General features: G+C 31.9%; 124 protein-coding genes (2 of these 124 cut by a window edge). 94 read left to right on the top strand and 30 right to left on the bottom strand.

Annotated elements, in window-relative coordinates; translation table 11 throughout:
* Both B2G86_RS05150 and B2G86_RS05145 read left to right on the top strand, forming a co-directional pair.
* A protein-coding gene (locus tag B2G86_RS05150) for a sugar efflux transporter (RefSeq protein WP_078357062.1) crosses the window boundary here: on the top strand, positions 1-127 show its 3' end. The gene continues 1,085 nt to the left of window position 1, outside the view; the window shows 127 of its 1,212 coding nt (coding positions 1,086-1,212); its start codon lies off the left edge, out of view; its stop codon occupies positions 125-127.
* Between the two features lie 10 nt (positions 128-137).
* Positions 138-620, top strand: coding sequence for a DUF456 domain-containing protein (locus B2G86_RS05145; protein WP_078357061.1), 483 nt, complete (start codon positions 138-140; stop codon positions 618-620).
* Between the two features lie 281 nt (positions 621-901).
* Here B2G86_RS05145 and B2G86_RS05140 read toward each other — a convergent pair whose 3' ends face one another.
* A complete protein-coding gene (locus B2G86_RS05140; RefSeq protein ID WP_078357060.1) occupies positions 902-2,194 on the bottom strand; it encodes a PTS sugar transporter subunit IIC in 1,293 nt (430 codons plus the stop codon).
* Between the two features lie 111 nt (positions 2,195-2,305).
* Here B2G86_RS05140 and B2G86_RS05135 point away from each other — a divergent pair, with 111 nt between their 5' ends.
* The 8 genes from B2G86_RS05135 to B2G86_RS05100 all read left to right on the top strand — a co-directional run bounded on the left by B2G86_RS05135 (position 2,306) and on the right by B2G86_RS05100 (position 8,453).
* Positions 2,306-3,403, top strand: a complete 1,098-nt coding sequence (locus B2G86_RS05135) for a DUF871 domain-containing protein (RefSeq protein ID WP_078357059.1) — start codon at positions 2,306-2,308, stop codon at positions 3,401-3,403.
* On the top strand, positions 3,404-3,706 hold the full coding sequence (locus tag B2G86_RS05130; RefSeq protein WP_078357058.1) for a PTS sugar transporter subunit IIB: 303 nt from the start codon (positions 3,404-3,406) through the stop codon (positions 3,704-3,706).
* Between the two features lie 9 nt (positions 3,707-3,715).
* The gene (locus tag B2G86_RS05125) at positions 3,716-4,030 is read left to right on the top strand and encodes a PTS sugar transporter subunit IIA (protein WP_078357057.1); all 315 of its coding nucleotides are present in this window, start codon (positions 3,716-3,718) and stop codon (positions 4,028-4,030) included.
* A gap of 64 nt (positions 4,031-4,094) precedes the next feature.
* Positions 4,095-4,958 carry an SDR family NAD(P)-dependent oxidoreductase gene (locus tag B2G86_RS05120; RefSeq protein ID WP_078357056.1) on the top strand — a complete coding sequence of 288 codons (864 nt, stop codon included), beginning with the start codon at positions 4,095-4,097 and terminating at the stop codon, positions 4,956-4,958.
* 117 nt (positions 4,959-5,075) lie between these two features.
* On the top strand, positions 5,076-5,918 hold the full coding sequence (gene purU / locus B2G86_RS05115; protein ID WP_078357055.1) for a formyltetrahydrofolate deformylase: 843 nt from the start codon (positions 5,076-5,078) through the stop codon (positions 5,916-5,918).
* Positions 5,919-6,004: 86 nt separating this feature from the next.
* Entirely contained in the window at positions 6,005-6,949 is a 945-nt protein-coding gene (corA, locus tag B2G86_RS05110) for a magnesium/cobalt transporter CorA (protein WP_078357054.1), read from the top strand.
* Positions 6,950-7,003: 54 nt separating this feature from the next.
* Entirely contained in the window at positions 7,004-7,873 is an 870-nt protein-coding gene (gene scrK / locus B2G86_RS05105) for a fructokinase ScrK (RefSeq protein ID WP_078357053.1), read from the top strand.
* A gap of 13 nt (positions 7,874-7,886) precedes the next feature.
* On the top strand, positions 7,887-8,453 hold the full coding sequence (locus tag B2G86_RS05100) for a GNAT family N-acetyltransferase (protein ID WP_078357052.1): 567 nt from the start codon (positions 7,887-7,889) through the stop codon (positions 8,451-8,453).
* Here the strand turns inward: B2G86_RS05100 and B2G86_RS05095 are convergent.
* Positions 8,450-8,632, bottom strand: a complete 183-nt coding sequence (locus B2G86_RS05095; RefSeq protein ID WP_078357051.1) for a hypothetical protein — start codon at positions 8,630-8,632, stop codon at positions 8,450-8,452. The two genes, B2G86_RS05100 and B2G86_RS05095, sit on opposite strands and share 4 nt — an antisense overlap.
* Positions 8,633-8,716: 84 nt before the next feature.
* Positions 8,717-9,319, bottom strand: coding sequence for a nitroreductase family protein (locus B2G86_RS05090; protein WP_078357050.1), 603 nt, complete (start codon positions 9,317-9,319; stop codon positions 8,717-8,719).
* Between the two features lie 191 nt (positions 9,320-9,510).
* Here B2G86_RS05090 and B2G86_RS05085 point away from each other — a divergent pair, with 191 nt between their 5' ends.
* Positions 9,511-10,227: a tyrosine-protein phosphatase gene (locus tag B2G86_RS05085; protein ID WP_078357049.1), complete on the top strand. Its 717-nt coding sequence runs from the start codon at positions 9,511-9,513 to the stop codon at positions 10,225-10,227.
* A 47-nt stretch (positions 10,228-10,274) separates the two neighbouring features.
* Here B2G86_RS05085 and B2G86_RS05080 read toward each other — a convergent pair whose 3' ends face one another.
* A complete protein-coding gene (locus B2G86_RS05080; protein ID WP_078357048.1) occupies positions 10,275-11,468 on the bottom strand; it encodes an MFS transporter in 1,194 nt (397 codons plus the stop codon).
* A 119-nt stretch (positions 11,469-11,587) separates the two neighbouring features.
* On the opposite strand from B2G86_RS05080, the gene B2G86_RS05075 reads away from it, so the two are divergent.
* Together B2G86_RS05075 and B2G86_RS05070 are read left to right on the top strand one after the other, a co-directional pair.
* A complete protein-coding gene (locus B2G86_RS05075) occupies positions 11,588-11,953 on the top strand; it encodes a winged helix-turn-helix transcriptional regulator (RefSeq protein WP_078357047.1) in 366 nt (121 codons plus the stop codon).
* 278 nt (positions 11,954-12,231) lie between these two features.
* Entirely contained in the window at positions 12,232-13,071 is an 840-nt protein-coding gene (locus B2G86_RS05070) for a helix-turn-helix domain-containing protein (protein ID WP_078357046.1), read from the top strand.
* Positions 13,072-13,183: 112 nt separating this feature from the next.
* On the opposite strand, the gene B2G86_RS05065 is transcribed toward B2G86_RS05070, so the two are convergent.
* Positions 13,184-13,816, bottom strand: a complete 633-nt coding sequence (locus B2G86_RS05065; protein WP_078357045.1) for a hypothetical protein — start codon at positions 13,814-13,816, stop codon at positions 13,184-13,186.
* Positions 13,817-13,985: 169 nt separating this feature from the next.
* Between B2G86_RS05065 and B2G86_RS05060 the strand changes: the two genes are divergently transcribed.
* The gene (locus tag B2G86_RS05060; protein ID WP_078357044.1) at positions 13,986-15,293 is read left to right on the top strand and encodes a Na+/H+ antiporter NhaC family protein; all 1,308 of its coding nucleotides are present in this window, start codon (positions 13,986-13,988) and stop codon (positions 15,291-15,293) included.
* A 67-nt stretch (positions 15,294-15,360) separates the two neighbouring features.
* On the opposite strand, the gene B2G86_RS05055 is transcribed toward B2G86_RS05060, so the two are convergent.
* Positions 15,361-16,596 (bottom strand): ammonium transporter, encoded by a 1,236-nt coding sequence (locus tag B2G86_RS05055; RefSeq protein WP_078357043.1) that lies wholly within the window; start codon positions 16,594-16,596, stop codon positions 15,361-15,363.
* A gap of 115 nt (positions 16,597-16,711) precedes the next feature.
* Positions 16,712-17,902 (bottom strand): M20 family metallopeptidase, encoded by a 1,191-nt coding sequence (locus tag B2G86_RS05050; protein WP_078357042.1) that lies wholly within the window; start codon positions 17,900-17,902, stop codon positions 16,712-16,714.
* Positions 17,903-18,067: 165 nt separating this feature from the next.
* Here B2G86_RS05050 and B2G86_RS05045 point away from each other — a divergent pair, with 165 nt between their 5' ends.
* Positions 18,068-18,505: a MarR family winged helix-turn-helix transcriptional regulator gene (locus B2G86_RS05045; RefSeq protein WP_078357041.1), complete on the top strand. Its 438-nt coding sequence runs from the start codon at positions 18,068-18,070 to the stop codon at positions 18,503-18,505.
* Complete coding sequence (locus B2G86_RS05040) at positions 18,498-19,700, top strand: MFS transporter (RefSeq protein ID WP_078357040.1); 1,203 nt, start codon at positions 18,498-18,500, stop codon at positions 19,698-19,700. The genes B2G86_RS05045 and B2G86_RS05040 overlap by 8 nt, the downstream gene beginning before the upstream one ends.
* A 149-nt stretch (positions 19,701-19,849) precedes the next feature.
* Here the strand turns inward: B2G86_RS05040 and B2G86_RS05035 are convergent, their stop codons facing one another.
* The 5 genes from B2G86_RS05035 to B2G86_RS05015 all read right to left on the bottom strand — a co-directional run bounded on the left by B2G86_RS05035 (position 19,850) and on the right by B2G86_RS05015 (position 25,968).
* The gene (locus B2G86_RS05035; RefSeq protein WP_078357039.1) at positions 19,850-21,322 is read right to left on the bottom strand and encodes a catalase; all 1,473 of its coding nucleotides are present in this window, start codon (positions 21,320-21,322) and stop codon (positions 19,850-19,852) included.
* 334 nt (positions 21,323-21,656) lie between these two features.
* Complete coding sequence (locus tag B2G86_RS05030; protein ID WP_078357038.1) at positions 21,657-22,118, bottom strand: NUDIX domain-containing protein; 462 nt, start codon at positions 22,116-22,118, stop codon at positions 21,657-21,659.
* A gap of 24 nt (positions 22,119-22,142) precedes the next feature.
* Positions 22,143-23,075, bottom strand: coding sequence for a DMT family transporter (locus tag B2G86_RS05025; protein WP_078357037.1), 933 nt, complete (start codon positions 23,073-23,075; stop codon positions 22,143-22,145).
* Between the two features lie 2 nt (positions 23,076-23,077).
* Positions 23,078-24,370, bottom strand: coding sequence for a D-serine ammonia-lyase (locus B2G86_RS05020; RefSeq protein ID WP_078357036.1), 1,293 nt, complete (start codon positions 24,368-24,370; stop codon positions 23,078-23,080).
* Between the two features lie 152 nt (positions 24,371-24,522).
* A complete protein-coding gene (locus tag B2G86_RS05015; RefSeq protein WP_078357035.1) occupies positions 24,523-25,968 on the bottom strand; it encodes a carbon starvation CstA family protein in 1,446 nt (481 codons plus the stop codon).
* 205 nt (positions 25,969-26,173) lie between these two features.
* Between B2G86_RS05015 and fdhF the strand changes: the two genes are divergently transcribed.
* The 4 genes from fdhF to B2G86_RS04995 all read left to right on the top strand — a co-directional run bounded on the left by fdhF (position 26,174) and on the right by B2G86_RS04995 (position 31,934).
* Entirely contained in the window at positions 26,174-29,113 is a 2,940-nt protein-coding gene (gene fdhF / locus B2G86_RS05010) for a formate dehydrogenase subunit alpha (RefSeq protein ID WP_078357034.1), read from the top strand.
* Positions 29,113-29,583 (top strand): helical membrane plugin domain-containing protein, encoded by a 471-nt coding sequence (locus B2G86_RS05005; protein ID WP_078357033.1) that lies wholly within the window; start codon positions 29,113-29,115, stop codon positions 29,581-29,583. The genes fdhF and B2G86_RS05005 overlap by 1 nt, the downstream gene beginning before the upstream one ends.
* A gap of 139 nt (positions 29,584-29,722) precedes the next feature.
* Positions 29,723-30,490 carry an N-acetylglucosaminidase gene (locus tag B2G86_RS05000; protein WP_078357032.1) on the top strand — a complete coding sequence of 256 codons (768 nt, stop codon included), beginning with the start codon at positions 29,723-29,725 and terminating at the stop codon, positions 30,488-30,490.
* 316 nt (positions 30,491-30,806) lie between these two features.
* The gene (locus B2G86_RS04995) at positions 30,807-31,934 is read left to right on the top strand and encodes an FAD-dependent monooxygenase (protein WP_078357031.1); all 1,128 of its coding nucleotides are present in this window, start codon (positions 30,807-30,809) and stop codon (positions 31,932-31,934) included.
* Between the two features lie 578 nt (positions 31,935-32,512).
* On the opposite strand, the gene B2G86_RS04985 is transcribed toward B2G86_RS04995, so the two are convergent.
* A complete protein-coding gene (locus B2G86_RS04985) occupies positions 32,513-34,060 on the bottom strand; it encodes a solute symporter family protein (protein WP_078357030.1) in 1,548 nt (515 codons plus the stop codon).
* Positions 34,057-34,368, bottom strand: coding sequence for a DUF485 domain-containing protein (locus B2G86_RS04980; RefSeq protein WP_078357029.1), 312 nt, complete (start codon positions 34,366-34,368; stop codon positions 34,057-34,059). The genes B2G86_RS04985 and B2G86_RS04980 overlap by 4 nt, the downstream gene beginning before the upstream one ends.
* Positions 34,369-34,629: 261 nt before the next feature.
* Here B2G86_RS04980 and B2G86_RS04975 point away from each other — a divergent pair, with 261 nt between their 5' ends.
* The 3 genes from B2G86_RS04975 to gmpC are packed head-to-tail and all read left to right on the top strand — an operon-like array spanning position 34,630 to position 37,188.
* On the top strand, positions 34,630-35,649 hold the full coding sequence (locus B2G86_RS04975) for a methionine ABC transporter ATP-binding protein (RefSeq protein ID WP_078357028.1): 1,020 nt from the start codon (positions 34,630-34,632) through the stop codon (positions 35,647-35,649).
* Complete coding sequence (locus B2G86_RS04970; protein ID WP_078357027.1) at positions 35,649-36,308, top strand: methionine ABC transporter permease; 660 nt, start codon at positions 35,649-35,651, stop codon at positions 36,306-36,308. Before B2G86_RS04975 ends, B2G86_RS04970 begins: the two co-directional genes overlap by 1 nt.
* 37 nt (positions 36,309-36,345) lie before the next feature.
* Positions 36,346-37,188 carry a dipeptide ABC transporter glycylmethionine-binding lipoprotein gene (gene gmpC, locus B2G86_RS04965; RefSeq protein WP_078357026.1) on the top strand — a complete coding sequence of 281 codons (843 nt, stop codon included), beginning with the start codon at positions 36,346-36,348 and terminating at the stop codon, positions 37,186-37,188.
* 44 nt (positions 37,189-37,232) lie between these two features.
* Here gmpC and B2G86_RS04960 read toward each other — a convergent pair whose 3' ends face one another.
* From B2G86_RS04960 to B2G86_RS04950, 3 genes are all read right to left on the bottom strand, one after another.
* Positions 37,233-38,522: a cation:dicarboxylate symporter family transporter gene (locus B2G86_RS04960; protein ID WP_078357095.1), complete on the bottom strand. Its 1,290-nt coding sequence runs from the start codon at positions 38,520-38,522 to the stop codon at positions 37,233-37,235.
* Positions 38,523-38,763: 241 nt separating this feature from the next.
* On the bottom strand, positions 38,764-39,162 hold the full coding sequence (locus B2G86_RS04955; protein ID WP_078357025.1) for a DUF4870 domain-containing protein: 399 nt from the start codon (positions 39,160-39,162) through the stop codon (positions 38,764-38,766).
* A gap of 496 nt (positions 39,163-39,658) precedes the next feature.
* The gene (locus B2G86_RS04950) at positions 39,659-40,222 is read right to left on the bottom strand and encodes a CHAP domain-containing protein (RefSeq protein ID WP_078357024.1); all 564 of its coding nucleotides are present in this window, start codon (positions 40,220-40,222) and stop codon (positions 39,659-39,661) included.
* Positions 40,223-40,598: 376 nt separating this feature from the next.
* Between B2G86_RS04950 and nhaC the strand changes: the two genes are divergently transcribed.
* Positions 40,599-41,993 (top strand): Na+/H+ antiporter NhaC, encoded by a 1,395-nt coding sequence (gene nhaC, locus B2G86_RS04945; RefSeq protein WP_078357023.1) that lies wholly within the window; start codon positions 40,599-40,601, stop codon positions 41,991-41,993.
* A gap of 42 nt (positions 41,994-42,035) precedes the next feature.
* Here nhaC and B2G86_RS04940 read toward each other — a convergent pair whose 3' ends face one another.
* Entirely contained in the window at positions 42,036-42,830 is a 795-nt protein-coding gene (locus B2G86_RS04940; RefSeq protein WP_078357022.1) for a CHAP domain-containing protein, read from the bottom strand.
* Between the two features lie 489 nt (positions 42,831-43,319).
* Here B2G86_RS04940 and B2G86_RS04935 point away from each other — a divergent pair, with 489 nt between their 5' ends.
* The 15 genes from B2G86_RS04935 to B2G86_RS04865 all read left to right on the top strand — a co-directional run bounded on the left by B2G86_RS04935 (position 43,320) and on the right by B2G86_RS04865 (position 57,364).
* Positions 43,320-45,338: a helix-turn-helix transcriptional regulator gene (locus B2G86_RS04935; RefSeq protein ID WP_078357021.1), complete on the top strand. Its 2,019-nt coding sequence runs from the start codon at positions 43,320-43,322 to the stop codon at positions 45,336-45,338.
* Between the two features lie 12 nt (positions 45,339-45,350).
* Positions 45,351-45,662: a transcriptional regulator, SarA/Rot family gene (locus B2G86_RS04930; protein WP_078357020.1), complete on the top strand. Its 312-nt coding sequence runs from the start codon at positions 45,351-45,353 to the stop codon at positions 45,660-45,662.
* Positions 45,663-45,682: 20 nt separating this feature from the next.
* Positions 45,683-46,096, top strand: a complete 414-nt coding sequence (locus B2G86_RS04925; RefSeq protein WP_078357019.1) for a transcriptional regulator, SarA/Rot family — start codon at positions 45,683-45,685, stop codon at positions 46,094-46,096.
* Positions 46,097-46,129: 33 nt separating this feature from the next.
* The gene (locus tag B2G86_RS04920; protein ID WP_078357018.1) at positions 46,130-46,678 is read left to right on the top strand and encodes a tubby C-terminal domain-like protein; all 549 of its coding nucleotides are present in this window, start codon (positions 46,130-46,132) and stop codon (positions 46,676-46,678) included.
* Positions 46,679-46,703: 25 nt separating this feature from the next.
* Positions 46,704-47,069, top strand: coding sequence for a hypothetical protein (locus B2G86_RS04915; RefSeq protein ID WP_078357017.1), 366 nt, complete (start codon positions 46,704-46,706; stop codon positions 47,067-47,069).
* A gap of 129 nt (positions 47,070-47,198) precedes the next feature.
* Positions 47,199-48,251 carry an LLM class flavin-dependent oxidoreductase gene (locus tag B2G86_RS04910; RefSeq protein ID WP_078357016.1) on the top strand — a complete coding sequence of 351 codons (1,053 nt, stop codon included), beginning with the start codon at positions 47,199-47,201 and terminating at the stop codon, positions 48,249-48,251.
* Entirely contained in the window at positions 48,248-48,604 is a 357-nt protein-coding gene (locus B2G86_RS04905) for a hypothetical protein (RefSeq protein ID WP_078357015.1), read from the top strand. The genes B2G86_RS04910 and B2G86_RS04905 overlap by 4 nt, the downstream gene beginning before the upstream one ends.
* A gap of 340 nt (positions 48,605-48,944) precedes the next feature.
* Positions 48,945-49,301 (top strand): transcriptional regulator, SarA/Rot family, encoded by a 357-nt coding sequence (locus B2G86_RS04900; protein WP_078357014.1) that lies wholly within the window; start codon positions 48,945-48,947, stop codon positions 49,299-49,301.
* 82 nt (positions 49,302-49,383) lie between these two features.
* The gene (locus B2G86_RS04895) at positions 49,384-49,992 is read left to right on the top strand and encodes a C39 family peptidase (RefSeq protein ID WP_078357013.1); all 609 of its coding nucleotides are present in this window, start codon (positions 49,384-49,386) and stop codon (positions 49,990-49,992) included.
* 80 nt (positions 49,993-50,072) lie between these two features.
* Complete coding sequence (locus B2G86_RS04890; protein ID WP_078357012.1) at positions 50,073-51,572, top strand: DUF6583 family protein; 1,500 nt, start codon at positions 50,073-50,075, stop codon at positions 51,570-51,572.
* 19 nt (positions 51,573-51,591) lie between these two features.
* Positions 51,592-52,758, top strand: a complete 1,167-nt coding sequence (locus tag B2G86_RS04885) for an ABC transporter permease (RefSeq protein WP_078357011.1) — start codon at positions 51,592-51,594, stop codon at positions 52,756-52,758.
* Complete coding sequence (locus tag B2G86_RS04880) at positions 52,755-53,675, top strand: ABC transporter permease (RefSeq protein WP_078357010.1); 921 nt, start codon at positions 52,755-52,757, stop codon at positions 53,673-53,675. The genes B2G86_RS04885 and B2G86_RS04880 overlap by 4 nt, the downstream gene beginning before the upstream one ends.
* Positions 53,676-53,686: 11 nt before the next feature.
* On the top strand, positions 53,687-54,355 hold the full coding sequence (locus B2G86_RS04875; RefSeq protein WP_078357009.1) for an ABC transporter ATP-binding protein: 669 nt from the start codon (positions 53,687-53,689) through the stop codon (positions 54,353-54,355).
* A gap of 258 nt (positions 54,356-54,613) precedes the next feature.
* Positions 54,614-56,005, top strand: a complete 1,392-nt coding sequence (locus B2G86_RS04870; RefSeq protein WP_078357008.1) for an L-cystine transporter — start codon at positions 54,614-54,616, stop codon at positions 56,003-56,005.
* A 189-nt stretch (positions 56,006-56,194) separates the two neighbouring features.
* Positions 56,195-57,364 carry an acyl-CoA dehydrogenase family protein gene (locus B2G86_RS04865; protein WP_078357007.1) on the top strand — a complete coding sequence of 390 codons (1,170 nt, stop codon included), beginning with the start codon at positions 56,195-56,197 and terminating at the stop codon, positions 57,362-57,364.
* A gap of 49 nt (positions 57,365-57,413) precedes the next feature.
* On the opposite strand, the gene B2G86_RS04860 is transcribed toward B2G86_RS04865, so the two are convergent.
* A complete protein-coding gene (locus B2G86_RS04860; RefSeq protein WP_078357006.1) occupies positions 57,414-58,352 on the bottom strand; it encodes a DMT family transporter in 939 nt (312 codons plus the stop codon).
* Between the two features lie 145 nt (positions 58,353-58,497).
* On the opposite strand from B2G86_RS04860, the gene B2G86_RS04855 reads away from it, so the two are divergent.
* Positions 58,498-58,869: a YbaN family protein gene (locus B2G86_RS04855; protein WP_078357005.1), complete on the top strand. Its 372-nt coding sequence runs from the start codon at positions 58,498-58,500 to the stop codon at positions 58,867-58,869.
* Positions 58,870-59,042: 173 nt separating this feature from the next.
* Entirely contained in the window at positions 59,043-59,978 is a 936-nt protein-coding gene (locus B2G86_RS04850) for an ABC transporter substrate-binding protein (RefSeq protein WP_078357004.1), read from the top strand.
* 502 nt (positions 59,979-60,480) lie between these two features.
* On the opposite strand, the gene B2G86_RS04845 is transcribed toward B2G86_RS04850, so the two are convergent.
* Positions 60,481-61,989: a sodium:solute symporter family protein gene (locus tag B2G86_RS04845; protein ID WP_078357003.1), complete on the bottom strand. Its 1,509-nt coding sequence runs from the start codon at positions 61,987-61,989 to the stop codon at positions 60,481-60,483.
* 30 nt (positions 61,990-62,019) lie between these two features.
* The gene (locus B2G86_RS04840; protein WP_078357002.1) at positions 62,020-62,889 is read right to left on the bottom strand and encodes an N-acetylneuraminate lyase; all 870 of its coding nucleotides are present in this window, start codon (positions 62,887-62,889) and stop codon (positions 62,020-62,022) included.
* A gap of 152 nt (positions 62,890-63,041) precedes the next feature.
* On the opposite strand from B2G86_RS04840, the gene B2G86_RS04835 reads away from it, so the two are divergent.
* From B2G86_RS04835 to B2G86_RS04815, 5 genes are all read left to right on the top strand, one after another.
* On the top strand, positions 63,042-63,725 hold the full coding sequence (locus tag B2G86_RS04835; RefSeq protein ID WP_078357001.1) for a FadR/GntR family transcriptional regulator: 684 nt from the start codon (positions 63,042-63,044) through the stop codon (positions 63,723-63,725).
* The gene (locus B2G86_RS04830; protein WP_078357000.1) at positions 63,725-64,363 is read left to right on the top strand and encodes a FadR/GntR family transcriptional regulator; all 639 of its coding nucleotides are present in this window, start codon (positions 63,725-63,727) and stop codon (positions 64,361-64,363) included. Before B2G86_RS04835 ends, B2G86_RS04830 begins: the two co-directional genes overlap by 1 nt.
* A gap of 9 nt (positions 64,364-64,372) precedes the next feature.
* Positions 64,373-65,233: an ROK family protein gene (locus B2G86_RS04825; RefSeq protein ID WP_078356999.1), complete on the top strand. Its 861-nt coding sequence runs from the start codon at positions 64,373-64,375 to the stop codon at positions 65,231-65,233.
* Between the two features lie 71 nt (positions 65,234-65,304).
* Positions 65,305-65,856, top strand: a complete 552-nt coding sequence (locus tag B2G86_RS04820; RefSeq protein WP_078356998.1) for a biotin transporter BioY — start codon at positions 65,305-65,307, stop codon at positions 65,854-65,856.
* Between the two features lie 14 nt (positions 65,857-65,870).
* Entirely contained in the window at positions 65,871-66,617 is a 747-nt protein-coding gene (locus B2G86_RS04815; protein WP_078356997.1) for a GNAT family N-acetyltransferase, read from the top strand.
* Between the two features lie 92 nt (positions 66,618-66,709).
* Here B2G86_RS04815 and fdhD read toward each other — a convergent pair whose 3' ends face one another.
* Positions 66,710-67,510: a formate dehydrogenase accessory sulfurtransferase FdhD gene (gene fdhD, locus B2G86_RS04810; RefSeq protein WP_078356996.1), complete on the bottom strand. Its 801-nt coding sequence runs from the start codon at positions 67,508-67,510 to the stop codon at positions 66,710-66,712.
* Positions 67,511-67,773: 263 nt separating this feature from the next.
* Between fdhD and modA the strand changes: the two genes are divergently transcribed.
* The 13 genes from modA (at position 67,774) to B2G86_RS04745 (ending at position 82,090) form a co-directional block, all read left to right on the top strand.
* Positions 67,774-68,541: a molybdate ABC transporter substrate-binding protein gene (gene modA / locus B2G86_RS04805; RefSeq protein ID WP_078356995.1), complete on the top strand. Its 768-nt coding sequence runs from the start codon at positions 67,774-67,776 to the stop codon at positions 68,539-68,541.
* A gap of 11 nt (positions 68,542-68,552) precedes the next feature.
* Positions 68,553-69,221, top strand: a complete 669-nt coding sequence (gene modB, locus B2G86_RS04800; protein ID WP_078356994.1) for a molybdate ABC transporter permease subunit — start codon at positions 68,553-68,555, stop codon at positions 69,219-69,221.
* Positions 69,222-69,227: 6 nt separating this feature from the next.
* Positions 69,228-69,827 (top strand): ATP-binding cassette domain-containing protein, encoded by a 600-nt coding sequence (locus B2G86_RS04795; protein ID WP_078356993.1) that lies wholly within the window; start codon positions 69,228-69,230, stop codon positions 69,825-69,827.
* Between the two features lie 533 nt (positions 69,828-70,360).
* A complete protein-coding gene (locus tag B2G86_RS04790) occupies positions 70,361-74,032 on the top strand; it encodes a nitrate reductase subunit alpha (RefSeq protein ID WP_078356992.1) in 3,672 nt (1,223 codons plus the stop codon).
* Complete coding sequence (gene narH, locus B2G86_RS04785) at positions 74,022-75,578, top strand: nitrate reductase subunit beta (RefSeq protein WP_078356991.1); 1,557 nt, start codon at positions 74,022-74,024, stop codon at positions 75,576-75,578. The genes B2G86_RS04790 and narH overlap by 11 nt, the downstream gene beginning before the upstream one ends.
* Positions 75,571-76,146, top strand: coding sequence for a nitrate reductase molybdenum cofactor assembly chaperone (gene narJ, locus B2G86_RS04780; protein ID WP_078356990.1), 576 nt, complete (start codon positions 75,571-75,573; stop codon positions 76,144-76,146). Before narH ends, narJ begins: the two co-directional genes overlap by 8 nt.
* The gene (gene narI / locus B2G86_RS04775; RefSeq protein WP_078356989.1) at positions 76,139-76,819 is read left to right on the top strand and encodes a respiratory nitrate reductase subunit gamma; all 681 of its coding nucleotides are present in this window, start codon (positions 76,139-76,141) and stop codon (positions 76,817-76,819) included. The genes narJ and narI overlap by 8 nt, the downstream gene beginning before the upstream one ends.
* Positions 76,820-76,851: 32 nt before the next feature.
* On the top strand, positions 76,852-77,295 hold the full coding sequence (gene nreA / locus B2G86_RS04770; protein ID WP_078356988.1) for a nitrate respiration regulation accessory nitrate sensor NreA: 444 nt from the start codon (positions 76,852-76,854) through the stop codon (positions 77,293-77,295).
* Positions 77,292-78,326, top strand: coding sequence for a sensor histidine kinase (locus B2G86_RS04765; RefSeq protein ID WP_078356987.1), 1,035 nt, complete (start codon positions 77,292-77,294; stop codon positions 78,324-78,326). Before nreA ends, B2G86_RS04765 begins: the two co-directional genes overlap by 4 nt.
* A gap of 16 nt (positions 78,327-78,342) precedes the next feature.
* Positions 78,343-78,993, top strand: a complete 651-nt coding sequence (nreC, locus tag B2G86_RS04760; protein ID WP_078356986.1) for a nitrate respiration regulation response regulator NreC — start codon at positions 78,343-78,345, stop codon at positions 78,991-78,993.
* 317 nt (positions 78,994-79,310) lie between these two features.
* Positions 79,311-80,471 (top strand): nitrate/nitrite transporter, encoded by a 1,161-nt coding sequence (locus B2G86_RS04755; protein ID WP_078356985.1) that lies wholly within the window; start codon positions 79,311-79,313, stop codon positions 80,469-80,471.
* A 105-nt stretch (positions 80,472-80,576) separates the two neighbouring features.
* Positions 80,577-81,578 (top strand): ThiF family adenylyltransferase, encoded by a 1,002-nt coding sequence (locus tag B2G86_RS04750; protein ID WP_078356984.1) that lies wholly within the window; start codon positions 80,577-80,579, stop codon positions 81,576-81,578.
* Positions 81,579-81,589: 11 nt separating this feature from the next.
* A complete protein-coding gene (locus B2G86_RS04745; RefSeq protein ID WP_078356983.1) occupies positions 81,590-82,090 on the top strand; it encodes a MogA/MoaB family molybdenum cofactor biosynthesis protein in 501 nt (166 codons plus the stop codon).
* On the opposite strand, the gene moaC is transcribed toward B2G86_RS04745, so the two are convergent.
* Positions 82,091-82,570, bottom strand: coding sequence for a cyclic pyranopterin monophosphate synthase MoaC (moaC, locus tag B2G86_RS04740; RefSeq protein WP_078356982.1), 480 nt, complete (start codon positions 82,568-82,570; stop codon positions 82,091-82,093). It abuts the gene before it with no gap.
* Between the two features lie 68 nt (positions 82,571-82,638).
* On the opposite strand from moaC, the gene B2G86_RS04735 reads away from it, so the two are divergent.
* The 6 genes from B2G86_RS04735 to moaA are packed head-to-tail and all read left to right on the top strand — an operon-like array spanning position 82,639 to position 86,698.
* Positions 82,639-83,898, top strand: coding sequence for a molybdopterin molybdotransferase MoeA (locus B2G86_RS04735; RefSeq protein ID WP_078356981.1), 1,260 nt, complete (start codon positions 82,639-82,641; stop codon positions 83,896-83,898).
* The gene (mobB, locus tag B2G86_RS04730; protein WP_078356980.1) at positions 83,895-84,356 is read left to right on the top strand and encodes a molybdopterin-guanine dinucleotide biosynthesis protein B; all 462 of its coding nucleotides are present in this window, start codon (positions 83,895-83,897) and stop codon (positions 84,354-84,356) included. Before B2G86_RS04735 ends, mobB begins: the two co-directional genes overlap by 4 nt.
* An 8-nt stretch (positions 84,357-84,364) precedes the next feature.
* The gene (locus tag B2G86_RS04725; RefSeq protein WP_078356979.1) at positions 84,365-84,814 is read left to right on the top strand and encodes a molybdenum cofactor biosynthesis protein MoaE; all 450 of its coding nucleotides are present in this window, start codon (positions 84,365-84,367) and stop codon (positions 84,812-84,814) included.
* Positions 84,814-85,047, top strand: coding sequence for a molybdopterin converting factor subunit 1 (gene moaD, locus B2G86_RS04720; protein WP_078356978.1), 234 nt, complete (start codon positions 84,814-84,816; stop codon positions 85,045-85,047). Before B2G86_RS04725 ends, moaD begins: the two co-directional genes overlap by 1 nt.
* A gap of 7 nt (positions 85,048-85,054) precedes the next feature.
* Positions 85,055-85,648 carry a molybdenum cofactor guanylyltransferase MobA gene (gene mobA, locus B2G86_RS04715; RefSeq protein WP_078356977.1) on the top strand — a complete coding sequence of 198 codons (594 nt, stop codon included), beginning with the start codon at positions 85,055-85,057 and terminating at the stop codon, positions 85,646-85,648.
* A gap of 27 nt (positions 85,649-85,675) precedes the next feature.
* Complete coding sequence (gene moaA / locus B2G86_RS04710; protein WP_078356976.1) at positions 85,676-86,698, top strand: GTP 3',8-cyclase MoaA; 1,023 nt, start codon at positions 85,676-85,678, stop codon at positions 86,696-86,698.
* A 110-nt stretch (positions 86,699-86,808) separates the two neighbouring features.
* On the opposite strand, the gene B2G86_RS04705 is transcribed toward moaA, so the two are convergent.
* Positions 86,809-87,849 (bottom strand): SDR family oxidoreductase, encoded by a 1,041-nt coding sequence (locus B2G86_RS04705; RefSeq protein WP_078356975.1) that lies wholly within the window; start codon positions 87,847-87,849, stop codon positions 86,809-86,811.
* Positions 87,850-87,998: 149 nt separating this feature from the next.
* On the opposite strand from B2G86_RS04705, the gene B2G86_RS04700 reads away from it, so the two are divergent.
* From B2G86_RS04700 to B2G86_RS04680, 4 genes are all read left to right on the top strand, one after another.
* On the top strand, positions 87,999-89,198 hold the full coding sequence (locus B2G86_RS04700) for a putative multidrug effflux MFS transporter TcaB (protein WP_078356974.1): 1,200 nt from the start codon (positions 87,999-88,001) through the stop codon (positions 89,196-89,198).
* A 437-nt stretch (positions 89,199-89,635) separates the two neighbouring features.
* Complete coding sequence (locus tag B2G86_RS04690) at positions 89,636-90,886, top strand: lipid II:glycine glycyltransferase FemX (RefSeq protein ID WP_078357094.1); 1,251 nt, start codon at positions 89,636-89,638, stop codon at positions 90,884-90,886.
* 114 nt (positions 90,887-91,000) lie between these two features.
* On the top strand, positions 91,001-94,153 hold the full coding sequence (locus B2G86_RS04685) for an efflux RND transporter permease subunit (protein WP_078356972.1): 3,153 nt from the start codon (positions 91,001-91,003) through the stop codon (positions 94,151-94,153).
* 164 nt (positions 94,154-94,317) lie between these two features.
* Positions 94,318-95,478, top strand: a complete 1,161-nt coding sequence (locus tag B2G86_RS04680; RefSeq protein WP_078356971.1) for an aminotransferase class I/II-fold pyridoxal phosphate-dependent enzyme — start codon at positions 94,318-94,320, stop codon at positions 95,476-95,478.
* A 65-nt stretch (positions 95,479-95,543) separates the two neighbouring features.
* Here the strand turns inward: B2G86_RS04680 and mspA are convergent, their stop codons facing one another.
* Both mspA and B2G86_RS13035 read right to left on the bottom strand, forming a co-directional pair.
* Entirely contained in the window at positions 95,544-95,864 is a 321-nt protein-coding gene (gene mspA, locus B2G86_RS04675) for a membrane stabilizing protein MspA (RefSeq protein WP_078356970.1), read from the bottom strand.
* A gap of 15 nt (positions 95,865-95,879) precedes the next feature.
* A complete protein-coding gene (locus B2G86_RS13035) occupies positions 95,880-96,047 on the bottom strand; it encodes an SE1832 family protein (protein WP_016911506.1) in 168 nt (55 codons plus the stop codon).
* A gap of 48 nt (positions 96,048-96,095) precedes the next feature.
* Here B2G86_RS13035 and ybaK point away from each other — a divergent pair, with 48 nt between their 5' ends.
* On the top strand, positions 96,096-96,578 hold the full coding sequence (ybaK, locus tag B2G86_RS04670) for a Cys-tRNA(Pro) deacylase (protein ID WP_078356969.1): 483 nt from the start codon (positions 96,096-96,098) through the stop codon (positions 96,576-96,578).
* Between the two features lie 104 nt (positions 96,579-96,682).
* Positions 96,683-97,594, top strand: a complete 912-nt coding sequence (locus tag B2G86_RS04665; protein ID WP_078356968.1) for an AEC family transporter — start codon at positions 96,683-96,685, stop codon at positions 97,592-97,594.
* An 879-nt stretch (positions 97,595-98,473) separates the two neighbouring features.
* Here the strand turns inward: B2G86_RS04665 and B2G86_RS04660 are convergent.
* From B2G86_RS04660 to B2G86_RS04650, 3 genes are all read right to left on the bottom strand, one after another.
* Complete coding sequence (locus tag B2G86_RS04660; RefSeq protein ID WP_078356967.1) at positions 98,474-99,259, bottom strand: glucose 1-dehydrogenase; 786 nt, start codon at positions 99,257-99,259, stop codon at positions 98,474-98,476.
* 29 nt (positions 99,260-99,288) lie between these two features.
* On the bottom strand, positions 99,289-100,146 hold the full coding sequence (locus tag B2G86_RS04655) for a GRP family sugar transporter (protein WP_078356966.1): 858 nt from the start codon (positions 100,144-100,146) through the stop codon (positions 99,289-99,291).
* Between the two features lie 156 nt (positions 100,147-100,302).
* A complete protein-coding gene (locus B2G86_RS04650) occupies positions 100,303-101,169 on the bottom strand; it encodes a GNAT family N-acetyltransferase (protein ID WP_078356965.1) in 867 nt (288 codons plus the stop codon).
* A 142-nt stretch (positions 101,170-101,311) separates the two neighbouring features.
* Between B2G86_RS04650 and B2G86_RS04645 the strand changes: the two genes are divergently transcribed.
* On the top strand, positions 101,312-103,447 hold the full coding sequence (locus B2G86_RS04645; protein ID WP_078356964.1) for a DNA topoisomerase III: 2,136 nt from the start codon (positions 101,312-101,314) through the stop codon (positions 103,445-103,447).
* Positions 103,448-103,639: 192 nt separating this feature from the next.
* On the top strand, positions 103,640-104,974 hold the full coding sequence (locus tag B2G86_RS04640) for an NCS2 family permease (RefSeq protein WP_078356963.1): 1,335 nt from the start codon (positions 103,640-103,642) through the stop codon (positions 104,972-104,974).
* Positions 104,975-105,500: 526 nt separating this feature from the next.
* On the opposite strand, the gene B2G86_RS04635 is transcribed toward B2G86_RS04640, so the two are convergent.
* Positions 105,501-105,869: a hypothetical protein gene (locus tag B2G86_RS04635; protein ID WP_078356962.1), complete on the bottom strand. Its 369-nt coding sequence runs from the start codon at positions 105,867-105,869 to the stop codon at positions 105,501-105,503.
* 316 nt (positions 105,870-106,185) lie between these two features.
* On the opposite strand from B2G86_RS04635, the gene rpsJ reads away from it, so the two are divergent.
* The 21 genes from rpsJ to rplO all read left to right on the top strand — a co-directional run.
* A complete protein-coding gene (gene rpsJ, locus B2G86_RS04630) occupies positions 106,186-106,494 on the top strand; it encodes a 30S ribosomal protein S10 (RefSeq protein ID WP_016998799.1) in 309 nt (102 codons plus the stop codon).
* 31 nt (positions 106,495-106,525) lie between these two features.
* Positions 106,526-107,188: a 50S ribosomal protein L3 gene (gene rplC / locus B2G86_RS04625; protein WP_078356961.1), complete on the top strand. Its 663-nt coding sequence runs from the start codon at positions 106,526-106,528 to the stop codon at positions 107,186-107,188.
* A 29-nt stretch (positions 107,189-107,217) separates the two neighbouring features.
* Positions 107,218-107,841, top strand: coding sequence for a 50S ribosomal protein L4 (gene rplD, locus B2G86_RS04620; RefSeq protein WP_078356960.1), 624 nt, complete (start codon positions 107,218-107,220; stop codon positions 107,839-107,841).
* Positions 107,841-108,119: a 50S ribosomal protein L23 gene (gene rplW / locus B2G86_RS04615; protein ID WP_025906794.1), complete on the top strand. Its 279-nt coding sequence runs from the start codon at positions 107,841-107,843 to the stop codon at positions 108,117-108,119. Before rplD ends, rplW begins: the two co-directional genes overlap by 1 nt.
* Before the next feature lie 31 nt (positions 108,120-108,150).
* Positions 108,151-108,984: a 50S ribosomal protein L2 gene (gene rplB, locus B2G86_RS04610; RefSeq protein WP_078356959.1), complete on the top strand. Its 834-nt coding sequence runs from the start codon at positions 108,151-108,153 to the stop codon at positions 108,982-108,984.
* Between the two features lie 64 nt (positions 108,985-109,048).
* On the top strand, positions 109,049-109,327 hold the full coding sequence (rpsS, locus tag B2G86_RS04605; protein WP_078356958.1) for a 30S ribosomal protein S19: 279 nt from the start codon (positions 109,049-109,051) through the stop codon (positions 109,325-109,327).
* Positions 109,328-109,352: 25 nt separating this feature from the next.
* Positions 109,353-109,712 (top strand): 50S ribosomal protein L22, encoded by a 360-nt coding sequence (gene rplV, locus B2G86_RS04600; RefSeq protein ID WP_078356957.1) that lies wholly within the window; start codon positions 109,353-109,355, stop codon positions 109,710-109,712.
* A 28-nt stretch (positions 109,713-109,740) separates the two neighbouring features.
* Positions 109,741-110,394: a 30S ribosomal protein S3 gene (gene rpsC, locus B2G86_RS04595; protein WP_025906790.1), complete on the top strand. Its 654-nt coding sequence runs from the start codon at positions 109,741-109,743 to the stop codon at positions 110,392-110,394.
* A 2-nt stretch (positions 110,395-110,396) separates the two neighbouring features.
* Positions 110,397-110,831: a 50S ribosomal protein L16 gene (rplP, locus tag B2G86_RS04590; protein WP_016911099.1), complete on the top strand. Its 435-nt coding sequence runs from the start codon at positions 110,397-110,399 to the stop codon at positions 110,829-110,831.
* The gene (gene rpmC / locus B2G86_RS04585; protein ID WP_016998808.1) at positions 110,821-111,036 is read left to right on the top strand and encodes a 50S ribosomal protein L29; all 216 of its coding nucleotides are present in this window, start codon (positions 110,821-110,823) and stop codon (positions 111,034-111,036) included. The genes rplP and rpmC overlap by 11 nt, the downstream gene beginning before the upstream one ends.
* A 23-nt stretch (positions 111,037-111,059) precedes the next feature.
* Entirely contained in the window at positions 111,060-111,323 is a 264-nt protein-coding gene (gene rpsQ / locus B2G86_RS04580) for a 30S ribosomal protein S17 (RefSeq protein ID WP_016911101.1), read from the top strand.
* A 33-nt stretch (positions 111,324-111,356) separates the two neighbouring features.
* The gene (gene rplN / locus B2G86_RS04575) at positions 111,357-111,725 is read left to right on the top strand and encodes a 50S ribosomal protein L14 (RefSeq protein WP_016911102.1); all 369 of its coding nucleotides are present in this window, start codon (positions 111,357-111,359) and stop codon (positions 111,723-111,725) included.
* Between the two features lie 43 nt (positions 111,726-111,768).
* Positions 111,769-112,089 carry a 50S ribosomal protein L24 gene (gene rplX / locus B2G86_RS04570; protein WP_078356956.1) on the top strand — a complete coding sequence of 107 codons (321 nt, stop codon included), beginning with the start codon at positions 111,769-111,771 and terminating at the stop codon, positions 112,087-112,089.
* A gap of 25 nt (positions 112,090-112,114) precedes the next feature.
* Positions 112,115-112,654, top strand: a complete 540-nt coding sequence (gene rplE / locus B2G86_RS04565; protein ID WP_078356955.1) for a 50S ribosomal protein L5 — start codon at positions 112,115-112,117, stop codon at positions 112,652-112,654.
* Positions 112,655-112,681: 27 nt separating this feature from the next.
* A complete protein-coding gene (locus B2G86_RS04560) occupies positions 112,682-112,867 on the top strand; it encodes a type Z 30S ribosomal protein S14 (protein WP_016998812.1) in 186 nt (61 codons plus the stop codon).
* 29 nt (positions 112,868-112,896) lie between these two features.
* Positions 112,897-113,295 carry a 30S ribosomal protein S8 gene (rpsH, locus tag B2G86_RS04555; RefSeq protein ID WP_078356954.1) on the top strand — a complete coding sequence of 133 codons (399 nt, stop codon included), beginning with the start codon at positions 112,897-112,899 and terminating at the stop codon, positions 113,293-113,295.
* Positions 113,296-113,324: 29 nt separating this feature from the next.
* On the top strand, positions 113,325-113,861 hold the full coding sequence (gene rplF / locus B2G86_RS04550; RefSeq protein ID WP_078356953.1) for a 50S ribosomal protein L6: 537 nt from the start codon (positions 113,325-113,327) through the stop codon (positions 113,859-113,861).
* 28 nt (positions 113,862-113,889) lie between these two features.
* Positions 113,890-114,252, top strand: a complete 363-nt coding sequence (gene rplR / locus B2G86_RS04545; protein ID WP_078356952.1) for a 50S ribosomal protein L18 — start codon at positions 113,890-113,892, stop codon at positions 114,250-114,252.
* Positions 114,253-114,270: 18 nt separating this feature from the next.
* Positions 114,271-114,771 (top strand): 30S ribosomal protein S5, encoded by a 501-nt coding sequence (gene rpsE, locus B2G86_RS04540; protein WP_078356951.1) that lies wholly within the window; start codon positions 114,271-114,273, stop codon positions 114,769-114,771.
* Positions 114,772-114,787: 16 nt separating this feature from the next.
* On the top strand, positions 114,788-114,967 hold the full coding sequence (rpmD, locus tag B2G86_RS04535) for a 50S ribosomal protein L30 (protein ID WP_078356950.1): 180 nt from the start codon (positions 114,788-114,790) through the stop codon (positions 114,965-114,967).
* 30 nt (positions 114,968-114,997) lie between these two features.
* On the top strand, positions 114,998-115,343 hold the 5' portion of the coding sequence (gene rplO / locus B2G86_RS04530) for a 50S ribosomal protein L15 (protein WP_078356949.1). 95 nt of this gene lie beyond the right edge of the window; 346 of the gene's 441 nt are visible here — the first part of the coding sequence; its start codon is at positions 114,998-115,000; its stop codon lies off the right edge, out of view.

The following is a 115,343-nucleotide window of genomic DNA, read 5'->3' as shown; positions in this document are numbered from 1 at the left end:
TGTGATGAGTGATATAGTAGGTCTAGGAAATGTGTTCTTCGTTTCAAGTTTATCAATAGGATTAGCATTTATATTATTAATTTTTACAGTAGAACATGTAACACATAATAACGTTAAAACAAGTTAGGAGTAAAATAATGACAGCAATAAGTTGGATATTAATTATACTAATGTTTGTAATTGCCTTTGTTGGTTTAATCAAACCAATTATTCCATCAGTACTATTTTTATGGGTAGGCTATTTTATATATCATTTTGCAATTGATTCAAGTAAATTATCGTGGATCTTCTGGACTGTAATGGTAGTACTTACTATATTTATGATACTTTCAGATATCATAATGAATAGCTATTTCGTTAAGAAATTCGGTGGATCTAAATTAGGAGAAACAATGGCAGCAGTCGGTGTAATAATAGGTTGTTTCGTGTTTCCACCATTTGGTATCATCATCGTACCTTTCGTATTAGTATTTGTTACTGAGATGATTCAAAAAAATGATATTTCAGCAGCTACGAATGCAAGTATCGGTTCATTACTTGGTTTCTTAACCAGTTCTATAGCCAAAGCCTTAATCATGCTCGTTATGGTTGTATGGTTCTTTATTGATATAATCTTTTAAAGAGAATCCCCCGATTCGTTGGAATGCCAACAAATCGGGGGATTTTTAATAGTTATATTTAAGTTGAAGGATTATTTTTTAGGGACAAAATTCAGAGAAATGTCCGTAAGAGGTGATGTAAGGGACATAATACCGAGAAATGTCCGTAAGAATTAGTCGCTAAGGAGCACAATTCAGAATTCTGCCAGTTAGCGCAATCTAAGAAACGCAACCTAAGAATCATACATAAAGAACAGAGCAAACACCAGGATGCCAGGTGTTTGCTCTGTTCTTACTATTTACTATTTTTTCATATCATGTTCTATTTCTTCTTTAGTTTCTCCGCTTTCTTCTAGTACCATTTTGCGATCGTACATTTTAAAGAATGGGAAATAAATTATTACGGATACTGTTATATTAATTAGGACGAGTACGATTGCTCGCCAGTCTCCTCCTGTTGCTAAGTATGCACCGATTGGAGCTGGCAGTGTCCATGGTGCCATTATGCTTGTTGCATTGACGAGTCCGAGTAATGTTGCGAAATAAGTTATGATGGTTAAAACGATAGGGATTATGATAAATGGAATAACCATTATTGGGTTTAGTACTATTGGCAATCCAAATATTACGGGTTCGTTTATATTAAATAAAGATGGTATAGAAACGGCTTTACCAAATTTTTTCAAGAACTGAGATTTCGCAAATAATAATATACATATAACAAGTCCTAATGTTGCTCCTGCTCCTCCAATCCATACAAACCACTGGAAGAATGTTTCTGGTGCTATATGTGGTAATGGTTCTCCTGCTGCATGTGCTTCTGCGTTTTTAGCTAAATATACTTCCCACAACGGACGTTCAATCGTACCTACAATTGACATACCGTGAATACCAAATGCCCAAAAGAATGTTGTTAAGAATACTGGTACTAATACACCAGGTAATGTATCACCTGCAAATACAAGAGGCCCTACAATTTTATCTACAAGTGTATGTAAATCGAGTTGAAATACAACTGTAATCACACTCATTGCACCGAGTACGATGACTACTGGTATTAACGACTCAAAAGAGCGACTAACGGATGGCGGTACTTGAGGTGGCATTTTAATGGTGATGTTTTTATTTTTACACAATCTGTATGTTTCTACTGAAAAAATTGCTACAAACATCGCGACGAATAATCCATGGCCACCTAAGTTGGTCATTGGTAAGACGAATCCTAATTCTTTATCCATTGTTGGCGCAATAGTTAATAAAAATGCTGCTGTAGAAAGCTGTGCTGCTGACAATGGATCTAAATCATAGGATTTTGCGAGATTGTAACCTATCCCAAAGACAATGTATAAACTCATAATGAACATGGTCATTCTATAAGGAATTAAAATTTGTTCTGCATGTTCAGTTGCCCATTGAGTTACTGCCCATGATTCAGGTAACGGTGGAGTTGCAAATATTAAAAAGAATGAACCGAAAATAATGAATGGGAGTGCTGAAATAACCCCGTCACGTATAGCGAGTAAATGATGTTGATTTGAAAGCTTTGTCATTGGACCAGAAAGTTTTCCTTCTATCCAAGTAGCAAAGTTATTCATAAAATTCCCCCTTTGTTTGTAAGCGCTTCGATTTTGTTATAGTATAAACTAAATAGATTAAATATTCAAAATAATATAAAAATAAATATATTACGAATGGAAGTGATTTCTATGAGGCGTTTAGGTATATCTTTGTATCCTGGAAAATCTAAAGAATCTGAGGATTTAAATTATATTGATAAAGCACATGAGCATGGTTTTACACGAATTTTTACGAATTTATTGCAATTAACTGATGATAATAAATCGACTTTATTACCTATCATTGAAAAAACGATTCGTTATGCTAAAAGTTTAGACTTTGAAATATTTATAGATGTAGCACCAAGAACTTTTAAAGTCCTCGGTATTGAACCTAATGACTTATCTTTTTTTAATGATCTAGGTGTTGATGGAATAAGGCTTGATGAAGGTGTAGGCGCAAAATTAACAAGTGATATGACGTATAATCCATATGACATAATGATTGAATTGAACATGAGTGTCATGAATCACTATATAGATAATGTAATGGACTTTGAACCAAATCGAGCTCATTTAGTAGGATGCCATAATTTTTATCCTCATCGATATGCTGGTATATCTGAAGCATTCTTTTTAGAAGGTAGTAAAAAATTCAAAAAATATGGTCTTAGAACAGCAGCATTCGTTTCAAGTGAAGAAGCTGACTTTGGACCATGGCCAGTTACAGAAGGATTGCCAACTTTAGAAGAACATAGAGGAATCCCCGTTTCTACACAAGCACAATACTTATGGGCAACTGATCTCATTGATGATGTGATTATAAGTAATTGTTATCCATCAGAAGAAGAATTAAAAAGACTGAGTTATTTAAAAAACGAAGCAATCACGTTTGATGTAAAGTTATTTGATGATATTACGGAATTAGAAAGAAAAATAGTTATCGAAGAACCACATTTTTATAGAGGTGATGTAAGTGACTATATGATTCGTTCAACTCAAAGTCGTGTGAAATATAAAGCAGAATCATTTCCCGTTCATCATACAACCGCTATTAAAAGAGGTGACATCTTAATAGATAACGAAGAATATGGACAATATAAAGGGGAGCTACAAATTGCATTAAAGCCTATGATAAACACAGGTAAAGTAAATGTAATTGGGAGAATTGCACCTCATGATTTACAATTGCTCAATTATTTGAAACCATGGGCGTTTTTTAAATTTAATATTCAGGAGATGAAATAAATGAAAAAAATATTATTAGTTTGTTCAGCAGGTATGTCGACAAGTATGTTAGTGAAAAAGATGCAAGAGGCAGCAGAAAATGAAGGTAAAGATTATGAAGTCGAAGCTTTAGCCTTATCAGAAGCGGAAACAAAGGTTGATGATGTAGATGTTATTCTACTTGGACCACAAGTGAGATTTCAAAAAGCACAAGTTGAAAAAGTAGCTAATGGTAAAGTGCCGGTAGACGTTATAGATATGCAACAATATGGCATGATGGATGGAGAGCGTGTCTTAAAACATGCTGAAAGCTTAATGAAGTAAGGTGATATTATGGAAAAATACGAACAAATTGCTTTTCAAATCATAACTAATGTTGGTATGGCAAAGAGTAGTTATATGCAAGCAATTAATGAAGCTAAATCTGGAAAATTTAAAGAATCCGAAGATTTAATTAGTGAAGGTAATCAATTTTTAATTGATGGTCATAAAGTGCATAAAGATTTAATACAAGCAGAAGCTAGTGGTGAAACAGTACCGATGACGCTCTTATTAATGCATGCTGAAGATCAGCTTATTTCAACTGAAATTATTAAAGAAATGGCAAAAGAATTAATATATGTACATCAAAATTATGTAAAAAAATAAATGTCATAGTTAAAATATATATTTCAGGGTAAAAGAACGGTAATAAATTAAAGGAGTATATACAATGGCGAATAGAATACTAGCAATTACAGGTCCAACATCAGGAATAGGTGAATCAACAGTTAAAGAGTTAGCCAATGACTATGACATTATTATTTTATTGTGTAGAAATATAGACAAAGGTGAACATTTAAAATCACTTTTAATAGCAGAACATAAAAAATTAAATGTAGAAGTCATAAAATGTGACTTATCTAATTTAGCCAATGTAATGAAAGCCGCTACTCAAATACTAGATCAATATCCATACATTGATTGTTTAATTAATAATGCAGGTGTCGTTTCATTAACAAGACAAAAAACTGTAGATGGTTTTGAATTAATGTTTGGTACAAATTATTTAGGTCACTTTTTATTAACACATATTTTATTTGAATCTATAATGAGAAGCCATGATAAACAAATTATAATTGTATCTTCTGGGGCATATAAATATGCTCATATAGGACATCATAATTTCAAATATCCATTGAGATTTAATCCGATTAAATCTTACAGTAGATCTAAGCTAGCTACATTGTATTTCATGCAAGAATTATACGAGCAGTTTCATCATCGTGGATTGAATGTAACAGCTGTACATCCAGGCGCTGTCTCCACTAACTTAGGAAAAACTAAATATAATCATAGATTTGGGGATTTAATTTATAAAATGTTTGACTCTATGTTTATTTCACCTAGAGAAGGTGCAATGTCTACAATTAAAGTAACGAAAGATAAATTTTTATTTAATGGAGCATATGTATATGAAGGGAAAGTCACTGAATTAGAAAATCAAGGGCTTAATTATTATGACCGTAAAAGATTGATTAGAGAGACTTTAGAAGCATTGCAATTAGACCAATTTATGTATTTGAGCACAAATTAATAATGAATGCGTTTACATTGAATATATGCTACTCAATTCATTGTTTTATTGCAAATTAAATTTTATAATAGTTGTTATTGTTAGAATATTTCCAATATTAATAAAGGGATGAGATACATGAGTAAGCATTATATTTTATTAGCGGATTGCAAAGATGAAATTGGTATTACATCACTAATATCAACAATTATAAAAGAAACAAATTCAAATATATTTCATTTAGATCATTATACTGATGTTCAAGAAAATGAGAATCACTTATATCTACGCATTGAATTTGATAAAAATGATGAAGTGAAATCAATTTTAGAAAAAGAACTAACAACAAGAAATATTAATTTTCAAATTTTTGACGCTGAAGAAAAAGTGAAAACGGCGGTATTAGTTTCTAAAGAAGATCACGCGTTAAGTGAAATTATATTACGCGCAAATCGTCAAGAATTCCCAATAGAAATAAGCTGTGTTATTAGTAATCATGAAAATAACCGTAAATTTGTTGAAGATATGGGAATACCTTTCCACCATGTAAAAGTGACTAAAGAAACAAAACGTGAAAGTGAAGATGAAATTTCGAGAATAAGTGATAGTTACGGAGTGGATTTACTCGTACTAGCTAAGTATATGCAGATTTTATCAGAAGTCTTTGTTGAAAGGCATCATCTAAAAATTATTAATATTCACCATTCATTCTTGCCATCATTTATTGGTGCAAATCCTTATAAACAGGCTTATACAAGAGGTGTCAAATTAATAGGAGCTACAAGTCATTATGTTACAGAAGATTTAGATGCTGGTCCAATCATTGAACAAGATGTTGTAAGAGTTAATCATCGATATTCAGCACAAGATATGAAAAATACTGGTAGACATGTGGAGTCTCAAGTATTAGCAAGAGCAGTACAGTGGCATTGTGAACACAAAGTGATTGTAAACGGAAATAAAACAGTCGTATTTACCTAAATACTTGTTAGCAGTGAGTATATTTGCTCACTGCTTTTTAAATTGTATAATATAGATAAAGTAAAATGAAAATTGGTGTGAATATAATGATTAAAACTTATTATTGTAATTCAAATAATGAACTAAAAGAAACGACATCACCAAAAGATATTGCAGAAGACAAAAAATGGTTATGGGTTGATTTAAACGAACCTACAGAAGAAGAGGCAAAAGTATTAGTAGATTATTTTGATTTTCATGAATTATCTATTGAAGATGCGACGCTTGTTCAACAAAGACCCAAATTCAAACAATATGATGATTATCAGTTTGTTGTGTTCCATGCGTTAGATTTAAAAACACTTGAAGCTGAAGAAGTTGATATTTTTATTGGCGATGATTTTATTGTGACTTATCATAAAGAACGCTTTGAAGAAATAGATACTGTTAAAAGAAAGTTGTTTAATCAAACAATCAATTTGGAAGAGCCAAAAGATATTTTGTTAAATTTGCTAGATGATATAGTAGATAATTATTTCCCATTTATTTACGATATTGAAGATAAAGTATTTAATTTTGAGGATCGTCATAATATAGATATTTCAACGAAGTCTTTAATAGATGATACTTTTGATTTAAGGCAAGAGTTGTTAATTATTAAACGAACTGTTCAACCAATGAGAGATTTGGTATATCGAATGAGAGAAGGTAAAGTATTACATCTAAATGAACAGCAATTTCTATATATTACACATATTAATGATCATCTTATCAAGCAAATGGAAATGGTTGATTCTTCGAGAGAAATGACAAGTGACATACGTGATAATTACATTTCTCTAAACTCATTTAAAATGAACAATATTATGAAAATCTTAACGATATATTCAGTAGTGTTTATGCCTTTAACTTTGATTGCAGGGATATACGGAATGAACTTTACAAATATGCCTGAGCTTAGTTGGCACGACGGATATTATATCGTTCTAATTATTATGGTCATCATTGCGTTTATAATGTTAACTGTTTTTAAAAGAAAGAAATGGTTTTAGGTATAGTAGTTATGTTGTGTAAAAAAATATAATCATAGAAAGTGAGTGGGATTATTGAAACTTTATGGAGCGATTGAAGCAGGAGGAACAAAATTTGTATGTGCAGTAGGTGATGATAACTTAACTGTTATAGAAAGTGTTTCGATACCAACTACGGAACCAACTGAAACGATGCCAAAAGTTATAGAATTCTTTAAAGAGCATGACATTATAAGTATTGGTATTGGTTCATTTGGTCCAATAGATATTAATAAAGAATCTGATACATATGGTTATATAACTTCCACACCAAAGACAGCATGGAAAAATTTTGATTTCATTGGGGCTATTAAAGAGCATTTTGATATTCCGGTCGCTTTTACAACTGATGTAAACACTTCATTATATGGTGAGTTTAAAAAAGGTATCGCAAAAGATATTAATTCAGCAGTATATTATACAGTTGGTACAGGTATCGGTGGAGGAGCTATGGTCGGTGGTAAATTTGTTCAAGGATATAGTCATCCAGAGATGGGACATATGACAGTAAAGATACATGAAGATGACCAAAGCTTTGAAGGTAAATGTCCATTTCATGGTAACTGTTTAGAAGGGGTTGCATCAGGACCTGCTATTGAAAAAAGAGCTGGTATATCAGCGAAAGAGATTAAAGAAGATTCGAAAGATTGGGATATAGTAGCTTATTATATTGCTCAGGCAGCATTGAATACAACGTTAATGTTATCACCAGAAAAAATCATTTTTGGTGGAGGCGTAATGCATCAAAATCATTTGTTGAGTAAAATTCATAAGCAATTTGAGTTATTAAATAATGACTATATTGCACTTCCACCGGTAGAAGAGTACATCGTTTCTCCAAGTTTGAATGATGAACAAGGAATAATTGGCTGTTTAGCTTTAGCACAAAATGAAAATAAAGCATAAGAAGGTGTGAATTATGGAATTATTAGTAACATTAGGTGAGAATCAAACATTAGAAACAGACAGACTTATATTGAGACCTGTAAGTTTAGATGATACAGAATCACTTTATGAATATTCATCTAATATAGAAAATACTTCTCATGTATTTCCAACACATTTGTCAAAAGAAGAAACAAAAGAAGTCATCGCAAATTACTATTTGAAATCACCATTAGGCAAATATGGAATAGTCTTAAAAGAAGAACATAAATTAATTGGCACAATAGATTTAAGAGTAGATACAGAACATAAAAGAGGCGAGATAGGATATGTGCTCAATTTAAATTATTCTAAAAATGGCTATATGACAGAAGCGGGATTAGAGATATTGTCATTGGCGTTTGATAAGTTAAAATTAAACCAAGTAAATGCAATGCATAGCACTATTAATCCTAAATCTGGACAAGTTATGGAAAGATTAGGAATGAAAAAAATTGGTGTTATGCCAAAAAATAGAATTCATAAAGAAAAAATTGTAGATGATGCTATTTATGTTATAACGAATGATGAATATAAAGAAATGAAAAAAGCAGCTAATTAAGCTGCTTTTTTCATTTTAGTTAGTGCCTTTAGCCCATATGCAAATATACCATAACCAATTAAAGAGCTAGGTAACCATCTCTTTGTTAAAGAGATGTCCTTATTCTTATTGATAAATATATAAGGTACTAACGTTGATATTAAGTAAAGTACTAGAACTTTTTGATAACGTTTGTTCATCTTAAACACCTCACTTCATTACCTATATTATAATCTTTTTTTGAGGTGTAGTATTATCATATTATTACAAAATTAGTACATTCTTTATTCAAATTTTGCAAATGATGAAGCTGGTAAGCGTGATGCTCTATCATTTGTCATTTCACCTTTACCAATTGAAATAAGCATAGCGGGTACTAAGTTATCGTCAATATTAAATGCGTCAATTACAGATTGTTTGTCAAAGCCAATCATAGGGCAAGTTGCATAACCAGCATCCTCACTGACTAACATTAAACTCATCGCAAATAATGATGCGCCACGTACAGCTTCGTCTCTTTTATTGAGATCACTTTCAAAGAATCGATTCACACTTTCGATTAAGCCTTCTCTTTTATTAGCTGGAATATGTTCGCGTTCAATCCAGTCATCAGCTATATCTCCAATTGTTTCATGTGCATTTAAATCACCTAAAATGATAAATGTTGCACTTGCTTCTTTTATTTTAACTTGTTTGTTAGCTGCGTTATATAACTTTTCTTTAGCTTCATCAGTGTCAGCTACTATTACTTTCCACTGTTGTAAATTCCAAGCAGATGGTGATAGTGCTGCTTTGTCTAATAAATCATAAATTGTTTCTCTATCTAAATCATATTGCTCATAAGATTTTACTGAGCGTCTTCTTTCAAGTGCTTTGGTTAATTCCATTATCTTCCCACTCCTTATATTATGATATTTTTATGTTCATATAAAAAAGGAATAATTACAAACTTTCTGCTTATTTGAAATATAAAATTGAAGGCTTATTAATATAATTTATAAACAGATATTTGTTACAATACAAGTAATAAGAAAACTTATTGATATTTGATAGTTCAATGACTAAAGGAGCGATGCACATGATTGATATTCATAATCATTTATTATATGGATTAGATGATGGTCCAATAGATGCAGAAAGCATGCTTGAATTAGCAAGAGAAGCCGAAAAAATTGGGATTACTGATATTGTAGCAACACCTCATTATATAGAACATCGTTTTAAAAATAGTGCGGACATAGTTAAAGCAAGAACTGAAGAAGTACAATCGTTATTAAAAGAACATCATATTAATATAAAAGTGTATCCTAGCCAAGAAATTCATATGTTTGGAAATGAGTTAGTAGGATTGGAATCAGGAGAATTGTTACCTATAACTGAAGGCTCAAGATATGTATTAATTGAATTTCCATTCTTTACAGTTCCAGACTTTGCGAATAACACGTTTGACCAATTATTCGATGCAGGGTATCGTCCTTTATTAGCTCATCCAGAACGTATCATTCCTATACAAGATAAACCTCAAATTTTATTTGATTTAATTAAAAGGGGTGCTCTTTGTCAAGTAACTGCTGGTTCATTAGTAGGTAAATATGGTGAAGATGCAAAAAGAGTTGCTGATTATTTATTGGATCAAGAAAGTATTCATATCGTTGGAAGTGACGCACATAATACATCTAACAGAAATTTTCATATAAAAGAAGCATATGATTATATTGAAGAAACTAAAGGAATTGACACAGTTAATCAAATGAAAGATAATGCTCAAAAAATACTAAATAATGATGAAATATAAAAGAAGAAGGATGGGACAAATTAATTGTCTCATCCTTCTTCTTATTATTAACACGTTGTTTGCAGTGGTTCCGAAGTTTCATTTCTATTAACGGCAAACATTAATAAGCTTGCCATAATAACCATGATAAAACCAAAATATGGTGTGAACGATAATGATATATGATTTAATATAAATCCACCAATAACTGATCCAAGTGTTATACCAATATTAAAAGCAGATATATTTAGACTAGATGCAAAGTTGACTGTTTCTTTACTATTTCTCTCTGCGAATAATACGACGATAAGTTGGAGACCAGGTACATTCATAAATGCAAATAGGCCCATTAATAAAATACTTACTAATCCTACTACATGAAAATGTAACGTAAGTCCTACCAGTAATAAAGTTAAAGCTTGTAGTAAGAAAATGATCGTTAATGATTTTGTAGGAGCGTGATTTGTAAGTTTTCCTCCTAAAGTATTACCAATCGCAACCATTACACCATATAATATCAAAATAGTAACGATACTGTTTGATTCATAGCCTAAAATATGAGTAAGAATCTCAGTTAAATATGTGTAGACTACAAACGTACCTCCATAACCGAGGGCAGTTATTAAATATATTGTCATAAGGGGTTTGTTTTTTAAGACTGCAAGTTGCTTAACAATTGGTGCTTGTTTGTATTCAGTTAAATTTTTAGGAACAAATGCTATATTGGCAATAAGACTAATAATACCTATTATAGCAATTGTGTAAAATGACATTTCATATCCGAAATGTTGACCAACCCATGTACCAAAGGGAACGCCTGTTATAGTAGCAACTGTTAAACCAGTGAACATAAGTGCGATTGCGCTAGAACGTTTATGTGGTGGCACTAAATCTGCAGCAATAGTTGTGGCAATTGACATAAACACACCATGAGAAAAAGCACTGAGCACTCTCATTAATAATAATAAAGTGAATGAAGTAGCCATTCCTGCGAATATGTTAGCAATTATAAAGATGACCATTATAAGAATAAGCACAGTCTTTCTTTTCATGTTATTTGTTAAAGGTGTCAAAATAGGTGCACCTACCGTAACACCAATTGCATATAAAGATACAGTTAATCCTGCTAGAGGAATTGTGATATTAAAAGCATCTTTGATTAATGGTAATAAGCCAACGCTGATGAATTCTGTTGAACCGATGGCGAAAGCAGATATAGCTAGTGAAATAAGTGCAAGTTGATTAGAAAATTTATTTTTCAATTTGATAGTTCCTTCCTTTGTTATAAGATATGTGTTATTTTAAAACGTAACAATACAAATAGGAAGTACGCACTTTAAAGTCATATAGGTACCAAAAAGTACCTTAAGGAGGAAATGTAATGGAAGTAACAGAATATAATATAGGTGTAGAAGCAACAATAGACGTGATTGGTGGTAAATGGAAACCTGTTATCCTTTGTCATTTAAAGCATGGAACAATGAGAACATCAGAACTAAAAAAAGCTATTCCACACATTACACAAAAAATGTTAACTCAACAATTAAGAGAATTAGAGAAAGACGGAATTATTAATCGAATTGTATATCAACAAGTACCTCCGAAAGTAGAATATGAAATATCTGATTACGGTAGTTCATTAAATGAACTATTAGAAAACCTATGTAAGTGGGGAGAATTTCACATTAAAAAAAGACAAGAAGATGGTGAGTTAATACAGCTTGAAACAGCAGAATTTGTTGATTAAGCTTAATACTTCTAAATTTAGACAGCTGTTTAAAGAGAAAATACAGTCTTCGTATAAGGATAAAATAATTGTATTTTCACACAATGAGCCTTAAAATAAAGAAGAGAATTATAACATGACATGAATTATTTCTAATACAAGTTAATATGTGCCCTTAGGTGCTTAAATGATATATTTGGTGGGACAAATATATCATTTAATGACGACACTTGAAGATATAGATGTATTAGATAATATAAATATGTTAATTCGATTAAAGAATTTGGGGAGCGCTATATATGAAATTAGGAGAACGTGTAAAACAAAGGAGAATAGATTTAAAGCTTTCTCAACAAGCATTAGCTAAGGGAATCGCTACACAAAGTCAAATTTCTAAAATTGAAAAGAATGAATTGCAACCGGGATCGCAACTCCTTTTTAATATTTCTAGAAGACTAAATTGTAGTATGGATTTCTTGTATATAGGTGATGAATTAGATACACAACTAGAACAAAAATTAAAAGTCATAGAAAGATTGTTAGAAGATCGTGATTACGATGCTTTAATTCCTATTATTGATGGTAATTATTTATCTAATGGATCTGTTGATGAAATTGCAGCGTCTAAGTGGGTAAGATCAATTATAGGTTACTATAAATATGGCGAAGTAGAACAATCACTTCAGATGATTGAAGAAGCATATCAATTAATAGATAGTAATATGTATGTCAAATTACAAGTGTCTATCTGTAATACAAGAGCAGTCTTTTATTATAGTCAAAATGAAAATGAAAAAGCGAAATCTTCATTAGAACAAGGATTAGAAATTGCTAAACGTTTAAATGTAGATGATAGTTATCAAATTAAACTACTATATACATTATCAAATATTTATGCTAGCGAAAGAGCATATGACAGATGTTTAGCATATGCACAAACTGCCTTAGATATTACAATTAATTCAAGTAGATATAAGTTATATAGTGAGCTAATATATAACATCGTGCATTCAAAAATAGAAATGAAGATCAGTAATGACAGTGATAAAAAACAATTAGAAGTCGCACTATTTTTAAGTGAACAGTCTAAAAAACATAACATTACAATATTAATTAGAGATTTAATGAAATTACTATAATTAATTAAAAGGTTGGGGCAAATTAATTGTCTCAACCTCTTATTATTATATTGTCAGTAATAATACCGATAGATTTGAGCAAATATTGAAAGTATTGTCCATATAGCTCTATTTATGAATATCTTTTTAGTATTTCTGAATGTTCGTTTTCAGTAAATAATTTAATTATAGAGTCAGTTTGTAATTGCTCATTTAGTTTGGTTTCTAAATTTTGAATAGCCTTGTATTTATTATTATTTGTATATGGATATGTATAGTTTAATTTGTTCATGATATGTGAGGTAACTGCCTCTTCTAAAATAGAATTTTCAGATGTTGAATTTAATTGCCTTAAAAGTAACTTTGTAAAATAGTATGCGATTATGTCATATAGATCATCATAATGTTCGCACAATGACTCTATGAAAAAGTATATATGGGGTGTGTCTTCAATTTTAAGAAAACCGTCTTTTCTGTAAGCACCAATTAAAAAATATATATCGGGTCTTAAATAAGTATTAAATTGTTTGAGTATTTGTAGTCTAACTTCAAAAATAATATGAACTAATTTGGTGTTTATTTTCAAAATTTGAGCAGTATCTGTTTCTAACTTGGATAAAGTTGTTGATATGTCATCCTCTAAAAATATTAAATTTTCTTCGGCATGTTGAAATTCAGAGCGATATTTTGCGTAATATGTTTTAAGTGAAGTATCGGTTAAATGAAAGTTATTAAAAAAATCATTTATTGTATTACTAATAATCATAATATTACCCCTTAATTTCTTCTTTTTCTTATTATACGTTATATTACCTAATTTTTATTATTTAATCATTCAAGGATTCATAAATGCTTATTACGAAATTTATATTTGACGAGAACAAAATTGTCCTGTACCCTTTTAAAGTATTCAAGATATAAATAAGGAGATAACAATGGAACAAATAGATAAAAAAGGGTCTTTCATAGCTTTATTACCATTAATCGTGTTTGTGACACTTTTCATTGGTACAGGATTAATTAAGCATGACTTTAATTTCTTACCACTAAATGTAGCTATACTTATTGCGGCAGTGTTTGCATGTGCAATGTATCCAAAGACACCTTTAGCAAAAAAACTAGATATTTTTACAAAAGGTGCTGGACATCCTAATATTTTATTAATGGTGTTTGTATTCTTAATGGCAGGTGCTTTCAGTGAAACTGCTAAAAGTATGGGTGCTGTTAGTTCAACAGTTAATTTAGGATTATCATTAATACCTGGTCAGTTTTTATTAGCAGGATTATTTATAGTAGGTGCTTTTATTTCTGTAGCAATGGGTACTTCAATGGGTACTGTAGCTGCACTAGCCCCTGTGGGAGTTGGCATATCTGAAGCAACTGATATTTCACTAGCTTTAACAATAGCAACTGTAGTAGGTGGGGCAATGTTTGGTGATAACTTGTCTATGATTTCTGACACTACAATAGCTTCTGTAAGAACACAAAAAACAAAAATGAGCGATAAATTTAAGATGAACTTCTTAATTGTATTACCTGGTGCAATTTTGACAGTGGTTATTTTATGGTTTATGACTAAAGATGCAGGGATGGCGGATGCTAGTCAAGGCAGTTACAATTTAGTCAAAGTTATACCATATTTATTTGTACTAATTAGTGCATTGTGTGGAATGAATGTTCTCTTGGTATTAGTGCTAGGTGTAATCGTTGCAAGTTTAATTGGTCTAATTGATGGATCGTTTACTTTAGGCGATAACTTAAAAGCAATATCTGATGGATTAATTGGTATGCAAGATATCTCAATGATCGCACTTCTAATTGGTGGTATGATTGGTTTGATTGAATACCATAGTGGTATAAAATGGTTGTTAAATGTTGTTACAAAACGAGTGAATTCTAAACGAGGTGCAGAGTTTGGAATAGCTGGTTTAGTAAGTGTTACAAATTTAGCAACAGCTAATAACACAATATCTATCATTACTACTGGTCCATTAGCAAAAGAAATAGCAGACGATTTTCAAATTGATCGAAGAAAGTCTGCAAGTATTCTAGATATATTTGCAAGTACGATACAAGGTATTATTCCATATGGAGCACAAGTATTAGCTGCTACTAGTGTAGCTGGTATTTCGACAGTATCATTATTACCATATTCATTTTACCCATATTTACTAGGGATATGTGGTATCGTATCTATATTGATAGGATATCCAAGAAATAAAAAGCTCAAAGCAGATCATTAGAACGCAAGTTGAATATATAAAAACAATACGCCCCTAATCCAAAATAATTGGATTAGGGGCGTATTGTTTAGGCTCTTTTTTCTTTAAGTTCATATCGATAAGCAGTTTCACCATGGAAAGCTACATCTAAGCCTTCTAGTTCTGCTTTTTCATCTGTTCTTAAAGTTGTAAAGATACTTATTGCTTTAGCTATAATATATGTGACAACTCCACTGAATGCAATCGTTACAATTACTGCTACGATTTGCACTATTACTGGCATAAATCCGCCACCGAAGAAAACACCGTCAGAGATACTTGAATTTACATTTGAATTTTGAAATAATCCAGTTCCTATTGCACCGACAATTCCACCAAAACCGTGTAATCCAAATGCATCTAATGCATCATCGTAATTAAGTAATACTTTTAAATGTGTTATAACGTAGTAACATACAAATCCACCTAATATCCCTAGTATCATTGAACTACCATATCCAACAAAGCCAGCTGCTGGTGTGATTGTGACAAGCCCTGCTAACATTCCTGATAAAGTACCAATTAAAGTCACTTTTTTCTTTTGCATATATTCCAAAATAGACCAACCGGCTATACCAGCACAAGAAGCTAAAATCGTATTTACAAAGGCTAACATAGCAACGGAATCAAATGTTAGCGCGGAACCCGTATTAAAACCGAACCACCCAAACCATACTAGTATACCGCCGATTAGCGTGATAACTAAATTATGTGGAGGCTTTTTGTTACTAGGTTTTCTAGAACCAAGTAATAGGGCAAGAACAAGGCCAGATACACCAGATGAAATATGGACGACTGTACCGCCAGCAAAATCTATCGCACCTAATTTATGAATCCAGCCGCCTCCCCAAACCCAGTGTGCTACAGGACTGTAGACTAATAATACCCATAAAGCCATGAATATTAAAAAAGGACCAAATTTCATTCTTTCTGCAACTGATCCTGTAAGAATGGATACCGCAATCGTGCAAAATGTTAATTGGAAAAGCATAAATAAGGCAAATGGTATGGTTTCACTAAAATTACCGTTTGGTTCAAAACCTACACCATTTAGGAATACATGGGAGAAATCACCTATAAATAAGTTGTTTCCTCCGAAACTCATTGAAAATCCAATTAATACCCAAGTGAATGTAACAACTACAATTGCTGAAATACTATGCATCGACGTATTTAATACATTTTTTGATTGAACTAATCCTCCATAGAATAGTGCTAAACCAGGTGTCATTAACCAAACTAATAAAGTACATCCAAATAATAAAAGTGTATCTGTCTGACTCATCTTCCATCATCTCCTTATTTTTTTAAAGTATAAAATATAAAATAAGAAAAAAGAAATATGAGTCAGGTAAATTTACACTATGTGTAATGTTAGTTAACACACTTTTGTAGTTGAACTATTTTACACCTAAATAATCGAATGTAACTGCAGCGACTGACTTAGCTGCAATTAGTAAAGAACCTTCATCAATATCAAATTTAGGATGATGATGTGGGTAAGTTTTTTTGTCTTTAGGACTTGCACCTACATAGAAGAAAGTACTAGGTAATTCTTTAGCATAATATGCAAAGTCTTCTGAAGGTGGTTGTGGTTCACAACGTTCAACACTTTTAACTTCAGAAATATTTGCTTCCTCAATCGCTTTAGCGACTTGCTTCGTTAATTCTGGATCATTATATAGTACAGGATAATCTCTAGTATATTCTAAGTCACATTGAACACCATACGTTGATTCTAAACCTTTAGATAGACGTTTAACTTCATCTTCTATTAGATGTAAAGTTTCTTCGTTCATACCTCTAACGTCGCCTTCAAGCGTAACTTCATTTTTAATAATATTAAATTGTCCTTTTCCATCGAATGAACCGATTGAAACGACGCCCATATCAAACGGATTAAGTCTTCGTGAAACAATCGTTTGTAGAGACATGACAAAGCTACTCGCTGCAACGATTGGATCGTTTGCTAAATGAGGAGATGATCCGTGTCCACCGCTACCTGTTACTTTTAATTTAAATATATTTCGACCAGATTGAACATTGCCTTCTCTGTAATAAACATGATCACTTTCTAAAGCGCTCATTACATGAACGCCGATTACATTATCGACACCATCAAGAATACCGTCTTTAATTAAATATTGTGAGCCACCAGGAGGTTTTTCTTCAGCAGGTTGGTGGATAATGACAATTTTTCCTTTAAGTTGATCTTTAACTTCTATTAAAGTTTCTGCAAGAACTAATAAATAAGCTGTATGAGCATCGTGACCACATGCGTGCATAACACCTTCATTTTTAGAACTGAATTCCAAACCTGTATCTTCTTTAATTGGTAAAGCATCAAAGTCAGCTCTTAGTGCCAAAGTCTTACCTGGCTTTCCTGAGTCAATTGTTACTTTGATACCATAAATTCCTTCTCCGCCAATATGTGTTTGGAGTGAAACATCTTTATCCTTATAAAAATCTTCAATATATTGTGCTGTTTCTTTTTCTTCAAAAGATAGTTCAGGATGTTCATGTAAATATCTTCTAATCTCAATCATTTTGTCTTCTTTTTTTGATAATTTTTCATAGAAATCATTTAACATATTACGTTCCTCCTTAATAATACTTAACTTAATTATAATAGAAAAAGTCAAAAATATCTTGTTTCAAGAATGAATTTGATATTGACACTACATATAAACGAGAGTAGAATGGTCAAGTATTAGTTAGCAAAGCTAACTTTATTTCATGAGAAAAGGTGACAAAAAATGGAGAGCTTTTTATTTACATATACTAATTTGTATAGACCGTATATTCATCATATTAATGCCATATTAGAGCCCTATGATTTATATGCTGCTCAGTATAAAGTGTTACATGATATTGCAAACAACGAGCCTACAACACTTGTGCAAGTGTCTAAACGTTCTTTTATTGAAAAACCTACTGCTCGTAAAATTATCAAAAAATTGATTGATCTTGAACTTGTTCAAGCTGTTAATAGTAAAGAAGATAAAAGAGAAAAGTTTCTTACATTAACAGAAAAAGGCCAACAGCAATTTAATGAAATACATGAATCCATTGTAATATTTCAAAATAATTGTCTTCAAGCTGTTGAAGCAGATGATGCAGAGCTTGAAAAAGCACAGAAATTATTAGAAAAACTTAGAAATCATTTAATAGAGGAGGTAACAAATAATGGCTGATCAATTAAAAAAGCCAATTTGGACAAAAGACTTTATATTTAACTTTGTCATTAGCTTTTTCATATTTTTATCTATGTACTTATTATTAGTAACAGTAGGTGGATATAGTAAAGAAACATTTGGTGTTTCTGATAGTCTGGCTGGTTTAGCTTCAGGACTTTTCATCGTAGGATCTTTAGTCGGAAGATTTTTAACAGGTAAATATATCAATATAGTAGGGACTAAGAAAGTGTTAATTATTGGTGGAATCTTACTTGTAATTACGAATGGATTATATCTAGTATCAGCATCATCATTTGCATTATTACTTATCGTACGAATTTTAAATGGGGTAGCAAGTGGGGTAGCAAGTACAGCTACAGGAACAATTGCTGCATTTATAACGCCAGCACAACGCCGTAGCGAAGGAATAAGTATGTATAGTTTAAGTATGGTTCTAGGGACTGCTATCGGACCATTTATCGGCTTATTATTATATCAACATATTCCAATGACTGGACTATTTACAATTTGTACGATATTAATCGTTATCGCATTTGTAATGTCACTATTTATGAAAGTTGAAACACCAGTAATGCCAAGTGCACAAACTGAAGAGAAAAAAGGATTTAGATTATCTGACTTTTACTCAGTACAAGCTTTACCAATTGCAATTGTAGTAGTGATTGTAAGTATTGCATATTCATCAGTATTGTCATTTATACAATTCTTTGCTCAAGAAAATCATTTAGTTGATGCAGCAAGTTTCTTCTTTGTTGTATACGCAATTGCAGTATTGCTAACAAGACCATTTACAGGAAGAATCATGGATCAACGTGGAGAAAATATTGTTACAATACCAGCATTTATTTGTTTAGTAATAGGTTTGTTCTTAATTAGTATAGCAAGTAATGGAGTAGTATTACTTATAGCAGGTGCATTTGTAGGACTAGGATTTGGTAACTTACAATCTATCTTCCAAGCACTCGTAGTTAAAGTATCACCAGTAGAAGCCATGGGATTAGCAACATCTACTTATTTCATAGGTTTAGACTTTGGATTAGGATTTGGACCATATGTATTAGGTAATTTCACAAATTCTATCGGCTATTCTGGGTTATACATGTCAATGGCAGTAGTTGCATTATTAGGTTTAGTCGCATTCTACTTCTTGCATATGATTAAAGCTAAAAAAGAAGCAAACTATAATTCATAAAATAAAGTGCTAATAAGAGATAAAGTAAAATGCAAAAAATGAATTAAGTTGTAGATTAAGTCGGTAGTTAATCTAAGACAAATTCACAATAAACACCATAAAGAAAAGATCCTAGGACATTTATGTCCTAGGATCTTTTCTTTTATATATTATCCTTCTAAATCAACTGAATTAATGTCGATGCCTAATGCGTCTGCTACACCTTTACCATAATCTGGGTCAGCTTTGTAACAGTTACGGATATGACGGTGTTTTACTTCATCAGTAGTTCCTTGCATTTCGTTAGCAGTATTTTGGAATATACGTTGTTGTCCTTCTGGTGATTGTAGACGGAATAATTTACCTGGTTGTTCATAGTAATTATCGTCATCTTCACGGTAGTCGTGTTCGTATAATTCACCTTCTACTGGTAAACCTGGCTTCTTATATTCTGGTTGAGATTCATGTGCTTCGTAACTATTTGGATAATAGTTAATACCTCCACCTAAGTTGCCATCAACTCTCATTTGACCATCTCTAGAGAATGGACAAACTTCTGCAGCACCTTTAGCTGAGTTTACTGGAATTTGCCAATGGTTTACGCCTAAACGATAACGTTGAGCATCTCCATAAGAGAATAAACGTCCTTGTAACATTTTATCTGGTGAGAAGTCTATACCAGGAATGATGTTTGTAGGTGCGAATGCAGCTTGTTCAACATCTTGGAAATAGTTCTCTGGGTTACGGTTTAATTCGAATTCACCAACTGGAATTAATGGATAATCACCTTTGAACCAAACTTTAGTTAAGTCAAATGGGTTATCTTTATGATTTCTTGCTTGTTCTTCAGTCATAACTTGAATGTACATCTTCCATTTAGGGAAGTTGCCTTCTTCAATAGCATTGAATAAGTCTCTTTGACTTGATTCACGGTCTTTAGCTATTACTTGTTCAGCTTCTTCAGCACTAAAGTTCTCAATTCCTTGTTGAGTTCTGAAATGGAATTTCACCCATACACGTTCACCAGCATCATTATACATAGAATAAGTGTGTGAACCGAAACCATGCATGTTACGGAAACCTTTTGGAATACCTCTGTCAGTCATTAATATTGTGACTTGGTGTAATGCTTCAGGTAAAAGTGTCCAGAAGTCCCAGTTAGATTGAGGGTTATGCATATTCGTTTTAGGGTCACGTTTAACCACGTGATTTAAACTTGCGAATAATTTAGGATCACGGAAGAAGAATACAGGTGTGTTGTTACCAACTAAGTCCCAGTTACCTTCTTCAGTGTAGAATTTAAGTGCGAAACCACGAATATCACGTTCAGCTTCAGCAGCACCACGTTCACCAGCTACTGTAGAGAAACGAGCAAACATTTCTGTTTGTTTACCAATTTCAGAAAATATTTTAGCATTTGTATATTGTGTAATATCATGCGTTACTGTAAAAGTACCGAATGCACCAGAACCTTTAGCGTGCATACGTCGTTCAGGAATAACTTCTCTATCGAAATGTGCCATTTGTTCTAAGAAATATACGTCTTGCATTGATACAGGACCACGTTTGCCAGCAGTCATTGTATTTTCACGATCAGATACAGGAGCACCAAATAGTCCTGTAAGTTTTGATTTATTACTCATATCATAATCCTCCTCAAGAATTCTTAATTATAATAATTCTAATTTCATACTTATTATAATTTAAAGTGAGCAAAGTGACAAGTAAAAGAACAATCAATCATCAAAGATTATTTTTAATACTTCGCGCTATATTTAAACTAAATATCCGAAAAGTGTAATTTATAAACATATAATAGCTAATTTATTATACTTTAACCATTATACATGCTGAAAAATCTCGAGGATTTATTTTAATTATTTTACTGTAAAATGAGAATTTAAGTGATTAATTGATTATAAGAACTATAATTAACAAAAAAAGAACGCTAAAATATGCGTTCTTTTTTTGTTAATTTTATTTCGGATTATCTCTATTTATAAATAAGGGTTGGACATCAATTTTCTTTAAAATAATTTCTTTTGCTTTTCTAGGATGAAGATTAATTTCTGGAATATTTGAAATCCCGACTGAAACGTAATCTATTTTTGGGTTGTTTGGAATGTTTAAATCATTTAAAGATTCTTTTAATGTGACATGATAAATAAATAAAATTTCATGGTATGACGTACTTTCATATTCAAAAAAGTTTTGTATAGTTGATACAAAATAAATATCATCACATTCTATGCCTAATTCTTCTTTGATTTCACGTTTAATAGCAGAATCTGAGCTTTCATAATATTTCACTCTGCCACCAATTAATGTGTAGTATTCATGTTTTTTATCATAGTGAAAACAGTAACCGTGCTTATCTTTAATAATAGCACCAACGCGTATGTTCAGCATGCCGTCTCCAGATTTTATTGAAAGATCCATTCAGAGTCCTCCTTTATAAATAGATTAGAATAACTTAAGTATTACAATACCTATGAAAACTAATGTCGCACCTATTAGTCTTCTTGCTGTAATTTTAAACTTAGGTGTATTGAATAAACCGAAGTGGTCAATCAATAATCCCATTAACATTTGTCCGAAAATAACAACCATTAGTGTTAAAGCTGCACCAAGCTCAGGCATTAAAAGAATATTAGTTGTAACAAATACTACTCCTAATGCGCCTCCTATAAAGTAAAGAGGCTTAATTGTCCCTTGATCAGGGTGATGAAAGCTAAAACGAATTCTTCTAACGAGTACTAATGAAAGTATGAATAAAGCGATAGTCCCTATAGCAAATGAAATTAATGCAGAAAAATAGAATGACTGTACTTCATATCTGAGTGCACTATTGATTGCAGTTTGAATAGGGGGAAGACAACCAGTAAAGATACCTAATACCATCCAATAATTTGTATGTTGCGATTTAGTCGTAATAATTCGGTCAGATGATTTTTTGTAATTCATTAATAATATACCCAGTAACATAATAATTACGCCAGCAATTCTTTCTAAATTTATTGGATGTATATCAGCATTAAATAAGCCGAATTGGTCAATGAATATTCCCATAATAATTTGACCTGATACAGTCATGACAACTGTTAAAGCTGCACCAATTCTAGGTAACAATAGTAAATTACCTGTTAAGAATACAACACCAAGTAATCCTCCAGTAAACCATACATAAGAAAAATCTTGATTCATCATAAATGATGGTGATAACTTTTGTGGATTCATTATTAAATTGACTATTATTAGAACGATGGTTCCAATTAGAAATGAATAAAAAGATGAAAGGATTGGTGATTTAGTATAGCTGCCTAATTTAGTGTTTATCGATGTTTGTAACGGTACACATAATCCAGCTACAACACCTAATATAATAAGTAGTATCAATCTTAATAACTCCTTCTTTCTATATCAATTGCTTGTTGATAGTAAATAGATTGTTCTTTATCTGGAACCATATTTCCTCCTGTAGACCAGACGATATGTGTAGCATGTTGTGAATCATAATTTAAATCATGAATATATTTCAAGCCATGAAATCCGGAAGTAGCTGAAGGTTCGATAAATATATTTTCAGTATCTTTTAAAGCTTTTAAGTAACGGTATAATTGATTATCTTCGACTGTACAAGAGCCAAATAAAAGTGTGGACATTATAGTACCTACTAATTTTGAAGGACGGCTAACTGCTAACCCATCAGCAATAGTTTTACCAGATAATCCGACATCTTGAACGGATATACCGTCATGTAACTTTGTAATCATACCTAATGCCATACAAGGCGCTTCTGTAGGTTCTATAAAGACGGGGTGAACATTATCACCAAAGATTAACTTCAAACCGAATGCAACACCGCCAGGACCTCCGCCGACACCACATGGTAAATATACGAATAGAGGATGGTCTTGATCAACTTTAATATTTGCTTCTTTAAGTTGTTTTTCCAACCTTAAAGCACTCACTGAATAACCTAAAAACAAATCTTTAGAAGCTTCGTCATCAACAAAGTGGCAGTATGGATCATTCATAGCGATTTTTCTGCCTTCTTTTACAGCATAACCATAATCTTGAATGTGTTCTACAACTTCAACACCTTTTGATTTTAAGAGGTCCTTTTTCCATTCTTTTGCGTCTTGTGACATATGTACTGTAACTTTGAAACCTAATTGTGCACTCATAATACCAATACTTAAACCTAAGTTACCAGTAGATCCAACAGCAATACGGTATTTAGAAAATATATCTTGATAGTAATCTGTTGCTAAAAGGCTATAATCACTATTTACAGTGAAATCAGTTTCTTTAATGGCAGTTTCTTCAGCAAATTTCAACACTTCATAAATACCACCACGTGCTTTAATAGAACCTGAAATAGGTAACGCATGGTCACCTTTTAATAAAAGATTGCCCTTTAAATGTGGAAATTGAGTCTTTTTAAAATGGTTTAATTGAAAAATTTGAGATTCAATTTTCCCTTGGTTATTTTGAGTTTCAGGAAAGACTTTTGCAATATATGGTGCAAAACGAGTCAATCTTTGTTCAGCATCAATCACATCGTCCAATGTAAATGGAAAAGACTGTTTGTTTAGATAGTCTGGATTTTTCCAAAACATTTCTTCGCCACGAGCAATATTTGAAATAATAGGGGATATATTTTTTAATGATTGAACATCTATAGTCATAAGTATCTCTCCTTATTTAAAAGTGCTTTACTTTATAATAGTACAATTGTTTTGATTTTATTGATAGATTAATGACTGGAAAGGCTATACTAATAAGCTTTATAACCAGATAAGAGGCTGGGACGAATTAATTGTCTCAGCCTCTTATCTAATTATGATGTATATAAGTCGCTAGTTGGTGAAGGGATTGTACTTGGATTTGTTTGTTTTAAAATAGCTCTAACATATAATGATGCGATGACTAAGAATACAATTGCTCCGCCTATTATTGAAGTTTGGTAAGGAAGTGAAAGTCCTTCTGGAGCATATAATACATATACACTTATGGCACCAGTCATAAATAAGGCGGGTATTCCTGCTACTAAATGATTTTTACTGTATCTCAACAAATAACTAACACTAACCCAGAGCATCACGGTAGCTACTATTTGATTAGTAAATCCTACATATCTCCATAGGAATGAATAATCAATAGTTGAGAGGAAGAATGCAGGTATACCTACTGCAAAGCTTGCTGAAATCATGAGTACTTTTGGTTTGATATTTACTTTATCTTTTACAAAATCTTCTATAATCATTCTTGAGCTTCTAAGTGCTGTGTCACCAGTAGTAATTGGGAGTATAATGATACCTAAAAGTGCAAGTATACTACCGAATGGACCTAATAGTTCTACTGAAATCTGATCGACTACTCCAGCTGGTCCGACTGATTGTAATTTTGCAGCTAATCCTTCTGTGCCACCAAAGAAAGTCATCCCTGCAGCAGCCCAAATCAATGCAATTACACCTTCAGAAATCATAGCACCATAAAAAACTTTCCTACCTTCTGACTCATTTTTAACTGTTCTAGAAATAATTGGACTTTGAGTACAATGGAATCCAGATATAGCACCGCATGATATAGTCACCATAAGTAATGGCCATACAGGAATACCACTTGGATGTAAATTGTGAACTGTAATTTCTGGTATATGTTTTCCGCTGAATATTAAGGCAACAACTACACTTACAGCCATTACTATTAAAATAACTCCAAAAATAGGATAAATTCTACCTATAATTTTATTTATAGGCAAAATTGCTGCAAGTATAAAGTATGTAAATATAATAATTAAAGCTACCAAAAATGATATTGGTGTTTTACTAGCTAAAAGTTGTGCTGGTCCAGCAACGAATGCTGCAGCAACTAATACCATCAACACTACTGAAATGACATCAGTAAATGCTCTTGTAACTTTTCCTAAATAATGTTGCACAAGCATTGGGAATTGTGCACCGCCATGACGTAAACTTAGCATACCTGAGAAGTAATCATGTACACCTCCAGCGACGATACATCCTACTACAATCCATATGAATGCTACAGGTCCATATAAAGCGCCTGCAACAGCTCCAAAGATTGGACCTAGGCCAGCAATATTAAGTAATTGAATCATCCATCCTTTCCAAGCTGGCAATGGAGTGAAGTCCATATTATCTTGCTTACTATATGCAGGTGTTTCTTTTTGAGGATATATTTCGAATACACGTTCTATGTATTTTCCATAAAAAACATAACCTAAAATCAGTATGATGATGCTCGTGATTAAAGTAATCATATGTAAACCTTCTTTCAAGATGAGAATATTGATAGATTATCAAAAAACCGGGAATCAATCAATAAGAATTTAGAAATTTCTGATAATTTTAAAAACGATAAGCCCCGAGTATTATTTGCAATTGTAAAATTACAAAATTATAATCAAAGATAAGTCGTATGAATATGACTTTTATGGGCAGAATTAAATAAAGGGGGAAATCAATATGCAAGAGCATCAAATAGTAACTATTGATGGTAAAGATTTTCTTATAAAAGAAGGGATGCGACTTTTAGATTTTATAAAAGCAGAGAAACTATCTTTTGTTCCTTCTATTTGTTATAACGAGTCACTTGGACCAGTAGAAACTTGTGATTCTTGTATTGTTGAAGTGAATGGGCAGCTTCAACGTGCATGTAGTACTATGATTGAAAATGGTATGGTTGTGAATACACAAATTGAGAAAGTGAAATCGGCTCAAAAGCAAGCATTGGACAGAGTGCTTGAAAACCATGAATTATATTGTACAGTTTGTGATTATAATAATGGTGATTGTGAAATTCATAATACTATGGGTGAATTTGGTTTAGAACATCAATCTACACCTTTTACTTCAAAAGGCTACGAAAAGGACTATGGTGCATTTTATAGATATGATCCTGATCAATGTATTTTATGTGGTAGATGTGTTGAAGTATGCCAAGATGTGCAAGTCAATGAAACTTTAACAATTGATTGGAAGAGAAATGAGCCAAGAGTAATTTGGGATAACGATAAAGCGATTGATGAATCAAGTTGTGTGAATTGTGGTCAATGTGTAACAGTTTGTCCTTGTAATGCTTTAATGGAAAATAACATGTTAGGTAAAACTGGTTATATGACCGACCAAAAACCTGGACTGCTAAGATCTATGATTGAACTCACTAAAAAAGCTGAAACGGGTTATGGACCATTGTTTGCTATATCTGATTCTGAAGCGGCAATGAGAGAAGAAACGATTAAGAAAACTAAAACAGTATGTACATATTGTGGTGTAGGATGTTCGTTTGATGTTTGGACGAAAGATAGAGAGATTTTAAGAGTTTTACCTCATGAAGATTCACCTGCAAATCATATTTCAACATGTGTTAAAGGGAAATTTGCATGGGACTATGTGAATTCTGAAGAAAGATTAAAAAAACCACTCGTAAGAAAAGAAGGATATTTCCAAGAAGTTGAATGGGATGAGGCATTAAGCGTAATTAGCAATAGATTTTCTCAAATAAAAAATCAACATGGTAAAGATGCTTTAGCATTTATATCTTCATCTAAATGTACAAATGAAGAATCGTATTTAATGCAAAAGTTATCTAGACAAGTTATAGGTACGCATAATGTAGATAATTGTTCTAGATATTGCCAATCACCTGCAACACAAGGTTTATTCAGAACAGTAGGCTATGGTGGAGATTCTGGATCAATAGAAGATTTAGAAAAAGCAGAGATGGTTATTACAGTAGGTACGAATACTGCAGAGGCACATCCAGTAATAGCAAGTAAAATTAAGCGTGCACATAAACTATTAGGTCAAAAGCTCTATGTATTTGATATTAGAAAGCATGAAATGGCTGAACGTGCAGATAAATTTTACAAGCCTACACCAGGTACAGACTTAATATGGCTTTCAGCAGTGACGAAATATATAATCGACCAAGGTTGGCATAATAAAGCATTTATTTCAAAATGGGTAAATGACTTTGAATCATATTATGAAAGTTTAGATTCATTTACTTTAGAATATGCTGAAAATAAAACGGGTATTAGCCAAGATGAATTAAAACATATTGCCAAACAAATTACTGACGTTAATTCGGTAGCGATATGTTGGGCAATGGGTGTGACTCAACATCGTGTTGGAAGTGATACAAGTACAGCTATTTCTAATCTATTGTTAATTACAGGAAATTACATGAGACCAGGTACAGGTGCGTATCCATTGAGAGGACATAATAATGTTCAAGGATGTAGTGATATGGGAAGTATGCCAAATACATTCCCTGGATATCAAGATGTATCAGATGATGAAATTAGACATAAATTTGAAGAGGCTTGGAATGTTTCCTTAGACTCTGAAAGAGGATTAGATAACCATCAAATGATAGATAGTATTCATGAAGGAAAGCTGCACTCACTGTATATTAAAGGTGAAGATACAGGCGTAGTCGATGCAAATATCAATTACGTAAGATCTGCTTTTGAAAAAATTGATTTCTTAGTCGTTCAAGATTTATTTTTATCAAAAACTGCAGAATTTGCTGATGTTGTATTACCAGCCTCTCCATCATTAGAAAAAGATGGTACTTTTACGAATACAGAACGTCGTATTCAAAGAATTAACAAAGCATTAGAACCGCTTGGGGATTCTAAACCTGACTGGGAGATTATACAATTAATTGCTCAATCACTTGGTGCAGATTGGAATTATAAGCATCCAAGTGAAATATGGAATGAAGCACAAGAATTAATGCCATTAGTTAAAGGTGTAACTTATGATCGATTAGAAGGCTTTGATAGTTTACAATGGCCAATGAATGATGATGGTACAGATACACCATTGTTATATACAGAAAGATTTAATTTCCCAGATGGAAAAGCAAGACTTTATCCATTAGAATTTAATGTTGAATCTAAACAAACAGAAGAAATGTCATTACATGTGAATAATGGACGAGTGCTTGAACACTTCCACGAAGGCAATATGACTTACCAAGTACCAGGATTAAAATATAAATTACCAAGAAACTTCTGTGAAATTTCGAAAGAACTGGCTGAAGAACATGGTATAGAAAATGGTGCAAGAGTAAAAATAACTTCTAAAGTAGGTACTACTGAAGTGAATGTTCAAGTAACGGATAGAGTGACAGGAAATTACATTTATATTCCATTAAATGACCAAAATGAAGGTGCTCCAAACTTTGTAACAGACAGTGATGTAGATAAAGATACGAATACACCAGCATACAAAGATAATTACGCTAAACTAGAAGTCATTACTAAAAAAGGGGAATCACCAATTCCTAAGCATAATTCACGATTTGGTCATAGACAACCACAAATTAGTGTAAGAGTCCAAGATAAATGGGAACAATCAAGATACACTTTCCCAGGTAAAGGTGGCGATAAATAATGGGTGAAAGAGTAAAAGTCATAAAACGTATGAATAAGCGTAAAGAATATATAATAGAAGAAAATATGAATGAACTAAAAGAACGATTAGCTGATCGTAAATTAGCAATCGAAAAAGGGATAGATATCCTTGATGCACTTGAAGAAGCTCAAGCACTAGATGCATTTCATGCCGCAATTGTACAAAGAAAAGTTATAACAGGTAACTTAGTAAGTGAACTAAATAAAGAACAATACGAAGGAATTGTAGGTAATCTCGGGCAAATGTTATTTTTACTAGGAGAATTAGATATAGAAGAGACTTCTACATTCGTAAACAAAATTAATAATGGCATGAAAGTAGCCAACAGAGCAAATCCAAATAAGAAAACATCTATAACTGATTTACTAGGTGCATTAAAAGATCCTGAAATTAATCAAAGTGTAACATTACTACTTAACTTCTTAAGAGGTATGAGTAGAAGTGAATAATTAGTAGGCTGAGACAATTAATTGTTTCAGCCTCTTTTTATCTTAAATATTATTTGATTGAAATTTGAGAAAATATAAGATAAGTTTAAACAGTAACATTGCTTATATAAATAGAAAAGGTGTGAGTATCATTAACTTTTTGAAAGATAGGTTCTCTTTAATATTAGGGCTCATTATTATTATTATATTTATTGTTTTACTATTTATTTTTGAGTCTCCTTTTTTTAAAGATCACCAAACACATACTTATGAAGAAGCGCTTGAAATTCAAGTACAGAGTGACGCGCCTGCTGTAACGCAAGAAGATAATAAATTTGTGTATGCTGATAAAAAAGAGATAGATAAATATATGGATGTTGAAAAAAGTAAAACTGATTTTCAATTCATTGATATTTCAGAGAAAGTCGATATATCTGAAAAACAAGTTAAAGATATTTTGAAAGATAAGGGTGTACTTAAAGGTAAAGAAAAAGCTTTTATGAATGCTCAAGAAAAATATGATGTGAATATAATTTATTTACTTAGCCATGCTTTTATAGAAACTGGTAACGGTAATTCAGAATTAGCAAGTGGCGTTAAAATGTCTAACGGAAAGAAATTTTATAACTTTTATGGTATTGGTGCTTTTGACCAAGATGCAGTTGAAACAGGTAGTAGTTATGCTCGTAAAAAAGGATGGACTTCACCTGAGAAAGCAATACTTGGTGGAGCTGAATTTGTGAAGAAAGACTATATCAGTAATGGTCAGAATACATTATATAAAATGAGATGGAACCCATATAATCCAGGGCAACATCTATATGCAACTGATGTAAGCTGGGCAACTAGTATAGGTAAAATTATGGAAAGTTATTATGATGACCATAATTTAAAAAAATCAAAAGTATATAAAGATTACTACAAATAACATTAGGGTTGGGACAAATTTATGTCTCAGCCTTTATTTTGTATTCAAATCTACTTTTATGACTATTCTTATAAGCAATTTTGCTGAAAATTGCTTATACTGCATTACTTAAAAGCACACTTGGGTAAAGCATGTGCATAACAATTAAAGTGACAGGAAAAAGCTTGATATAATCAAACTTTCAATCCAGTTATCTACTGCTAATATAATGATCAGAGGCTGGGATAAATTTATGTCTTAGCCTCATTTATATACTTGTTCATGTTAAAATGTAGTTATATAATTAATTTTTATTTCAAAGAAAGTAGTGAACAAAATGAAAATTGCTGTAATTGGAGCAGGTATTGGTGGACTGACTGCTGCTGGATTACTTTGCCAAACTGGGCATGATGTTTCAGTATATGAAAAACGAAATAGTTTAGATCAAGTAGGTGCAGGTTTAGGAATTGGAAGCAATGTACTAAAAGCACTGAAACAATACAAAATGGCTTATGCTATTGAACAAGAAGGCGCATCTTTAAGAAAAATAGAAATTAGATCTGACTTAGATGTGTTTTTAAATTCATTAATAATGAATCAAGATGAGCATGAAAATATAACGATTCATAGAAATGTACTCCATGAAATTTTAAAAACTTATGTACCATCAGATCGTATATATTTAAATCATGAATTAAAAGAATTTAAACAAACAGCAGACACGGTTCGTCTATATTTTGAGAATGGCGTTGAAGAAAAGTTCGATTTAGTCGTTGCTGCTGATGGTATTCACTCGAAAGTTAGAACGAATATTTATCCGAAAGCAATACCTAAATATGCTGGATACACTTGCTTTAGAGGTGTTGTAAATGAAAATTTAGATATTGAGCAAGAAGTAGCATTAGAATATTGGGGTCATAAAGGGAGATTTGGAATTGTTCCTCTAAAAGATAATGAACTTTATTGGTTCTGTACAATGAATGCTAAAGAAAATGACTTGAAATTTAAATCATTTGAAAAACCACACTTACAAGCTTACTTTAACCAATTCCCTAATGAAGTAAGGAAAGTATTAGATGCTCAAGAAGAATTAGGTATATTGCAACATGATATGTATGATTTAGCACCATTAAAATCATTTATATCAGGAAGAGTTGTTCTAATAGGTGATGCTGCACATGCTACTACACCTAACATGGGACAAGGGGCAGGACAATCTATAGAAGATGCAGTGACATTAACTAATTTAATAAATGATAGAGATATTGAATCAGCACTGAAACGTTACGATAAATTAAGAACGAAGCATACTAAAAAGGTGATTTTAAAATCAAGAAAGATTGGTAAATCAGCACAAACTTCAAGTACATTGAAGATTAAAATAAGAAATAATATGCTAAAAAGATTATCATCAAAATCATTAAGTAAAAAAGTGAAATTTCTGCAGAAAGCTAAATTAGAATAAAATATGCTCTGAAGCTATTTGTTTAAATATAGTTATAGAGAGAACACTTCGATATAGAACTGTAATTAAAACAGACGATTTTGGGACATAAATTCTAACTCAAAATAAATAAGCATATCACTTAACTGATTTTTTAAAAGTTTATAGTGATATGCTTATTTTTTATAATACTTTACGATTTTGTACGTGCATGCTTGCCTAGGGGTATGGTTCGAGCCTGTAGTCTCTCACGCATACGATTCCCTCAGGCGTCCGCACTACAAAATCGTTACTAATGATCTATTTTTATATACAGGCTTACGATTTTGTATGTGCATGCTTGCCTAGGGGTATGGATCGAGCCTGTAGTCTCTCACGCATACGATTCCCTCAGGCGTCCGCACTACAAAATCGTTACTAATGATCTATTTTTATATGCATTTTTTCTACGATTATACTTATAAGTGATGCGTTAAAAGCAGATTTAGGTAAAATTGCTGATAAGAGATACAGTAAAAGCGGATTTGACTACAAAATGGAGGCTGAGACAATTTAATTGTCTCAGCCTCGTCTGTTTTTTGATAAAAATCATTTCTATCTTAATGTGAAATATCTGAAGTAGATATACCTGTAGCTGCCTTAACTTGTACTTCTCTGAATTTATCATGAGATTCAGTCTTGCCTAAGAAGGTACCTAGGAATGCTCCTAAGAAACCTGCTGGTACTGAAATAATAGCAGGATTAGATAACGGGAAGATAGGTGACATTGTAATAAATGCTGTTCCATCAGGATTCATGACATTAGGGCTTAGTATAACAAGTACTAATGAAACAATTAGACCTACAGCTATACCGACAATTGCACCTTGAGTATTAAATCTCTTCCAGAATATTGTAAATACGATTACTGGTAAGTTTGCACTAGCTGCAACACAGAATGCTAGTGATACTAAAAATGCAACGTTTAAGTTTTGAGCAAATAGTGCTAATACAATTGATATTACTGAAACAGCTAAAGAAGCTAATTTAGCGGCTTTCATTTGTTCACGTTCTGTTATTTTCCCTTTTTTAATAACTTGCCCATAAATATCATGTGCAAATGCAGATGCCCCAGTCAGTACAAGACCTGCAACTACAGCTAAGATAGTGGCAAATGCAACTGCTGAAACAAATGACATTAAGAAATCTCCACCTAATTTAGCAGCTAATAACGGTGCGGCCATATTACCTGCAGGGTTAGCAGCAATGATTTCTTCACGAGTTAATAAAGCTGCAGCACCGAACCCTAAGAATATAGTTAATATATAAAAAATACCGATAATCCAAGTTGCCCACATTACAGAGGATCTAGCTGTTTTTGCATCTTTAACTGTAAAGAAACGCATAAGAATATGTGGTAAGCCTGCTGTACCAAATAATAAAGCTATAATTAGCGATATATTATCTAATGGAGGTTTACCTTGTGAACCTGGATTAATAAAATCTCCTTTAAAGTCGGCGGATTTGATGTTTTGCATCTCTCCGAACATTGTAGATATGTTGAAATTAAAATGAAGTAAAACTAAAAACGTGATAATAACTGTACCAATCATCAATAACACAGCTTTAACCATTTGTACCCAACTTGTTGCAGTCATACCTCCAAAAAGTACATATATAGTCATCATAATTCCAACTAATATGACAGCTAGTATATAAGGAATACCAAACAGTAATTGAATAAGCGCGCCAGCACCAACTAACTGTGCCAACATATAAAAAATAACGATTGTGATTGATGAAACTGCAGCCATTGCTCTAACTTTCTTAAGTTCAAACCTTGCTGCGATCATATCAGCTAATGTATATTTACCTAAGTTTCTTAATGGTTCAGCAACAATATACAATACGATTAGATAAGCTGTTAAATAACCGATACTATAGAAGAAACCATCAAAGCCCCATAATGCAATTGCACCTGCGATACCTAGAAATGATGCTGCTGATAAGTAATCACCAGCAATAGCTAAACCGTTTTGCCATCCTGTAAGGCCTCCACCTGCTGTATAAAAGTCATTAGTCGATTGAGTTCTTTTAGATGCAAAATATGTAATAAATAATGTAATGCTGACAAATATTAAAAACATTATAACTACTATTGGATTCATCTTTGTTGCTCCTCTCTATATGTCTTTAATAATGCTTCAGCATCTTTATCAAAAGATTTAGCTTTACGCATATATAAAGTTACAAGTGTCCAAACCATAATAAAAAGCAATAGTGCATAAATCCATGCCCATGAAATATTCCAAAATGCGATGTTATTTAAGAATGTTGTATAACCGGTTAATACTGGGAAAAGAAGTGTAGCAATAATAAAGAAGATAGAAATAGGAAAAATAAAAGCATTTCTTTTTTTAACAAGTTCTTTAAATTTCGGATCATTCGCTAAACGTTTATAATCATGCTCTGCCATTAAAATAACCCCCTTTTATTTAAATGTAAAAATACATCTTAGGTTTCATTTTATTAATATGTCACAAAATTGTCAATAAAATATTGTTAACGCTTACATTAATTAAAAAGTATATAGTAATTGGATTTCAATAAATTATGAGTAAAAATACTATCTTAAAATAAGAATATTTAGAAAAATTTGAAATTTAGTGTTGACGACAATGATAAACATCAATATAATTCTTATCATATTAATAAGAATTCGAAGGGATAATTGCATATGATAGAGTTTAAAAATGTTAATAAGGTTTTCCAACAAAAGAATTCTAAAATACAAGCATTAGAAGATGTAAGTTTTAAAGTTGAAGAACAAGATATATTTGGTGTTATAGGGTATAGTGGCGCCGGTAAAAGTACTTTAGTAAGGCTTGTAAACGTGTTAGAAGAAAAAACATCAGGAGAAGTTATTGTAAATGGGCATGACATCAATCAATATTCAAAAAAAGAATTGCAAAGTGTAAAAAAGAATATTGGTATGATATTTCAGCATTTTAACTTATTAAATTCTAAAACTGTATTTAATAATGTTGCGATGCCATTAGTTTTACAAGGAACAAATAAAAGCAAAATTAAAGAAAAAGTTGATGAGTTATTAAAATTTGTTGGATTAGAGGATAAAGGAAAGCAGTATCCAAATGAATTATCAGGAGGACAAAAACAAAGAGTAGCAATTGCTAGAGCACTGGTAACGGATCCAAAAATACTATTATGTGATGAGGCAACTAGTGCGCTTGATCCAGCAACTACGGATTCCATTTTGAAATTGTTAAAAAGAGTCAATGAACAATTTGGCGTTACGATACTATTAATCACTCACGAAATGAGTGTTATTCAAAAAATATGTAATAAAGTTGCAGTAATGGAAAATGGGAAAGTGATAGAAATAGGACCGGTATTAGACGTCTTCAGTCATCCTCAGACACTAACTGCAAAGAACTTTGTCTCGACAGTAATTACAACAGATATTTCGCCGAATTTACGTAAATTAATTCCAGAGAATCAGAATGCAACAGACATTAAGTTATATATAGATGGAGAGCAAGTCACACAATCTATAATTAATGATTTAATTACTAAGTATCACGTTCAAATTAATGTCTTATTTGCCTCAATGTCTGATATTCAAGGTATTCCAGTTGGGTATTTAACATTACGCTTAAATGGAGAGCAAAAAGCAATTCAAAATAGTTTTCAATATTTAAATGAATTAAATATTGAGTTTGAGGAGGTTGAAGCATAATGTTTGGCTCATCATTAGATTCATCCCAATTATTAGATTCGATATATCAAACGTTATATATGGTAACAGTATCTTTAGTGATTGGTGCTTTGATAGGTATTCCATTAGGTATATTACTCGTTATAACAAGAAAGAATGGTATTTGGGAGAACAGTATTATCTATTATGTTCTCAATCCAATTATAAATATTTTTAGATCTTTACCTTTTATTATTTTATTAATTGCAATCGTACCATTCACAAAATTAATTGTAGGTACATCCATAGGTACATCGGCTGCGATTGTACCATTAACAATATATGTAGCACCATACATAGCTAGACTAGTGGAGAATTCATTATTAGAAGTAAATGCTGGTGTTATTGAAGCGGCTCATTCTATGGGGGCATCACCAATTCAAATAATTAGATATTTTTTATTACCAGAAGCTTTAGGTTCATTGATTTTAGCATTAACAACATCAATTATAGGATTGATTGGTGCTACAGCAATGGCAGGAGCTGTTGGAGGTGGCGGTATAGGTGATTTAGCACTTGCATACGGCTATCAAAGGTTTGATACGATCGTTATCATAATTACAGTTATCATACTAGTTATTATGGTACAGCTCATCCAATCTTTAGGTAATGTGTTATCTAGACTTGTTAGAAGAAGTTAAGTTATTAATTATTCATAAATTTAAAGGAGTGCTTTGAATGAAAAAGGTTTTAACATTGATAGTGGCATTAGTATTGATATTGGCAGCTTGTGGAGACAAAAAAGACGATAAAAAAGTAACAATTGGCATTGCCTCAAATGATACAGCAGTGTGGGATAAAGTGAAGGAACTTGCTAAAGAAGATGGAATAGATATAGAAATCAAACAATTCTCCGATTACAATGTTCCAAATAAAGCTTTATCTGATGGAGATATTGATTTAAACTCATTCCAGCACTTTGCCTTTTTAGATCAATTTGAAAAAGCAAATAAAGGAACGGATATTACACCGATTAGAACCACAGTCTTTGCGCCATTAGGGATTTATTCTAAAGAAATTAAAGACATCAAGAAGTTGAAGAACGGAGCTAAAGTCGTTATTCCAAATGACGTATCAAACCAAGCTAGAGCTTTAAAGCTACTCGAAAAAGCAGGGTACATTAAACTTGATAAGAATTTTGGTTTAGATGGAGGTCCTAAAGATATTGTTGAAAATAAAAAGAACTTAGATATTAAAGCTGTAGATGCTCAACAAACAGCAAGAGCAATAGACGAAGTAGATATATCTATCATTAATAATGGTGTTGCTTCAAAAGCAGGGCTAGATCCTAAGAAAGATCCAATATACTTAGAAGATCCTGATGCAAATGCAGCTAAACCATACATTAACTTTATTGCAGCAAATACGAAAGATAAAGACAACAAAACTTACAAAAAAATAGCGGACTTATATCATTCTGAAGAAGCTAAAGTTGCTTTAAAAGAAGATACTAAGGATGGAGAAATTATTGTAGATTTAAAACAAGATGAAATTAAAAAAATTCAAGATTCATTAAAATAAAACAAAATAAAAAAGATTCGGCTCCCCTTAGCCGAATCTTTTTTTTAAGCTTTTTTAAATGTTTTAAGATATTCTTGTCCTTTTTTAGCGTCATATTTATTTTCCCATTTAGAGATAACGACTGTTGAAAGTGCATTGCCGACAACATTAACACATGTTCTCATCATATCTAATAATCTGTCTATACCTATAATTAATGCTAAACCTTCAGGATTAAGGCCCATAGATCCTAAAGTTGTGATTAAAACAACTATTGAAGTACCAGGAACTGCTGCCATCCCTTTAGAAGTAATCATTAAAGTAAACATTAATATCAATTGTTCTACAAGTGTTAAATGCACACCATACATCTGTGCAACAAACAATGCTGCTATTGATTGGTATAATGCAGAACCATCTAAATTAAACGTGTATCCAGTTGGTACAACAAATGATACAACATCTTTTGGTGCACCGAACTTTTCCATTTTTTCCATAACAGATGGAAGTACTGTCTCTGAACTTGAAGTAGAGAATGCTAATAATAAATCATCTTTTAATATACGAATAATAGAGAATATATTAATTCCACAAATTTTTGCTACTATTCCTAATACGACAATAATAAAGAAAGCCATAGCTCCAACTACAACTGCCATTAATTTTATAAGTGGAATTAACGCAGATAAACCGAATGTCATGATAGTTACACAAATAAAAGCAAAGACACCATAAGGCGCTAATCTTAAAATTCTATGTATCATCCAGAACACTGCTTCTAAAGTACCACTTAAAACATCTTTGACAGGTTGACCTTTTTCTCCTATAGCTGCTATTGCTAATCCAAAGAATACAGCAAAGAAAATAATAGGAAGTAATTCTCCTGCAGTTAACGCTTCGAATATATTTGTAGGGATAATTCCAACAATAGTATCAATCATATGATTCCCATAAGTAGATTTCTCTGCTGCATCAGCAGTTTGTTCATATTTAGAAATATCACCTTTAGGAAGTTTGTTTGCGTCTATTCCTAAACCAGGTTTAAACAGGTTTCCAAACAGGATACCTAATCCAATTGCGATAGTAGTGATAATTTCGAAATACAAAATCGTCTTCCAACCATATCTACCAACTGTATGCATGTCACCAACATTAGATATTGATAATGCTAGTGAACAGAATACGATAGGTATCACAATCATTTTAATAAGATTTAAAAATATATCACCAACAGGTTGTATAAATTTAATTAATTGATCTTGTCCATTTAAAAAATAACCTACAACAACACCTAATATTAAAGCAATTAATATTTGTGTAGGTAAGCTTATATATCTTCTTCTTGGTTTTTTCAATTTTTGATCCAAAAAAACTCCTCCTTTAAAGCACTGTAGTATAAAATGCAAAAAAAAATTATGCCTTCCTTCTATGGAAGTGCACAAAGAACGTTTGAAAAGGGGATTTACAAATTTAGTACTCTCTTTTGAGTATAAGAGTATACGTAATTTTATCATCATTAGTTATTATAGTAATTAATCAGTTTTTCTCTAAAAAAGAAAAAGAACACTTTTATGGATAAAAGTGTTCTTAAAAATATTACTTTATGAATCTAATTGAAAACGGTGGTAAATAAGTTTCACCGTTATAAGACTTCATAGCACCTATAATTGTAAATACGAATAGTAAAACAGTTAAAATAGGTATTAAAATAAAGCCAATTAAAATTAAGCATAATAAACCAGCAACAATACTCCAAATAGTATATGAAATAAAGAAGTTTAAGAAATCTTTACCAACTCTATCGACAAAAGGTGAACCATCTCTTTTAATTAACCATATGATAAGTGGTCCAAATAGAGATGTAAAGAAACTTGTAAGATATATCAACATACCGAATAATCTATCATCATCAGTGGTATTTGTATTTTGATGCAATTGAGCATTATCTTCATTTAAAGTTGACTGTTGAAATGGATTTTGTTCATTATTATTCATAACTTTTCCCTCCTTGATTAATTTAAGTATACAATTTTCAAAGCAAATAGCCAATTATAAAAAATGGTGGTAAGAGTGTGTGTAAGAGACATAATTCCGAGAAATGTCCGTAAGAAGTGTTGTTAGGGACAAAATTCCGAGAAAAGTCCGTAAGAAGTAGTATCTAAGGAGCACAATTCAGAATTTTGCCAGTAAGAAGAGTCTAAGGAGCATAATCCAGAATTCTGCCAGTAAGAAGAGTCTAAGGAGCACAATTTAGAATTCTGCCAGTAAGAAGAGTCTAAGGAGCACAATTCGGAATTCTGCCAGTAAGAACAGTCTAAGGAGCACAATCCAGAATTCTGCCACTAAGCGCAGTCTAAGGAGCACAATCCAGAATTCTGCCACTAACCATAACCGAAATCTACATTATAAAAACGCACATAAAAAAACTCTCCCTATCCTAAATTATATCTAAAGGATTGGGAGAGTTTATAATATTATAATTCATTATTTTTTAGTGAATGTAGTTGTAAGATCCAGCTTCTGATGCTGAGATTGTACGAGATGATACTACGCCTTCACCTTGGTAGTTCATTTCTGAAACTTCGATACTACCGTCTGAGTTTACATTTTCAACGTAAGCTACGTGACCGAATGCTCCAGCTGATGATTGTAAGATTGAACCTTCTTTAGGTGTATTGTTTACTGTATGGCCGTCAGCTGCTGCATTTGAAGCCCATTGGTTAGCGTTACCCCAAGTTGCACTGATTGGGTCTCCGTCAGCTTGTTTTTTGTCAAATACATAATAAGTACATTGTCCAGCTGTGTATAAGTTAGCTGATGAACCTGATGTTTGAGTTGCAGTTTGAGTTACTGATGAAGAAAATGACTGACTCATGTTTGAAGTGTTGTAATTTTGGCTATAGTTATTAGTATAGTTAGAACTAAAGTTTTGAGTTTGAGTTTGTTGAGAAGCTTGAGTGTTATTATAAGTATCTGCTGAAGCTTCTTCTCCACTTCCTATAACTGTTGTTGCTAATCCCGTAGTTAGTACTGCTAATGTTGTTAATTTTTTCATTTTAAATATTCCTCCGTGAATTTCGTATATGTTTTAATTTATAATTTGAGTTTTAGTTATGTCGTTTTCCGACGACAAATATTACTTTAACAGATGAATTTAGCTTTGTGTTGATTTTCATACAGTTGTTACTTAATCATAATGCTATTCAATCTTTTAGTAATATTCTTGAGAAATTATGACAACTAGTAATATGGGGTTAGCATTATCATTATAGGGTTTTGGTTAAATTGTGAGAAAACGACTGTCATTTTCTTGTAATATTATATTTACGTTATTAATAATTTGATGATGAGTAGTTAGCATAAATTGCAACTGCTTTTTTACTATATAAAATGAAGTTTTTGTCTATTTTTATAAGTAGAGGGGGAATTATATGAAGAGACTACCTACTTTGTTTGAAGCGATTTCCAGTATTGTAGTAATGGGACTAGTAGTATTGGTTGGTTTTGGTATATTGCATTATCCAATTCAACCATTATTAATTATTGCAGCGGTATACGCGAGTTTTATAGCATTTAGAGTAGGTTTATCATGGGAAGATTTACAAGATGGCATTACAAAAAGACTCGCTACAGCTATGCCAGCTATATACATAATTTTTTCAGTAGGTATTTTAATAGGGACATGGATGTTTTCCGGCACTGTTCCAGCATTAATTTATTATGGATTAGAATTGATTAATCCGACATATTTTTTAGTAACAGCATTTATTATTACAGCAGTTACATCTGTAGCAACAGGAACTGCATGGGGATCGGTTGGAACTGCAGGGATTGCTTTAATTGCAATTGCTAGTGAAATGAATATTCCAACAGGTATGGTTGCAGGTGTTGTAATAGCTGGTGGTGTTTTTGGAGATAAAATGTCACCACTTTCTGATACAACTAATTTAGCAGCCTTAGTAACTAAAGTTAATATATTTAAACATATTCAACATATGATGTGGACAACAATACCTGCATCAATAATTGGATTAATTGTATGGTTTATTGCAGGATTGCAATTTAGCTCTGAAAATATTGAAAATAAACGTATGAATATTTTATTAAATAATATAGGTGAGGCTTTTAATTTAAATTTTTGGGTATGGTTACCAGTAATCGTTATTGTTGCCGGTATTAGTATTGGAAAACCAACAGTACCAATGATGTTGTTATCAAGTTTAGTAGCCATGTTTGTAGGTGTTATAAACAATGGATTTGAAATAGTTGATGCGTTTAATGTGACAATGAACGGATTCGATATAGGTATGACGAGTTTATCAAGTAATGAAGTATCGAATTCAATGCTAGATCTCGTTAAACGTGGTGGCATTATGAGTATGACTGAAATAGTTGTTACTATTTTTTGTGGTTATGCATTTGCAGGGATAGTTGAAGCTTCTGGTAGTTTGAAGGTTATATTAACAACTATATCTAGCAAAGTTTCAAAAGATTCACATCTTATATTAGTGACAATAGCTGGAAGTTTAATACTTGTATTTGCTGCCGGTGTTGCATCAGTTGTGATTATTATGATTGGTGTATTATTGATGGATATGTACAATGAGAGAAAGTTGGATCGTGTAAATCTATCTCGAACATTAGAAGATTGTGGAACGATGGTATTACCATTTATTCCGTGGGGGACATCAGGTATTTATTACCGTGATTTATTACATGTTTCGTTAGGAGATTTCTTCTGGTGGGCAGTGCCATGCTATTTATGTGTATTCTTCGCAGCATTTTATGGTATCACAGGTATAGGTATTAAAAAAATAAAAGCATAAAAAAAGAGCAATCATATGATTGCTCTTTTTTATATATTATTCTTAGTGAATGTAGTTGTAAGAACCAGCTGCTGAAGCTGAGATAGTACGACTTGAAACAACACCAACACCTTGGTAGTTCATTTCAGAAACTTGGATAGAACCGTCAGAGTTTACTTTATCAACGTAAGCTACGTGACCATATCCACCAGCTGTAGATTGTAAAACTGAACCTGAAGCTGGTTTGTTGTTTACAGTGTAACCTGATTGAGCTGCTGCGCTAGCCCAGTTATTTGCGTTACCCCAAGTGCTACCTAAGTCAGGACGTTTGCTGAATGCATAATAAGTACATTGACCTGAAGTGTATAAGTTAGCTCCTCCGCCAGTTGATGGGCGTGAAGTTGATGTAGATGTAGTGCTAACGTTTGAACTTGAGTTTGATGTAGTAGTTGCATTGTTACTTGATGATGGTGCTTGTGTAGTAGTAACATGTACGTTATTTTGGTTTGAAGAAGAATTATTTGAATCTCCTAAACCACCACCATTTGGTGCAGCATTGAATGCTGGTTGTGAATAATTTGTATTTGAAGCTGCTTTGTTATTTGAAGAAGCTGTATTGTTTGATGATGTAGTGTTAGCTACTTGTTGTTGAGCTTGGTTACCATATTGAGATGAAGGATTCCAGTTACCTTCCCAAGTGTAATGGTAGTTACCTTGTTGGTCGATTGTATAATTGTAAGAATAAGAATAAGGATCGTTTGGGTTATATCCTTGGTTGTTTTCTGCTGCGTCTGCGTCATGTGCCATAAATGTTGCGATTCCCGCTGTTGCGATTGCTGCTGTTGCTAATTTTTTCATAATTTGTAAATCCTCCTAGATAATTTAAAAATATTTTTTTCGTATATGTTTTATGTTTTTTTCTAATAAGTTTTTTTCTCTGCTGTTTATCAACAAAATCTACTTTATCAGAAATGAATTACTTTGTGTTGAATGTTAAAGCTTTGTAATTTAATTTAAATATCTAATGATTTCATGTAATAATTCCGAACATTTCGCAATGATTAAGAAATGCTGTAGCAACGGTGTTTCTAGGTGTAAAATCGAAGAAAGTCTATTTCTTTGTTACACGTTTGTAATATTTAAGACATAATAAAATATTTGACTTTGCTAATTAATAATATTATTTATATTTGATTTATATAAAAGTTATAGCTTTTAAGGAAATAAAATAAGTACAAAATTTCATAATAAAAAGTCAAGAATAAAGTATTTTTAATATTATTTGTTGAATTATAATTATCCTTACTTATAAATAAAGATGTTTCAAGTTGAATAGAGGTGTTTAAAATGCTGATTGATTGTAATTTGAAATTTTATCAAACCTTAAATGTTCAATCAGAATTTAATATAGGTTTACTAATACTATATATAATAGAAGGAAGTAGTAATATTTCTATAAATGGTAAAACTAAAAAATATAAATCGAAAGACTTCATTATTATAAATGACTTAGATCATTACCGTATTTTATCGGCTAAGAAAAATGTCATTGCAAGTTTGTGTTTATCAAGAGTAGAACTTGATTATTTCTTTCAATTTAATAAAAGGTACTACATTAACAAAGATAAACTTGATTCGAGTATGCTCAGATTCTATATGAATAAGTTGATTGTAAATTACTTAAATAATAAACGTAAAAAAGAAAAGAGAAATAAAGTATTTGAACATCTTAACCAGTTAGTTATGACACTACATTTATATAGAGAGTTAGATGAAACAGTTGAATATAGCATGACTAATGACATAAATAAAGCTATAGATTATATGTATCATAATTATAAAAATAAGTTGTATATTGGGGAAGTAGCGACAAAATCATTATTATCTGTAAGGTGGTTTTCTGACAGGCTTGTAGAAGTAACGAGTATGCGTTATCGGGATTTAATAAGTGCTATTCGTTTATCTTACAGTACATTTGATTTAATGTATTCTAAAAAATTAATATCTGAAATAGCGAATGATAATGGATTTACAAATGAATCAGGATTTATTGGCCATTTTAAAAATAAATATGGAATTACCCCAGGGAAATTTAGAAAACAACTTGAAAATGATCAATACTATCCATTTCATAATAAAAACACGACACTATTTCAAAATTTTGAGCAGTTAAATGAACAGATCAAATATTTAACAGATAGTGATATTGACTATGTCAATATGGATATAAATTTTAAAAATAAACTAAGTTCAAAAATTACAACTCCAAACTTACTAATTTATATTAGAAATATAGAATCACTTACTAATAATTTTCAACAATCAAAGTTGTTATCTATGAGAAGGGAAATTGGTTTATATGGATTGTTATTTTCAAATCAGCTATTTTATGAGCTATTTCAGTCGAATTTTGAAAATAATAAACTTGTACATCAAATGTTTTCTTTTTCATTAGAACACCAATTTGATATTTCATTCGAGGTAAAGTTAACAAGAAACGAAAATTTAGAAGAAATTATAATGTTTTTTAAGAGATTATTAAATTATTTAACAGATTGCACATATTTTTATGGACAACGCAGTTTTCAATTCTATATCGATGCATCGTATCACCAATATAATCGTATTTCTAAAATCATAAAAGAATACTTAAAAGAATCTAATGTGATATTGATACTTAACAAACAAAACAACTATTTAGCAAAGCGAATGTCTCATAAAATGGGTGACAAAAACCAAATAGCATGTAAAGTACATCATGAAATAGACTCCGACAAAGATATAACATCTATATTGAAAAATAATCCCTCGTTAAATATCTTCTATCAACCTAAAATCCCTAATCGAATTGAGTCACTAATATCAATATTTAAATGGAGTATCGAATTTAATCAAAATATTTCAATGATTATTGATGATACATGGATAGATAGTATGATTCCTTCACAAAGCAGCCATCTCATGATTAAAGAATTACAATTAAATAAGGAAAGTCAGTATCAACTATTTGAATTGATACTAACTTTAAAACGTTTGCGAGGAGATATTGTTTACTTCAATGGTTTGATACTGATGACACATTATCTTAATGAATATCAAATTATTATTTTCCCAAATATGAAAGTTTTTAATAGATTGCATCAAAGGCTAAATATCAATGGTTTTAAGTTAGGTGAAATTGAATATAGACATCATGACATCTTTATCAAAAATAATCGAATTTTAATTAATCAAAATAGCGAAAGTGAAGGTAACAATAAGGATACCGAAGTAAGTTTTAAAAAAGAAACTGGGAAGTTAATTGTTCAGTTTTATACTTCTCCAGATGTTATTAAGCATATTTATATAAAACAAAAAATAAACTAAGGTGGTATTACAATGGAAAAACAAATTAAAAATTTACTAAACTTACATTATTTAAATATTCAAGCGAAGAAAATTTTAAAAAAAGAATATGCATTAAATATTTACCATTTAAAAGTTTTGAAATATATAGATGATAACAAAAAGAAAACTGAGTTTAACTCATCAGAAATCAAGGAAGTACTTGCTATTAATCAAACAATGTTAACTCATGTTCTTTCATATCTACATAACTTGGACTACTTTAAAAAAGAGAGATCAAAAATCGATGAGAGAAAAGTCCTTATAATGGTAGAAACTCGTCACAAAAAAAAATTAATCAATTAATTCACCATATAGAAATGAGTATGCATAATGATTTAAGGACAATCGATTTTAACATTACTGAAAATAATTTGTTAGATTATATTTTGAGATTAAATGCGTGTATTGCATTAATGCATAATACCATTAGTAATAAATACAAAATAAATATAGATCACTTTATGATTTTGCTATTTATTCAACAAAGAAATCAACGAACATGTACATTAAAAGATATAAAAAATAAATTTGGATGGGACTTAGTTAAAATTAACAAATCTATAAAGACACTTGTTCAATTAAAATATGTCAGTAAAAAAAGAGATGAAAAAGATGAAAGGGTTGTATTAGTGGATATTTATAAAAATGTTGAATTAGAAGTAAACAAAATTATTGAGGAAGTGCTAGCAGAGTATATCAATAATTATGGTGAACAAAATTTAGCTATGGTAAAATGAAGTTATTAAATAAGTGTAATTTTGGAGGCTATTATGACTCATTTTCATTTTAAGGAAAATTTTTGGGGAGCATCAACAAAGCCAATTGAAATTTACGATGAACAAAATAATCCAGCTTTTGTTTTGAGTTTGTACTATACATCTAGTAGACAAGAAACATTTGCATTACTAGGACGAAAAAAGCATAATTTCAAAATCGAATTTGACGGTGGATCGTATAAAGTTTTGCAAGAACGATCATTAGAAGGTAAGTTTAAGACGCCTTTTAAAAACGTATGGGAAGTTTTTAAAAATGATACTAAGATAGGTACGTTTGAAACGCGATTTGGATTTAAGCCAAAAATCATTTTTAATGGAACAAAAAATGATTCTTTAATATTTGAGTCTGGATTTATCTCTCGCTCAGTTAAAGTTACGGATCAAGATGGTAAAGATGTTATGGAAACAAAGTCTGAAAGGTTTAAAGTGGCTTCTAATCATGGTATTAATGTTATAAGTAACCAATACCATCCTGCAATGTTGATTATGTTGTTCCAAGTATTCTTTGAATATCAAGAATATCAAAGAAGTAAATCAAATTAAATTTCTGTGATAGGGGATATTGGCGATGTTTAAATTTTTTAAAAAAGAACATCATTTAAAAAATATTAATAAAAATGAACCTATTAATATAGATGGTATGACCATTGTAGATGCATATTATATTCAAGATAGCCAAGTAGAAGCATATAAAAGAGATAGAGAACGATATAGTGATGCATTAATTTATATTTTGGGTCAGTTCTTTTCAGATGTAGATAGAATGTTTGAAGGTACAGATGATGGTGAAGCCATAGTTGCTTTTAATAATGATGAACCAGTTAAATATATTTATTTAAATCCTGAAACAATTGATCAGATTAGAATATATGAACAAGAAATGCCATTAAAATCTGCAATCATGAGGTTTTGTAAATTAGAAAATGATATTTAATATGTAGCAGTGATAAAAGCTAAAGACAATAGCTTTTACCACTGCTACTTTTTTAGAATTTAAATGTTGACATTTTTTATTTTAGTACTATAATTATACCTAGTATAATAATTATATCGAGGTGAGAATATGAAATTCGAATTAGGATTATCCTCTTTTGCTGAAATATCACCTATTGATGGTGTGAAAGAACCATTTTCTGCACATGAAAGAATAAATCAAGTAGTTGAAGAAATTAAACTAGCAGATAAAGTTGGTCTTGATATATATGGGTTAGGCGAGCACCATAGAGAAGATTATGCGGTCTCTGATCCAGTTACTGTACTAGCTGCAGCAGCAAGTCAGACAAGTAATATTAGATTATCTTCGGCAGTAACAGTATTATCTTCTGATGATCCTGTAAGAGTATATCAAAGATTTGCTACATTAGATGCTATAAGTAATGGTAGAGCAGAAATAATGGCTGGTAGAGGATCGTTCATAGAATCGTTTCCGTTATTTGGTTACGACTTAAAAGATTACGATTTACTTTATAAAGAAAAACTGGACTTATTACTAGAAATCAATGGAAATGAAACAGTGAACTGGCAAGGTCAAACTAGAGCTGCAATTGATAATTTACAAGTGTTTCCTAGAGCTGTACAAGATAAATTACCAATTTGGTTAGCTACAGGTGGCAATCCAGAATCATCGATGAGAGCAGGAAAATTGGGATTGCCAATTACTTATGCTATTATTGGGGGTGCGCCAAGTCGCTTTAAGCGTAATGTAGCAATGTATAAAGCTGTAGCAGAGTCTAATGGCTTTGATACATCACAATTACCTATCGCGACTCACTCATGGGGTTATGTTTCCGATACTGATGAATTAGCTAAAAAAGAATATTATCCATCTAGTTCATATGTTATTAATCAATTAGGTAAAGAACGTGGATGGCCACCTTATTCAATAGAGAAATTCGAACAAGAAATTGTCCACGGTGCATTGTTTGTAGGTAGTCCTGAAACAGTTGCAGCAAAAATTATTAAACTGTATGAAGATCTTGGTGTTAATCGATTTATGTTACATTTACCAGTAGGTTCAATGCCACATGAAAAAGTATTAAAGTCTATTCAACTATTAGGAGAAAAGGTAAAACCGATAGTAGATGAATATATGAAAAATAAGGAGGAATTTAAATAATGTTAAGATATTTATTAAATGTATATGTAGGTAAACAAATTTTTGATGCAAGTAAACCAAAAGTAAAAGATGATGACGGTATGGCTCAACAATTTGAAGAAGGATTTGGTCTTTCAAGAAACTCAATGAAAATAGCAGGTGGACTTGAATTAGTAGGATCAATTTTCTTATTCTTAAGTACATGCAGCAAATCATTATCTAGATTAGGTTCAGTTATTGTAGGTTCAGTTATGGGCGTAGCTGCATACAAACATTATGAAGCTGGTCATGGCTTTAAAGGTGCTAAACATGCATTAACACTATTAGGTTTATCAGCATTAAGTTTTGTTGATACACTTGGTAAGAAAAAATAATAGCAATATAAAAAGAGCGTACATTTAGATCTTAAATGTACGCTCTTTTTATATTTGGAAAGTAATAAACTTTTAAAATATAATAAAAACCAATATTGAACATAGGTAATCATTTTAAAGATTGAACGCTTTAACCCTTGATACTAAAGCGTTTATTCTAAAAATATGAATGTTGAAAAGTCAATTATTGAAAATTTATTGAATATTTTTATAACTCATTATAAAATAATAAATATTATTAATTCATTGTGTTGAAAAGGAAAAATATGCTATAGACTCTAAAGATTGCACAATATACCAATTCAACAACTAGCTATTTTAACTTGAGGAGTTGCTTGCAATGGAAACAGTATCAGTATCAATCAGAAATATTGTTGAGTTAGTACTTATTAGTAAAAAGGCGAAAGACCACCTTTCTAAAATTAAGAGTGAGTTTGTATTGTCTTTTGAAGAAATATATATACTTGTGTATATATATAAAGGAGAGAAAGATTGTTATAATGTAAAAGACATTATTAAACAATCTAAATTCAAGCCTTATTATATTTCAAAAGCAGTACAAAATTTAAAAGAAAAAGGTCTTATCTCTAAAAAAAGAAATGATAAAGATGAGCGAACAGTAGCCATCCAAGTATCAAAAATACAACATAAAAAGATAAAGAATTTATTGATGGAAATCGAAGCCGAAATATTATAAATTTATTGTGTAAAGTGCATCATTATGGTGCACTTTAATTTTATTTATACTATATAGTTATTTATAAATAAGGAGTCCTGTTATGAAAGTACTATTAAATGTAAAACCTAAAAGTCAGTTGTTTCCTATTCCGATGATGATGGGATGTGAAGGTACTTCATGTTCAATGTTGTTAAATTACTATAATAAAAAGGTTGATGCGACGACCATTATGAGAGATTGGCCAACTCATCCTTATGATCCAAAGAAAGGATATGTAGGGAATCATTTTTTTATTAAGTTTGGTCACCATCAAACGATATTTCCTAATGTATTAGCCTCATTTTTAAATAGATATGATACTGATATAGTAGATGGCACTGGAACAGAACTTAAAGATTTAGAGAAAATAATTAAAAGTGGTAACCCTGTTGTTATTTATCATACAACTTTAGGACAGACTCCGATAAATAAAACATTCAAGTTAGGAAATAAAGAAAAAGAGTTTGTGACGAATATACATGTTACATTGTTAATAGGCTTTGACGATAATCATTATTACTATATAGATCCATTATGGAAAAGTATCAAAAATAAAATGGTCGTTCCAGCATTGTGGCCATCAAAATTACAAATTATCAAAATAAATAAAAATAAAATGATTGAAAGTTATAATAAACCAGGAAAAATGTGTATTTTCAAAAAAATATAAATATTTAAAAATTATTATGCCATATAGTTGTAATATTTGTTATGATATTATTATAAATATAAAAAAAAAGAGGTGTTTATATGTCTACTAAAATAAAGTTACTCATAGTAGGAATTGTAGTAGCATTTATTGCAATAGTGGGAATTGGTGGAGCAGCAACATATTACTTTTTAACAAATACGCCGAAGAATACATACTTATTAAGTGAACAAGAATCTGCAAAATCATGGAAAGAATATTTCAATGATAGATTTGAAAATGAAGCTGAATTTCAAGAAAAAATGCAAGATGAGTCATATGAAACTTCATTAAAATTTGGAGCGGAACTACCTGAATCGTTAATTTCACAGTTAGGTGTTCCAAAATCAGTAGTTGATTCTACTAATTTAGTGTTAAATGTAGGGCATGATCCTAAAAAAGAAAATTCAAAATTAGGTATTGAACCAACAATTGCAGATAATAAAATTGGAAACTTCCAATGGAGTGCTGATAAAAATAATCAATATGTAGAATCACCATTATTTAACGATGTTTACAAAGTGAAAAATAATGAAATTAAAAAAGGTGTTGAAAAAGCATCAGGTCAACCTTTAGAAACTACTGAAGGACAAAAGATCACAAATGATTCTTTAAATTTAAATACAATCTTATCTGGTTCACAAATATCTCAAGATGATATTGATAAAATATCTAAACGTTATAGCGATTTGTTCGTTGATCAGTTAGATGATGATAACTTTAAAAAAGATAAAGAAAAAGTTAAAATTTTCGATGATGAAAAAGAATTGAAAAAATTAACAATGAAATTAAGTTCTAAAGATACTAAAAAAATCACTGTAGCAATGCTTGAAGAAGCTAAAAAAGATGAAGACATCAAAAATATTGCTGAAAAACAAGGTAACATCAAAGATTACGACAAAGAAATTAATGATTTACTAAAAGACGCTAAGGATGAAAAGGAATCAAAATATCCTAAAGTCAATTCTATTATTTATGTAGATGGTAAAGAAATATTAAAACGTGATTTAACAATTACAAATCAAGATAATAAAAAAGTTAATATCAAAGGTACAAACGTTATTGATGATGGTGTTCAAGTAGATTACAAAATTTCAATGCCAGGAGAAGATGGTGGACTTTCATTAAAAGGTAAATCAACTGATGGTGATGAAATTAAAGATAAATATGATTTAGTAATTGAAGAAAATTCATACAGTAAGACAACTGCAAAATTAGATAACACATCTAAAGTAGATGGAGATAAACGTACTGACAAAGGTAAATTAACGTTCAGTGATGCAACTAGTCAACCGTTTGATCTTAACTACGACCATAATTTGACAACTGACACTAAAAATAATCAGCAAAAGCAAAAATTAAATGTCGATTTCGATGTTAATGGAGAGAATATCAAGTTAATTATGGATGGTAATACTGAACTGAAAAAAGACATTAAATTCAAAAAAGATGGCGCAATTGATTTTAATAGTTTATCAGATTCAGAAGTTGAGGATTTAACAAAAGAAATGCAAGATAAAACTGAAAAAATTGGTGAAGATCTTGCTAAAGAACTTCAATAATTAAGAGAGGAGTGGTAATATGTCGACAATCAAATTGTTCAACATATACCACTCTTTTTTAATTAAAAAGTGGTATTTAATTGTCTATATTTTATTGTTATTTATAGCTGTGTTAGCGATTATGATTGGTGTTAACCAGATGAATCAAAAAGATGACAACTTTACAATTGGAATAGTTGATAAAGATCAGTCTAAAGAAACAAAATTGATTTTAAATGCTATTGGAGATGGTCAATCATTAGGTAATGATCTTTCAATAAAGCATTATAATGAGAAACGAGCACATAATTTATTAGAAAAAAAGAAAATTGATGGGTATTTTATATTTAAGGACGGAATGACAAAAGCTTTTTATCAAAATGGAGAGTTACCAATTGTAGTTAATACTTTTGATACACAATCAGTGGAAAGTATTATCATATTACAGCTAACAGATTCTGTATACAGTCGGTTAATGTTATCTATGGGTGGGGCAATGTCTTATGCTTCACTTTATCCAAATGCTACAGAGAATGAATTATTAACAATGATGACGGATATGTTATTTACAGGGCTAAATAGAAGTGGTTCTTTTGATGAAGAACCGGTAAAAGTATTTGATACATTAAGTTATTATACGATTTCAATTTATTTTGTATCTATATTTTTATTCTTCTTTTCTATTTTTAGTATTTTAAAAATGAATCAAAAGGATGCATTGAAAGAAAGATTAAGCATGTTCCATTTCTCGTATGAAAAGCTCACAATCGTAAGAGGTATATTTAGTTTAGGTTATACAATTTTATGGAGTGTAGTGGGTTTATGGATAATAATTAAATTCCTTAAACCGGAGTTTGAAATGTATAATTTAAATGCACTTATTATGAGCTTGTCATATTATTTATTCTTTTTAACTTGTTCATTTATCTTTATAGATATTGCTTTTAGAAATGCAATCAACTATATATTGAAGATAGGATTAACGTTAGTAATTTTGCTTTTTTCAGGTGCGATCATTCCTATTATTTATTTAAAAGGTTTAAGTGGGGGTTTGATTGAAAGTTTACCTTTTACAATTGTGTATAATCAATTGCTTGAGCTATTTTTAAATAATTACATTATTGATCTGCACCCAATGTTTTATTGGAATATTTTAATTATGATAGGCTTACTGACAACCTCGATATATTGGAGGTATCGCCAATGAAACCAATGTTCAATCTAGTTGTTTTGAAACAATGGAAACAATATGTGGTATTACTGTTAATATTGGTTCTGACAATTTCTGTAGTTTTAATGGCTCAAACAACATCAAACAAATTATTCAAAATGCCTATTGCTGTTCAAGATATGGATCAATCTGCATCTTCCAAAGAGTTGATTCATAATTTAGAACAAACAAAGTATTTAGAAGTGATCCATATTTCGAAAGATGAAGCATATATTGAAGATTTTATTGAAAAGAAAGAAGCAATTGTAAGTTTACAAATTCCAAAAGATTTCAGTGATAGATTAAAAGAAAATCGATTAAAAGATGCCTTATTGCTATATTATAAAGATGATTTTATTGGTGAAATTGCTTTAGAAGTTACTAGTAAATCTTTGTATAAACAACAGATACCCGTTATTATTCAAGATCACTTAAAAAAAGCTGACCATAAAGTAAGCATGGATAAAATTAAACAAGAATATAAAAAAGATACACCTCACTCGAAAATGGAGCACCATGCTGTTAAAAAGAATGCGGATGTTTCTATTAGTGCTGGCGCAATAATTGCACTTTTATTATTAGTGAGTTGTAGCCAAGTGGTATTGCATCAACGTCTTAAGCAAAATGCAGCATTAGACAGATTAATGATGTTTAATGGCACAAAATTAAAGCTATATACTTTTTATGTCATGACACATGTTATTTTGTTATTTTTAATCATTTTGACTGTGAGTTTAATACTGTCATGGTCACTTAGTATTTTATTTTATGTAACAACACTATGTATCCTTATAGCATATGAGTTTGGCTTAAGTATATTGTTATTTAAAATTAATACACTTAGCCACAAGTTATTTATGGCTATTATGTGGTCAATTGCGATTAGTTGTCTGTATTTATATATCCAAATATAGGAGGTGTCTTGATGATTACAATAGAAAATTTATCAAAAAGCTATAAGGATAAACAAATCTTTCAAAATTTTAATACGACTTTTAAAGACAAGACACTAACTGTATTACTCGGTGAAAACGGTGCTGGTAAATCAACACTTTTAAGAATCATAACAGCTCTAGAAAAAGCGAATGGTGGTACAGTTAAGTACTTTGGAGAACGATTAAGTAATAGAGAAATTAAAGAAAAAATTGGATATATTCCTCAAGACATAGCTTTGTTTGAACATCTGACTGTAAATGAAAATATTGAATTTTTTAAAGCGCTTAGTAAACAATCAATTTCTTCTAATCTTATAGAAGACTATTGTGAAAAACTTAATTTATTTGAAAGAAAAGCTAAAATTTCTGCACTATCTGGTGGGACGAAAAGGAAGGTCAATTTATTAATTGGATTATTAAGTAATCCTAGTATATTAATTTTAGATGAACCAACAGTAGGGATAGATTTAAAATCTAGGTATGACATTCACCAATTATTAAATAGTTTAAAAGAATCGAGACTTATTATTTTGACTACGCATCATTTGGATGAAGTTGAAAGTTTAGCAGATGAAATTAAACTAATAGGAAAAGATTCTTTTTATCGAAATATTTTATCTGAAAAAGGATGGGAATTTGAAGATAGTTTGCATAATTGAATATGATATACTCACGTTCTGAAAAGTACTCCTAAGCCGTAATTCATAATTACGAATTGGGAGTATTTTATTTTTTGTATTTTAAAATTGTATGCTTAAATTTGATTTATTATTTCAGTTCAGATTTAAGGATAAGAAATCGTGAGTCTTTAATGAATTATCTAAAAATTTAGAAATATAAAAACGTATTGCAAATAAAATTTTTAACGTGTATTCTTATTTAATGTATCGGAATTAAAAGGATTGGGAGGTCAAGTAATGGAAACGTTTTGGATTGTTATAAATATTATTGTTTTCTTACTATTTATAGGTTTATTAGGTTATTTAACAAAGAAACATGTGAAGTTCTCTAAACGTGTACTTATCGGTTTAGGAATCGGTATTGTATTTGGTTTAGCATTACACTTGATATATGGTGTGGATTCTAAAATTACTGAAACAACAGCGTCTTGGTTTGATATTGTTGGTACTGGTTACGTGAAACTATTACAAATGATTGTAATGCCACTTATATTTATTTCAATAGTATCTGCGTTTACAAAGATAACGATTGGACAAAATTTTGCTAAAGTTGGAGCTTGGATATTTACTTTCTTAATAGGAACAGTAGCTATTGCTGCTTTAGTAGGTATTATATACGCAATGCTATTCAATTTGGATGCTTCACAAATTGATTTAGGCGATGTAGAAAATAGTCGTGGACAAGAAATCGAACAAACGTCTAAAGATATGGAAGCAAATAATTTACCAAGCCAAATTATAGAATTATTACCAGCAAATCCATTTTTAGATTTCACTGGAGCTAGAGGCACTTCAACGATAGCTGTAGTGATATTCGCAGGATTTGTAGGATTTAGTTTCTTACGTGTAATGAGAAAAGAACCTGAAAAAGGTAGCTTGCTTAAAAGAGGGATTGATGCGATTTATGCATTAGTTATGGGTATTGTTACTTTTGTATTAAGATTAACGCCTTATGGTATTTTAGCGATTATGACTAAAACTGTAATGACAAGTAACTTTGAAGCAGTATGGACATTAGGTAAGTTCGTTCTTGCTTCTTATGCCGCATTAATTACAATGTATATTATTCATTTAATATTAGTGTCAGTTGTTGGGTTGAACCCTGTGACATACGTTAAAAAGACAAGTGAAGCATTGTTGTTTGCATTTACATCTAGATCAAGTGCAGGAACTTTACCAATAAATGTACAAACTCAAACGACTCGTTTAGGTGTTCCAGAAGGCGTAGCAAACTTTGCCGGCTCATTTGGTTTATCTATAGGGCAAAATGGATGTGCAGGTATTTATCCAGCTATGTTAGCAATGATGATTGCACCAAGTGTTGGTATAGATATAGATTTACCATTTATCCTATCAGTTATAGGTGTAGTTGTAATTAGTTCATTTGGTGTAGCCGGTGTAGGTGGTGGCGCGACATTTGCTGCTATACTTGTCCTATCTACATTGAATTTACCTATTGCATTAGCAGGTGTGTTAATATCTGTTGAACCACTTATAGATATGGGTAGAACAGCATTGAATGTCAATGATTCCATGTTAGCTGGTACAGCAACTGCTAAAATGACAGGTCAATTAGATGAAGATGTATATAATGATCAAGACTTTAATGAATTAGGGGAGTCTTATTAATATTTAATCACTTAAAATAAAACGCAAAGTCTGATAATCACATGAATCATCAGCTTTGTTTTAAACTGTCGACAAAGTCTCCGATTTAGTTGGCAGTTTTTCTTTTGTTAAAAACTTATCGATATAGTCGGATTAATATTGAAAGCAATTAAGTACAATGATAAAGTGTTATTAAGGAGTGTGGACACAATGAGTAGAGATTTATTTATTAAAAATGAATTCCAGAAAAAATGGATAGATAAAATAGAAGATCATAAAGAATCATTGCAAAAGTATGCAGAGAAAAATGATTTAAATTCAGAATTTCCATATGAAAATATTAATTGGTTAATTGAAGAAGGATATACTAAAATTGTACTTCCAAAATCTTACGGCGGAGAAGGTGCAACTCCAGAAGATGTCGTATTATTTCAAGAAACATTAGGTAAAATAGACGGTGCAACAGCTTTAGCAATTGGATGGCATATGGGAGTAGTTGGCCAAATCTATCAAGAAAAATTATGGACTAAAGAATTATTAGACGAATTTGCAAAAGAAGTTGTGAATGGTGCGATTGTAAATAGAGCAGTAAGTGAAGCGGAAACAGGTAGCCCTACAAGAGGGGCGAGACCAAGTACAAACGCTGAACGTAAAGGAGACCATTATATTATAAATGGTGTTAAAACTTTTACTACAATGAGTCAAAGATTAACACACTTTTTAGTAGGAGCATATGTCCCAGAAAAAGAAGCGCTTGGATTTTTCTTGATTCCTAGAGATACAGAAGGCTTATCTATTGCTGAAAATTGGAATATGGTAGGTATGCGTGCTACTGAAAGCCATGATTTAGTGTTAGACGATGTTAAAATTCACGAAAAATATTTAGTAGAAGTTGCTAATGGACCGAGAGGAAATAATATAAATCCGTGGAATCTTCATATTCCTGCAGTTTATTTAGGTATCGGTCAAGCGGCTCGTGATTATGCAATCGATTTTGCAAATGAATATAGCCCTGGAAGTATTGAAGGTGTTATAGCTGATATTCCAGCAGTACAACAAAATATCGGAAATATGGAATTAGAGCTTACTACAGCAAGACATTATATTTATAGTGTGATAGATAAGTATTTAAATCCTTCAATAACTGATGCGCAAATAGATGTTGAACTCGGTGTAGCTAAACATGTTGTCGTAAATCATTCAATCAAAATTATAGATATTGCAATGAGAATCGTTGGTGCGAAAAGCTTACAAATGGAAAGACCATTACAAAGATATTATAGAGATATTCGTGCTGGATTACATAATCCGCCAATGGATGATGTCACTATTACAAAATTAGCTAAGAAAGCACGAGAAGAAAGAAATAACATTCAATAATAAAAAAGACGAAAAATTAACATTAGATAATTTTTCGTCTTTTTTATTATTAAAAGTCACTATTTTGTTGTGCTTTTATCCTTTTTTTACGTCTAGGTTTCATTCCAATTGACATATAAAGAACGACAGCGAGAATTACAATCATACCGGCAAGTTGATATATCCCGAATGGAACCTTTAACCAAAGAACAGAAGAAATAACAGCTGTTACAGGTTCAAGTACACCAAATAATGCAGTAGTTTGAGGGCTTATATACTTTACACTTTCTAAATACATCCAAAATGCAAACATCGTTCCGAAAGTAATTACAAAAGCAAAGTAAATAGCACCTCTCAAATCTAGTAAATGCCATGGAAAAGAAAAATCTAAGTTGATTAAAGATAACGCAATTCCACCTATAAACATTGACCAGCCAATAACAACAAGTGATGGCCAATTTAAAAATAATTTCACTGCGTAAACAGTGTAAAAAGCAGCAGCACAAGCTGTTAACAATCCCCACACAATTGCATTTGGTGGAACAGATAATGTAGAATAATCACCATTCGTTAAAAGTAAGCTAGTACCGAATAAAGAACATACAATTATAATAATATCTGCCCATCTAAATTTACTTTTTCTAGTTATTAGTAAATAAAGTAATATAACAACTGGCGCTAAAAACTGTAATAGTGTGGCAATAGCAACATTTCCCTTATCAATCGTAGCCATGAATGTGTATTGTACCCCTAACATGCCAAATAATGCATATATGATGAGTTGTAATAATGAATGTTTAACTTTAAAAATATGTGTTAAATGCTGTTTTTGAATAAATTTAGCAATTAATAATAAGAAAAAGCCACTCAAAATTAAACGCTCTGCTACAAATAAAGAAATAGGTAAGCCATATTCAGTAAATAGTTTCTCTGTAACAGTGCCACCTAACCCCCAAAATGTAGCACCAAACATAACGAGCATGGTACCTTTTAACTGATTATTTTGCAATTATGGTCCCTCAATTCTGAATGATGTTAATTAACTAATTTTAGCATTTGGGATATTAATAAACAATAAGTTGCGATTTTTTTACTTGCAATTATAGATACCACATTCTTATAATGAAGGTATCAGTTTGAAGAGAGGTTACCACATGAAGTACGTGTTAATATCGGTAGGTACAATTGCAACAGTTTTAGGTTTTATAGGTGCAGTTATGCCTTTATTACCAACAACACCATTCATATTATTGGCAGTATTTTGCTTTGCAAAAAGTTCAGATAGATTCCATAAATGGCTTGTAAGTACGAAAGTATATAAAGAATATGTAGAAGATTTTCAAAAATATAAAGGGTATACATTAAAGAAAAAATTCGAACTACTAATAAGTGTATATATCGTAGTAGGCTTTTCAATTTGGATGATTGATCATTTATATATAAGAATTGGTTTGTGCATTATGCTGTTTTTCCAAACAGTTGTATTATTTACATTTGTTAAAACATTGCCAGCTAAAAATAAATAATTTTTATTATCTGTCGTTGAAGCGGTGTAACTTAACTTTACGATAGATTTTTTTTTGAAAATTTTTAGTAAATAAGTTTTATAAAAATTGAAAAATGTTATTGCTATAACATAATAACAGTTATATAATAAACAAAGATGCGAATGATATTCATTATCAATTGGAGGACAATTATGAGAAAACTTTTAACGTTAGTTATGGCTTTAGCATTGATAGTTGCTGCTTGTGGTAACAAATCAGATGATAAAGAAAGCAATAGCAAAACTAAATCAAGTAAAGAAACAGTAAGTTATAAATTAGACGACGGGAAAAAAATAGATATACCGAAAGAACCTAAACGTATTGTAGTTTTGGCACCATCATATGTAGGTGGATTATTACATTTAGGAGTTAAACCAGTAGGCGTACCAGCTTCAACAGATCAAACACCAATTCTTAAAGATAGAATCAAAGGCATTAAGAAAGTTAGTGAAGACAATGTTGAGCAAGTAGCAGAATTGAAACCAGATTTAATCATTACATACAATTCAGATAAGAACTTGAAGAAATACGAAAAAATAGCACCAACAATTCCATACGATTACGTAAAACATAATTACCTAGATATGCAAGTAGAACTTGGTAAATTAGTAGGTAAAGAAGACAAGGCTAAAGAATGGGTAGAAAAATGGGAAAAAGAAACAGCAAAAGATGGAAAAGAAATTAGAGAAAAAATCGGTGAAGATACAACAGTTTCAGTTATAGAAGCATTTGAAAAAGATATATATACTTATGGTGAAAACTGGGGTAGAGGAACTGAAGTATTATACCAAGCATTTGATTTAAAAATGCCTGAAAGTGTAGATAAAGATGTTAAGAAAGACGGATGGAAAAAAATATCTCAAGAAGAAATTGAAAAATATTCAGGAGATTATCTATTCTTACCTTTATCAAAAGAACAACCTAAACCAGAATTCACAAAAACAGAAGCTTGGAAATCTATACCAGCAGTTAAAAATGATAAAGTAATTGAAATAGATGCAGAAACATTCTGGTATAACGATCCATATTCATTAGAAATGCAACGTGAATACTTGAAAGAACAGTTACTTAAAAAAGCTGATAAATAAAAAATATAAGTTAGAATTGAGATGCTTATAAATAAATTAACGCGCATTCATTAGTTTAGCCTAATGAATGCGCGTTTTTGTATTATGTAAGGGACAAAATTCCGAGAAATGTCCGTAAGACGTAGTGTTAGGGACAAAATTCCGAGAAATGTCCATAAGGGGTAGTGTTAGGGACATAATTCTGAGAAATGTCCGTAAGAGGTACTGTAAGGGACATAATTCCGAGAAATGTCCATAAGAGGTAGTGTCTAAGGAGCAAAATCCAGAATTCTGCTAGTAAGAACTTTCTAAGGAGCACAATTCAGAATTCTGCCAGTAAGAACTTTCTAAGGAGCACAATTCAGAATTCTGCCAGTAAGAGCACTCTAAGGAGCACAATTCAGAATTCTGCTAGTAAGAGCTTTCTAAGGAACACAATTCATCTTACTCCCAATATTAGAAAATAACAAAACAGAGAAAACCTTAGGATTTTCTCTGTTTTGTTCTATTTATTAATAAAAAATTATTTAGTATCTTTTACATACTGATCGTTAATTGTATAGATTGTTAAACCTACGATATTCTTATTATGTTTTGAGAATGGTAAGCTTGCTAAATATCCTACGATAAATGCTATGAAGAAACCAATAACTGATACTGTAAATGGTGTGATTTCTGTTTTACCGATAAAGTAAGATACGATTGCTGCTACGATTAATCCGATAATAACGCCATACGAATTTGCTCTTTTAGTAAAGATACCTACTGCAAACACACCGGCTATCGGTACACCGAATAATCCTGTTACAAGCAAGAATAAGTCCCATGTTTCATTTGTTTCTTGATTGATTAAATATAATGAAGCTATTGTACCAAAAATACCTGCAATGATAATAACGATTCTTGCAAATAATACATCATGTTCAGAGTTATTATTTTTAGAAAAACGTTGTTTTAAATCGACAATGACACACGCTGAAATTGAATTCAAACTTGATGAAATTGTTGATTGTGCTGCTGCAAATATTGCTGCTATTAATAATCCACCAACAAATGGAGGGATTTGTGTAAGTATGAAATATGGTACGATTGCTGATGTGTTAAATCCTTCTGGTAATGTTGATACATTATTATAGAAGGAATACAAAACTGTTCCCATTCCATAGAAAATAGGAATTGTTATAAATGCTAATATCCCATTTGTCCATAATGATTTATTTGTTGATGATACTGAACCTGTTGTTTGATAACGTTGAACGATATCTTGACTGGCAGTATATTGATGTAAGTTATTAAATATAGAACCAATGAATATAATTGGAATTGCAGCCGCTGCTGTTCCGAATTTCCAGTTGTCTACAGAAATTAATTTTTTGTCTTGCATCGCTTCTTGAGCTACAGTTGCAAAGTTTCCATCGATTTGAAATGCACCAAGGAAGATAACAGCAACTGCACCACCAATTAAAATAATACCTTGTATAACATCGCTCCAGATAACCCCTTCGATACCACCCAAAAATGTATAGACCATACATAATAATCCTACTAATGCAGCGATTAAATATGGGTTAATATCTGAAACAGATGTAATGGCTAGTGTTGGCAAATAAATAACGATTGCAACACGACCAATGTGAAATAAAGTAAATGCTAATGATCCAATGACACGTAATACTATACCAAATCTTGCTTCTAAATATTCATAAGCTGTTGTAACATCAAGCTTTCTGAAAAATGGAATATAGAAATATATAAGCAAAGGTATGATAGCGATAATAGCTATGTTCCCAGCTGCGTAAGACCAATCCGTATTGAATGCTCTTTCAGGTGTTCCCATATATGTTATAGCACTTAAAGTAGTGGCATATATTGAGAAACCTACAGCCCAAGCAGGGATCCTTCCTTTAGCTTTAAAGAATGATTCTGTATCTTGTCCGGCTCTCTTTGTGAAGTATACGCCGACTAATAATGTTGCTAATAAATAAATGATTAATGCTATCCAGTTTCCAGTACCAAAACCTACTTCATTCATAGTATGACATCCCCTTTGTTCATCAATAAATTATAAGTTGTATTTTGAAACGAGTTCTTTAACTTTTTCTAATGAAGCATCATCTAGAGGTGCTAATGGACGTTTAACAGCTCCAGCTTCAATTCCTTTAGTTGAAAGAACAGCTTTTAATGTTGGATAGATACCTAATGCAAGTACTTGTTCTATAATGTCGTTTGTTTCATGTTGAATTTTGTATGCTTCTTGGATTTTGCCTTCTTTTGCCAAATTAAAAATTTGTCTCGCGCGTTGACCGTTAATATTGTATGTAGATCCAATTGCACCATCAACACCTGAAACAGCTGCTTGGATAAGCATTTCATCAAATCCAGAAAGTATCAGTTTATCAGGGAAAGCTTTTCTAATTCTTTCTAATAAGAAGAAATCAGCTGCAGTGTATTTGATTCCAATAACTTTTTCATTTTCGAATAACTCTTCAAATTGTTGAATGGATAAGTTAACACCTGTTAAAGCAGGTATTGAATAAATAATCATATCGTTTCCAGTAGCTTCAATTATTGCATTGTAATAATATTTAATTTCTTCAAAGCTAAATGGATAATAGAACGGTGTCACTGCAGATAAAGCATCATAACCAAGTTCAGTTGCATATTTACCTAACTCAATTGATTCATTTAAATCTATTGCACCAACTTGAGCAATAAGTGTTATTTCATTGCCAACTTCATCTTTAACGATTTCAAAGACTTTCTTTTTTTGAGTAGTATTCATTAAGAAATTCTCTCCAGAACTACCATTAACGTATAATCCATCAATTTTTTGTTCTTCAATATTTTGACGGATGATTTGTCTTAAACCAGATTCTAAAATATTTCCCTCTTCATCAAACGGTACTAGTAAAGCAGAATATAATCCTTTCATTTTAAAAACTCCTTTTTATTTATATATTGATAATATTGTCAGACCAATTTATAATCATATTGTAAGCGAATACAATTACGTATGTCAATCGTTTTTATTATTTGTAGAGTTAATTATGATAAAATAAATTATTAAAGAGGAGGTAGTAAATCATGATGATAAGAACATCGTTAGTTGATGTAGCAGTTGAAAATTTAAAAGAATATATAACTGAACATCAATTTAAAAATGGAGATAAACTGCCTTCAGAGAAAATGCTAATCGAGCAACTTGGTGTTAGTAGAACTGTAGTGAGAGAAGCAATTAGTCGATTGCAACAAAGTGGGCTTATACAAGTTAAGTCAGGAAGTGGAATGTTCATTACTGATAAAAACAACCATTTATCTATGTTGTTTGAATCTCATATGAAAGTACATGGCTTCAAAATAAAAGAATTGTTAGAAGTCCGTAAAATATTAGAGTTAGGTGCGATACGATTAATTATCGAGAATAAAATTCCAATCGATGCAACGAAACTAAGAAATATAAACGAAATTTACTATAATGCACTTGAGCAATCTCAAAAATTAGCTCAATATGATTCTGCCTTTCATGAAACGATTATTTTATTTACTGACAACCAGACTTTAATTACGATGAGTAAAGTAATTAAAGAGTACTTCGATAAAAATCAGTTTAATCAAATTGTTGATAAAGAGGATATTGAAAAGTCTTATAAAGAGCATGGTGAAATTATACAAGCTATAGAATCAAGAGATTTATCTTTAGCACATGCAATTATTAATAGGCATCTGTCTCGAGTTATTGAATGGATAGAAGAATTGGAGCAAAAATGATGAGTAAATTAAATAAAATAGAAGTTCAAAGTTTAAAATCTCAAGTCTTACAAGAAATTAAGCAATATATTTTAGATAAAGGTTTAACTGAAGGAGATCGATTGCCAACAGAAAGGGCATTTACAGAAATGTATGGCGTAAGTCGATCAGTTGTGAGAGAAGCTTTGAGTTATCTTGAACATACAGGTGTAACAGAAACAGTACAAGGAAGGGGAACTTTAATTAAAGCACCAGATGTTTCGAGTTTAGTAGAAGGTTTCTTGTTTAGCTTTCAAGTCGCTAATGGTTCAAAACAAGATTTACTTTCCTTAAGAATTATATTTGAATGTGCTGCTATCGAAGAGATTGTTAAATTAGATAAAGATATAAGTCAGATGAAAGCTATCGTTAAAGAAGAAGTGAAAAATCATTATGAAAACGATAAAGCATTCCATCAATCTATCTTGCATTCAACAGGCAATATATTATTTGAACAACTGAGCTCAGTTATACAATCGTATTTCTATCATATTGAAGAAGAAGGGCAAGATATAGACTATATCAAAACGAGTGAAACACATAAACAAATTGTAGACGCCATCTCAAATAAAGATGTTAAATTGGCGAAAGAGTTGATGACACAACATTTGTCAAAATAGGAGGATACTATGAAAATTGCAATAGATATTGGAGGCACTTTTATAAAAGCTGGAGTTATTGATTCAGAACAAAATTTATATAGCTATCAAAAAGTAAAGACCCCAAATAATAAAGATAGAGGCATTGTTAAAGAGGTTATAAGAATTATCGAAACTTATAAACAAGAGTTCAACTTAAATAATCCTGATGTTGGTATATCTACTGCTGGTGTTGTAGATTCAAAAAAAGGGGAAATCACATATGCTGGCCCGACAATTCCGTACTATAATGGTACTAATTTTAAAAAAGCATTAACAGATATCGCTGGAAATGTTGAGATTAACAATGATGTTTCCAGTGCATTATTAGGTGAGTTAATTGATTACAATACTGATGTCAAATCTATATTTTTATTAACGATAGGTACAGGAATTGGTGGAGCGTATTACGAGGATAAATTATTAGAAGGTAAACAATATAGAGCATGTGAGATCGGGTATTTATTATATGATAAAAATACGGGTAAGACATATGAAGATAGAGGATCAACTACAGCATTGAAAACTTCCATTCAAGAACAATATATGGAAGTTATTACTGTTGAAAAATTATTTAATAAAGCATACGCAAATGATGAAAAAGCTATGAAAATTTTAAAAGAATGGGCGAATCACGTTGCGGAAGGTATTGCTCAAATTCAAATCATGTTTGATCCTGAACTAATTTTAATTGGTGGGGGAATATCTAAACAAGAAGAAAGACTAATTGGATTAATTGAACCGTTTATAGACGATTATCTTCCTGAAAATTATGGTCATGCAATTATTAAAACAACATCTAAAGGTAATGATTCAGCATTGTATGGAGCAGTCTCAACATTTTGCAACTAATCGTTAACCTATATTTAAACGAAGTTAACAATGTGGTATAATATCGATATCTAATATTAGGAGTGAAGAAATTGAAGACTAAAGATATCGTTATGATAGCAATGTTTACAGCATTTATTTCAGTATTGGCATTTATACCACCAATACCACTACCATTTATGCCAGTTCCTATTGTATTACAAAATATTGGTATTATTTTGGCAGGTTGTTTACTTGGATATAAAAGAGGTACAACAAGTGTTGTTATATTCTTATTACTTGTTGCTACAGGTCTACCATTGTTATCTGGTGGAAGAGGTGGTTTAGGTGTATTCTTCGGACCATCTGCCGGATATTTATTTGGTTACCCAGTTGTTGCATTTTTAATTGGCTTATTTATAGATTTTAAGTGGAAGAAGTTAACATTTGCATATGCATTAACAGTTAATATTATTATCGGGGTAATATTACTAAACTTAATTGGTGGATTTTTCATGGGTGAATTTATGAACATATCAATTTCAAAAAGATACATATTAGCAGCTACATTTCTTCCTGGAGATATTGTTAAAGCAATACTAGCAACTATGTTATTATTTAGTTTAAAGAACATACCGGAAATTAAAAGGTTAAGAAATAATTAACGAGGTGAAATAACATGGTTTCATTTATAGATATAGTAACAGATGGAGATGTATTGAATGAAACAGATCGATATATCCAATATCATACTTTAGATAAGCATATTCAATATGATTCAAATAAAATAGTTTATAAACTCATGCCTGATTTAGAAACATTCAAAAAAGATGAACAGATGTTAAAAAAATTACATGATCAACATGAACAACCGTTTCTAAAATTTGTCTTCCCTGAAAATCATAAGATAGATGATTCTTTAGGAGCGTATTTAAAAGAAACAGGTTATGAATATAGTTGGATTGAATTATATATTAATACTGATAAGCAATTTATAAGTAAAAATCATAATGATATTGATGTTGTAACAACTAATGAAGATAATCTTGTTGATTTTTTAAATCTTTCTTATGAGTATGATAAAAAATACGGTACAGATTATGCAAATTTAAAAATTGAAGTCAGTAAAGAACAATTAAATAAAGATAATCCTGTTCAAGTATTAGCATATTATAAAGGTAAACCAGCTGGTACATTACTTATTTGGAATCATGAAACTTATGTAGAGTTAGATAGCTTTGCTGTAAGAGAATCCTATAGAAAGTTAGGTATAGGTACAAAGATGCAAGCTTTTGTTGCAGACTTTGCTAAAGAAAAGCCAATTATATTAGTGGCGGATGGTGAAGATACTGCTAAAGATATGTACGTCAAACAAGGTTATATATATAGTGGTTATCAATATGAAGCGCTTAAAGAATATGAATAAAGATTAGAGGCTCGGACACATGAATTGTCCGAGCCTCTAATCTTTATATTGGGAGTAGATGATGGATTAAAATGTGCTTATATTAAGCTTTTTCAATCTTGATTATCTGTAATGATTCTCTCTGAATGACTATAAACATTAAAGCTATCGTCTCTAATAAAACCTACTGCTGTTATATTTAAGTCCTCTGCTAAGTTAATTGCTAAATTAGTAGGAGCTGATTTTGATAAAATAATACCTACACCAATTTTTGCTGCTTTAATTAATATTTCCGAGGAAATACGACCACTAAATATAAGTACTTTATTACGTATAGGAATATCATGTTCTATACAATAACCGAATAACTTATCAAGAGCATTATGTCTACCGATATCAGAACGGTGTTCATAAAAATAATGTCCATCACTTATAGCTGCATTGTGCAATCCACCCGTTTCTTTAAATATCTTGCTTTCTGTATGTAGCTTATCCATCATGTTTATAATTTGTTCAGGACTAATGGTTAAGTTTGATTGAGATACTTTAGCAGTTACGGCATCGTTATTAAAATAAAACGCTCTACTTTTACCACAACAAGAGGAAATCATTCGTTGTGTATACTTTTTATTATCAGGATTGATTTCTTTAGTTAGTTCTACGTGGGCAAAGCCTTTAGAATCATCTATTAAGATCTGTTTAATTTCATCTTTTTTTATGATGACACCTTCTGATGCAATAAATCCAATAACGAGTTCTCTTAAATTATTTGGTGAACAAATAATAGTAGCAAACTCTTCGCCATTAATCATGATTGTGAGAGGGAATTCACTTACGTAACAATCTGTTGTATCTATAAATTTATTGTTTTTAAATTTTAAAATTGGTTGATTATAAGTCATATTATTTTTCATATATATTCCCCATTTATATATTTCTCGATAAGTTAATATTACTTATAAATGGTTGATAGTTAAAGAAAAAGAACTTTTAGCAAATTTTTATATAATAACAAAGTAAGGGAGTGTCCTTAAAGATCAATGAGAAATGCCTATTTATAAAAATTAAGATAGATTTTAAGGAGTATTTGTGAAAAAATATACACAAGTGTTTCATAAACATATTGAAAGGTGTAAATTAAGCTTATACATTCTTTACTATAGAGAGGAACAAAATAATGAAAAGATTATTAATGTTAGTAATAGCTTTATTATTAGTATTAGCTGGCTGTAACACAGAGTCTAATCAAGATAAAGTTAAAAAGGAATCTGAAAGTAAGACATTAACTGTGTCAGCTGCAGCAAGTTTAACTGATGTAACGAAAGCACTGGAAAAAGAATTTTACAAAAAACATCCTAATACAAATATCAAATTTAACTATGGTGGTTCAGGTAGTTTACGTAAACAAGTAGAAGCTGGAGCAGATGTAGACGTCATGATGTCTGCTAATACTTCAGATATTGATAAACTACAAGATGAAAATAAAGTTTCTAAAGTTTATGATTATGCTAAAAACAAACTCATTATCATAAAATATAAGAATTCTACTGTTAAAGAATTAAGAGACGTTAGCTCACCAGATAAAGTAGCTATCGGAGAAGCGAAAAGCGTACCAGCAGGTCGTTATGCGATAGATTATATGAAAAAAGAAGATTTATATGAAGGTATGACAAGTACTTTTGTATTTGCAAAAGATGTAAAACAAGTATTGAATTACGTCCAAAAAGAAAATGCTGAAGCTGGATTTGTATATGCTACTGATATGTATAAAGGAAAAGATAAAAAAGTAGATAATGTAGTTAAGTTAGCAGATGCACCATTAGATGAACCAATTATATATAGAGCAGGACTTGTTACAGATAAGAAAGAAGCAAAAGCATGGTTTGAATTTTTAAAATCTAAAGAAGCAAAAGAAATATTTAAAGCATATCACTTTGAAGGTTAGGGGATAAGACTATGCCAGATTTAACGCCATTATGGATATCGATAAAAGTAACATTAATAAGTACAATCATCGTATGTATCTTAGGTATAATTCTGGCTAAATTGATGTTCAACTATAAAGGTAAATTAAAGCCAATTATTGAAAGTGTAATTATGCTACCAATTGTCTTACCTCCAACTGTTATGGGATTTGTATTATTAATTGTATTCTCTAAAAATAAGATTTTTGGACAGTTTTTAGATGATGTATTTCATATTAATGTCATTTTTACATGGGTTGGTGCTGTAATTGCAGCAGTGATCGTAAGTTTACCTTTAATGTATCAACATGTTATAAATGGCTTTCAATCAATTAACCCGAAAATGCTCAACTCAGCAAGAACAATGGGAGCGAGTGAAGGTAAAATATTTAGAACAATTATCTTACCTTTATCAAAACGGTCTATCTTCTCAGGAATTGTAATGAGCTTTGCTAGAGGATTAGGAGAATTTGGTGCAACACTTATGGTGGCAGGTTACATACCAGGATTAACCAACACACTTCCTTTAGAAATATATTTCTTAGTACAAGCTGGTGAAGAACATAAAGCTTGGTTATGGGTTATTGTACTCATAGCATTTGCGGTATGCGTAATCAGTTCACTCAATTTATTAAATCAAAAGAGTCATAAGTGGGAGTAGGTATTTATGATTAAAATTTTTATAAAAAAGCTAATTAAAAATAGAACAATCACATTAAATATCCAATCTACAGAACCTAAAATTTATGCCATAGTAGGGAAATCAGGTATAGGTAAATCTACGTTATTAAACATTATTGCTGGTTTAGAAGAAGCGGAAGAATATAATATTGAAATTCAGAAAGAAAAATTAAGCTACCAACAACATCTTATAAAAGTTCAAGATAGAAAAATTGGATATTTATTTCAAGATTATCAACTATTTCCCCATATGACCGTACAAGAAAATATACATTATATGAAGTCGCCAAATAAAGAAACAGAGCAGTTAATCAATCATTTACGTATAGCAAATTGCTTAAACCAATATCCATCAACGTTGTCAGGTGGAGAATCACAAAGAGTTGCATTATGTAGAGTGCTCAGCGTAAAGCCAAACTTACTTTTATTAGACGAGCCATTTTCAAGTTTAGATGATGAAACTAAAGAAGAAGGCATGGAACTTATAAAATATATATTTAAAACATGGCAAATTCCAATTATACTTGTATCTCATTCAAAAAAAGAAGTTCAAACACTAGCAGACGAAGTAATTGAAATAAAATAGTATATATCTAATAAAGCTTAGCCCCCAATCCGAAACGATATTTCGGGTTGGGGGTTTTTATTTTTGAATATAAATAGTGTTCCTTAGACTGCGCTAACTAGCAGAATTCTGAATAGTGTTCCTTAAGACTGCGCTAACTGGCAGAATTCCGAATAGTGCTCCTAAGACTGCGCTAACTGGCAAAATTCTGAATAGTGCTCCTTAGGAAGTTCTAACTGGCAGAATTCCGAATAGTGCTCCTTAGAAAGTTCTAACTAGCAAAATTCCGAATAGTGCTCCTTAGAAAGTTCTAACTGGCAAAATTCCGAATAATGCTCCTTAGGATGTTCTAACTAGCAGAATTCCGAATAATGCTCCTTAGACACTAGTTCTTACGGGCATTTCTCGGAATTATGTCCCTCTTTATAAAATGTCATAACTAACACAATAGGGATTTCGTAACAATGTATAGGTAATCCCCTAATATAAAAAGTTTGTGAAAAAAATTACAATTTAAGTAGTTTATAAAGGGCAAATATTAGGAGGTACTATCTATGTCTAAGTTAGGTTTGAAATTCTTTAAGCCAACAGAGAAATTTAATGGTAACTGGTCGATTTTAGAAGAGAAAAGTAGAGAATGGGAAAAGATGTATAGAGAGCGTTGGAGTCATGACAAAGTGGTCAGAACTACTCATGGTGTTAACTGTACGGGTTCGTGTTCATGGAAAGTTTTTGTGAAAAATGGTGTTATAACTTGGGAAAACCAACAGATTGATTATCCATCTTGTGGACCTGATATGCCAGAGTTCGAACCTAGGGGATGTCCTCGTGGTGCTTCTTTTTCATGGTATGAATATAGTCCATTACGTGTGAAATTTCCTTATGTTAGGGGAAAACTATGGAAATTATGGAAAGCTGCTTTAAGTGAATATGGTGATCCTGTCGTTGCTTGGTCATCTATTGTAGAAGATGAAACTAAAGCTGAAATGTATAAAAGTGCTAGAGGTAAAGGTGGACACGTAAGAGTTAATTGGAGAGATGTCACACAACTTATTGCTGCACAACTTATATATACTATTAAAAAGTTTGGACCAGATAGAATTGCTGGATTTACGCCAATACCTGCAATGTCTATGATTAGCTATGCCTCTGGTGCACGTTTCATTTCTTTATTGGGTGGAGAAATGTTGAGCTTTTATGATTGGTATGCAGATTTACCTCCAGCTTCTCCACAAATTTGGGGTGAACAGACAGATGTACCTGAATCAAGTGATTGGTATAACGCTGGATATATTATTATGTGGGGTTCAAATGTTCCTTTAACAAGAACACCTGATGCGCATTTTATGACTGAAGTACGTTATAAAGGTACGAAAGTTGTTTCAGTAGCACCAGATTATGCGGAAAATGTGAAATTTGCTGATAATTGGTTAGCACCAAATCCTGGTACTGATGCAGCATTGGCTCAAGCTATGACACACGTAATACTTCAAGAATATTACGAAGATAATAAAGAAGAAATGTTTATAAATTATTCTAAACAATATACAGATATGCCATTTGTTATTCAATTAGAAAAACATGGTGATGGTTATAAAGCAGGTAGATTTTTAAGATCAAGTGATATTGGTATGGAAACAGAACATGCTGAATGGAAACCTGTTGTTTATGATGCAAATACAGAGAAACTTGTGATACCTAATGGAACTATGGGTCAACGTTATGAAGAAGGTGCTAAGTGGAATCTAAATTTAGAAAATGAAGATGGCACATTTATTGATCCAGCTCTAACGTTAAAAGATTATAATTCAAAAATTATGACTGTACAATTCCCATATTTTGATAACTCAGGAAATGGTATTTTTGAAAGACCTATTTTAGCTAAAGAAATTGAAAATCAACATGGAGAAAAAGTTTATATAGCGACTATATATGATTTAATGACAAGTCAATATGGTATCAAAAGATTTGATCATCCACTTGAAGCGTCAAGTTATGAAGATGAAAATTCAATGTATTCTCCTAAATGGCAAGAAAAAATAACAGGAGTTAAATCATCAGTAGTTACACAAGTTGCTAGAGAATTTGCTCAAAATGCAATTGATACTAATGGACGCTCGATGATTATTATGGGTGCTGGAATAAATCATTGGTTTAACTCTGATACAATATACCGTTCGATTTTAAATCTTGTGATGTTATGCGGATGTCAAGGAGTAAACGGCGGCGGATGGGCACACTATGTTGGCCAAGAAAAATGTAGACCTATTGAAGGTTGGTCAACGATTGCTTTTGCAAAAGACTGGCAAGGTCCTCCTAGATTACAGAATGCAACCAGCTGGTTCTATTTTGCTACTGATCAATGGAAATATGAAGAATCAGGTGTAGATAAATTACAATCACCTTTATCTAACGAACTCAAACATCAACATCCTGCTGATTACAATGTATTGGCTGCAAGATTAGGGTGGTTGCCTTCATATCCACAATTTGATTGTAATAGTTTATTGTTTGGTGAAGAAGCAAAAGAATCAGGAGATTATTCAAACGAAACAATCATTAAAAATGCTGTAGATTCAGTGAAAAATAAAAAGACTAAGTTTGCTATAGAAGATCCAGATGCTAAACAAAATCATCCTAAGACATTATTCGTTTGGCGCTCAAATTTAATTTCAAGTTCTGCTAAGGGACAAGAATATTTTATGAAACATTTATTAGGAGCTAAATCAGGTTTGTTAGCAAATCCTAATGAAACAGAAAAGCCAGAAGAAATTATTTGGAGAGAAGAAACAAACGGTAAGTTAGACTTATTAGTCGCTATAGACTTCAGAATGACGTCTACACCTTTATATGCAGATATCGTTTTACCTGCTGCAACATGGTATGAAAAGCATGATATTTCATCAACAGATATGCATCCATTTATTCATCCATTTAATCCAGCAGTAGATCCATTATGGGAATCTAAGACGGATTGGGATATCTTTAAAACATTGTCTAAATCCGTTTCAGAATTATCTAAGACGCATATGAAAGGCACATTTAAAGATGTTGTTACAACACCTTTAGCACACGATTCTAAACAAGAGATTTCAACGCCATACGGTATTGTAAAAGACTGGTCAAAAGGTGAAATAGAACCGATACCAGGCAAAACGATGCCAGGATTTGCAGTAGTAGAAAGAGACTATACAGCAATTTATGATAAGTACGTTTCAGTGGGACCATTATTAGAAAAAGGAAAAATAGGTGCTCATGGCGTAAGCTTTTCAGTTAAAGAACAATATGATGAATTAAAAATTATGTTAGATACGTGGGAAGATGACACAGTTAAGAATGGTTTACCAAGAATGGATACAGCAAGAAAAGTAGCAGATGTTATATTAAACGTTTCATCAGCTTCGAATGGTAAAGTATCGCAAAAATCATATGATGACTTGGAAGAACAAACTGGTATGCCTTTAAAAGATATTTCAGCAGAACGAGCTTCTGAAAAAATCACATTCCAAAATATTACGGCTCAACCAAGAGAAGTTATACCAACAGCAGTCTTTCCGGGGTCTAATAAACTAGGCAGAAGATATTCTCCTTTTACAACTAATATTGAACGATATGTACCATTTAGAACATTAACTGGTAGACAAAGTTACTATATTGATCACGAAGTATTTTTACAGTTTGGTGAGAACTTACCAGTTTATAAACCGACATTACCGCCAATGGTATTCGGAACGAAAGACAAACAAATAAAAGGTGGCGTGGATACACTTGTATTAAGATACTTAACACCTCACGGGAAGTGGAATATACATTCAACTTATCAAGATAACTTGCATATGTTGACATTATTTAGAGGTGGTCCAACAGTTTGGATTTCTAAAGAAGACGCAATAGCAAATGACATTAATGATAATGATTGGCTTGAAGTATATAACAGAAATGGTGTTGTAACAGCAAGAGCAGTTGTATCACATAGAATGCCTAGAGGAACAATGTTTATGTATCATGCACAAGACAAACATATTGAAACACCAGGTTCAGAAATAACTGATACTCGTGGTGGATCACATAATGCACCAACCCGCATACATTTAAAACCAACGCAATTAGTCGGTGGTTACGCTCAAATTAGTTACGGTTTTAATTACTATGGTCCTATCGGTAACCAAAGAGATGTATATGTTGCAGTTAGAAAAATGAAGGAGGTAGATTGGCTTGAAGATTAAAGCTCAAGTAGCTATGGTTATGAATTTAGATAAATGTATAGGGTGTCATACATGTAGTGTAACGTGTAAAAGTACATGGACGAACAGACCTGGTGCTGAATATATTTGGTTTAATAATGTTGAAACGAAACCGGGAATAGGTTATCCAAAAAGATGGGAAGACCAAGAAACATATAAAGGCGGTTGGACGCTTAATAAAAAAGGGAAATTAGAATTAAAATCAGGTAGCAAATTGTCTAAAATGGCACTTGGTAAAATATTTTATAACCCAGATATGCCAGAAATGAAAGATTATTACGAACCTTGGACATACAATTATAATCATTTAACAACAGCTAAAGAAAGTAAACATTCACCAGTTGCAAAAGCAGAATCAGTTATTTCAGGTAAAAAATTAGATATTAAATGGGGTCCTAACTGGGAAGATGATTTAGCAGGTGGACATGTAACTGGCCCTACTGATCCTAACATTCAAAAAATAGAAGAAGAAATTAAATTTAATTTTGATCAAACTTTTATGATGTATTTACCTAGATTATGTGAACACTGTTTAAATCCGAGTTGTGTTGCATCATGTCCTTCAGGCGCAATGTATAAAAGAGATGAAGATGGAATTGTATTGGTAGACCAAGATGCATGTCGAGGTTGGAGACATTGTATGACAGGCTGTCCATATAAAAAAGTGTATTTTAATTGGAAGACAAATAAAGCTGAAAAATGTACATTCTGTTTCCCTAGAGTTGAAGCTGGCTTACCAACTGTATGTTCTGAAACTTGTACTGGACGTATGCGTTATTTAGGTGTGCTACTTTATGATGCAGATAAAGTTCAAGAAGCGGCTTCAGCTGAGAATGAACAAGATTTATATCAAAAGCAACTTGATTTATTTTTAGATCCATATGATGAAGATATTATACAACAAGCTGAAAAAGATGGCATATCTCAAGATTGGATTGAAGCGGCTCAAAATTCACCAGTATATAAATTAGCTATTGAATATAAATTAGCGTTTCCTTTACATCCAGAATATAGAACGTTGCCAATGGTTTGGTATTGCCCACCATTAAGCCCTATTATGAATTACTTTGAAGGTAAAGATTCTATTAGAAATCCAGATATGATCTTCCCTGCAATTGAAGAAATGAGATTGCCAGTTCAGTATTTAGCTAATATGTTAACTGCTGGAGATACGAAAACAGTTAAAAATGCATTGCAAAAAATGGCAATGATGCGTAGCTATATGAGAGCTAAATCAAGTGGTAAAGAATTCGATACTTCTAGATTAAGTCGTGTTGGCCTATCAGAAAGACAAACGAATGATATGTATCGATTGCTTGCTATTGCGAAACATGAAGACCGTTTCGTAGTTCCGACTTCTCATAAAGAGGGATACATGGATACGTATAGAGCGCAAGGAAGTCAAGGGTATGGAGACGAAATGTTCGGTTCTAATTGTGATGGTTGTGGTGTTCAGAGCTTACCAGAAAATAAATCTGGACAAGAGATTTATAACGAAAACTTCTATGGAGGGATTTTCCGTGATTAATTTAAATGCCTTATATCAATTAAAAGAAAGCTTTGGATTCTTCAGTAATCAATTAACTTATCCAGAAAAATTAGATTTCCATCCTAAAGCATTTGAAAAAGCATTTAATGAACAACATCCAGGATATGAAGAAGTTCAACAATATTGGACAAACATGCACGATATATCGTTAGATGATATTCAAGAAGTGTATACAAGAACTTTTGATTTTGAAAAGAAGACAACTTTATATATGACATATAATAAATTAACTGAACAAAAAGAAAGAGGTCAGATGTTAGCGAGATTGAAAGTTTTGTATGAAATGTTTGGCTTAGAAATGCCTAAAAGTGAACTGTCAGACTTTTTGCCTCTTATGCTGGAGTTTTTATATGCTGCAGAATGGAGAGGTGACAGTAGAGCACAAGAAAGTTTAACACTTGTAGTGATGGTAATAGAGGATGGTACTTTTGAATTATTAAAAGCATTAGGAGAACAAAATAGTCCATATTTCCACCTTATAAAAGCATTACGAGAAACTTTAAAATCATGTGTGGTAGAACAAGAGAAGGTGACAAATTGTGATTAATCAATTTATATGGGTTATATTTCCTTATTTATGTGTTGCGATATTTATTGTAGGTCATATCTTTAGGTTTAAATATGATCAATTTTCTTGGACAGCAAAATCAAGTGAATTTATAGAGAAAAAACATTTAATGTGGGGAAGTATTCTGTTTCATCTAGGTATCATTCCTGTCATTTGTGGTCATATTGTTGGATTGGGTATACCTGCTGAATGGTTAAATGCTATTGGTGTAAGTGACCATATGTATCATATTGGTGCAGTATATATCGGAAGTTTATTCGGAATTGCAACTTTAATTGGAATGTTTTTGTTAACTTCTAGAAGAATAACAAAAGATAATGTAAGAAGGTTAAGCTCAGCATCAGATATTATTGTAAATATATTATTGTTAGTAATCGTAGTGATGGGCTGTGTTGCAACACTATGGACAAATGCAACAACGCCTGAATTTGATTACAGACAAACGATATCAGTGTGGTTTAGAGGATTATTAATTTTTAATCCTGATGCTTCATTAATGACAAATGTACCGTTGACATTTAAAGCGCATATTATTTTAGGTTTATTAATTACAAGTATTTGGCCATTCACTAGATTGGTACATGTTTGGAGTGTGCCTTTAAACTACTTTAGTAGAAGCTATATCATTTACAGAAAACATAAAACGAATTAAAATATACTTAAAATGGATAGAGGTGTGATAATATGTCTAATGATTTTAATTTTCAGGAACAACTTAATCAAATTCGTAATACATATGATTTTGATTTTGTAGGATTAGCCATGTCTTCAGAACAGTCTGCGCTATGTCACATAAAGTGGCAATATGTGTCTGGAAATCTGAATCATAGATATAAAAACATCGAATTAAGAACGGGCAGAGGCATAGCGGGAATAGTAATGAAAAGTGGGAAACCAATCATTATTAATAATATAGAAGAAAGTCCATATAACGATCAATTGTTCAACTATCCAATAATTCAAAGTGAACAACTAACAGCACTTATAGCCATGCCTTTATGGAAACACAATAGAGTGTGTGGTGTCCTCTTATCTGGGCAACGAGACAACAAACCATTACCTGAAATTGATATTGACCAGTTCACACGTTTTGGACCATTTTATGGAAAGGATATGATTAATTCATGAGTTCACAAGATTCATCCATCTTGACGAATATATTAAAACAGTACTACGAGAAAACGAGCGAGATGATCGTGTTTTTAAATAGTAATGGCCAAATTATAAATATGAATCAAGCTGCTAGAAGAGTGATCTCAGAAGATAATCAACCATCGTTAACGCATGCGATATGTAGTCGTTGTGAAGGTTATTCTAATGAGTATGCGCTTCAATCATGTAAAGATTGTTTTTTAGAATCTTCAAAAATTGGTAGCACGAGTTTCCAAGTATTTATGCAAACAAATAGCGGCACAGTTGAACCATTTACAGCAACTTACCAAACAATTAGCCAAGAAGATGATGTTAAAGTTTATACTTTACAAAATGTGTCACCACAAATTGAGAGACAACAAAAACTTCATCAACAAACAATGATGCAAAAAACAATTTCAGTACAAGAAAATGAACGTAAACGTATTTCAAGAGAATTACACGATGGAGTTGTCCAAGAATTATTAAATGTTAGTGTTGAATTAAGATTACTCAAGTATCAAGATGACATTGACCAATTAAAGTTACAGTCACAACAAATTGAAAGTTTAATGTCTAGATTGATTGATGACATTCGAAATTTATCATTAGAATTAAGACCATCGTCTCTAGATGATTTAGGTTTAAATGCAGCATTTAAATCATACTTTAAACAGCTTGAGAAAAATTTTGGATTTTCGGTTCTTTATCATTATGATTCATCAATTAAACGCTTTAATCCAGAAATAGAGACTGTCGTTTATAGAATTGTGCAAGAAGCCGTATTTAATTCATTAAAATATGCTAATGTAGATAGTGTGGATGTCCATATGACATGTGATGGTCAAATGATTGAAGTTGAAATTGCAGATCAAGGCAATGGCTTTGTATTGGGTAGTGAGCCAAAAGGTTCAGGACTTGGTATTTATGGCATGAAAGAACGTGCTGAAATTGTTGGTGGTAAAATTAATATCGAAAGTAAACTGGGAAAAGGCACGAATGTAAAATTAAATGTGCCAATAGGATAACAGTGGGGGAAGAAACATGAAACTCGTAATTGCAGATGATCATGCAGTAGTGAGAACTGGTTTTTCAATGATATTAAATTATCAAGAAGATATGGAAGTAGTAGCTACAGCTGCTGACGGGATAGAAGCATATCAAATGGTGGCAAAACATGAACCAGACGTCCTAATAATGGATTTGAGCATGCCTCCAGGAGAATCAGGTCTAATAGCGACAGGAAAGATTTCGGATGATTTTAAAAATACAAAAATATTAATATTAACGATGTTTGATGATGAAGAATATTTATTCCATGTTCTAAGAAGTGGTGCAAAAGGCTATATATTAAAAAATGCGCCAGATGAAGAATTAATAAATGCAGTCAGAACAATTCATAGAGGAAACATGTATATAGATTCAAAAGTTACAAGTTCATTAGTAAATGAATTAGTTAATCCTAAACAAGATGGCGTGCATCATTCTGATCCATTTAAAATATTATCTCAAAGAGAATTAGAGATCCTTCCTTTAATTGCAAAAGGATTTGGAAATAAAGAAATTGCTGAAAAACTATTTGTTTCAGTCAAAACGATAGAAGCACACAAAGCACGCATTATGGACAAACTAGATTTAAAATCTCGTCCTGAACTCGTTGAATATGCTATGAAGAAAAAATTATTAGACTTTTAAAAAGTATTGAATAAGCCAGACAACTAACGATTTAATATCGTCATAGTCGTCTGGCTTTTTTTATTAATAAATTATGTAGTTTTATAATTAACAAATCTAGACAAAATTGCAGATAAGCACGCAGGCCATATAATATAAACTCAAAAGAAGTTATGAATTTAACCTTGCTTAAATTACGAAATTTACCTCATTTGTAATATAGGGATTTTACTTATTTTTCTAAGGGTATATCCTTATGTGCATCTTTTCACAAATAGCCTACAATTAGCATGAAATGAACGTTAATAAAGTTCAAATGAAAAAAAGGGTGAAAAGAGATGAGAAACAACATAGGCAAAGTTCAGTTACCGCTTCAAACTTTGAGTTTAATGGCAGGTTTTATGGTTTGGAGTATATTAGCACCTTTAATGCCTTACATTACGCAAGACATTAATGTGCAAGAAGGACAAAAAGCAATTATTTTAGCGATACCAGTTATATTAGGTTCCTTTTTGAGAATACCAATTGGATACTATACAAATTTATTAGGTTCTAGACTAGTCTTTTTAATCAGTTTTGTTATTTTATTATTTCCAGTATTTTATTTGAGTCAAGCGCAATCAACAGCTGGTTTAATGGTGGCTGGTTTCTTCATCGGTCTTGGTGGAGCAGTATTTTCAGTTGGTGTAACTTCTATTCCTAAATATTATCCTAAAGAAAAACATGGTTTTGCGAATGGTATATATGGAATGGGGAATTTAGGAACAGCTGTTTCTTCATTTTTAGCACCACCTATTGCTGGTACGATAGGTTGGCAACATACTGTGCAATTATATTTAATCATTATGGCTCTATTTGCAGTGTTAATGTTTATTTTTGGTGATAAAGATGAACCTAAAGTTAAAATACCAATGGTGTCACAAACTAAACAAGTTATAAATAATTATAAGCTTCATTACTTTAGTTTCTGGTACTTTATCACTTTTGGTTCGTTTGTAGCATTTGGATTATTTTTACCAAACTTTTTAGTTGATCATTTTGAAATAGATAAAGTAGACGCAGGTATTAGAACAGGTGTATTCATAGCTATAGCAACTTTATTAAGACCAATAGGGGGAATGTTAGGCGATAAATTTAACGCTTTAAATGTTCTTAAAATTTTCTTCATTGGAATGATCTCAGGAGCTTTAATACTTTCGATAGCACATAATATTTTACTATTTACGATTGGATGTTTAACTATCAGTATTTGTGCCGGTATTGGAAATGGTTTGATTTTCAAACTTGTACCTACATATTTCAATAAAGAAGCAGGCGTTGTTAATGGTGTCGTATCTATGATGGGAGGGCTTGGTGGATTCTTCCCGCCTTTAATCATTTCGTTCGTTACAAGCTTTATGGGTTCAAATCATTTAGCATTTTTCTTGTTAGCTTTAACTGGAATAATTGCACTTATCTCAATGATGCATATGACAAAAATAGAAAAAAGGATATTATAATAGTATAACCTGCTCTTTTAAGTAAGAGTAGGTTCTCTATTAATTGAGGATAAAGTGCTTTCATTCTATAATAGAGTTAAAGAGATTCGTGAAAGGTTGATAAAAATGAACGAACGTTATTCTCGTCAAATTTTATTCGATAAAATTGGAGAACAAGGACAAGAAAAAATAGAAAAGAGTAATGTCACTATAGTAGGAATGGGTGCTTTAGGCACACATGTTGCGGAACAATTTGCAAGATCAGGCGTAAATAGATTAAACATTATCGATCGAGATTATGTAGAATCATCTAATTTACAAAGACAAACTTTATTTGTCGAAAAAGATATTAAAGAAATGTTACCTAAAGTTGTTGCTGCAGAAAGACATTTAAAAAAGATACGTGAAGACATTCAAATAAAAACTTATATCGCTCAATGTGATGCAAAGTTATTACAAGAAGTAGCGAGATATTCTGACATCATTATCGATGCAACAGATAATTTTAATACTAGACTGATAATCAATGACTTTGCTTATAAAATGAACATACCTTGGATATACGGTGCATGTTTAGAATCAACATATGTTCAAGCTACATTTATACCAGGCGTTACACCTTGCTTTGATTGTGTACTCCCTCAATTACCTGTTATCAATAGAACATGCGACACAGTGGGCGTAATAAATCCTGCTGTAACGATGGCTACGAGCTTACAAGTCGCAGATGGTTTAAAAATATTATCAGGATTTGAATTTACACCTAAAATCACATACGGAGACGTATGGTATGGAGAGCATCAAACATTTGGTTTTGATCAAATGAGACGGAATGATTGTGAAACTTGTGGTGATCATCCGACATATTCTAAACTTTCTGCATCAGAACAACAAATTACTGAATTATGTGGACGTCATACGGTTCAATATATTAATGAAAAGCTAAACCGTCCAGCAATTGAGAAATTTATAGCAAAGAATGGATTATTGCATAGATCAAATGCATATATGATTCAATATTTATATGATGATCATAGAGTAGTCGCTTTTAATAATGGGAGATTATTAATTCATGATATTGATTCAGTAGAAGACGGAAGACAATTTGTAGAGAATATGTTTGGTTAGGAGATATTGGGATGAGTGTCATTGATAGAATAGACGGAAATATAAATGTAGCTATTTTGACTGTGAGTGATACGAGAACGAAAGAGACTGATAAAGGTGGCCAGCTTGTTCAGCAACATTTGAAAAATTTAAACGTTGAGGTTCATAACGATCATTATAAAATTGTTAAAGATGATATCATACAAATTCAAAATCAAATTAATAAGTGGTTGAATACAGATGTTGATGTCATCATAACTACTGGTGGAACTGGTATAAGTCAAAGAGATGTAACGATAGAAGCGGTTAAACCATTATTAGATAAAGAAATTGAAGGTTTTGGAGAAATATTTAGATACTTAAGTTATACAGAAGATGTAGGATCTAGAGCATTGCTTTCGAGAGCAATTGCTGGAACTAAAGGAAGACAAGTCATTATATCCATCCCAGGATCAACAGGTGCTGTCAAGTTGGCAATGGAAAAGCTCATCACTAAAGAAATCAATCATTTAGTACATGAGCTTAATAAGTAATTATTGTCGGTTGAAGTCGCCATTAACGCCACCAGATTTATGTGATAGATATGTTTCGCCGATTATCATACCTTTATCAACAGCTTTACACATATCATAAATTGTTAAAGCAGTAACACTAGCAGCAGTTAATGCTTCCATTTCTACACCTGTTTGGCCTTTGGTCTTAACAGTAGCAGAGATGTTTAATGTGTATGTCTTATCATTATCCCAGTCAAATGAAATATCAATGCCGGTTAATTGGAGTGGATGGCACATCGGTATAAGTTGGCTCGTATTTTTAGCAGCCATAATACCTGCAATTTGTGCAGTACCGAGTACATCGCCCTTTTTATTTGTTGCGTTTTGTATTTGGTTATAAATTGTTTGATTAACTTTAATACTAGTGTTTGCAATTGCAATACGCGTGCTTGTTTCTTTATTAGAGACATCAACCATTTTTGCATGGCCTTGCTCATTAAAATGTGTAAAATCAGACACTATAATCATCCTTTCTTAAAAATATTATAACATGTAAGCAAAGAAAAAATGACAAGGAGTGCTAATAAATGGCTGTTGAAATGCGAACACCAATACCTGTTAAAGAAGCGATAGAACGTGTTATAAAAATAGTGAAACATAAAGAAGTAAGCACGTTACCAATTGAACAAAGTTTAAATTCTATATTAGCTGAAGATGTAAAAGCGACGTATGATATACCTAGATTTGATAAATCACCTTATGACGGCTTTGCTATTAATAGTAAAGATTCACAAGGAGCTAATGGTAATAATAGAATTCAATTTAAAGTTATAGATCATATTGGAGCAGGAACAGCTTCAGATGTCACAATAAAAAATGGCGAAGCAGTTCGAATTATGACTGGAGCACCGATACCAAATGGTGCTGACGCAGTTGTAATGTTCGAGCAAACGACAGAAAATGAAAAAGGATTTACGATACGCAAGTCTTTTAAACAAGGTGAAAACATCGCATTTAAAGGTGAAGAATGTAAAGAAAATGACATTGTATTAAACAAGGGTAAACTTATTAATAGTGGAGTCATTGCTGTCTTAGCTACATTTGGATATCAAAATGTGAAAGTTTATCAAAAACCAACAGTTGCCATTATTGCAACTGGAAGTGAATTAGTAGGTCCAAATGAACCTTTAGAACCTGGAAAGATAAGAAATTCAAACGGTCCAATGATTGAATCATTATGTAGAGGGATTAACATTGAAGCAACTACATATCAAATACAAGAAGATAATCTCAAAGGATGTATAGATATAGTTGAAAAAGCAATGTCAGAGCATAATATTGTGATTACAACTGGTGGTGTATCTGTAGGAGATTTTGATTACTTACCTAAAGTTTATGAAGCTATCGGTGCAAATGTATTATTTAACAAAGTACAAATGAGACCGGGAAGCGTAACAACAGTAGCTTATAAAGACCATAATATATTATTTGGTTTGTCTGGTAATCCATCTGCATGTTATTCAGGGTTTCAATTGTTTACAAAGCCGACTATCCAGAAAATGATGGCAGCTCAAGAAGTTTACCCGGTTATTATTGATGCTATACTTGCTGAAGATTTTAAGAAAGCTAACCCGTTTACGAGATTTATAAGAGGTAAGGCTCATTTCACTAATGAAGGTGTATATGTAGAGCCATCTGGTTTCAATAAATCTAATGCAATTGTCGCTATTGCAAATAGTAACGGTATGATTATTTTACCTAGTGGAACAAGAGTGTATGCTAAAGGTGATACTGTAAAAGTATTACTAACCGATCATCTATCATATGAAAGTGAATTAAATCTATGAAACAATTACAAGTAGTAGGATATAAAAATAGTGGTAAGACAACTTTAATAAATGAATTAATTAAAGTTTGTCATGAAAATAAAATGACTGTATCTACTATCAAACATCATGGCCATGGTATAGAAGATATTTCAATGAACCATAAAGAAGTTGATAGTTTATCATTCATATCAAGTGGTGCAGAGGAAAGCATTGTATTAGGTAAACAATTAATAGAAAGAGTTACTAAAGTAGATAAATCACTACAACAGATAATAGATGAGGATTTATCTATTGAACCAGATATACTGTTGATTGAGGGATTTAAACACGAGAAATTTCCAAAAGTACTTTTACAAAATGGGGAAAATGGGTTAGAGCATGAACTGCAAAATGTCATTTATATACTAAATGCTTTTGATAAAAAGGAAAACAAATCATTTATTGACTGGTTTCAAAATTGGATAGAAAAAGAGTAGGTGAACAAATGAAGCAGTTTGAAATTGTTAACGATCCTATCAATCCTGAACAATATAGAGAATGGACGTTAAATGAGAAGCAAGGCGCAGTAGTTGTATTCACAGGTCACGTTCGAGAATGGACTAAAGGTATTAAAACAGAATATTTATCATATGAAGCTTATATACCAATGGCTGAGAAGAAATTGTCACAAATTGGTGATGAAATATATGAAAAATGGCCAGGAACGATTGTTGCGATAGCACATAGAATTGGGGAGTTACAAATTTCTGATATTGCTGTTGTCATTAGCGTTTCTTCACCGCATAGACAAGATGCGTACGAAGCAAATGAATATGCGATTGAAAGAATTAAAGAAATTGTACCCATTTGGAAGAAAGAAATATGGGAAGATGGAGAAGAATGGCAAGGAAGTCAAAAAAAATACCATTCTTCAATTAAAATGGAGGGTGAATGATGAAAGTATTGTATTTTGCTCATTTAAAAGAAATAGTAAACACAAATGAGGAGCAAATCTCTCTTAACAATGACTACTCTGTGTTAAAATTTAAGCAATATTTAGTTGAAAAGCATCCTGAACTAGAAACTGAAACTTTTCAACTTGCTGTAAATGAGGAATTTGTGCAAGATACTGCTATTGTATCTGATAAAGATATCGTTGCACTTATTCCACCAGTCAGTGGAGGGTAAAAAGAAAATGATAGCAATAATTCTAGCTGGAGGAAAATCCAGTAGATTTGGTTCACCAAAAGCATTAGCTACAATAGAAGGAGAAGTCTTTTACGAAAAAATCATTCAAACTTTAAATCAAACTAATTTATTCGAAAAAGTTGTCATAAGTTCTAGTGATGATTTAAAAGATTCGTTTAACAACTATCAAGACATTGTAGTAGATTTGCCTGAGTATGAGAACAATGGACCTTTAGGAGGTATTTACAGCGTGATGAAGAAGTATGATACAGAATGCTACTTTGTTATTGCATGTGATACACCAAAAATAACAGAAAAAGCAATAAGTTATTTGTATCAATTTTTTATTTCGCGCGTAATGGAAGAACAGTTAGATATTGCTGGATATGAAGTTGATGGTAAAAAGATGCCGACATTAGCATTTTACAGTCACCGTGTAGAAGAGGATATTAAAGATGCTCTAGATCAAGAAGAATTTAGAATGAAAAAAATATATCAAAATAAGCCTTCACAGTGGTTAAATGTAGAATTTGTTAATGATCCAACAAACTGGTATCAAAATATTAATTACATTGAAGACCTAGAAAAAAACGAACTTTAGCTATTGTTTAGGTAAGGAGGCGTTACGATGAATCAACCTATCAAAGATAAATTAGGAAGACCGATTAGGGATTTAAGAATTTCCGTTACTGATCGTTGTAATTTCCGCTGTGATTATTGTATGCCAAAAGAAATTTTTGGTGATGATTTTGTATTTTTACCTAAACAAGAATTGTTAAGTTTTGAAGAAATTGTACGTCTTTCTAAATTGTATAGTTCTTTAGGTGTTCAAAAAATTAGAATTACTGGTGGAGAGCCACTGCTAAGACGTAATTTATATAAATTGATTCAAGAATTAAACAACATAGAGGGCATTGAAGATATTGGGTTAACGACAAACGGCCTTTTGTTAAAAAAACATGGTTTGAATTTGTATAATGCGGGATTAAGAAGGGTCAACGTTAGTATTGATGCATTAGATGATAACTTGTTTAAATCAATAAATAATCGTAATATATCCGCTTCTCAAATACTTGAACAAATAGATTACGCAACAAGTATTGGCCTGAAAGTCAAAGTTAATGTTGTTATTCAAAAAGGTGTTAATGACCAAGAAATATTGCCACTTGTACAATATTTTAAAGATAAAAATATCATTGTGAGATTTATTGAATTTATGGATGTAGGAAACGATAATGGATGGAACTTTGATAAAGTGGTGACGAAAAAAGAAATGCTGAATAAAATTGAATCATCATTTGATATTGAACCAGTTGATTCAAGTTATTTCGGTGAAGTTGCAACTTACTACCGTCATAAAGACAATCATGCCCAATTTGGGCTAATAACAAGTGTGTCAGCATCATTCTGCTCCTCTTGTACGAGAGCAAGAATTTCTTCAGACGGTAAATTTTATGGATGTCTATTCGCTGAGAAAAATGGATATGACATTAAGTCGGAACTACGCAGCGATAAAACAGATGTTGAATTATTGGCTACTTTGAAACATTTGTGGAATATAAGAGCTGATAAATATTCAGATGAACGTACAGAAGCTACTGTTGCAAGACGTAAAAATAATAAAATTAATATGAATTATATAGGTGGATAAAAAGTATATAATTCACATTATAAATAACTCGCCAATCCGTATACTATAAATGACGGATTGGCGAGCTTTTTGTTCAATATATATATCATTCTGTCTGATATTTTCAACGACTACTTATTAAAATACTTTCTTATTATCATATCTAATGTATCTTCAGAAAGTTTTAAAGTGCTTTGTCCTGCTTTTTGCATCATTGCTGCTGTATTATCATCATTAAATTCTATTGATTTCGAGAAATATGGCGCAAATACATCAATAAAACTATTAAGCACTCTTTCATCATCTGTGATTGTGTTGATTTCAGAAAGTGGGGCAACTTCTAATTGTTGAAAGTCTAAATGTTTTTTTATTGTTTGGAATATAAATTCATTCGATGGTGGATGATTATTTGTAGCATGATAAATTTTATGATTTTCAGCGTAATCACAAGCTACAGTTAATACGTCAACAACATAATCGACTGGCACAAAATTTGAAGTATGGCTCGCATTTCCAAACAGTCTATAAATTTTGTTGTCATGCTGTCTTTCTATTTTTCTTTTGAAAACTTTTAATGCTTTCATAAAGCCATATAAAGTAAAGTTTGAATCTGCTTCTCCAGTTTTAGAGTCTCCTATAACAATGGCTGGTCTAATAATTGAAGTTGCCATCGTTTCTCGTTGTGCTACGATATGTTCTGCTCTTATTTTTGTAGCTTCGTATGGATTATGTGTAGGTGACTCAAGTGAATGTAATGTTTCTTCGGCTTTGTTTTTCTCTCCGACTGTATAGGCTGTTGATACATAAATAAAATGTTTAGTATGTAATCGTTCAGCTAAATTCAAAGCATGCTTTGTTCCAATGTAGTTGATTTGATAAAGTTCATTTGCTAATTCAAAGTTGAATTTGACTAATGCAGCTAAGTGATAAAACTTATCCATTTGAGGTAAATTACTTATGACTTGATCATTAACTCCACAAAATTCATTTGTAATGTCCCCGTGAATAAAATGGATTCTTGAATGAAATTGAGGGTCTAATTTTTCTAATAGTAATGTTTTTTTCTGTTCAGATCTGTATAAAATGTAAAAATGTTTCTGTGCATCTTTTGAAAGTGATTTTATTAATTCAGCACCTACAAAACCCGTTGCACCAGTTAAAAAGATGTTCATGATTCCACTCCGATTCTAAGTTTCTTATTATATTTTGAATGATGACATAGTGAAAGTAAAGCAATTTAATAATTGATTATATTTACATTGCCTTTTGAATTTTGATAAGCATATAATGAAAGGTAAGAGTGATAAAAGGAGCGTATTTCATGAATGAACAAAAGATGACAAAGCCCTCACTATTTTTAATAGTGATTTTAGGTTTATTAACAGCATTTGGGCCATTTTCGATTGATATGTATTTACCAGCGTTACCTGAAATTAGTCACGACTTTGATACGACAACTTCTAATACTCAATTAACATTAACATTATTTATGATTGGTCTAGCGATTGGACAAGTCTTTGTCGGACCACTTTCAGACTTTATTGGAAGAAAAAAACCACTAATGGTTGCTTTAATTGTTTATACGATTGCATCAGTTTTATGTGTGTTTGCACCGAATATATACATCATGATGGCACTTAGATTTATTCAAGGATTTACAGGTGGAGCTGGAGCGGTTATTTCCCGGGCAATATCAAGCGACTTATATAAAGGTAAAGCACTGACGAAATTTTTAGCTATATTGATGTTAGTGAATGGTGTAGCGCCGATATTAGCGCCAGTATTAGGAGGCGTTATTTTATCATTTTCAACTTGGAAAATGGTGTTTATTCTTTTGACAGTGTTTGGATTAATTATGTTTAGTTTGTCATCAATCAAATTAACGGAATCTTTACCGGAAGAGAAACGTTCATCAGGCAGAATAAGTGAAGTTTTAAATGATTTTAAAAACTTGTTACAAAGTCCAAAGTTTTTATTACCTTTATTTATTCAAGGTTGTACATATGCATTACTTTTTAGTTACATATCCGCTTCATCATTTATCACACAGTCTGTATATCATATTTCACCACTCGCATTTAGTTGGATGTTTGCTTTTAACGGACTTGGATTAATATTATCAGGACAAGTCATTAATAAACTAGTTGATTATTATGATGAACACTTATTAATGCGTTTATTCGGTATGATACAAATAGTAGGTGTTGTCATTGTGTCAATAACTTTGATAAATGGATGGCCACTATGGCTGTTAATAATTGGATTCTTTATTCTAGTTAGTCCGGTTTCAGCAATTGGGACGACTGGATTTTCGATTGCTATGGCTAACAATAAAGGCGGGGCAGGTAGTGCAGCTAGCTTATTAGGATTATCTCAATTCTTATTTGGTGGCTTAGTATCACCGTTAGTAGGGATTAGAGGAGAACAGGATGTATTTCCTTATGTGTTTACGATTATTATTGTGTCTATTTTATTGATAATATTATATTTCATAAATAGTAGAGTTTTTAGAACAACGTAATAGAGATAAGAAACGCGCATTTTTTAAAAGGCGCGTATTATTTATTTAAACTTAATTTACATAAACATTAACGTAAACACTTTGAATAATTAGTGATAAATGGATTAATGCTATAATAGTACTGAGAATGGCTATAAATAAAACGGATTTTCGAGCATTTTCAAGTATAAATACGATGCTTAATAAGAATGTAAAAGCTACAACTATAATACGATAACTTAAATAATTAATAGTGACATCAAAGTTAAGGCTAATGATAATCAATATAATATTTAGGATAATAAAAAATGATAGAAATAATTGTCTCATGTATTTCAATCCTAACTGTATGGTTTATGAAACAAGTATAACAAATAATGGGCTTTTGCGTGAAATTGTAGTATGTTTCATTGTATAATTGAGAGACGAATTGATAAAAAGGAGATTTATAAATGACGATAAAGAAAATGAATATCACTCATGAGCAACATGATGAATTTGTAAAGCAACATCCAAATGGTGATATGTTGCAACTTACAAAGTGGGCAGAATCCAAAAAGCTTACAGGTTGGTATTCTCGTCGTATTGCTGTTGGTGACGGCGAAACGTTAACAGGAGTTGCACAACTATTATTTAAAAAAGTACCAAAATTACCATATACTTTATGTTATATATCTAGAGGATTTGTTGTAGATTATAAAGACGAAACTTCTGTTAAAGTACTTTTTGAATTGTCTAAAGAGATGGCAAGACATGAAAAAAGTTATGCAATCAAAATTGATCCAGATATAGAAGTGGACCAATCAGAAGGCGTACTTGAGTATTTAACTTCTTTAGGATTTGAACATAAAGGATTTGAAGATGGATTAAGTAAGACTTATATTCAACCACGTATGACAATGATTACTAAAATTGATCAATCTGAAGAAGATTTAATGCAAAGTTTTGATAAAAGAAATCGCTCACGTGTAAGAAACTCTTTAAAACGAGGAACAGAGTTAATTATCGGGAATCGTGATGATTTAAAAATCTTCGCTCAAATCATGGAAGAAACAGGAGAAAGAGACAACTTCTTAACGAGAGATGTGTCTTATTTTGAGAATATTTATGATCACTTACATCCTGATGGAGACTGTGAACTATTTTTAGTGAAAGTTGTACCTGATAATGTGTTGGAGGATTTATTTAAAGAAAGAGATGCATTATTAGAAGAAAAAGAAAAACTTGAAGGTAGAAGACAAACTAAAAAAGTTGTTAACCAATTGAATGATGCTGATGAAAAATTAGGTAATTACGAAAAGCGTATTCAAGAAATGGAAGAATTAAAAGAGAAAAAGCCAGATGGTGTTTATTTATCTGGTGGAATACTTATCTTCTCCGGTAAGAAATCGTATTACTTATATGGAGCTTCATCTAATGAATATCGTGAGTTTTTACCAAATCACCGTATGATAATCGAAATGATGCGTTTTGCTAAAGAAAAAGGTGCTGATAAATTTGATTTTGGTGGTACAGACAACGACCCAGATCAAGATCACGAACATTATGGTTTATGGGCATTCAAGAGAGTATGGGGAACATACTTAAGTGAGAAGATTGGTGAGTTCGATTATGTACTGAACAGACCATTATATACAGCAATAGAAAAGGTTAAGCCAGCTTTTACAACTTATAAGCGAAAAATAGAAAAGAAAATCAAAAGAAACTAATATAGATTAAAAGCACTAAAACTTTAAATTTTAGTGCTTTCTTTCTGTAAAGGTGTTATTACAATGAAATTTAATATAAAATAATTTACAAAAGTAGAAATAGGAGGAAATTGAGTGGTCCAAAAAATGATTAAGTTTTCGCTGAATAATAAGTTCGCAATTTTGTTAATGACGATTATTATATTGCTTGGTGGAATATATTCAGCTTTTAAAATGAAACTAGAGTTATTACCGGATGTAACGACACCTGTTATTACAGTTACAACACCTTATCCAGGAGCAACGCCTGAAAGTGTTTTGGAGAATGTAACTGAACCAGTTGAGAAAGAAGTACAAAATCTGGAAGGTGTACAAAATGTAACAAGTCAATCTTTAGAAAATGCTTCAGCAATTACGTTAGAATATACATACCAAACAGACATGGATGAAGCAGAAACAGAATTAAGAAAGAAATTAGAGGCACTTGATTTACCAGAAGGTGTACAAGACCCTGACATGAGTAGAATGTCTATGTATTCATTCCCAGTCGTAAGTTACTCTATTTCTGATAAGAACAATAATTTAGAAAAAGCTACAAAACAAATGCAATCAGACTTAATTCCGAAGCTTGAAAAAGTTGATGGTGTACAGAGTGTTTCATTATCTGGTCAAACTTTAGAAGAAGTCAATTTAGAATTTGATCAAAATGAATTAACAAAACGCGGCATGAGTGAAGATGAAGTACTACAATATATTGATGGTGCGACAAAAGAATCACCACTGGGCTTATATACTTTTGGTGATGATTTAAAATCTATTGTAGTTGATGGTAGATTTACTTCAATAAAAGCATTAAATGATTTAGAAATTCCAATGACTGGTGGCGCGTCTAGTGGAGGCCAACAAGCTTCACAAGGTGATGCAGGTCAAGCACAACAAGCTAGTCAATCAGGTGATGAAGAATCAAGCGCATCTCCAAGTATCCCATCTGTTAAATTATCAGACATTGCAGACGTGAAAAAAGAGAAAAAACGTGACTCAATCTCTAAAACAAACGGTAAAGATGCATTAGCATTACAAGTTACAAAGGCAACTGATGCAAACTTAGTAGACGTAGTAGATAACGTAGATAAAGAAGTAGAAGCATATAAAAAAGATCATAAAAATATAGAATCTGTTCAGTTAATGGAAACAGCATCTACGATCAAAGATTCAGTGTCTACCATGGTAGAAAAAGCTTTAATTGGTTCAATCGTGGCAGTTATTATTATCTTATTCTTCTTAAGAGATATTAAGTCTACCATTATAGCAATGGTTTCAATTCCAATGTCATTATTAATGGCATTAATAGGATTAAAGGCAATGGATGTTTCGCTCAATATTTTAACATTAGGAGCATTAACAGTTGCAATTGGACGAGTTATAGATGATTCCATTGTTGTTATAGAAAATATATATCGGAGAATGTCAGATAAAGGTGAAACATTAAGAGGTAGTAAACTCATAACAAGTGCAACAAAAGAAATGTTTATTCCGATCATGTCTTCAACTATCGTTACAATAGTTGTGTTCTTACCATTAGCATTTGTAACAGGTCAAATAGGTGAAATGTTTAGACCATTTGCTTTAGCAGTTGCATTTAGTTTATTAGCTTCACTGCTTATAGCATTAACTATTGTACCTGTGTTATCACACATATTCTTTAGAAATGGTATTAAAAAGGCGAAGAAAGAAAAAGGTCAGTGGTTAGCGAATAAATATAAAGGTATTTTGAAATGGAATTTAAATCATAAATGGTTAGTTATCTTATTGAGTATAGTACTTGTAGTTGCAAGTATTGCACTTGTATTTACACCTTATATAGGTAAATCATTCATTGATACAGGCGAAGACAAAATGTTAGCTCTCACATATAAACCATCTCCAGGTGAGAAAGAAGAACAAGTAGTAAAAAATGGAGAACAAGCTGAGAAATATTTATCAAAAGATAAAAATGTAGAGTTTGTACAATACAGTGTAGGTGGGGAAAATCCATTCAATCCATCTGCTAAAAATGATATGGCTTTAATGGTGAAGTATGATAAAGACACACCTAATTGGGATAAAGTTGGTAAAGATGTAATGGACCATGTAGGCTCATTAAACCATAAAGGTGAATGGAAACAACAAGACTTTTCAACTGGTGGAACAGCTAATGAAGTTTCAGTGAATGTTTCTGGACCATCTACAGAATCAATAGAAGGAACAGTTAAAGATGTTGAAAATGAAATGAAGAAAGTTAAAGGTGTTGAAAATGTTAGTTCAAACCTTTCAGAGTCATACGAGCAATACGATGTAAAAGTGGATCAAAATAAAGCGAGTAAGCTAGGACTATCCGCAGGTCAAATAGCAATGACGCTTAATCAAACAACTCAAGATAAAGTTGTAACTAAATTAAATGATGATGGTAAGTCTATTGATGTAAAACTGACTAAGAAAGAAGAAACAGATTGGTCAGAAGAGAAGTTGAAAGATACAAAAATCACTTCACCATTAGGAAAAGATGTTACATTGAGTGATATCGCAACACTAGAAAAAACAACTTCACCGGATACAATTACTAGAGAAAATGATAAAATCTCAGTATCTGTAGATGCTAAAATTACAGCAGATGATGTTGCAAAAGTAACAACAGATGTAAATCAAAAAGTATCAAATATCGATACACCTTCTGATGTAGATTTAAATGTTGGTGGTACGAATGATGATATTAATGAAGCAATAGAACAGTTAGTATTGGCAATGGCGGCAGCAATTCTTATTGTCTACTTAGTTATTGTATTAACATTCAAAGGTGGATTAGCACCATTTGCTATATTATTCTCATTACCAGTATCTATAATTGGTGTAATCGTCGGACTATTAGTAACTCAAGAAACGATCTCAGTACCAAGTATGATCGGTATGTTGATGTTAATCGGTATCGTTGTAACCAATGCTATTGTATTAATTGATAGAGTAATTAATATGGAACAAGCAGGAATGTCAACAAGGGAAGCATTAATTGAAGCGGCTGGTACCCGTTTAAGACCTATTCTCATGACTGCAATCGCTACAATAGGAGCACTAGTGCCACTATTATTTGGTGGAGGTAGTTCAGTATTAATTTCTAAAGCATTAGCAATTACAGTAATCGGTGGATTAATTTCATCTACAATTTTAACTTTACTTGTAGTACCAATCTCTTATGAAATTATTATGAAATTTAAAAAGAAAATATTTAAAGGTTCTAAAGAACAAATAGACTAAACTTTAACCTCTCAATCCGCTTGCTGGATTGAGAGGTTTTATATTTTCTATTATTTATTTCTTAGTACGTTAATAAGAAAAAGCTTGTACGACTTTCATACTTTGATAGAATATATTCATATACAATTTTAGTCAGAAAATTTTAATTTTGAGGAGTCGTTACTGTGCCGATATCAAAACTATTATCAGAAATACCAGACAGTTACTTTGGAAAGACAATGGGGCGTAAGGTTGAACATGGTCCACTACCTCTTATAAATATGGCTGTAGGAATACCTGATGGTGAAACACCTAAAGTTATTGTTGATGAATTTATTAATGCTATTCAAAAAACTGAAAATCAAAAATATGGTGCATTTCATGGTAAAGATGCTTTTAAACAAGCTATCGTTGATTTTTATAAAAGGCATTATGATGTGACGTTAGATAAAGAAGAGGAAGTATGTATTTTGTTTGGTACGAAAAATGGATTAGTTGAATTACCTCTTTGTGTTGTTGAACCTGATGATTATGTATTATTGCCAAATCCAGGATATACAGATTATTTAGCTGGTGTATTACTTGCTAGAGCCAAGCCGTATTCTTTAGAATTAACTTCTGAAAATCACTACTTACCTATATGGGATAATGTAGAGGATGAAATTATAGATAAGACAAAACTTATTTATTTTACGTATCCAAACAATCCGACTGGTTCTGTAGCTAGTAAACAATTTTTTGATGATACTATCAATAGATTTAAGAATAGTCAAACGAATATCGTACATGACTTTGCGTATAGTGCATTTGGATTTGATAAGAAAAATCCAAGTATTCTTCAGTCAGAAGGTGCAAAAGACACTGCAATAGAAGTATATTCGCTGTCTAAAGGTTATAATATGTCAGGTTATAGGGTTGGATTTGCAGTAGGTAATAAAGAAATGATAGCTGCCTTGAAAAAGTATCAAACACATACTCATGCTGGTATGTTTGGTGCTTTACAAGATGCTAGTACGGTCGCTTTAAATGAATGTGATGATTTTCTTATTAAGCAAAATGAAATTTTTAAAAACAGAAGAAATAAATTTGAAGCATCTTTAAGAGAAGCCAATTTACCTTTTGAACCAATGAAAGGTGGTATATTCTTATGGTTACAGACTCCTCCTAATTATGATGGAGAAGCGTTCGTCGAATATCTCTTGAAAGAACAATCCATTTTAGTGGCACCGGGCATTCCGTTTGGTGATAATGGGAAGAACTATGTAAGAATATCATTAGCTTTAAGTGATTCAGAATTGTCAGAAGGTGCTTCAAGGTTACAAGAACTTGCTCATTTATATAAATAAAAAAGGAGTGGAACAGAAATCTAATTTTATAAAAAAGATTTCGTTGTCCCACCCACAATGTCATTCTAAAAAGTAATAAATAATAATATGACATAAATAATAAGTATGAATATTGTCATATAATTCAATAACTTGGTTGCTTTTTTATCTTTAATTCGATATTTGAATGCTGTAATTTCTATGTTAATGACTAAACAAACAAGAACTGCTACAATCCACCAAATTTGTATGGAGAATCCAAACACGATACTACCAAGAAATACTATAAGCATGAGTCCCATTATGAATCTTAAAGCTTGAGTAAGCATTGTATGTAGTTGATATATACTTAAATAACTTATAATAAGATAAGTAAGGGTAAATAATAAAAGTATGAGAATTAACATAATGTTTTCCTTTCGTTAATCTTGATTTAATTGAGAGCGTACTTTGCTGATTTCTTCTTCTATTTGAACAAGTTGTTTTTCTAATAAATCAGTTGCATGACCAGTAGACTCTCTTTTTTCTAAATCATTTTGTATACGTACGTAATCATATTTTAGTTCAGAAAGTTGTTGGTTTAAATCCATTTTAAACACTCCTTTTAAATTAAAATTATCATTGAAGTAGGTGATAAATTGAAAAAAGTAAAAACTAACGCAATGCGTATTCTTGATCAATATAATATATTTTATCATACTCATGAATTTAAAATAGGAAAAAATCATTTAGATGGTCATCAAGTGGCTAAATTAATTCAGAAGCCAGAAAACCAAGTATTTAAAACACTTATATTTATGAACAACAAAAGTGAATATTTTGTCTTTGTTATACCTGTAGTTGAACATTTAGATATTAAAAAAGCAAGCAAAGCTGTTGGACAGAAGAAAATTGAGCTTCTACCATTAGAACAACTTACAAAAGTAACTGGATATGTAAGAGGTGGATGTTCACCAATAGGCATGAAAAAATCATTTCAAACTGTAATTGATTTAAGTGCTGAATCACTATCCTCGATTATAATAAGTGCAGGTAAGCGAGGATATCAAATAGAACTAAATCCACATGATTTAGACAAAGTTTTGAACGTAAGCTTTGATAATATTGTTAAGGATAACTAAACTAATTTTAGTATAAATTATTAATATTTCAAACAAAAAGTGTGCATAGAATTTAAACAATTGTTAATATATATAAATGTGAGTTTGATGAAAGAAGTGATAAAGTGACAGAAAAATTTATAATGATAATTTTATTAATTGCTTTAGGTTACGTATTAAAGAAAATGAAATTCTTTAAAGCCTCGGATGGCAATGTGCTAGCAACACTTGTATTAAATGTTACTTTACCTTCATTAGTAATAGTAAATTTAAATGGGTCTGATTTAGATTTATCTCTAGGTTGGTTGCCTATATTGATGCTCTTATATGGAGTTATCGCAAAGCTTTTAGTTATATGGATGTTCAAGAAAAAGTATAATAACCAAATTCGAGGTACAGTTGGCATGATGGCAGCATCTGTAAACATAGGATTATTTGCTTATCCACTTGTAGCTCAAATTTGGCCAGAAAACGGGTTGCTATACTTTGGTATGTTAGACATTGGTACAGCAATTATTATGTTCGGTGTAACTTACTTTGTAGGAAGTTACTTTAATGATGGTGGAGATCAATTTGATTTCAAAAAAATGGTGTTAAATTTATTTAAGACAGTTCCACTCATGACATATATGCTTATGTTTATATTAAATATAATGAGTATTAAAATTCCTGGAAAAGCGATAGATTTCTTTGAAGTGATTGCAAATGCGAATATGCCGCTTTCTATGATATTACTTGGTTTATTTTTAAACTTTAAAATAGAAAAAGCATACTTGCCAATCGTTGTTAAGTACTTATTATTCCATTATGGATTTGGATTATTAATGGGCTTACTCGTGCATTTCTTCTTACCAGTTGATGATCCAATGATTAAAACAACGTTATTAATTGGTTGGTTATTACCTATTGGTGTTTCAGTATTATCATATGCTATTACATTTAAATATAAGACATTGCCAATTGTAGGAATGGCAACAAATTTAAGTATCGTTATTTCCATCGTTATATTGTATGTATATCAATTTTTCTTTGTTTAATATTGAAAACAAATATTTGGTAAATTAAAAAATAGTAAACTACTTGGGGTATAAATCCTAACTTAAAATAAATAAGCATATCACTTAACTGAACTTTTCAGTTTTACAGTGATATGCTTATTTTTTATACAATTATACGATTTTGTATGTGCATGCTTGCCTAGAGGGTATGGTTCGAGCCTGTAGTCTCTCACACATACTATTCCCTCAGGCGTCAGCACTACAAAATCAGTGTAATTATCTATTTTTATAAATCTTACGATTTTGTACGTGCATGCTTGCCTAGGGGTATGGCTCGAGCCTGTAGTCTCTCACTCATACTATTCCCTCAGGCGTCCGCACTTACAAAATCGTTGCAAATATTTATTTTATATAGAAAACAGGTTTTTCTAAGAGTTAGCTAAATGATTATCATTAAAATGCTAGGACATTTATGTCAAAGGCAATTAATCTTAAGTGTCTATATTTACATAAGTTGAGAAAAGTGTAAGCAAGGATATCCATAGTCACATAAGTGGAAAGAAGTGTAAATAAGGATGCCTATGTTAACACAAGTCAGTAGAAGTGTTAGCAAGGATATCCATAGTCACATAAGTGGAAAGACGTGTAAATAAGGATACCTATGTTAACACAAGTCAGTAGAAGTGTTAGCAAAGATGTCCATAGTCACATAAGTGGAAAGAAGTGTAAGTAAGGATGCCTATGTTAACACAAGTCAGTAGAAGTGTTAGCAAAGATGTCCATAGTCACACAAGTCGAAAGAAGTGTAACTAAGGGTATCTATATTCACACAAGTCGAAAGAAGTGTAAGCATGCGCATAAAAAAATGCTAACAAAGTCTGAGACTTTGTTAGCATTATAATGTTACGTATTAATGAATTAACCTTTACCGCCCATAAATGCAGGGTAGTTAGTCATACCACCATCAACATAAAGTGTTGTACCATGGATGTAGCTTGCTTGTTCTGAAGCAAGAAATGCATTGATGTTAGCTACTTGATCTGCTTCACCAATTTCATTTAAAGGAATCATTCCTAATGTTTCTTCTCTAGTTGCTGGGTCAGAGAATTTCTCGCGTGTATGTTCTGTAACAATTGCACCTGGAGAAACATTATTAATTCTTATTCCATTTTTACCATATTCCATAGACATTGTTTCCATCATCAATTTTAAACCGCCTTTACTTGCAGCATAATTGACGTAGTTTGGCCATGGAATAACATCATGCACACTAGCAGTATTAATGATTTGACCTTTAATATCATGTTCTAAATAATAATTAATAACTTCTCTACTTCCGATGAATGCACCAGTTAAATTGATATCAATAACTTTAGACCATTCAGCTAAGCTCATTTCGTGTGATGGGATTGGTTTTTCGAAACCGGCGTTATTAATGAGTACATCAATGCGTCCAAATTTTTCATGTGTTTGTTGTATTAAGTTCTTAATATCTTCTTCTACTGAAACGTCTGCTTTAATTGCGATTGCATCAGCACCAGAATCTTTAATTGATTGAACAACTTTTTCAGCTTCTTCAACATGATCTAGATAACCAATCACGACTTTTGAACCTTCTTTACCGAAACGTTCTGAAGTTGCTTTACCAATACCACTGTTACCACCAGTAATAATGACAACTTTATCTTTTAAATCTTCATACATATTAAACACTCCTATATTTTTAATTGAATCTACCCTTTAGCTGCACCAATAATGAATGCTGCTATTATAATTAACACTATACCGATCCAGATAAATGTCATTTGACGTTTTGTTTTTTGTTCTCCTAATAAGAATATTCCACCTAAAGTAGATACAATAACTAACATTTGTGAGAATGAGAAACTTGTACCCACACCAACTTTTGGTTGTGAGATGAATAAGAACATATTACCTAATGCCCAAACAATACCTGGTAATAAATTAAATGCTGTATATTTCACTGTAGGTTTATGTTTGAATGATAAAATAATACCACCAATTACCATACCAATTGATTGAGGAAATAATGCATCCCAACCTTCAACTCCAAATACTTGACCAATTACAACATAGACAACATAACCAACTGTTGAGATAAGCAAAATTGGAATAGCTTTACCGATTTTTTTAGAATTACCACTGTTTCCAGAATCTTTTTTCTGAACAGAAGTAAAGATTACACCGACTATTAATAAGGCTAAGCCTGATAAACCAAGTGCTACTTGAGTTCCTGTAGACCATTCTCCTAAAAATGCTGCGCTGAATAATGTTGTTCCAAGTAATTGTAAACCTGTGGAAATAGGCATTGTAATTGAAACACCAACTAATTCAACACTTCTAAGTTGAAATCCTTGTCCTAATGCCCAGAAAGCACCAGAAACCATACCGATAATAACTGTAGTAGCAGTAAATTGGACATCACCAAATGCAAATAGGCATAATCCAATGATGAACGCCCCGATAGTAGTACCTAATATTTGGTTATAAGGACCTCCACCAACTTTTACGTTGATTAATACTACACTTCCCCAGAACAATGCTGGTAACAGAGCTATAAGATATTCCATACACACGACTCGCTTTCTCTATTTATTTGTATTTTAAACAGTACCCGTGTATTATACGCGCGAAACAAATTAGTTGTAAAACATACAGCTCACTGAATATTAATAAAGGAAAGAAGCTGAGATCATTTTTTATGTCTCAGCTTTTTCATATGTCCTTTAAAAAGGTCTTACATATTTAAAATGATGTGTTTCATTAACAATTTTAAAACCAACTTTTTCATAAAGAAGTTGTATTTGTTCATGTTTTTTACTATCTACATATATTCTTACAGTTTCAACATCATCATGCGTGAAAGCTTTATTTGTCGCAAAATGAATCATTTGAAAGGCAATACCTTGCTTCCTATAATCGTGATGAGATGCCAAATTAGGTATTGTTGCTAATTTTTTAGGTATATCAATAGATAAATATATATAACCTTTAACAAGGCCTTCTGCAATATATAAATATAGAGCATGATTTTCACCAAGAGAGTTAACAATATCTCTTGAACTAATATCACTATGTTTAAAATTATTAGAGTGCAACTTATCAAATGAATAATAATAGGGTTTGCTATAAGGTGTCATTTGATGTTGTTTATCTATTGGAAGAGGTGGTTGTTGAATTTCTAATGTGTACTGCGTTTCTACATATCCAGCATGAAGTCTTTTAAGTTTACTATTGTTAAGAATGTGGTCTTTATGTAGTGATATATGACAATATTTTATATCACGATGATTATTGAGTAACATCTCCCAAATTTCTTTTAACGCATTTAAAGTTTCTTCTGTTGTATCATTAACAATTGGTCCCCAAACATTGACAGTCTCATCATCAATTTTTTCAAATCCTAAAATTCCAATAATATTATTGTTGTCTTCGATATAGTAGAAAGATTGTTCATTAAATTTACTTGTTAAAGCAGACTTAATCTCTTCTATATCTGTAGGTATATACTCAACGTAATAATTATTTTGAAGATTTTTTTCATATAAGTAAGAGGTGATAGGGTCTATTTGCTTAAGTGGCAATATTTGCATGACAGTCACTCCTTTATTTTTCAACGATTATTTTATTCTATTATACGATTAAACGAAAAATTATAAAAGTTTTTGATAGCTTTAGAACAGTTTTTATTCATGTTATAATGACACGAATGAAAAAAGAATGGGTGAAATGAATATGAAAGCATTAGTTCTTGCAGAAAAACCTTCAGTTGGTCGTGACATAGCTAAAGCATTAGGTGTGCACGATCAAAAGAAAGGATATTTTGAGAATAAACAATATATCGTAACATGGGCATTAGGGCATCTAGTAACAAATGCAACACCAGAAGAATATGATAAAAAGTTCAAAGAATGGAATTTAAATGTCTTACCTATTATTCCAGACTATATGAAACATGTTGTTATTAAGAAGACAAGAAGTCAGTTTAATACAGTTCAACATCTTATGAAACGTGATGATGTAAATTCAATTATTATTGCGACAGATGCTGGTAGAGAAGGGGAACTTGTTGCTAGATTAATTATTGAGAAAGCTAAAGTGAAAAAGCCATTGAAACGTTTATGGATTAGTTCAGTTACTGAAAAAGCGATTAAGGCAGGTTTTCAAAACTTAAAACCTGGGGCAGCTTACAACAATCTTTACCAAGCTGCACTGTGTAGAAGTGAAGCAGATTGGATAGTTGGAATAAATGCTACGAGAGCATTAACAACTAAATATGACGCACAATTGTCATGTGGGAGAGTTCAAACACCAACATTGAATCTTGTTCAAATGAGACAAAATGAAATACAGTCATTTAAGCCGAAAAAATACTATCAAATGAATGTTGATATAGATGGATATAAATTCAAATGGGTAACTCAAAATGGAGATAAAACATTTGATTCAGAATTAATAGAACAAATAAAACAAAAAGTACAAAATAATACGGGAACAATTGAAAATGTTTATAAGAAAAAGAAAACAAAGTATCCACAAAAATTATATGACTTAACAAGTTTGCAACAAACAGCGTATCAACGATATAAAATGAGTGCAAAAGAAACATTAAATACTATGCAGTCTTTATATGAGCAGCATAAAGTATTAACTTATCCAAGAACTGACTCAAATTATCTAACTGATGATATGGTTTCTTCATTAAAAGAGAGAGTCTCTTCTCTAAGTGCAACATCATTAAAGTCTTACGCAGTACCACTACTTAAAAAACAAATAAAAGCTGGAAAACATTTTGTCGATAATAATAAGGTGTCTGATCACCATGCTATTGTACCAACTGAGGTAAGACCTAACATGGATCAATTATCACCTAGAGAAGAAAAAATCTACATGATAGTTGCTGAAAGATTTTTAGAAGTATTATTACCACCATATCAATATGAAGAAACTACAGTAGAATTAACTTGTGAAGGTGAGAAGTTTAAACTTGTTCAAGAAGTAGCAATTGAATTAGGCTATAAAGCAATTCACCAAGAAAAAGCAATTGTTAAGGAATTACCATTTGATGAACAACAACGAGTTAAAATTCAGAACTTGAACATTACAAGCAAGGACACAGAGCCACCAGCATACTTTAATGAAGGAACGTTACTTAAAGCTATGGAATCACCACAACTTTTCTTCAAACTTAAAGATAAAAAGATGGCTCAAACTTTAAATGAAACAGGTGGTATTGGAACTGTAGCAACAAGAGCAGATATTATAGAAAAGTTATATAGCTCTAATGTTATAGAAGCAATTCAAGGAAAAATTAAAATTACGCCTAAAGGTAAACAATTATTAAACTTAGCTCCAGAACAACTGACTTCACCTGAACTTACTGCAAATTGGGAAATGAAATTAAACCAAATTGAAAAGGGTAAGTATTCAAAAGAAACTTTCATGAAAGAAATGCGAGGGTTTACTCGAGAAATTATTGGAGATATTAAAAATAGTGATGATAAATTTAAACATGATAATATTACGACAACAGAGTGTCCAACTTGTGGAAAATTCATGCTTAAAGTAAAAACTAAAAATGGTCAAATGCTCGTATGTCAAGATCCAACTTGTAAAACTAAAAAGAATCAACAACGACAAACAAACGCAAGATGTCCAAATTGTAAAAAGAAATTAACTTTATATGGTACAGGAAAGAAAGCAACTTATCGTTGTGTATGTGGTCATACAGAAACACAAGAACACATGGATGAAAGACTGAAAAATAAAAAGACTGGCAAAATAGGCAAGAGAGAAATGAAACAATACATGAAGAATGAAGAAGTAGAAAACAATCCGTTTAAAGATGCATTAAAGGATTTGAAATTCTAATATAGTTCACCCGTACTTTTAAACATAAGTACGGGTGTTTTTCATATTATGAAATTAGAGCACAAAAGCTTTGTAGGGTACATAACACGAACATAGATAATTTAATTTTAATAAATGTTCGTAAAAAGTATTGATTTTTAATGTACTGAGTAATACAATGTACAGTGTTGAAATTAAAAAAGGAGTCTTACTATGAAACGTTACTTTAAGTTTGATGAATTGGGAACTAATTATAAAAGAGAAATATTAGGTGGTTTAACAACTTTCCTTTCAATGGCATACATATTAGCCATAAATCCATCAATGCTGAGTTTAGCAAGTGTTGAGAACATACCTGATTCAATGAGAATGGATCAAGGTGCTGTATTTGTTGCTACTGCTTTAGCTGCTTTAGTAGGTTGTTTGTTTATGGGTATTATCGCTAAATACCCGATTGCATTGGCACCAGGTATGGGATTGAATGCATTTTTTGCATTTACAGTAGTATTAACTATGGGAATACCTTGGCAAACTGGATTAACAGGAGTACTATTCTCTGGACTTATATTTGCAGTATTAACGATGAGTGGTTTGCGAGAAGTGATTATAAATGCAATTCCATTTGAATTAAAGATGGCTGTATCAGCAGGGATAGGTTTATTTATTACTTTTGTAGGATTACAAGGAGCAGGTATTGTACAAAAAGAAGATTCTACATTAGTTACTCTAGGTTCAATACATAACCCAGAAGTATTACTCGCAGTATTTGGTATTATTATCACTGTTATTTTGATGGCTAAAAAATTACCAGGTGCAATATTTGTAGGTATGGTATTAACTGCTGTAGCAGGTTTAATGACAGGATTAATCGCTATGCCAGATAGTATTATTGGAAAAGTACCAAGTGTATCACCAACATTCGGAGCATCTTTTGAAGCATTTGGAGATTTATCTACTATATTTAATGTACAATTCTTAATTGTTGTATTAACTTTCTTGTTTATAGATTTCTTTGATACTGCAGGTACATTAGTTGCAGTAGCAAATCAAGCAGGTTTAATGAAAGATAATAAATTACCAAGAGCAGGGAAGGCTTTATTCGCAGATTCATTAGCAACAATTGTAGGTGCAATTTTCGGGACGTCTACAACTACAAGCTATATTGAATCAAGTGCAGGTGTAGCAGTAGGGGCAAGAACTGGATTTGCAAGTGTTGTAACAGGTGCTTGTTTCTTAGCAGCATTATTGTTCTCTCCATTAATGGCAGTTGTTACCAGTGCAGTAACAGCGCCAGCACTTGTGATCGTTGGTGTGTTGATGGTAAGTAACTTAGGTAAGATTGATTGGCAAAAATTTGAGATCGCAGTACCTGCTTTCTTAACAATGATTATGATGCCTTTAACATATTCAATTGCGACAGGTATTGCTTGCGGATTTATTTTCTATCCTATTACAATGATAGTAGCAAAAAGACATAAAGAGATTCATCCTATAATGTATGGTTTATTCTTTGTATTCGTCGCATATTTCGTATTTGTTCATGGTTAAAATATAAAAATCATGTTGGTAGCTCTTAGAACTACCAACAGAGTGTCGGCAAAGTCTTAGAACTTTGTCGGCATTTTTTTATGCGCATGCTTTCCGCGGGCATATAAGAGGTACGTTATCAGCAGATCTAGGCAAAACTGCTGATAAGAGTAGTGTTAAAAGCAGATCTAAGCAAAACTGCTTATAAGAGTAGTGTTAAAAGCAGTTCAAAGTAAAACTGCTGATAAGGTTAGTGTTAAAAGCAGTTCAAAGTAAAACTGCTGATAAGGTTAGTGTTAAAAGCAGATCTAAGCAAAACTGCTTATAAGAGTAGTGTTAAAAGCAGATCTAAGTAAAACTGCTTATAAGAGTAGTGTTAAAAGCAGATCTAAGTAAAACTGCTTATAAGAGTAACTAGGCAAGCATGCACGTGCAAAATCGTAAGATATTAAAAAAATAAGCATATCACTGTAAACTATAAAAAATCAGTTAAGTGATATGCTTATTTATTTTGAGTTAGAATTTATGTCCAGCCTCGTTTTATATATTAACTTTTATATGTTGTCTTGTAATATTTAGATGGTATATAAACAGGTGCAATTATAATAGTGAATAAGAATATAACCATTAAGACGACCATTACAATATGTAATAACCATCCAATAATTGGGATAACTGCAACGAAACTAGCTATTAACCCTATTAATGGTATAACAAAAATGACCTTCACAGAGTTTTGATTATCTATTAATAAAATAAGTGTAGCAATAAAATAAAGCGTACCGTTAAGTACTAGGGCGTTGTAACCAGTTGATAGTATAATTCCACCGCCGAGAAATGGTATTGCTAATATTAATTCAGATATCACTAATATAATAGAAAGAACAAGTAACACAGACTTAATTCCTCTTTTCATGACTTCACCACCTATTGAAAATTGCTTGTTATATTATAACATTTAGATTACAAATTATCTAATTAAATTTTACCTATTGAAATAGGTGGTAATATCCGTTATAATACTTGGGTATGTGTTAGATGGATTTAGAAAAAATATATGGATATCTATTGCATAATAGGTATAAATCATGTATCATATCTAATGTTGGACTTTAAGAAGCGATGAAGCGAGAGGTTACTGACACACCCGGCCGCTTTGCCATGGCGGTGTGTAAGAGAGTTTTCGTGGAGAAGTCTATCACTATAAAGTAGACGAACAAGGAGGGAAAATTATGGCAAAACAAAAAATTCGTATCCGTTTAAAAGCGTATGATCACCGTATGATCGATCAATCAGCAGAAAAAATTGTTGAAACAGCTAAACGTTCTGGAGCTCAAGTGTCTGGTCCGATTCCATTACCAACTGAGAAATCAGTTTATACTGTTATCCGTGCCGTTCATAAATATAAAGACTCACGTGAACAATTCGAACAACGTACGCATAAACGTTTAATCGACATTCTTAACCCTACACCTAAAACAGTTGATGCTCTTATGGGCTTAAACTTACCATCTGGTGTAGACATCGAAATCAAATTATAATTCATTAAAATAACAGGAGGTGCGACTTTCGATGACCAAAGGAATCTTAGGAAGAAAAATTGGAATGACTCAAGTATTCGCAGAAAACGGTGAATTAATACCAGTTACTGTAGTAGAAGCTAGTCAAAACGTAGTATTACAAACAAAAACTGATGAAGTAGACGGCTACAACGCTGTTCAAATCGGTTTTGAAGACAAACAAGCATATAAAAAAGATCGTAAATCTAACAAATATGCAACTAAAGCTGCTGAAGGACATGCTAAAAAAGCAGGTTCAGCACCTAAGCGCTTCACTCGTGAATTCAGAAACATTGATGTTTCAGCATACGAGGTAGGTCAAGAAGTCACTGTAGATACTTTCCAAGCAGGAGACATTATTGATGCAACAGGCGTTTCTAAAGGTAAAGGTTTCCAAGGCTCAATTAAACGTCACGGTTTCTCTCGTGGACCAATGAGTCACGGTTCTCGTTATCATAGAGGTTCTGGTTCAATGGGTATGGCTTCAGATGCTTCTAAAGTATTTAAAGGTAAAGAATTACCAGGCCGTATGGGTGGAAACACAGTTACTATGCAAAACTTAGAAGTAGTTAAAGTTGATGCAGAAAATAACGTAATTTTAGTTAAAGGTAACGTTCCAGGCCCTAAAAAAGGTTTAGTAAAACTTACAACTTCAATTAAAAAAGGTAATAAATAATTATTTAGGTGAAAGGAGGAAACAACATTATGGCTAATATTGATGTATTAAAAGTAGATGGTTCTAAATCAGGATCTATCGAATTAAATGATAGTGTATTTGGTATCGAACCAAACCAACACGTATTATTCGAAGCAGTCAACTTACAACGTGCTTCATTACGCCAAGGTACTCACGCAGTTAAGAATCGTTCAGCAGTTCGTGGTGGTGGACGTAAACCTTGGAAACAAAAAGGTACAGGTCGTGCTCGTCAAGGTACAATCCGTGCGCCACAATGGCGTGGTGGTGGTATCGTATTCGGTCCTACACCAAGAAGTTATTCTTACAAAATGCCTAAGAAAATGCGTCGTTTAGCATTACGTTCTGCATTATCAGCAAAAGTAAGTGATAACGAATTAACTGTTTTAGAAGCATTCAACTTTGATGCGCCTAAAACTAAAGAATTCAAAAATGTAATGAGCAATTTAGAGCTTTCTAAAAAAGTTTTATTCATCGTTGATACTGTTGAAAGTAACGTTGAATTATCAGCTCGTAACATTCCAGGTGTTAAAGTTATTGACGCTCAAAGCTTAAACGTATTAGATATTTTAGGTTCTAGCAAAGTCGTAATAACTAAAGCAGCAGTGGATAAAGTAGAGGAGGTGCTCGCATAATGGAAGCAAGAGATGTTATTAAGCGCCCCGTAATCACAGAAAAATCTTCATCAGATATGGCTTTAGATAAATACACATTTGATGTTGATACACGTGCTAACAAAACACAAGTTAAAATCGCAATCGAAGAAATTTTCGACGTGAAAGTAGACACAGTAAACATCATGAACGTTAAAGCGAAAGCTAAACGTGTTGGTCGTTACAATGGTTTCACTAACAAACGTCGTAAAGCAATCGTAACTCTAAAAGAAGGTTCTTCAATAGACCTATTTAACTAAAAACAATTACCACTAAGGAGGTAAAACGACAATGGCTCTTAAAAAGTATAAGCCAATTACAAATGGTCGTCGTAATATGACATCTTCAGATTTCGCTGAAATTACATCAACGACTCCTGAAAAGTCACTATTACAACCGCTTCCGAGAAAAGCGGGACGTAACAACCAAGGTAAATTGACAGTTCGTCACAGAGGTGGCGGTCATAAACGTCAATACCGTGTAATTGATTTCAAACGTAATAAAGATGGAATTCCTGCTAAAGTATCAACTATCGAGTATGATCCAAACCGTTCAGCTAATATTGCATTAGTTGTATACGCAGATGGTGAAAAAAGATATATACTTGCGCCTAAAGGCTTAAAAGTAGGACAACAAATTTTCAATGGTTCAGAAGCAGATATCAAAGTTGGTAATGCATTAGCATTAACAGATATCCCAGTTGGTACTACAATTCACAATATCGAATTAAAACCAGGTAAAGGTGGACAATTAGTCCGTTCTGCTGGTACAAGTGCTCAAGTACTTGGTAAAGAAGGTAAATACGTATTAGTTCGTCTTAAATCAGGTGAAGTTCGTATGATCTTATCTACTTGTCGTGCAACAATCGGTCAAGTTGGTAATGAACAACACGAATTAATCACAATTGGTAAAGCAGGTCGTTCTAGATGGATGGGCAAACGTCCAACAGTTCGTGGTTCTGTAATGAACCCTAACGATCACCCACACGGTGGTGGTGAAGGTCGTACACCAATCGGTCTTAAATCACCAATGTCTCCATGGGGCAAACCAACACTTGGTAAGAAAACTCGTAAACAAAGCCAACGTTCATCTAAATTCATCGTTCGTGGTCGTAAGAAAAAATAATAATACCTTATTTACGTGTGCGGCTTAGATGCCGCGCGCAATAAATAAGAAGGGAGGCGCCATAATGGCTCGTAGTCTTAAAAAAGGACCTTTCGTTGATGATCATTTAATGAAAAAAATTGAATCTCAAAACGAAGGTGAAAAAAAATCAGTTATTAAAACATGGTCTCGTCGTTCAACAGTATTTCCTGACTTCATCGGACATACAATAGCAGTATATGATGGTCGTAAACATGTACCAGTATTCATTACTGAAGATATGGTTGGACACAAATTAGGAGAGTTTGCACCTACACGTACTTATAAAGGTCATGCTGCAGACGACAAGAAGACTAAACGCTAATTTCTAAATAGAGGAGGAAGTCACAATGGAAGCAAAAGCGGTTGCTAGAACAATAAGAATCGCACCTCGTAAAGTGAGATTAGTTTTAGATCTTATTAGAGGTAAAGAAGTGGCAGAAGCAATTGCCATCTTAAAATTAACTAACAAAGCAACATCACCTGTAGTTGAAAAATTATTAATGTCAGCATTAGCAAATGCAGAACATAATTATGATTTAAATCCTGACACATTAGTTATAAAAGAAGCTTATGCTAATGAAGGACCTACATTAAAACGTTTCCGTCCACGTGCACAAGGTCGTGCAAGTGCGATCAACAAACGTACTAGTCATATTACAATCGTAGTTGGCGAAAAAGAAGCTAAAGAAGAAGTTAAAGAAGCATAATTAACTAAATCATTAAGGAGGGAATATAGTGGGTCAAAAAATTAATCCAATCGGACTTCGTGTCGGTGTAATTCGTGACTGGGAAGCAAAGTGGTATGCTGGTAAAGACTTCGCAACACTTTTACATGAAGACTTAAAAGTTCGTAAATATATCGCAGAAGCATTAAAAGAAGCTTCAGTTTCAAGTGTTGAAATTGAGCGTGCAGCAAACCGTATCAATATCGCAATCCACACTGGTAAGCCAGGTATGGTTATTGGTAAAGGCGGTTCTGAAATCGAAAAATTACGTAACAAATTAAACGCATTGACTAACAAAAAAGTACACATCAACGTTATTGAAATCAAAAAAGTTGATTTAGATGCAACATTGGTAGCAAATAACATTGCTCGTCAATTAGAAAATCGTGTATCTTTCCGTCGTGCTCAAAAACAAGCTATCCAACGTGCAATGAAATTGGGAGCTAAAGGTATCAAAACACAAGTATCTGGTCGTTTAGGTGGCGCAGATATCGCTCGTGCAGAACAATATTCAGAAGGAACTGTTCCACTTCATACACTACGTGCAGACATTGATTTCGCACATGAAGAAGCCGACACTACTTACGGTAAATTAGGTGTAAAAGTATGGATCTACCGTGGAGAAGTTCTTCCTACAAAGAAGTCTAGTGAAGGAGGAAAATAATAATGTTATTACCAAAACGTGTTAAATTCCGTCGTCAACATCGTCCTAAAACAACTGGTCGTTCAAAAGGCGGAAATGAAGTAACATTTGGGGAATATGGTTTACAAGCTCAAACAGCAGCTTGGATTACATCTCGTCAAATCGAATCAGCTCGTATCGCAATGACACGTTATATGAAACGTGGCGGAAAAGTATGGATCAAAATATTCCCACATACACCATATACTAAAAAACCTTTAGAAGTACGTATGGGTTCAGGTAAAGGTGCAGTTGAAGGTTGGGTAGCAGTAGTTAAACCAGGACGTATCTTGTTCGAAATCGCTGGTGTTCAAGAAGAAGTAGCACGTGAAGCATTACGTCTTGCTGCACACAAACTTCCAGTAAAATCTAAGTTTGTAAAACGTGAAGAATTGGGTGGTGACACAAATGAAAGCTAAGGATATCAGAAATTTAACCACTACTGAAATTGAAAAAGAAATCAAAGAAGCTAAAGAACAATTATTCAACTTACGCTTTCAGTTAGCAACTGGTCAACTTGAAGAGACTGCTAACATTCGAAAAGTTAAAAAAACGATTGCACGTCTTAAAACAATCGTACGTGAAAGAGAAATCGAAGAAGAGAAAGCAGCAGATAATAAATAATCAAGTAGAGGAGGTTCATTACTGTGAGTGAAAGAAATGACCGCAAAGTTTACGTTGGTAAAGTAGTTTCAGATAAAATGGACAAAACTATTACAGTAGTTGTAGAAACTTACAAAACTCATAAATTATATGGTAAACGTGTAAAATATTCAAAAAAATATAAAACACATGATGAAAACAATTCAGCAAAAATGGGCGATATCGTTAAGATTGCAGAAACACGTCCTTTATCATCAACTAAGCGTTTCCGTCTAGTTGAAATCGTTGAAGAATCAGTAATTATTTAATAGAAGTATAAAGATAAGGGAGGTCAAACAAAGATGATCCAACAAGAAACACGTTTAAAAGTAGCAGACAACTCTGGTGCTCGTGAAGTATTAACAATCAAAGTTTTAGGCGGATCTGGTCGTAAGACAGCTAACATTGGTGATGTTATCGTCGTTACTGTTAAAAATGCTACACCAGGTGGCGTTGTTAAAAAAGGTGAAGTTGTTAAAGCTGTTGTTGTACGTACTAAATCAGGTGTACGTCGTGAAGATGGCTCTTACATCAAATTTGACGAAAATGCATGTGTAATCATCCGTGATGACAAAGGTCCACGTGGTACACGTATATTCGGTCCTGTAGCGCGTGAATTACGTGAAGGTAACTTCATGAAGATCGTTTCTCTAGCGCCAGAGGTACTTTAATCTATAATGATAAAAAACAAAATTCCTAAGGAGGTGCCTACACATGCACGTACGTAAAGGTGACAACGTAATCGTTATCTCAGGTAAAGATAAAGGTAAAACTGGTAAAGTTTTAGAAGCATTACCTAAAAAGGAACGCGTAGTGGTAGAAGGTGTTAACGTTATTAAAAAACACCAAAAACCAACTCAGTTAAATCCAGAAGGTGGTATCTTAGAAACAGAAGGTACTATCCACGTATCAAACGTTCAATTACTTGATCCTAAGACAAATGAACCAACTCGTGTTGGATTTAAAGTAGTAGATGGTAAAAAAGTTCGTATCGCTAAAAAATCTGGCGAAGAAATTAAATCATCAAAAGAATAATTATTAAGTGAAAGGAGGATCCACTTTGACACGTTTAAAAGAAAAGTTTAATAATGAAATTTCTGCTGAGTTAGTTAAGAAATTTAACTATGATTCAGTTATGCAAGTACCAAAAATCGAAAAAATAGTTGTAAACATGGGTATCGGTGATGCAGTTCAAAACTCTAAAGTTTTAGATTCTGCTGTTGAAGAACTTCAAACAATCACAGGTCAAAAACCATTAGTAACTAAAGCTAAAAAATCTATTGCGACTTTCCGTCTTCGTGAAGGCATGCCTATCGGTGCGAAAGTTACATTACGTGGAGAAAGAATGTATGAATTCTTTGATAAATTAATCTCAGTTTCATTACCACGTGTACGTGACTTCCGTGGTATCTCTAAAAAAGCATTCGACGGTCGTGGAAATTACACTTTAGGTGTTAAGGAACAATTAATTTTCCCTGAAATCGACTATGATAAAGTAAGTAAAGTACGAGGAATGGATATCGTTATCGTTACAACTGCTAACACTGACGAGGAAGCTCGTGAATTGTTATCACAATTCGGTATGCCATTTCAAAAGTAATCTCTAATTATAAAGGAGGCTAATTAAGTGGCTAAAAAATCAATGATCGCTAAACAACAACGTAAACAAAAATTCGGTGTTCGTGAATACACGCGTTGTGAACGTTGTGGACGTCCACACTCAGTATATCGTAAATTCAAACTTTGCCGTATTTGTTTCCGTGAACTAGCATACAAAGGCCAGATTCCTGGCGTACGTAAAGCTAGCTGGTAAACTTAAAAGAATGAAAGGAGGAAACACAAATGACAATGTCAGATCCAATTGCAGATATGTTAACTCGCGTGCGTAACGCAAACATGGTACGTCACGAAAAATTAGAGTTACCTGCATCAAACATTAAAAAAGAAATCGCTGAAATCCTTAAAAAAGAAGGATTTGTAAAAAGCGTAGAATATATCGAAGATGATAAGCAAGGTGTTATCCGTATGTTCCTTAAATATGGTCAAAACAACGAGCGAGTTATCACAGGTTTAAAACGTATTTCTAAACCAGGTTTACGTGTTTATGCTAAAGCTGACGAACTTCCAAAAGTTCTTAACGGTTTAGGTGTTGCACTTGTTTCTACATCTGAAGGTGTTTTAACTGATAAAGATGCTAGACAACGTGGAATCGGTGGAGAAGTATTAGCTTATATCTGGTAATTATAAAATTATAAGGAGGTGCCCACATAATGAGCCGTGTTGGTAAGAAAATAATTGAGATCCCTGCTGATGTTACTGTTACTATCAAAGATAATACAGTTACAGTTAAAGGATCAAAAGGTGAATTAACTAGTACTTTTAATGAAGAAATGACATATAAACAAGAGGACAACAGCTTAGAAGTTGTACGTCCATCTGACTCTAAAGAGCACAAAACTGTACATGGTACAACTCGTGCATTGATCGCTAACATGATTGAAGGTGTATCTAAAGGTTTCGAGAAAAACTTAGAACTTATTGGTGTTGGTTACCGTGCCCAAATGCAAGGTAAAAATATCATCTTAAATGTTGGTTATTCTCATCCTGTAGAAATCGTTGCTGAAGATGGAATTACATTATCAGTAGACAAAAACACTAAAGTTAAAGTAGAAGGTATTTCAAAAGAACGTGTTGGAGCAACTGCTTCTTACATTCGTTCAATCCGTCCACCAGAACCTTATAAAGGTAAAGGTATTCGTTACGAAGGCGAATATGTTCGTCGTAAAGAAGGTAAAACTGGTAAGTAATCATTAACATTAAGAAAGGAGCACTAACATGATCGCTAAAATCGACAAAAATAAAGTTCGTTTGAAAAGACATGCTCGCGTGCGTTCAAAATTAGCTGGAACAAGCGAAAAACCACGTTTAAATGTATATCGTTCAAATAAACATATTTATGCTCAAATTATTGATGACTTAAATGGCGTAACAATCGCTCAAGCATCAAGTTTAGATAAAGAATTAAACCTAGAGCAATCAGGTAATGTAGAAGCAGCAGCTAAAATAGGCGAAATCGTTGCAAAACGTGCGTCAGAAAAAGGCGTTGAAGCTGTAGTATTTGATCGTGGGGGATATTTATACCACGGACGTATCAAAGCATTAGCTGATTCAGCTCGTGAAAACGGACTTCAATTTTAATTTAAAGGAGGGACACTCATGCGTCGTAAAGAACAAGAAGTTAAAGAATTTGAAGAGCGCGTAGTTACGATTAACCGTGTAGCTAAAGTAGTTAAAGGTGGTCGTCGTTTCCGTTTTACAGCTTTAGTAGTTGTTGGAGATAAAAATGGTCGCGTAGGTTTCGGTACTGGTAAAGCTCAAGAGGTACCTGAAGCAATTAAAAAAGCAGTGGAAGATGCTAAGAAAGATTTAGTAACAGTTCCACGTGTTGAAGGAACTACTCCTCACCAAGTTATTGGACGTTTTGGTGCAGGTCGTGTTTTAATTAAACCAGCAGCACCTGGTACAGGTGTTATTGCAGGTGGACCAGTTCGTGCGGTATTAGAACTTGCTGGTATCACTGATATCTTAAGTAAATCATTAGGTTCTAACACACCTATTAATATGGTTCGTGCTACAATTGAAGGACTTAAAGAACTTAAAAATGCCGAACAAGTAGCTAGTCTACGCGGTAAATCAGTAGAAGAATTATTAAATTAAGGAGGGAACAAAGACTATGGCTAAATTAGAAATTACCCTCACTCGTAGCGTTATTGGTCGTCCTGAAACACAACGCAAGACAGTTCAAGCGTTAGGACTTAAAAAAACAAACTCAACTGTAGTAGTTGAAGATAATCCTGCGATTCGTGGGCAAATCGAAAAAGTAAGTCACTTACTAAAAGTTTCTGAAAAATAAATTCATCTAAAGTATTAAGGAGGTGCCAAAATGAAATTACATGAGTTGAAACCAGTTAAAGGTGCTCGTAAAGAACGTAACCGTGTTGGTCGTGGTATGGCTACAGGTAATGGTAAAACAAGTGGTCGTGGTACTAAAGGACAAAAAGCACGTTCAGGTGGCGGTGTTCGTTTAGGTTACGAAGGTGGACAATTACCATTATTCCGTCGTTTACCAAAACGTGGGTTCACTAACATTAACCGTAAAGAATATGCAATTGTTAATCTTGATCAATTAAATCGTTTCGAAGATGGAACTGAAATTACTCCAGCTTTATTAGTAGAGTCAGGTGTTGTTAAATCTGAAAAATCAGGTGTTAAAGTTTTAGGAAACGGTT

The organism is Mammaliicoccus fleurettii, assembly GCF_002018435.1.
Taxonomy (GTDB): domain Bacteria; phylum Bacillota; class Bacilli; order Staphylococcales; family Staphylococcaceae; genus Mammaliicoccus; species Mammaliicoccus fleurettii.
Note: the sequence above shows the minus strand (reverse complement) of the source record. Positions and strands in the feature narration are given on the sequence as shown.

Excerpts from the sequence above, each read along its gene's own strand:
- B2G86_RS05145 (WP_078357061.1), top strand. The coding sequence starts at position 138 with ATGACAGCAATAAGTTGGATATTAATTATACTAATGTTTGTAATTGCC.
- B2G86_RS05140 (WP_078357060.1), bottom strand. The coding sequence starts at position 2,194 with ATGAATAACTTTGCTACTTGGATAGAAGGAAAACTTTCTGGTCCAATG.
- B2G86_RS05135 (WP_078357059.1), top strand. The coding sequence starts at position 2,306 with ATGAGGCGTTTAGGTATATCTTTGTATCCTGGAAAATCTAAAGAATCT.
- B2G86_RS05130 (WP_078357058.1), top strand. The coding sequence starts at position 3,404 with ATGAAAAAAATATTATTAGTTTGTTCAGCAGGTATGTCGACAAGTATG.
- B2G86_RS05125 (WP_078357057.1), top strand. The coding sequence starts at position 3,716 with ATGGAAAAATACGAACAAATTGCTTTTCAAATCATAACTAATGTTGGT.
- B2G86_RS05120 (WP_078357056.1), top strand. The coding sequence starts at position 4,095 with ATGGCGAATAGAATACTAGCAATTACAGGTCCAACATCAGGAATAGGT.
- purU (WP_078357055.1), top strand. The coding sequence starts at position 5,076 with ATGAGTAAGCATTATATTTTATTAGCGGATTGCAAAGATGAAATTGGT.
- corA (WP_078357054.1), top strand. The coding sequence starts at position 6,005 with ATGATTAAAACTTATTATTGTAATTCAAATAATGAACTAAAAGAAACG.
- B2G86_RS05100 (WP_078357052.1), top strand. The coding sequence starts at position 7,887 with ATGGAATTATTAGTAACATTAGGTGAGAATCAAACATTAGAAACAGAC.
- B2G86_RS05095 (WP_078357051.1), bottom strand. The coding sequence starts at position 8,632 with ATGAACAAACGTTATCAAAAAGTTCTAGTACTTTACTTAATATCAACG.
- B2G86_RS05090 (WP_078357050.1), bottom strand. The coding sequence starts at position 9,319 with ATGGAATTAACCAAAGCACTTGAAAGAAGACGCTCAGTAAAATCTTAT.
- B2G86_RS05085 (WP_078357049.1), top strand. The coding sequence starts at position 9,511 with ATGATTGATATTCATAATCATTTATTATATGGATTAGATGATGGTCCA.
- B2G86_RS05075 (WP_078357047.1), top strand. The coding sequence starts at position 11,588 with ATGGAAGTAACAGAATATAATATAGGTGTAGAAGCAACAATAGACGTG.
- B2G86_RS05070 (WP_078357046.1), top strand. The coding sequence starts at position 12,232 with ATGAAATTAGGAGAACGTGTAAAACAAAGGAGAATAGATTTAAAGCTT.
- B2G86_RS05065 (WP_078357045.1), bottom strand. The coding sequence starts at position 13,816 with ATGATTATTAGTAATACAATAAATGATTTTTTTAATAACTTTCATTTA.
- B2G86_RS05060 (WP_078357044.1), top strand. The coding sequence starts at position 13,986 with ATGGAACAAATAGATAAAAAAGGGTCTTTCATAGCTTTATTACCATTA.
- B2G86_RS05055 (WP_078357043.1), bottom strand. The coding sequence starts at position 16,596 with ATGAGTCAGACAGATACACTTTTATTATTTGGATGTACTTTATTAGTT.
- B2G86_RS05050 (WP_078357042.1), bottom strand. The coding sequence starts at position 17,902 with ATGTTAAATGATTTCTATGAAAAATTATCAAAAAAAGAAGACAAAATG.
- B2G86_RS05045 (WP_078357041.1), top strand. The coding sequence starts at position 18,068 with ATGGAGAGCTTTTTATTTACATATACTAATTTGTATAGACCGTATATT.
- B2G86_RS05040 (WP_078357040.1), top strand. The coding sequence starts at position 18,498 with ATGGCTGATCAATTAAAAAAGCCAATTTGGACAAAAGACTTTATATTT.
- B2G86_RS05035 (WP_078357039.1), bottom strand. The coding sequence starts at position 21,322 with ATGAGTAATAAATCAAAACTTACAGGACTATTTGGTGCTCCTGTATCT.
- B2G86_RS05030 (WP_078357038.1), bottom strand. The coding sequence starts at position 22,118 with ATGGATCTTTCAATAAAATCTGGAGACGGCATGCTGAACATACGCGTT.
- B2G86_RS05020 (WP_078357036.1), bottom strand. The coding sequence starts at position 24,370 with ATGACTATAGATGTTCAATCATTAAAAAATATATCCCCTATTATTTCA.
- B2G86_RS05015 (WP_078357035.1), bottom strand. The coding sequence starts at position 25,968 with ATGATTACTTTAATCACGAGCATCATCATACTGATTTTAGGTTATGTT.
- fdhF (WP_078357034.1), top strand. The coding sequence starts at position 26,174 with ATGCAAGAGCATCAAATAGTAACTATTGATGGTAAAGATTTTCTTATA.
- B2G86_RS05005 (WP_078357033.1), top strand. The coding sequence starts at position 29,113 with ATGGGTGAAAGAGTAAAAGTCATAAAACGTATGAATAAGCGTAAAGAA.
- B2G86_RS04995 (WP_078357031.1), top strand. The coding sequence starts at position 30,807 with ATGAAAATTGCTGTAATTGGAGCAGGTATTGGTGGACTGACTGCTGCT.
- B2G86_RS04985 (WP_078357030.1), bottom strand. The coding sequence starts at position 34,060 with ATGAATCCAATAGTAGTTATAATGTTTTTAATATTTGTCAGCATTACA.
- B2G86_RS04980 (WP_078357029.1), bottom strand. The coding sequence starts at position 34,368 with ATGGCAGAGCATGATTATAAACGTTTAGCGAATGATCCGAAATTTAAA.
- B2G86_RS04975 (WP_078357028.1), top strand. The coding sequence starts at position 34,630 with ATGATAGAGTTTAAAAATGTTAATAAGGTTTTCCAACAAAAGAATTCT.
- B2G86_RS04970 (WP_078357027.1), top strand. The coding sequence starts at position 35,649 with ATGTTTGGCTCATCATTAGATTCATCCCAATTATTAGATTCGATATAT.
- gmpC (WP_078357026.1), top strand. The coding sequence starts at position 36,346 with ATGAAAAAGGTTTTAACATTGATAGTGGCATTAGTATTGATATTGGCA.
- B2G86_RS04955 (WP_078357025.1), bottom strand. The coding sequence starts at position 39,162 with ATGAATAATAATGAACAAAATCCATTTCAACAGTCAACTTTAAATGAA.
- B2G86_RS04950 (WP_078357024.1), bottom strand. The coding sequence starts at position 40,222 with ATGAAAAAATTAACAACATTAGCAGTACTAACTACGGGATTAGCAACA.
- nhaC (WP_078357023.1), top strand. The coding sequence starts at position 40,599 with ATGAAGAGACTACCTACTTTGTTTGAAGCGATTTCCAGTATTGTAGTA.
- B2G86_RS04940 (WP_078357022.1), bottom strand. The coding sequence starts at position 42,830 with ATGAAAAAATTAGCAACAGCAGCAATCGCAACAGCGGGAATCGCAACA.
- B2G86_RS04935 (WP_078357021.1), top strand. The coding sequence starts at position 43,320 with ATGCTGATTGATTGTAATTTGAAATTTTATCAAACCTTAAATGTTCAA.
- B2G86_RS04930 (WP_078357020.1), top strand. The coding sequence starts at position 45,351 with ATGGAAAAACAAATTAAAAATTTACTAAACTTACATTATTTAAATATT.
- B2G86_RS04925 (WP_078357019.1), top strand. The coding sequence starts at position 45,683 with ATGCATAATGATTTAAGGACAATCGATTTTAACATTACTGAAAATAAT.
- B2G86_RS04920 (WP_078357018.1), top strand. The coding sequence starts at position 46,130 with ATGACTCATTTTCATTTTAAGGAAAATTTTTGGGGAGCATCAACAAAG.
- B2G86_RS04915 (WP_078357017.1), top strand. The coding sequence starts at position 46,704 with ATGTTTAAATTTTTTAAAAAAGAACATCATTTAAAAAATATTAATAAA.
- B2G86_RS04910 (WP_078357016.1), top strand. The coding sequence starts at position 47,199 with ATGAAATTCGAATTAGGATTATCCTCTTTTGCTGAAATATCACCTATT.
- B2G86_RS04900 (WP_078357014.1), top strand. The coding sequence starts at position 48,945 with ATGGAAACAGTATCAGTATCAATCAGAAATATTGTTGAGTTAGTACTT.
- B2G86_RS04895 (WP_078357013.1), top strand. The coding sequence starts at position 49,384 with ATGAAAGTACTATTAAATGTAAAACCTAAAAGTCAGTTGTTTCCTATT.
- B2G86_RS04890 (WP_078357012.1), top strand. The coding sequence starts at position 50,073 with ATGTCTACTAAAATAAAGTTACTCATAGTAGGAATTGTAGTAGCATTT.
- B2G86_RS04885 (WP_078357011.1), top strand. The coding sequence starts at position 51,592 with ATGTCGACAATCAAATTGTTCAACATATACCACTCTTTTTTAATTAAA.
- B2G86_RS04880 (WP_078357010.1), top strand. The coding sequence starts at position 52,755 with ATGAAACCAATGTTCAATCTAGTTGTTTTGAAACAATGGAAACAATAT.
- B2G86_RS04875 (WP_078357009.1), top strand. The coding sequence starts at position 53,687 with ATGATTACAATAGAAAATTTATCAAAAAGCTATAAGGATAAACAAATC.
- B2G86_RS04870 (WP_078357008.1), top strand. The coding sequence starts at position 54,614 with ATGGAAACGTTTTGGATTGTTATAAATATTATTGTTTTCTTACTATTT.
- B2G86_RS04865 (WP_078357007.1), top strand. The coding sequence starts at position 56,195 with ATGAGTAGAGATTTATTTATTAAAAATGAATTCCAGAAAAAATGGATA.
- B2G86_RS04855 (WP_078357005.1), top strand. The coding sequence starts at position 58,498 with ATGAAGTACGTGTTAATATCGGTAGGTACAATTGCAACAGTTTTAGGT.
- B2G86_RS04850 (WP_078357004.1), top strand. The coding sequence starts at position 59,043 with ATGAGAAAACTTTTAACGTTAGTTATGGCTTTAGCATTGATAGTTGCT.
- B2G86_RS04845 (WP_078357003.1), bottom strand. The coding sequence starts at position 61,989 with ATGAATGAAGTAGGTTTTGGTACTGGAAACTGGATAGCATTAATCATT.
- B2G86_RS04840 (WP_078357002.1), bottom strand. The coding sequence starts at position 62,889 with ATGAAAGGATTATATTCTGCTTTACTAGTACCGTTTGATGAAGAGGGA.
- B2G86_RS04835 (WP_078357001.1), top strand. The coding sequence starts at position 63,042 with ATGATGATAAGAACATCGTTAGTTGATGTAGCAGTTGAAAATTTAAAA.
- B2G86_RS04830 (WP_078357000.1), top strand. The coding sequence starts at position 63,725 with ATGAGTAAATTAAATAAAATAGAAGTTCAAAGTTTAAAATCTCAAGTC.
- B2G86_RS04825 (WP_078356999.1), top strand. The coding sequence starts at position 64,373 with ATGAAAATTGCAATAGATATTGGAGGCACTTTTATAAAAGCTGGAGTT.
- B2G86_RS04815 (WP_078356997.1), top strand. The coding sequence starts at position 65,871 with ATGGTTTCATTTATAGATATAGTAACAGATGGAGATGTATTGAATGAA.
- fdhD (WP_078356996.1), bottom strand. The coding sequence starts at position 67,510 with ATGAAAAATAATATGACTTATAATCAACCAATTTTAAAATTTAAAAAC.
- modA (WP_078356995.1), top strand. The coding sequence starts at position 67,774 with ATGAAAAGATTATTAATGTTAGTAATAGCTTTATTATTAGTATTAGCT.
- modB (WP_078356994.1), top strand. The coding sequence starts at position 68,553 with ATGCCAGATTTAACGCCATTATGGATATCGATAAAAGTAACATTAATA.
- B2G86_RS04795 (WP_078356993.1), top strand. The coding sequence starts at position 69,228 with ATGATTAAAATTTTTATAAAAAAGCTAATTAAAAATAGAACAATCACA.
- B2G86_RS04790 (WP_078356992.1), top strand. The coding sequence starts at position 70,361 with ATGTCTAAGTTAGGTTTGAAATTCTTTAAGCCAACAGAGAAATTTAAT.
- nreA (WP_078356988.1), top strand. The coding sequence starts at position 76,852 with ATGTCTAATGATTTTAATTTTCAGGAACAACTTAATCAAATTCGTAAT.
- B2G86_RS04765 (WP_078356987.1), top strand. The coding sequence starts at position 77,292 with ATGAGTTCACAAGATTCATCCATCTTGACGAATATATTAAAACAGTAC.
- nreC (WP_078356986.1), top strand. The coding sequence starts at position 78,343 with ATGAAACTCGTAATTGCAGATGATCATGCAGTAGTGAGAACTGGTTTT.
- B2G86_RS04755 (WP_078356985.1), top strand. The coding sequence starts at position 79,311 with ATGAGAAACAACATAGGCAAAGTTCAGTTACCGCTTCAAACTTTGAGT.
- B2G86_RS04750 (WP_078356984.1), top strand. The coding sequence starts at position 80,577 with ATGAACGAACGTTATTCTCGTCAAATTTTATTCGATAAAATTGGAGAA.
- B2G86_RS04745 (WP_078356983.1), top strand. The coding sequence starts at position 81,590 with ATGAGTGTCATTGATAGAATAGACGGAAATATAAATGTAGCTATTTTG.
- B2G86_RS04735 (WP_078356981.1), top strand. The coding sequence starts at position 82,639 with ATGGCTGTTGAAATGCGAACACCAATACCTGTTAAAGAAGCGATAGAA.
- mobB (WP_078356980.1), top strand. The coding sequence starts at position 83,895 with ATGAAACAATTACAAGTAGTAGGATATAAAAATAGTGGTAAGACAACT.
- B2G86_RS04725 (WP_078356979.1), top strand. The coding sequence starts at position 84,365 with ATGAAGCAGTTTGAAATTGTTAACGATCCTATCAATCCTGAACAATAT.
- moaD (WP_078356978.1), top strand. The coding sequence starts at position 84,814 with ATGAAAGTATTGTATTTTGCTCATTTAAAAGAAATAGTAAACACAAAT.
- mobA (WP_078356977.1), top strand. The coding sequence starts at position 85,055 with ATGATAGCAATAATTCTAGCTGGAGGAAAATCCAGTAGATTTGGTTCA.
- moaA (WP_078356976.1), top strand. The coding sequence starts at position 85,676 with ATGAATCAACCTATCAAAGATAAATTAGGAAGACCGATTAGGGATTTA.
- B2G86_RS04705 (WP_078356975.1), bottom strand. The coding sequence starts at position 87,849 with ATGAACATCTTTTTAACTGGTGCAACGGGTTTTGTAGGTGCTGAATTA.
- B2G86_RS04700 (WP_078356974.1), top strand. The coding sequence starts at position 87,999 with ATGAATGAACAAAAGATGACAAAGCCCTCACTATTTTTAATAGTGATT.
- mspA (WP_078356970.1), bottom strand. The coding sequence starts at position 95,864 with ATGTTAATTCTCATACTTTTATTATTTACCCTTACTTATCTTATTATA.
- B2G86_RS13035 (WP_016911506.1), bottom strand. The coding sequence starts at position 96,047 with ATGGATTTAAACCAACAACTTTCTGAACTAAAATATGATTACGTACGT.
- B2G86_RS04660 (WP_078356967.1), bottom strand. The coding sequence starts at position 99,259 with ATGTATGAAGATTTAAAAGATAAAGTTGTCATTATTACTGGTGGTAAC.
- B2G86_RS04655 (WP_078356966.1), bottom strand. The coding sequence starts at position 100,146 with ATGGAATATCTTATAGCTCTGTTACCAGCATTGTTCTGGGGAAGTGTA.
- B2G86_RS04650 (WP_078356965.1), bottom strand. The coding sequence starts at position 101,169 with ATGCAAATATTGCCACTTAAGCAAATAGACCCTATCACCTCTTACTTA.
- B2G86_RS04645 (WP_078356964.1), top strand. The coding sequence starts at position 101,312 with ATGAAAGCATTAGTTCTTGCAGAAAAACCTTCAGTTGGTCGTGACATA.
- B2G86_RS04640 (WP_078356963.1), top strand. The coding sequence starts at position 103,640 with ATGAAACGTTACTTTAAGTTTGATGAATTGGGAACTAATTATAAAAGA.
- B2G86_RS04635 (WP_078356962.1), bottom strand. The coding sequence starts at position 105,869 with ATGAAAAGAGGAATTAAGTCTGTGTTACTTGTTCTTTCTATTATATTA.
- rpsJ (WP_016998799.1), top strand. The coding sequence starts at position 106,186 with ATGGCAAAACAAAAAATTCGTATCCGTTTAAAAGCGTATGATCACCGT.
- rplC (WP_078356961.1), top strand. The coding sequence starts at position 106,526 with ATGACCAAAGGAATCTTAGGAAGAAAAATTGGAATGACTCAAGTATTC.
- rplD (WP_078356960.1), top strand. The coding sequence starts at position 107,218 with ATGGCTAATATTGATGTATTAAAAGTAGATGGTTCTAAATCAGGATCT.
- rplW (WP_025906794.1), top strand. The coding sequence starts at position 107,841 with ATGGAAGCAAGAGATGTTATTAAGCGCCCCGTAATCACAGAAAAATCT.
- rplB (WP_078356959.1), top strand. The coding sequence starts at position 108,151 with ATGGCTCTTAAAAAGTATAAGCCAATTACAAATGGTCGTCGTAATATG.
- rpsS (WP_078356958.1), top strand. The coding sequence starts at position 109,049 with ATGGCTCGTAGTCTTAAAAAAGGACCTTTCGTTGATGATCATTTAATG.
- rplV (WP_078356957.1), top strand. The coding sequence starts at position 109,353 with ATGGAAGCAAAAGCGGTTGCTAGAACAATAAGAATCGCACCTCGTAAA.
- rplP (WP_016911099.1), top strand. The coding sequence starts at position 110,397 with ATGTTATTACCAAAACGTGTTAAATTCCGTCGTCAACATCGTCCTAAA.
- rpmC (WP_016998808.1), top strand. The coding sequence starts at position 110,821 with ATGAAAGCTAAGGATATCAGAAATTTAACCACTACTGAAATTGAAAAA.
- rplN (WP_016911102.1), top strand. The coding sequence starts at position 111,357 with ATGATCCAACAAGAAACACGTTTAAAAGTAGCAGACAACTCTGGTGCT.
- rplX (WP_078356956.1), top strand. The coding sequence starts at position 111,769 with ATGCACGTACGTAAAGGTGACAACGTAATCGTTATCTCAGGTAAAGAT.
- rpsH (WP_078356954.1), top strand. The coding sequence starts at position 112,897 with ATGACAATGTCAGATCCAATTGCAGATATGTTAACTCGCGTGCGTAAC.
- rplF (WP_078356953.1), top strand. The coding sequence starts at position 113,325 with ATGAGCCGTGTTGGTAAGAAAATAATTGAGATCCCTGCTGATGTTACT.
- rplR (WP_078356952.1), top strand. The coding sequence starts at position 113,890 with ATGATCGCTAAAATCGACAAAAATAAAGTTCGTTTGAAAAGACATGCT.
- rpsE (WP_078356951.1), top strand. The coding sequence starts at position 114,271 with ATGCGTCGTAAAGAACAAGAAGTTAAAGAATTTGAAGAGCGCGTAGTT.
- rpmD (WP_078356950.1), top strand. The coding sequence starts at position 114,788 with ATGGCTAAATTAGAAATTACCCTCACTCGTAGCGTTATTGGTCGTCCT.